Source organism: Klebsiella sp. 10982, assembly GCF_048589245.1.
Taxonomy (GTDB): Bacteria; Pseudomonadota; Gammaproteobacteria; order Enterobacterales; family Enterobacteriaceae; genus Klebsiella; species Klebsiella quasivariicola.
Genome location: NZ_JBMAXV010000004.1, coordinates 114172 through 227378 on the forward strand (window position 1 = coordinate 114172; position 113207 = coordinate 227378).

At 58.9% G+C, this 113207-nt stretch carries 109 protein-coding genes and 1 other annotated feature (1 of these 110 running past the window's edge); of the genes, 56 read left to right on the forward strand and 53 right to left on the reverse strand.

Going from position 1 to position 113207, the window contains the following annotated elements; all coding sequences use genetic code 11:
* Window positions 1-124 precede the first annotated feature (124 nt).
* Window positions 125-1009, forward strand: a complete 885-nt coding sequence (locus ACKLKD_RS04940) for a LysR family transcriptional regulator (protein ID WP_004152138.1) — start codon at window positions 125-127, stop codon at window positions 1007-1009.
* A 124-nt stretch (window positions 1010-1133) separates the two neighbouring features.
* Here the strand turns inward: ACKLKD_RS04940 and ACKLKD_RS04945 are convergent, their stop codons facing one another.
* Window positions 1134-1967, reverse strand: a complete 834-nt coding sequence (locus ACKLKD_RS04945) for a DUF6216 family protein (RefSeq protein WP_004176445.1) — start codon at window positions 1965-1967, stop codon at window positions 1134-1136.
* Between the two features lie 230 nt (window positions 1968-2197).
* On the opposite strand from ACKLKD_RS04945, the gene ACKLKD_RS04950 reads away from it, so the two are divergent.
* On the forward strand, window positions 2198-2584 hold the full coding sequence (locus tag ACKLKD_RS04950) for a VOC family protein (RefSeq protein ID WP_004179496.1): 387 nt from the start codon (window positions 2198-2200) through the stop codon (window positions 2582-2584).
* A 167-nt stretch (window positions 2585-2751) separates the two neighbouring features.
* Here ACKLKD_RS04950 and ACKLKD_RS04955 read toward each other — a convergent pair whose 3' ends face one another.
* Both ACKLKD_RS04955 and ACKLKD_RS04960 read right to left on the reverse strand, forming a co-directional pair.
* Window positions 2752-4368: a peptide ABC transporter substrate-binding protein gene (locus tag ACKLKD_RS04955; RefSeq protein WP_025714179.1), complete on the reverse strand. Its 1617-nt coding sequence runs from the start codon at window positions 4366-4368 to the stop codon at window positions 2752-2754.
* Entirely contained in the window at window positions 4365-4481 is a 117-nt protein-coding gene (locus ACKLKD_RS04960; RefSeq protein WP_012542015.1) for a hypothetical protein, read from the reverse strand. Before ACKLKD_RS04960 ends, ACKLKD_RS04955 begins: the two co-directional genes overlap by 4 nt.
* 72 nt (window positions 4482-4553) lie before the next feature.
* Between ACKLKD_RS04960 and mpaA the strand changes: the two genes are divergently transcribed.
* Window positions 4554-5261, forward strand: coding sequence for a murein tripeptide amidase MpaA (gene mpaA, locus ACKLKD_RS04965; RefSeq protein WP_087805983.1), 708 nt, complete (start codon window positions 4554-4556; stop codon window positions 5259-5261).
* On the opposite strand, the gene ycjG is transcribed toward mpaA, so the two are convergent.
* Window positions 5258-6223, reverse strand: coding sequence for an L-Ala-D/L-Glu epimerase (gene ycjG / locus ACKLKD_RS04970; RefSeq protein WP_087805985.1), 966 nt, complete (start codon window positions 6221-6223; stop codon window positions 5258-5260). The genes mpaA and ycjG overlap by 4 nt on opposite strands.
* Before the next feature lie 102 nt (window positions 6224-6325).
* Between ycjG and tpx the strand changes: the two genes are divergently transcribed.
* Window positions 6326-6832: a thiol peroxidase gene (tpx, locus tag ACKLKD_RS04975; protein WP_025714176.1), complete on the forward strand. Its 507-nt coding sequence runs from the start codon at window positions 6326-6328 to the stop codon at window positions 6830-6832.
* Window positions 6833-6902: 70 nt separating this feature from the next.
* Here tpx and ACKLKD_RS04980 read toward each other — a convergent pair whose 3' ends face one another.
* The 3 genes from ACKLKD_RS04980 to ACKLKD_RS04990 all read right to left on the reverse strand — a co-directional run bounded on the left by ACKLKD_RS04980 (window position 6903) and on the right by ACKLKD_RS04990 (window position 11084).
* Complete coding sequence (locus ACKLKD_RS04980; protein WP_025714175.1) at window positions 6903-7955, reverse strand: AbrB family transcriptional regulator; 1053 nt, start codon at window positions 7953-7955, stop codon at window positions 6903-6905.
* 101 nt (window positions 7956-8056) lie between these two features.
* Window positions 8057-9598: a transcriptional regulator TyrR gene (gene tyrR, locus ACKLKD_RS04985; RefSeq protein WP_087805987.1), complete on the reverse strand. Its 1542-nt coding sequence runs from the start codon at window positions 9596-9598 to the stop codon at window positions 8057-8059.
* A 172-nt stretch (window positions 9599-9770) separates the two neighbouring features.
* On the reverse strand, window positions 9771-11084 hold the full coding sequence (locus ACKLKD_RS04990) for a 6-phospho-beta-glucosidase (protein ID WP_087805989.1): 1314 nt from the start codon (window positions 11082-11084) through the stop codon (window positions 9771-9773).
* Between the two features lie 143 nt (window positions 11085-11227).
* On the opposite strand from ACKLKD_RS04990, the gene ACKLKD_RS04995 reads away from it, so the two are divergent.
* On the forward strand, window positions 11228-12097 hold the full coding sequence (locus ACKLKD_RS04995; protein ID WP_223862119.1) for a LysR substrate-binding domain-containing protein: 870 nt from the start codon (window positions 11228-11230) through the stop codon (window positions 12095-12097).
* A gap of 89 nt (window positions 12098-12186) precedes the next feature.
* On the opposite strand, the gene ACKLKD_RS05000 is transcribed toward ACKLKD_RS04995, so the two are convergent.
* The 6 genes from ACKLKD_RS05000 to pspA all read right to left on the reverse strand — a co-directional run bounded on the left by ACKLKD_RS05000 (window position 12187) and on the right by pspA (window position 16297).
* Window positions 12187-13248: a TIGR01620 family protein gene (locus ACKLKD_RS05000; protein WP_025714171.1), complete on the reverse strand. Its 1062-nt coding sequence runs from the start codon at window positions 13246-13248 to the stop codon at window positions 12187-12189.
* Window positions 13245-14642 (reverse strand): YcjX family protein, encoded by a 1398-nt coding sequence (locus ACKLKD_RS05005; RefSeq protein ID WP_025714170.1) that lies wholly within the window; start codon window positions 14640-14642, stop codon window positions 13245-13247. Before ACKLKD_RS05005 ends, ACKLKD_RS05000 begins: the two co-directional genes overlap by 4 nt.
* Before the next feature lie 101 nt (window positions 14643-14743).
* Window positions 14744-14962, reverse strand: coding sequence for a phage shock protein PspD (gene pspD, locus ACKLKD_RS05010; protein ID WP_002901915.1), 219 nt, complete (start codon window positions 14960-14962; stop codon window positions 14744-14746).
* A gap of 27 nt (window positions 14963-14989) precedes the next feature.
* Window positions 14990-15349 (reverse strand): envelope stress response membrane protein PspC, encoded by a 360-nt coding sequence (gene pspC / locus ACKLKD_RS05015; RefSeq protein WP_080924386.1) that lies wholly within the window; start codon window positions 15347-15349, stop codon window positions 14990-14992.
* Window positions 15349-15573, reverse strand: coding sequence for an envelope stress response membrane protein PspB (pspB, locus tag ACKLKD_RS05020; protein ID WP_002901911.1), 225 nt, complete (start codon window positions 15571-15573; stop codon window positions 15349-15351). Before pspB ends, pspC begins: the two co-directional genes overlap by 1 nt.
* A 55-nt stretch (window positions 15574-15628) precedes the next feature.
* Window positions 15629-16297 (reverse strand): phage shock protein PspA, encoded by a 669-nt coding sequence (gene pspA, locus ACKLKD_RS05025; protein ID WP_025714168.1) that lies wholly within the window; start codon window positions 16295-16297, stop codon window positions 15629-15631.
* Window positions 16298-16449: 152 nt separating this feature from the next.
* Here pspA and pspF point away from each other — a divergent pair, with 152 nt between their 5' ends.
* Window positions 16450-17439 (forward strand): phage shock protein operon transcriptional activator, encoded by a 990-nt coding sequence (pspF, locus tag ACKLKD_RS05030; RefSeq protein ID WP_165931805.1) that lies wholly within the window; start codon window positions 16450-16452, stop codon window positions 17437-17439.
* On the opposite strand, the gene ACKLKD_RS05035 is transcribed toward pspF, so the two are convergent.
* Entirely contained in the window at window positions 17430-18821 is a 1392-nt protein-coding gene (locus ACKLKD_RS05035; RefSeq protein ID WP_087805991.1) for an MFS transporter, read from the reverse strand. The two genes, pspF and ACKLKD_RS05035, sit on opposite strands and share 10 nt — an antisense overlap.
* 25 nt (window positions 18822-18846) lie before the next feature.
* Entirely contained in the window at window positions 18847-20016 is a 1170-nt protein-coding gene (locus ACKLKD_RS05040) for a M20 aminoacylase family protein (RefSeq protein ID WP_080897191.1), read from the reverse strand.
* A 171-nt stretch (window positions 20017-20187) separates the two neighbouring features.
* Here ACKLKD_RS05040 and ACKLKD_RS05045 point away from each other — a divergent pair, with 171 nt between their 5' ends.
* Window positions 20188-22506 (forward strand): helix-turn-helix domain-containing protein, encoded by a 2319-nt coding sequence (locus ACKLKD_RS05045; RefSeq protein WP_025714163.1) that lies wholly within the window; start codon window positions 20188-20190, stop codon window positions 22504-22506.
* On the opposite strand, the gene ACKLKD_RS05050 is transcribed toward ACKLKD_RS05045, so the two are convergent.
* Window positions 22473-23315, reverse strand: coding sequence for a helix-turn-helix transcriptional regulator (locus ACKLKD_RS05050; RefSeq protein WP_025714162.1), 843 nt, complete (start codon window positions 23313-23315; stop codon window positions 22473-22475). The two genes, ACKLKD_RS05045 and ACKLKD_RS05050, sit on opposite strands and share 34 nt — an antisense overlap.
* A gap of 107 nt (window positions 23316-23422) precedes the next feature.
* Between ACKLKD_RS05050 and ACKLKD_RS05055 the strand changes: the two genes are divergently transcribed.
* The 6 genes from ACKLKD_RS05055 to sapF all read left to right on the forward strand — a co-directional run bounded on the left by ACKLKD_RS05055 (window position 23423) and on the right by sapF (window position 29948).
* A complete protein-coding gene (locus tag ACKLKD_RS05055; RefSeq protein ID WP_165931806.1) occupies window positions 23423-24331 on the forward strand; it encodes an SDR family oxidoreductase in 909 nt (302 codons plus the stop codon).
* A 331-nt stretch (window positions 24332-24662) separates the two neighbouring features.
* On the forward strand, window positions 24663-26306 hold the full coding sequence (gene sapA / locus ACKLKD_RS05060) for an ABC transporter substrate-binding protein SapA (RefSeq protein ID WP_080897192.1): 1644 nt from the start codon (window positions 24663-24665) through the stop codon (window positions 26304-26306).
* Window positions 26303-27268 (forward strand): putrescine export ABC transporter permease SapB, encoded by a 966-nt coding sequence (sapB, locus tag ACKLKD_RS05065; RefSeq protein ID WP_025714713.1) that lies wholly within the window; start codon window positions 26303-26305, stop codon window positions 27266-27268. Before sapA ends, sapB begins: the two co-directional genes overlap by 4 nt.
* A complete protein-coding gene (gene sapC, locus ACKLKD_RS05070; protein ID WP_025714317.1) occupies window positions 27255-28145 on the forward strand; it encodes a putrescine export ABC transporter permease SapC in 891 nt (296 codons plus the stop codon). Before sapB ends, sapC begins: the two co-directional genes overlap by 14 nt.
* A complete protein-coding gene (sapD, locus tag ACKLKD_RS05075) occupies window positions 28145-29137 on the forward strand; it encodes a putrescine export ABC transporter ATP-binding protein SapD (protein ID WP_023289349.1) in 993 nt (330 codons plus the stop codon). The genes sapC and sapD overlap by 1 nt, the downstream gene beginning before the upstream one ends.
* 1 nt (window position 29138) lies before the next feature.
* A complete protein-coding gene (gene sapF / locus ACKLKD_RS05080; RefSeq protein ID WP_004140269.1) occupies window positions 29139-29948 on the forward strand; it encodes a putrescine export ABC transporter ATP-binding protein SapF in 810 nt (269 codons plus the stop codon).
* Between the two features lie 44 nt (window positions 29949-29992).
* Here the strand turns inward: sapF and ACKLKD_RS05085 are convergent, their stop codons facing one another.
* A complete protein-coding gene (locus ACKLKD_RS05085) occupies window positions 29993-31372 on the reverse strand; it encodes a purine-cytosine permease family protein (protein WP_025714316.1) in 1380 nt (459 codons plus the stop codon).
* Between the two features lie 247 nt (window positions 31373-31619).
* Here ACKLKD_RS05085 and ACKLKD_RS05090 point away from each other — a divergent pair, with 247 nt between their 5' ends.
* From ACKLKD_RS05090 to osmB, 7 genes are all read left to right on the forward strand, one after another.
* On the forward strand, window positions 31620-32162 hold the full coding sequence (locus ACKLKD_RS05090; RefSeq protein ID WP_025714315.1) for a HutD family protein: 543 nt from the start codon (window positions 31620-31622) through the stop codon (window positions 32160-32162).
* A 198-nt stretch (window positions 32163-32360) separates the two neighbouring features.
* Complete coding sequence (gene fabI, locus ACKLKD_RS05095) at window positions 32361-33149, forward strand: enoyl-ACP reductase FabI (protein WP_080897193.1); 789 nt, start codon at window positions 32361-32363, stop codon at window positions 33147-33149.
* A 190-nt stretch (window positions 33150-33339) separates the two neighbouring features.
* Window positions 33340-34497, forward strand: coding sequence for a carboxymuconolactone decarboxylase family protein (locus ACKLKD_RS05100; protein ID WP_087805997.1), 1158 nt, complete (start codon window positions 33340-33342; stop codon window positions 34495-34497).
* A gap of 81 nt (window positions 34498-34578) precedes the next feature.
* Window positions 34579-36513 carry an exoribonuclease II gene (locus ACKLKD_RS05105; RefSeq protein ID WP_025714312.1) on the forward strand — a complete coding sequence of 645 codons (1935 nt, stop codon included), beginning with the start codon at window positions 34579-34581 and terminating at the stop codon, window positions 36511-36513.
* 158 nt (window positions 36514-36671) lie between these two features.
* Window positions 36672-36851, forward strand: a complete 180-nt coding sequence (locus ACKLKD_RS05110) for a hypothetical protein (protein ID WP_002901786.1) — start codon at window positions 36672-36674, stop codon at window positions 36849-36851.
* A gap of 71 nt (window positions 36852-36922) precedes the next feature.
* Window positions 36923-37672: a DNA-binding transcriptional regulator YciT gene (locus ACKLKD_RS05115; protein ID WP_025714311.1), complete on the forward strand. Its 750-nt coding sequence runs from the start codon at window positions 36923-36925 to the stop codon at window positions 37670-37672.
* 274 nt (window positions 37673-37946) lie between these two features.
* Complete coding sequence (gene osmB / locus ACKLKD_RS05120; RefSeq protein WP_002901783.1) at window positions 37947-38165, forward strand: osmotically-inducible lipoprotein OsmB; 219 nt, start codon at window positions 37947-37949, stop codon at window positions 38163-38165.
* Window positions 38166-38295: 130 nt separating this feature from the next.
* On the opposite strand, the gene yciH is transcribed toward osmB, so the two are convergent.
* The 5 genes from yciH to pgpB all read right to left on the reverse strand — a co-directional run bounded on the left by yciH (window position 38296) and on the right by pgpB (window position 41941).
* Window positions 38296-38622, reverse strand: a complete 327-nt coding sequence (gene yciH, locus ACKLKD_RS05125) for a stress response translation initiation inhibitor YciH (protein WP_025714310.1) — start codon at window positions 38620-38622, stop codon at window positions 38296-38298.
* Window positions 38622-39359 (reverse strand): orotidine-5'-phosphate decarboxylase, encoded by a 738-nt coding sequence (gene pyrF / locus ACKLKD_RS05130; protein ID WP_025714309.1) that lies wholly within the window; start codon window positions 39357-39359, stop codon window positions 38622-38624. The genes yciH and pyrF overlap by 1 nt, the downstream gene beginning before the upstream one ends.
* A gap of 194 nt (window positions 39360-39553) precedes the next feature.
* The gene (lapB, locus tag ACKLKD_RS05135; RefSeq protein ID WP_025714308.1) at window positions 39554-40723 is read right to left on the reverse strand and encodes a lipopolysaccharide assembly protein LapB; all 1170 of its coding nucleotides are present in this window, start codon (window positions 40721-40723) and stop codon (window positions 39554-39556) included.
* A 6-nt stretch (window positions 40724-40729) separates the two neighbouring features.
* On the reverse strand, window positions 40730-41038 hold the full coding sequence (locus ACKLKD_RS05140) for a LapA family protein (protein WP_025714307.1): 309 nt from the start codon (window positions 41036-41038) through the stop codon (window positions 40730-40732).
* 135 nt (window positions 41039-41173) lie between these two features.
* A complete protein-coding gene (gene pgpB / locus ACKLKD_RS05145; protein ID WP_025714306.1) occupies window positions 41174-41941 on the reverse strand; it encodes a phosphatidylglycerophosphatase B in 768 nt (255 codons plus the stop codon).
* Between the two features lie 163 nt (window positions 41942-42104).
* Here pgpB and ribA point away from each other — a divergent pair, with 163 nt between their 5' ends.
* Window positions 42105-42707: a GTP cyclohydrolase II gene (ribA, locus tag ACKLKD_RS05150; protein ID WP_025714305.1), complete on the forward strand. Its 603-nt coding sequence runs from the start codon at window positions 42105-42107 to the stop codon at window positions 42705-42707.
* Window positions 42708-42753: 46 nt separating this feature from the next.
* Here ribA and acnA read toward each other — a convergent pair whose 3' ends face one another.
* From acnA to topA, 4 genes are all read right to left on the reverse strand, one after another.
* Window positions 42754-45426: an aconitate hydratase AcnA gene (gene acnA / locus ACKLKD_RS05155; protein WP_025714304.1), complete on the reverse strand. Its 2673-nt coding sequence runs from the start codon at window positions 45424-45426 to the stop codon at window positions 42754-42756.
* Between the two features lie 390 nt (window positions 45427-45816).
* Window positions 45817-45984: a YmiA family putative membrane protein gene (locus ACKLKD_RS05160; protein WP_002901776.1), complete on the reverse strand. Its 168-nt coding sequence runs from the start codon at window positions 45982-45984 to the stop codon at window positions 45817-45819.
* A 245-nt stretch (window positions 45985-46229) separates the two neighbouring features.
* Window positions 46230-47204: an HTH-type transcriptional regulator CysB gene (cysB, locus tag ACKLKD_RS05165; RefSeq protein WP_008807786.1), complete on the reverse strand. Its 975-nt coding sequence runs from the start codon at window positions 47202-47204 to the stop codon at window positions 46230-46232.
* Window positions 47205-47549: 345 nt separating this feature from the next.
* Entirely contained in the window at window positions 47550-50147 is a 2598-nt protein-coding gene (gene topA / locus ACKLKD_RS05170) for a type I DNA topoisomerase (protein ID WP_025714303.1), read from the reverse strand.
* Window positions 50148-50553: 406 nt separating this feature from the next.
* On the opposite strand from topA, the gene ACKLKD_RS05175 reads away from it, so the two are divergent.
* Entirely contained in the window at window positions 50554-50805 is a 252-nt protein-coding gene (locus tag ACKLKD_RS05175) for a YciN family protein (protein ID WP_002901761.1), read from the forward strand.
* A 46-nt stretch (window positions 50806-50851) separates the two neighbouring features.
* Here the strand turns inward: ACKLKD_RS05175 and sohB are convergent, their stop codons facing one another.
* Entirely contained in the window at window positions 50852-51898 is a 1047-nt protein-coding gene (sohB, locus tag ACKLKD_RS05180) for a protease SohB (RefSeq protein WP_087805999.1), read from the reverse strand.
* A gap of 255 nt (window positions 51899-52153) precedes the next feature.
* On the opposite strand from sohB, the gene ACKLKD_RS05185 reads away from it, so the two are divergent.
* Together ACKLKD_RS05185 and cobO are read left to right on the forward strand one after the other, a co-directional pair.
* Complete coding sequence (locus ACKLKD_RS05185) at window positions 52154-52915, forward strand: YciK family oxidoreductase (RefSeq protein ID WP_025714301.1); 762 nt, start codon at window positions 52154-52156, stop codon at window positions 52913-52915.
* A complete protein-coding gene (gene cobO / locus ACKLKD_RS05190; protein ID WP_025714300.1) occupies window positions 52912-53502 on the forward strand; it encodes a cob(I)yrinic acid a,c-diamide adenosyltransferase in 591 nt (196 codons plus the stop codon). Before ACKLKD_RS05185 ends, cobO begins: the two co-directional genes overlap by 4 nt.
* A 60-nt stretch (window positions 53503-53562) precedes the next feature.
* On the opposite strand, the gene rluB is transcribed toward cobO, so the two are convergent.
* Both rluB and gcvA read right to left on the reverse strand, forming a co-directional pair.
* Entirely contained in the window at window positions 53563-54465 is a 903-nt protein-coding gene (gene rluB / locus ACKLKD_RS05195; RefSeq protein WP_004203870.1) for a 23S rRNA pseudouridine(2605) synthase RluB, read from the reverse strand.
* Between the two features lie 226 nt (window positions 54466-54691).
* Complete coding sequence (gene gcvA / locus ACKLKD_RS05200; RefSeq protein WP_025714299.1) at window positions 54692-55633, reverse strand: transcriptional regulator GcvA; 942 nt, start codon at window positions 55631-55633, stop codon at window positions 54692-54694.
* Window positions 55634-55744: 111 nt separating this feature from the next.
* On the opposite strand from gcvA, the gene ACKLKD_RS05205 reads away from it, so the two are divergent.
* Window positions 55745-56653 (forward strand): DMT family transporter, encoded by a 909-nt coding sequence (locus ACKLKD_RS05205; RefSeq protein WP_025714298.1) that lies wholly within the window; start codon window positions 55745-55747, stop codon window positions 56651-56653.
* 21 nt (window positions 56654-56674) lie between these two features.
* Here ACKLKD_RS05205 and ACKLKD_RS05210 read toward each other — a convergent pair whose 3' ends face one another.
* Window positions 56675-57295 carry an L-threonylcarbamoyladenylate synthase gene (locus ACKLKD_RS05210; RefSeq protein WP_002901738.1) on the reverse strand — a complete coding sequence of 207 codons (621 nt, stop codon included), beginning with the start codon at window positions 57293-57295 and terminating at the stop codon, window positions 56675-56677.
* A gap of 16 nt (window positions 57296-57311) precedes the next feature.
* Entirely contained in the window at window positions 57312-58175 is an 864-nt protein-coding gene (gene rnm / locus ACKLKD_RS05215; protein WP_025714297.1) for an RNase RNM, read from the reverse strand.
* Between the two features lie 159 nt (window positions 58176-58334).
* Window positions 58335-58430 (forward strand) — a sequence feature (Trp leader region).
* Window positions 58431-58463: 33 nt separating this feature from the next.
* Here rnm and ACKLKD_RS05220 point away from each other — a divergent pair.
* From ACKLKD_RS05220 to trpA, 5 genes are read left to right on the forward strand one after another with little or no spacing between them, the layout of a single operon-like run.
* Window positions 58464-60026 (forward strand): anthranilate synthase component 1, encoded by a 1563-nt coding sequence (locus tag ACKLKD_RS05220; RefSeq protein WP_025714296.1) that lies wholly within the window; start codon window positions 58464-58466, stop codon window positions 60024-60026.
* On the forward strand, window positions 60026-61621 hold the full coding sequence (gene trpD / locus ACKLKD_RS05225; RefSeq protein WP_004148109.1) for a bifunctional anthranilate synthase glutamate amidotransferase component TrpG/anthranilate phosphoribosyltransferase TrpD: 1596 nt from the start codon (window positions 60026-60028) through the stop codon (window positions 61619-61621). Before ACKLKD_RS05220 ends, trpD begins: the two co-directional genes overlap by 1 nt.
* 3 nt (window positions 61622-61624) lie before the next feature.
* Window positions 61625-62983 carry a bifunctional indole-3-glycerol-phosphate synthase TrpC/phosphoribosylanthranilate isomerase TrpF gene (gene trpCF, locus ACKLKD_RS05230; RefSeq protein ID WP_087806001.1) on the forward strand — a complete coding sequence of 453 codons (1359 nt, stop codon included), beginning with the start codon at window positions 61625-61627 and terminating at the stop codon, window positions 62981-62983.
* Between the two features lie 9 nt (window positions 62984-62992).
* On the forward strand, window positions 62993-64186 hold the full coding sequence (gene trpB, locus ACKLKD_RS05235; protein ID WP_012542059.1) for a tryptophan synthase subunit beta: 1194 nt from the start codon (window positions 62993-62995) through the stop codon (window positions 64184-64186).
* A complete protein-coding gene (trpA, locus tag ACKLKD_RS05240; RefSeq protein WP_087806003.1) occupies window positions 64186-64995 on the forward strand; it encodes a tryptophan synthase subunit alpha in 810 nt (269 codons plus the stop codon). Before trpB ends, trpA begins: the two co-directional genes overlap by 1 nt.
* A 216-nt stretch (window positions 64996-65211) precedes the next feature.
* On the opposite strand, the gene ACKLKD_RS05245 is transcribed toward trpA, so the two are convergent.
* From ACKLKD_RS05245 to ACKLKD_RS05255, 3 genes are read right to left on the reverse strand one after another with little or no spacing between them, the layout of a single operon-like run.
* Window positions 65212-66471, reverse strand: a complete 1260-nt coding sequence (locus ACKLKD_RS05245; RefSeq protein ID WP_087806005.1) for a glycerate kinase type-2 family protein — start codon at window positions 66469-66471, stop codon at window positions 65212-65214.
* A gap of 2 nt (window positions 66472-66473) precedes the next feature.
* The gene (locus ACKLKD_RS05250) at window positions 66474-67562 is read right to left on the reverse strand and encodes a tartrate dehydrogenase (protein ID WP_087806008.1); all 1089 of its coding nucleotides are present in this window, start codon (window positions 67560-67562) and stop codon (window positions 66474-66476) included.
* A gap of 14 nt (window positions 67563-67576) precedes the next feature.
* The gene (locus tag ACKLKD_RS05255) at window positions 67577-68887 is read right to left on the reverse strand and encodes an MFS transporter (RefSeq protein WP_025714291.1); all 1311 of its coding nucleotides are present in this window, start codon (window positions 68885-68887) and stop codon (window positions 67577-67579) included.
* A gap of 128 nt (window positions 68888-69015) precedes the next feature.
* Here ACKLKD_RS05255 and ACKLKD_RS05260 point away from each other — a divergent pair, with 128 nt between their 5' ends.
* Window positions 69016-69924, forward strand: a complete 909-nt coding sequence (locus ACKLKD_RS05260) for a LysR family transcriptional regulator (protein WP_025714290.1) — start codon at window positions 69016-69018, stop codon at window positions 69922-69924.
* A gap of 42 nt (window positions 69925-69966) precedes the next feature.
* Here the strand turns inward: ACKLKD_RS05260 and ACKLKD_RS05265 are convergent, their stop codons facing one another.
* Window positions 69967-70425, reverse strand: a complete 459-nt coding sequence (locus ACKLKD_RS05265) for a MarR family winged helix-turn-helix transcriptional regulator (protein WP_025714289.1) — start codon at window positions 70423-70425, stop codon at window positions 69967-69969.
* A gap of 74 nt (window positions 70426-70499) precedes the next feature.
* Here ACKLKD_RS05265 and ACKLKD_RS05270 point away from each other — a divergent pair, with 74 nt between their 5' ends.
* The 3 genes from ACKLKD_RS05270 (at window position 70500) to ybiX (ending at window position 75157) form a co-directional block, all read left to right on the forward strand.
* On the forward strand, window positions 70500-71447 hold the full coding sequence (locus ACKLKD_RS05270) for a quinone oxidoreductase family protein (protein ID WP_087806010.1): 948 nt from the start codon (window positions 70500-70502) through the stop codon (window positions 71445-71447).
* A 699-nt stretch (window positions 71448-72146) separates the two neighbouring features.
* Complete coding sequence (locus ACKLKD_RS05275) at window positions 72147-74432, forward strand: catecholate siderophore receptor Fiu (protein WP_025714287.1); 2286 nt, start codon at window positions 72147-72149, stop codon at window positions 74430-74432.
* Between the two features lie 47 nt (window positions 74433-74479).
* Window positions 74480-75157 (forward strand): PKHD-type hydroxylase YbiX, encoded by a 678-nt coding sequence (ybiX, locus tag ACKLKD_RS05280; RefSeq protein WP_080924382.1) that lies wholly within the window; start codon window positions 74480-74482, stop codon window positions 75155-75157.
* 68 nt (window positions 75158-75225) lie between these two features.
* On the opposite strand, the gene ompW is transcribed toward ybiX, so the two are convergent.
* The gene (ompW, locus tag ACKLKD_RS05285) at window positions 75226-75864 is read right to left on the reverse strand and encodes an outer membrane protein OmpW (protein ID WP_025713610.1); all 639 of its coding nucleotides are present in this window, start codon (window positions 75862-75864) and stop codon (window positions 75226-75228) included.
* Window positions 75865-76133: 269 nt separating this feature from the next.
* Here ompW and ACKLKD_RS05290 point away from each other — a divergent pair, with 269 nt between their 5' ends.
* The 5 genes from ACKLKD_RS05290 (at window position 76134) to yciA (ending at window position 80864) form a co-directional block, all read left to right on the forward strand.
* Window positions 76134-76547 (forward strand): YkgJ family cysteine cluster protein, encoded by a 414-nt coding sequence (locus tag ACKLKD_RS05290; RefSeq protein ID WP_025713611.1) that lies wholly within the window; start codon window positions 76134-76136, stop codon window positions 76545-76547.
* 25 nt (window positions 76548-76572) lie between these two features.
* Window positions 76573-77316, forward strand: coding sequence for a YciC family protein (locus tag ACKLKD_RS05295; protein ID WP_025713612.1), 744 nt, complete (start codon window positions 76573-76575; stop codon window positions 77314-77316).
* A gap of 54 nt (window positions 77317-77370) precedes the next feature.
* Window positions 77371-77910 carry a septation protein A gene (locus tag ACKLKD_RS05300; RefSeq protein WP_025713613.1) on the forward strand — a complete coding sequence of 180 codons (540 nt, stop codon included), beginning with the start codon at window positions 77371-77373 and terminating at the stop codon, window positions 77908-77910.
* Between the two features lie 272 nt (window positions 77911-78182).
* Complete coding sequence (locus ACKLKD_RS05305; RefSeq protein ID WP_042929642.1) at window positions 78183-80366, forward strand: TonB-dependent siderophore receptor; 2184 nt, start codon at window positions 78183-78185, stop codon at window positions 80364-80366.
* Window positions 80367-80465: 99 nt separating this feature from the next.
* Entirely contained in the window at window positions 80466-80864 is a 399-nt protein-coding gene (gene yciA, locus ACKLKD_RS05310; RefSeq protein ID WP_087806012.1) for an acyl-CoA thioester hydrolase YciA, read from the forward strand.
* Window positions 80865-80893: 29 nt separating this feature from the next.
* Here yciA and ACKLKD_RS05315 read toward each other — a convergent pair whose 3' ends face one another.
* Window positions 80894-81430, reverse strand: coding sequence for a YniB family protein (locus ACKLKD_RS05315; protein WP_025713614.1), 537 nt, complete (start codon window positions 81428-81430; stop codon window positions 80894-80896).
* Window positions 81431-81618: 188 nt separating this feature from the next.
* On the opposite strand from ACKLKD_RS05315, the gene hxpB reads away from it, so the two are divergent.
* From hxpB to ACKLKD_RS05335, 4 genes are all read left to right on the forward strand, one after another.
* Window positions 81619-82287 (forward strand): hexitol phosphatase HxpB, encoded by a 669-nt coding sequence (gene hxpB / locus ACKLKD_RS05320; protein WP_087806014.1) that lies wholly within the window; start codon window positions 81619-81621, stop codon window positions 82285-82287.
* Window positions 82288-82436: 149 nt separating this feature from the next.
* Entirely contained in the window at window positions 82437-83198 is a 762-nt protein-coding gene (kduD, locus tag ACKLKD_RS05325; protein ID WP_087806015.1) for a 2-dehydro-3-deoxy-D-gluconate 5-dehydrogenase KduD, read from the forward strand.
* 91 nt (window positions 83199-83289) lie between these two features.
* Window positions 83290-83880 carry a metal-dependent hydrolase gene (locus ACKLKD_RS05330; RefSeq protein WP_025713617.1) on the forward strand — a complete coding sequence of 197 codons (591 nt, stop codon included), beginning with the start codon at window positions 83290-83292 and terminating at the stop codon, window positions 83878-83880.
* Between the two features lie 135 nt (window positions 83881-84015).
* Window positions 84016-85407 (forward strand): L-cystine transporter, encoded by a 1392-nt coding sequence (locus ACKLKD_RS05335; RefSeq protein ID WP_080924381.1) that lies wholly within the window; start codon window positions 84016-84018, stop codon window positions 85405-85407.
* A 57-nt stretch (window positions 85408-85464) separates the two neighbouring features.
* On the opposite strand, the gene cedA is transcribed toward ACKLKD_RS05335, so the two are convergent.
* The gene (gene cedA, locus ACKLKD_RS05340) at window positions 85465-85719 is read right to left on the reverse strand and encodes a cell division activator CedA (RefSeq protein WP_008807754.1); all 255 of its coding nucleotides are present in this window, start codon (window positions 85717-85719) and stop codon (window positions 85465-85467) included.
* Window positions 85720-85909: 190 nt separating this feature from the next.
* Between cedA and katE the strand changes: the two genes are divergently transcribed.
* Window positions 85910-88168: a catalase HPII gene (katE, locus tag ACKLKD_RS05345; RefSeq protein WP_080924380.1), complete on the forward strand. Its 2259-nt coding sequence runs from the start codon at window positions 85910-85912 to the stop codon at window positions 88166-88168.
* A 57-nt stretch (window positions 88169-88225) separates the two neighbouring features.
* On the opposite strand, the gene chbG is transcribed toward katE, so the two are convergent.
* From chbG to osmE, 8 genes are all read right to left on the reverse strand, one after another.
* Window positions 88226-88984: a chitin disaccharide deacetylase gene (gene chbG / locus ACKLKD_RS05350; RefSeq protein WP_025713620.1), complete on the reverse strand. Its 759-nt coding sequence runs from the start codon at window positions 88982-88984 to the stop codon at window positions 88226-88228.
* A 13-nt stretch (window positions 88985-88997) separates the two neighbouring features.
* On the reverse strand, window positions 88998-90344 hold the full coding sequence (locus ACKLKD_RS05355) for a 6-phospho-beta-glucosidase (protein ID WP_087806017.1): 1347 nt from the start codon (window positions 90342-90344) through the stop codon (window positions 88998-89000).
* Between the two features lie 110 nt (window positions 90345-90454).
* On the reverse strand, window positions 90455-91279 hold the full coding sequence (gene chbR / locus ACKLKD_RS05360) for a transcriptional regulator ChbR (RefSeq protein WP_061154926.1): 825 nt from the start codon (window positions 91277-91279) through the stop codon (window positions 90455-90457).
* A gap of 27 nt (window positions 91280-91306) precedes the next feature.
* A complete protein-coding gene (chbA, locus tag ACKLKD_RS05365) occupies window positions 91307-91654 on the reverse strand; it encodes a PTS N,N'-diacetylchitobiose transporter subunit IIA (protein WP_004179419.1) in 348 nt (115 codons plus the stop codon).
* Window positions 91655-91707: 53 nt separating this feature from the next.
* Entirely contained in the window at window positions 91708-93066 is a 1359-nt protein-coding gene (chbC, locus tag ACKLKD_RS05370; RefSeq protein ID WP_004148091.1) for a PTS N,N'-diacetylchitobiose transporter subunit IIC, read from the reverse strand.
* An 11-nt stretch (window positions 93067-93077) separates the two neighbouring features.
* Window positions 93078-93194 carry a hypothetical protein gene (locus ACKLKD_RS05375; protein WP_042929645.1) on the reverse strand — a complete coding sequence of 39 codons (117 nt, stop codon included), beginning with the start codon at window positions 93192-93194 and terminating at the stop codon, window positions 93078-93080.
* A 19-nt stretch (window positions 93195-93213) separates the two neighbouring features.
* Window positions 93214-93534 (reverse strand): PTS N,N'-diacetylchitobiose transporter subunit IIB, encoded by a 321-nt coding sequence (chbB, locus tag ACKLKD_RS05380; protein WP_002901547.1) that lies wholly within the window; start codon window positions 93532-93534, stop codon window positions 93214-93216.
* Between the two features lie 278 nt (window positions 93535-93812).
* A complete protein-coding gene (gene osmE, locus ACKLKD_RS05385; protein ID WP_004203822.1) occupies window positions 93813-94151 on the reverse strand; it encodes an osmotically-inducible lipoprotein OsmE in 339 nt (112 codons plus the stop codon).
* A gap of 282 nt (window positions 94152-94433) precedes the next feature.
* On the opposite strand from osmE, the gene nadE reads away from it, so the two are divergent.
* Together nadE and cho are read left to right on the forward strand one after the other, a co-directional pair.
* On the forward strand, window positions 94434-95261 hold the full coding sequence (gene nadE / locus ACKLKD_RS05390; RefSeq protein WP_025713623.1) for an ammonia-dependent NAD(+) synthetase: 828 nt from the start codon (window positions 94434-94436) through the stop codon (window positions 95259-95261).
* A 99-nt stretch (window positions 95262-95360) separates the two neighbouring features.
* The gene (gene cho, locus ACKLKD_RS05395) at window positions 95361-96224 is read left to right on the forward strand and encodes an excinuclease Cho (RefSeq protein ID WP_025713624.1); all 864 of its coding nucleotides are present in this window, start codon (window positions 95361-95363) and stop codon (window positions 96222-96224) included.
* A gap of 90 nt (window positions 96225-96314) precedes the next feature.
* Here the strand turns inward: cho and spy are convergent, their stop codons facing one another.
* The 6 genes from spy to astC all read right to left on the reverse strand — a co-directional run bounded on the left by spy (window position 96315) and on the right by astC (window position 103168).
* Window positions 96315-96800 carry an ATP-independent periplasmic protein-refolding chaperone Spy gene (spy, locus tag ACKLKD_RS05400; protein ID WP_165931808.1) on the reverse strand — a complete coding sequence of 162 codons (486 nt, stop codon included), beginning with the start codon at window positions 96798-96800 and terminating at the stop codon, window positions 96315-96317.
* A 344-nt stretch (window positions 96801-97144) separates the two neighbouring features.
* Window positions 97145-98110, reverse strand: a complete 966-nt coding sequence (astE, locus tag ACKLKD_RS05405) for a succinylglutamate desuccinylase (protein ID WP_025713626.1) — start codon at window positions 98108-98110, stop codon at window positions 97145-97147.
* A 9-nt stretch (window positions 98111-98119) separates the two neighbouring features.
* Complete coding sequence (gene astB, locus ACKLKD_RS05410) at window positions 98120-99445, reverse strand: N-succinylarginine dihydrolase (RefSeq protein ID WP_025713627.1); 1326 nt, start codon at window positions 99443-99445, stop codon at window positions 98120-98122.
* Window positions 99442-100920: a succinylglutamate-semialdehyde dehydrogenase gene (astD, locus tag ACKLKD_RS05415; RefSeq protein WP_072045757.1), complete on the reverse strand. Its 1479-nt coding sequence runs from the start codon at window positions 100918-100920 to the stop codon at window positions 99442-99444. The genes astB and astD overlap by 4 nt, the downstream gene beginning before the upstream one ends.
* The gene (astA, locus tag ACKLKD_RS05420; protein WP_002901491.1) at window positions 100917-101951 is read right to left on the reverse strand and encodes an arginine N-succinyltransferase; all 1035 of its coding nucleotides are present in this window, start codon (window positions 101949-101951) and stop codon (window positions 100917-100919) included. Before astA ends, astD begins: the two co-directional genes overlap by 4 nt.
* Window positions 101948-103168 (reverse strand): aspartate aminotransferase family protein, encoded by a 1221-nt coding sequence (astC, locus tag ACKLKD_RS05425; protein ID WP_087806019.1) that lies wholly within the window; start codon window positions 103166-103168, stop codon window positions 101948-101950. The genes astA and astC overlap by 4 nt, the downstream gene beginning before the upstream one ends.
* 438 nt (window positions 103169-103606) lie before the next feature.
* Here astC and xthA point away from each other — a divergent pair, with 438 nt between their 5' ends.
* From xthA to ACKLKD_RS05465, 8 genes are all read left to right on the forward strand, one after another.
* Window positions 103607-104413 carry an exodeoxyribonuclease III gene (gene xthA / locus ACKLKD_RS05430; RefSeq protein WP_087806021.1) on the forward strand — a complete coding sequence of 269 codons (807 nt, stop codon included), beginning with the start codon at window positions 103607-103609 and terminating at the stop codon, window positions 104411-104413.
* A gap of 211 nt (window positions 104414-104624) precedes the next feature.
* Window positions 104625-105281: a TVP38/TMEM64 family protein gene (locus ACKLKD_RS05435; RefSeq protein WP_087806023.1), complete on the forward strand. Its 657-nt coding sequence runs from the start codon at window positions 104625-104627 to the stop codon at window positions 105279-105281.
* The gene (locus ACKLKD_RS05440) at window positions 105268-105978 is read left to right on the forward strand and encodes a TVP38/TMEM64 family protein (RefSeq protein ID WP_087806025.1); all 711 of its coding nucleotides are present in this window, start codon (window positions 105268-105270) and stop codon (window positions 105976-105978) included. Before ACKLKD_RS05435 ends, ACKLKD_RS05440 begins: the two co-directional genes overlap by 14 nt.
* On the forward strand, window positions 105975-106535 hold the full coding sequence (locus tag ACKLKD_RS05445) for a carboxymuconolactone decarboxylase family protein (RefSeq protein ID WP_087806027.1): 561 nt from the start codon (window positions 105975-105977) through the stop codon (window positions 106533-106535). Before ACKLKD_RS05440 ends, ACKLKD_RS05445 begins: the two co-directional genes overlap by 4 nt.
* 2 nt (window positions 106536-106537) lie before the next feature.
* Window positions 106538-107716 carry an ABC transporter substrate-binding protein gene (locus tag ACKLKD_RS05450; protein WP_087806029.1) on the forward strand — a complete coding sequence of 393 codons (1179 nt, stop codon included), beginning with the start codon at window positions 106538-106540 and terminating at the stop codon, window positions 107714-107716.
* Window positions 107689-109224, forward strand: coding sequence for an ABC transporter permease subunit (locus ACKLKD_RS05455; RefSeq protein ID WP_087806031.1), 1536 nt, complete (start codon window positions 107689-107691; stop codon window positions 109222-109224). Before ACKLKD_RS05450 ends, ACKLKD_RS05455 begins: the two co-directional genes overlap by 28 nt.
* Window positions 109224-109856, forward strand: coding sequence for an ATP-binding cassette domain-containing protein (locus ACKLKD_RS05460; RefSeq protein ID WP_080924378.1), 633 nt, complete (start codon window positions 109224-109226; stop codon window positions 109854-109856). Before ACKLKD_RS05455 ends, ACKLKD_RS05460 begins: the two co-directional genes overlap by 1 nt.
* A 93-nt stretch (window positions 109857-109949) precedes the next feature.
* Window positions 109950-111257 carry a sulfurtransferase gene (locus ACKLKD_RS05465; protein ID WP_087806033.1) on the forward strand — a complete coding sequence of 436 codons (1308 nt, stop codon included), beginning with the start codon at window positions 109950-109952 and terminating at the stop codon, window positions 111255-111257.
* Window positions 111258-111333: 76 nt separating this feature from the next.
* Here the strand turns inward: ACKLKD_RS05465 and ACKLKD_RS05470 are convergent, their stop codons facing one another.
* Window positions 111334-111957 carry a CDP-alcohol phosphatidyltransferase family protein gene (locus tag ACKLKD_RS05470; protein ID WP_080924376.1) on the reverse strand — a complete coding sequence of 208 codons (624 nt, stop codon included), beginning with the start codon at window positions 111955-111957 and terminating at the stop codon, window positions 111334-111336.
* An 86-nt stretch (window positions 111958-112043) separates the two neighbouring features.
* Here ACKLKD_RS05470 and ACKLKD_RS05475 point away from each other — a divergent pair, with 86 nt between their 5' ends.
* Window positions 112044-112454, forward strand: coding sequence for a pyrimidine (deoxy)nucleoside triphosphate diphosphatase (locus ACKLKD_RS05475; RefSeq protein WP_087806055.1), 411 nt, complete (start codon window positions 112044-112046; stop codon window positions 112452-112454).
* Window positions 112455-112636: 182 nt separating this feature from the next.
* Window positions 112637-113207: the start of an NADP-specific glutamate dehydrogenase gene (gdhA, locus tag ACKLKD_RS05480; protein WP_025714544.1), read on the forward strand. The gene runs 773 nt beyond the window's last position; the window shows 571 of its 1344 coding nt (coding positions 1-571); its start codon is at window positions 112637-112639; its stop codon lies off the right edge, out of view.

Consider the following 113207-nt stretch of genomic DNA (forward strand, 5'->3'; position numbering starts at 1 on the left):
CGCTGCTGTGCTTTGTTGTCGTGCGCTTAGTGTAGCCAGCAGTAATGGTTCTGATTAGAGGCTGAAAAGTGCTAAAATTAATACCATATTGTTCTAAATGGCATCTGGGTGACGAGGCAGGAGAATGGCGAAACGGGAAAACTATAATGACCTCTATCTGTTTATGCAGGTGGTGCGGGAAGGCAGTTTTACCGCCGCAGCGCAACGACTTGGCCTGGCGCAGTCCGGTGTAAGCCGTGCGGTTCGTGAACTTGAAGAGCGGCTGGGCGTTCAGCTTCTGGTGCGCACCACCCGCCGATTGTCGCTCACTCAGGCGGGTGAGCAGCTCTATCACAATGTCGAATCCGGTTTCGACGCCTTAGATATGGGACTCGCCACGCTGGCCCACTATCGTCAAACGCCCTCCGGTACGGTACGCATCAATGCCAGCCAGCATGCCATTGATAAAGTCCTGCTGCCGAAGCTGGCAGTATTTAAACAACGCTATCCCGATATCAGACTGGAACTGATCAGCGAAAGCCGGTTTGTCGATATTATTGCGCAGCGATTTGATGCGGGCGTACGTCTGGGCCCGGAAGTCGGAAGCGGCATGATTGCGGTACGCATTTCGCCCGATATGGAGATGGCGGTGGTGGGTACCCCGGAACATTTTCGACGCTACGGCTTTCCACAAACGCCCGCCGATTTAGTCGCCCACCCCTGCATCGCTTATCAGTTCGGCGACGGCAGCCTTTACGCCTGGGAACTTAATGTGGATGGCAAAAAAATTACCCACCCGCCTCAGGGACAGTGGGCTTTCGCCGATAGCTACATGGAAGCCAAAGCGGCGAGGCTCGGTCTGGGGCTGGCCTATGTCCCGGAAGAACTGATTACCGACGATCTCGCCCAGGGCACGCTTATCCGGGTGCTCCAGCGTTATAGCCAGCGTCTGGAAGGTTCATTTCTCTATTACCCGCACCGCAATGTGTCGCCCGCGCTGAGAGCGGTCATTGATACATTGCGAATGTAGCTGAGGTTGCCTGCAGGCAGCAGGCAACCGGTAGCGGCCGGTGACAGCTTCTGTACTCGGACCTGTCATTTAATTCCGATCGATGCAAACAGTAATGCCAGACGGAAATGAATTTATATAAATATTAATTTTGTGAGTTATGTACTTCATTATAAAGTTTAGAAGCAGCACCTCTGCGTAACAAGCTAAAAAAGCAAATAATCGTAAAGATGAAGGGGTAAATAGCCAAAACCCATGCCAGTTTTTGATTTTTAATAATATTATTTATAGTATCACTCAACGAACCACTTGAAAAGTTCTCACAAATCCTGTCAACCGAGCGCACACTTATCCCCGCTTTTTCTGAGAAAACCGTTTTATCGAAATCTTCACTTTCACACTGTTTTTTATCGAGCTTCCACTCAGTCCAGTTCAGGGGAAGGTAATTATTGGTCCAGATCGAACTCTCAGCAATATGATCATTAATCCAAACCCATGACTTGTCATCGCCTAATCGTACTAATGCGGATGGCTTCAATGCCAGCAACATAAAATTTGATAATAGCAGCATAGTTAACACACAAGAGACAAATACACCAACGTTAGCGATAAATAATGGTTTTATTGCCTTAAGCGTTGATATTTCAAACCATCCTTTCGCGGCTGTGACATGACGAATATCTATATTTTTCTTTTTCGTCCAGTTAATCAGTGACTTGATCTCTTCTTTATTTCTTGCGCCGACATTAAATAAAACATTAAAACGTTCAACATCATTTCTCTCATTGAAATATGCATTTATTTTACCGTCGTGAAACGTTTTCCCTCCCAGGCAGAACTCCCATAGCCGGTTCAATAAAGAATATGCGGATCCTGCCCGTTTCCAGATAAACACTCCTAATAAACCAAAAGTAACAAAAATTAACGCGCTATTTATCAGTCCATCAAAATTCCATATCGAAGAAATTAAACTTTCCATCTAGCCCCTCTTAATCATCCCGCTAATCGTATGCTCAGCAATCACACCACAGCATCATTAAAAAATAAATATTTTTTAACTGCAACTTTTCTTATCCAGCGCACAAGGTCATTGCCGATATCTTCTTATACGCAGGCCACAACTATACGTCACGCTCTTCTGCTACTTGAGCCTTACATTCCACCTCAGTGCTGCTACGCTATCTCTGAGAAAATGGCGAAGGAGATATAATGAAAGTCCTCAATATCCTGATCCGTCGATGCGTGCTGATTGCCCGCTTTGAAGATACCGTTTCGTTCTACGAAAATCTCATCGCGCAGAAGGCAAGGTTGCGTTTCGACTATCCCGAATACGATCTCAAACTGGCGCAGGTGGGTTCCGTGCTTTTAATTGGCGGAACCGAGCAAAGCCTGGCGCCGTTTCGCGCCACCGAGGCCACTTTCCTGGTAAACGACATTACCGCCTGGGAGAAACATCTGCCTTCCACCGGGGCAACGATTATCAACCCGGTGAAGGCCGTGCCAACCGGCTGGAACATGCTGGTTCGGCATCCGGATGGCATGGTTGCCGAATACGTTGAGCATCATGATAAAAACCCGGCGGATGAGATCTTCTGATGCTTCGCGACCAGATGGTAGAACCTGGCATCAGTCGGCCATACTGCCAGAAAAGTCATGCTTTCTGCTGTATCGGGAGAAGGAGAGCAGGAGAAACTGGCGCTGCAAGCCGCGCCAGCGCGGAGTTCAGCGATGGTTGCCTGACATCTTCAGGCAACCACGACCGGTTAGTGCTTCACGATATACATGGTACGGCTGTAGGCCACATCTTCCGGGTTGGTGATCGGGTAGCCTTTCAGCCACGGCTTAATCAGCCGGCCGTTAGTGTACTGGTAGATCGGCGCGATCGGCGCTTTGACCATAATGATCTTCTCCGCCGCGTTGTAATCGTCGTTACGCGCTTTGGCCGAATTCTCCACCGCCGCCTGGGCGAGGATTTTATCGTACGCCGGATCGTTAAAGCGCGAGATATTTCCGCTGTGGGTGGAGGTCAGTAGCGACAGGAAGGTGGACGGCTCGTTGTAATCCCCGACCCACGAGGCGCGGATCACGTCGAAATTGCCGGTATTGCGGCTGTCGATATAGGTTTTCCACTCCTGGTTCTGCAGTTTCACTTCCACGCCGAGGTTCTTTTTCCACATCGACGCCACCGCGATGGCTATCTTCTGGTGGTTCTCCGAGGTGTTATACAGCAGCGTCAGCTTCAGCGGACGATTCGGGCCATAGCCGGCGGCAGCCAGCAGGGCTTTCGCCTGGGCATTAAGCTCGGCCTGACTCATGCTCTCAAACTGCGACGGCTGTGGGGTGAAGCCGGCCGTCACGTCCGGGGTGAAGCGCCAGGCCGGTTTTTCTCCGGTCCCCAGCACCTTCTCCGCCATCACCCGGCGATCGATGGTCATACTTAGCGCCAGTCGCACCCGCTCGTCCGCTGTCGGCCCCTTTTGGGTATTAAAGGCGTAGTAGTAGGTACCCAGCTGCGGCGGGGTATACACCTGCCCCGGAATATCCTTCAATAGCTTCTGATACATATTCTTTGGGAAAGATTCGGTGATATCGATATCGCCAGCGAGATAGCGCTTGGTGGCAGCAGACTCCTGGTTGATCGGCACAAAGGTGACCTGCTGGATCACCGTTTTGGCGTTATCCCAGTACTGTGTGTTCGGCACCAGCACCAGTTTTTCATTGACCACGCGGTCTTTCAGAATATAGGCGCCGTTGCCCACCAGGCTGCCGGGCCGCGTCCAGTTCGCGCCGCTGTCGACATTCGCTTTTTGCACCGGGTAAAAGGCAAAGCTGGCGGTCAGATTACTAAACCACGGCAGTGGTTTATCCAGCTGCACCCGCAGGGTGTGGGCATCGACGGCGGTGACCCCCAGGGTCTCCGGCGCGGCTTTACCGTCGATAATGTTCTGTGCGTTAGCGATCCCCGCGAGGGCCGCAAACCAGGCGAACGGCGAGGTGGTTTTCGGATCCACCAGACGCTGCCAGCTATAGACGAAATCTTCGGCGGTAACCGGCGTGCCGTCGGACCAGCGGGCGTTATCACGCAGGGTGAAGGTCCAGACGCGGTTATCGTTGCTCTGCCAGCGGGTCGCCACGCCCGGAACCAGGTTGCCTTTCGCATCCTGATTAACTAAACCTTCAAACAGATCGCGGATCACCTGGATTTCCGGCAGGCCCACCGCTTTGGCGGGATCTAACGAGGCGGGTTCATCTTTGATATGGCGTACTAACAGCTGTTTTTCCGCCAGTACCGTGCCCGGCGGTACATCCGCCGCCCAGGCCAAAGAAGATACGCTGGCTAACCACAGCGCGCCGCATGTCAAAGCGACAGGATACTTCATAAGATCCCCTTTAAAATGAAAAAAATACCGCCAACAGAGCGATAATTATTTGTTTCATCACCTGAAATTGCAAACGACATATGATAGAAAATTGATGTGTCGTCGGATTTCACGCCTCAGGGAATGGGTTTGATCCCGACACACTTTTCGCCAACACTGAATAATAACGACACACAGGAAGCCCTATGTCTATTTCACGCCCTCGCCCGCAGCGCGGCGACTTTCCGCCGGGAACCCGGCAGTACGGCAGCTCGGAACTGGGCGCGCCGCTGCTGTGGTTTCCTGCGCTGCAGGCCGACAGCCGTAGCGGGCTGATTATTGCCGGCACCCACGGTGATGAGAACTCGTCGATTGTGACCCTCTCCTGCGCCCTGCGCACCCTGAAACCTGAGCTGCGCCGTCATCACGTGGTGCTGACGGTCAATCCTGACGGCTGCCAGCTCGGGCTGCGGGCCAACGCCCGTGGCGTTGACCTCAACCGTAACTTTCCAGCCGCTAACTGGAAGCAAGGGGAAACGGTGTACCGCTGGAACAGCGCGGCAGAAGAGCGAGACGTGGTGCTGTTGACCGGCGAGCAGCCGGGTTCGGAGCGGGAGACCCAGGCGCTGTGCCAGTTGATCCATCAGATCCATCCGGCGTGGGTAGTCTCCTTTCACGATCCGCTGGCCTGTATCGAAGACCCGGGCCACAGCCCGCTGGGGCGCTGGCTGGCCGACGCCTTCTCCCTGCCGCTGGTGGGTAGCGTGGGATATGACACGCCGGGCTCCTTTGGCAGCTGGTGCGCCGATATCGGCCTTGCCTGTATCACCGCCGAGTTCCCGCCGGTCTCCGCCGACGAGGCAACAGAGCGTTACCTGCCGGCGATGACCGATTTGCTGCGCTGGCAGGCTTAAAGATGAAGCACGCCGGTGCTGAACCGCAGCGCCGGCTCGACGTCCACCGCCAGCCATGTCGGTCCATCGAGATCGGCAAAGCGCGCCAGCGGCGCCAGGGGGAGCGCGGCGGCGATCCCGCGCGAGGTGCAGAGCATACAGCCCAGCATCCGTTCAAAGCCCTGCCGTTCCGCCTCCCCGGCCAGGGCCAGCGCTTCGGTCAGGCCGCCCGTTTTATCCAGTTTGATGTTGACCATCTCATAGCGTCCGCGCAGCCGCGGCAGACTCTCCCGGGTATGGCAGCTCTCATCGGCGCAAATCGGCAGCGGATGAACGAAGTTTTCCAGCGCCGCGTCGGCGTCGGCAGGGAGCGGCTGCTCGAGCATCGCCACGCCGAGGTCGGCCAGCAGCTGACAGCGCGCCGCCAGCCCCTCGCTGTGCCAGGACTCATTGGCGTCGACAATCAGCGTGGCCTGCGGTGCCGCCTGGCGGATAGCGATTAGCCGCTCGCTGATCAGCCGGTCGTCAAGCTTCACCTTCAACAGCTGAGCCCCCTTCTGCCACAGCGCCGCGGCGCTGGCCGCCATCTGGTCCGCCGTGCCAATCACCACCGTCTGGGCGGTGATCACCCGGTTAGGTAACGCCACGCCCAACAGCTGGGGCAAGGTTTTGCCTTCGCGTCGCGCCTGCAGATCCCACAGCGCGCAGTCAATGGCATTGCGCGCGGCGCCTGCCGGCAGCAACCGCTGCAGCTGTTCGCGGGTGAGGCCCGCCTCCAGCTGCTCGCCGATCGCCATCACCTGGGCCATCACCGAGGCGATACTCTCGCCATAGCGGGGATACGGTGTGCATTCGCCCACCCCTTTCACGCCGTCCTCTTCCAGTTCCACCACCACCACTTTTGCTTCGCTGCGGCTGCCGCGGGCGATCACAAAGGGGGTATGTAGCGGCCAGGCTTCCTCGTACACTCGCACGTTGCGCATTCCCTTGTCCTCACAGGTAAATGTTAAATAGGGTTTGCCGTGTAGCTGGCGGATGTCATACACTACTCGCGACGTTAACTATATGTAAACAGGAAGATAACCATGTCACAAACCGTGCATTTCCAGGGCAACCCCGTTTCTGTTCAGGGCACCATTCCGCAGGCAGGCGCTAAAGCGCAGCCGTTTACGCTGGTCGCCAAAGATCTCTCTGACGTCGCGCTGAGCCAGTACGCCGGCAAACGTAAAGTACTAAATATTTTCCCGAGCATTGATACCGGCGTGTGTGCCGCATCAGTGCGTAAATTCAACCAGCTGGCCGCTGAACTGGACAACACCGTGGTGCTGTGCATTTCCGCTGACCTGCCGTTCGCCCAGTCCCGCTTCTGCGGCGCGGAAGGCCTGAGCAACGTGGTGACCCTTTCCACGCTGCGCGGCGCGTCCTTCCTGGCTGACTACGGCGTCACTATCGCCACAGGTCCGCTGGCAGGCCTGGCCGCTCGCGCCGTGGTCGTTATCGATGAGAACGATCAGGTCGTCTACAGCCAGCTGGTGAACGAAATCACCGAAGAGCCGGACTACGACGCCGCGCTGGCCGCCCTGAAAGCCTGATAACAGACGGCCCGGGCGCATCGCGCCTGCGGACATCCGCTCTGCCCGGCCCTCGCTCTGCGAGGGCTTTTTATTGCCGCGGCGCATAGCGGGAGATGGCCCGCGCCATCGCCGGGCCGGTCAGCAAAATGGTAAACAGCCGCAGCGTCTGGAGCGCCATAATAAACGACATATCCGCCCGGGTGCCGGCGGCGATAATCGCCACCGTGTCCAGCCCGCCAGGGCTGGTCGCCAGATAGGCGGTCATAAAGTCCATCTGCAGAATGTGGGTCAGGCCGAGGGCCATCAGGGCACACATCAGGATCAGCCCAAGGATGGAGGCGATAATCTGCGGCAGCGTCTTCAGCGCCAGCAGAAAAATGGCTTTGTTAAACTGAAGACCGACCGTCCAGCCGAGCACCGCATAGGCCATCGCCAGCAGCCACTCCGGCAGCTCCAGCATCACCCAGCCGTTCCCCTGCGCCAGCGCGCCAAGCAGCATCGGCAACAGCATGGCCCCGGAGGGGATGCGCAGCCGCATGCCCAACCAACAGGCTAGCGCCGTCAGCAGCAGCGTGAAAGGGAAATTCAGGGTCAACGATGGAAACCAGACAATATCCTGAGCCATTGCCTGCGCTTCATTGCCCAACGCATAACGCACCACCAGCGCCGCCGCGCCGACGACAAACAGCACCCGCAGATACTGCATCAGCGCCACCAGCCGCACATCGGCCCCGTACTCCTGGGCCATCACCACCATTGCCGACGCGCCGCCGGGAGAACTTCCCCAGGCGCCGGTGGCGCCGGGCAGCGCGCTGTAGCGGACCAGCAGCCAGCCGGTAAGGCCGCTGATCGCCAGGGTGGTCAACAGGATCGCCAGCACCAGCGCCCAGTTGCTGAACAGCACGCTAAAAACTGAGGGGTTGATCGCCCGGGCGATCATGCAGCCGACAATAGCCTGCGCCGCCAGGTAACAAGCGCGGGGGATCTGCAGCTTCACCCCGCGCAGGCTCAATATAATGCCGGCGATGAGCGGCCCCAGCAGCAGCGCCGCCGGCAGATGAAGTCGTAACAGCAGCGCGGAGAAGAGAACAGAGAGCAGCAGCAATGTTAGCCATTGCCCGATCGCGAGACGCGACGCCAAGATGCACCACCCCGGAAAAAGAATTAAAAAACCAGTATATACAGGTTTTGCCCGCTTTGCAGGCCGGGATGCCGGCGACGAGGGTCGCCGGCCGGGCGGGATTATTCGTCGCCCTTTTTCTGACTCAGACCATATTCGCGCAATTTGTTAGCGATGGCGGTATGCGACACCCCCAGACGTTTCGCCAGCTTACGGGTGCTGGGGTAGCTGCGATACAGTTGGGTCAGCACCGAACGCTCAAAGCGGCGGGTGATGTCGTCCAGCGATCCCTCCATGGCCTCCTCGCCCACCGGCAGCGACGCGACGTCATGGTCCGGCAGCAGAATATCCTGCGGACGCAGCTCGAATCCCTCCAGCTGAGTCAGCGCGCGATAGACGGCATTCTTCAGCTGGCGAACGTTACCGGGCCAGCTGTAGCGGGTGAGTACCGTACTGAGATCGGCAGAAAGCTTCGGCCGCGGGATCCCCTGTTCGTCGGCAAAGCGGGCCACAAACAGCTCTGTCAGCGGCATAATGTCCTGCGGACAGTCGCGCAGCGGCGGCAGATACAGCGTCAGGACGTTGAGGCGATAGTAGAGATCTTCGCGGAACAGCCCTTTCTGCACCAGCTCGACCAGATTTTTCTGCGTCGCGCAGATCACCCGCACATCGACGTGCACTTCATGATCCTCGCCGACGCGGCGGAAAGTGCCATCGTTGAGAAAGCGTAGCAGCTTAGTCTGCATTCGCGGCGACATCTCGCCAATTTCATCCAGCAGCACCGAGCCGCCGTTGGCCTGCTCGAAGAAGCCTTTTTTACCCTGCAGGGCGTCGCCAAACAGCTCACTCTCGACGGCATCTTCAGGAATAGAGCCGCAGTTGAGCGCCAGATAGGGTTTGCCCGCCCGCGGGCTGGCCAGATGACAGGCATGCGCCAGCAGATCTTTACCGGTACCGGTGTCGCCGACAATCAGCAGCGGCGCGCTGAGCATCGCCAGCTTGCGCGCCTGCTCCACCACGTGGCGCATTTTCGGTCCCACCGCAAGGATCTGGCTGAAGGCGCTGGTGTCCTGGCTGGTCATGGTCTGCAGCTGGCGTCCCATGCGTACGGTTGAGCGCAGCATCGCCACGGCGCCAGTGAGCACCCGTTCGTTATGTTCCCCTTCCAGATAGACCGGGGTCACTTCCAGCAGGAAATTCTGACCATTCACCACCACATGTTCCGCATGCGTCTCCAGCGGGCTGCTCTCCAGCCAGCGCTGAACGTTAAAATCGGCGATCAGCTGGGCCACAGGATGGTTACGCAGCTTCGCCTGGCTTTGACCAAACAGCAGACAACTGGCGGGGTTGGCCAGTTCCACCTTGCCTTTGGTATCCAGCGACAGCACCGGCTCCGGCATCGCCACCAGCAGGGCGCTGAGCGCCAGGTGTTCGCGTTCAGACGGCATCCACGGCACAGTGCGCACGTCGGTTACGCCAGCGATTCGGCGGATCTCCGCCATCAGGCTGCTGAAAGTGGCGAACTCCAGTTCGGCGAAATTGAGGTAAATTCGGCCAATAGGGTCAATATCGATACCGCGCAGGTCAATGCCGCGCAGCACCAGCAAATCGAGCAATTCACGAGTCAGACCGAGACGGTCTTCACAAAAGACTTCAAGACGCATGGGAGTGTTCACCCTAAAAGTGCCAATGACGGGAGAATAATAGGCCAGGAATGGGTTTTCGGGAAGCTAACTGTCAACAATTATTGACAGTATGGCGGAAAAATGGGCGTTGCGCCGTAAAGTCAGGCGGTCAGGGGTTAAATCACCGGCCAGGGGGCCGGTGAGTCTCGGGTCAGGCGTGAAAAGCAGGCAGCCACTGACGGTTCTCGGCGATCACCTCATCCAATGCCAGTTCGAGCTTCTCGCCGCTGACGATCAGTGGATTCAGCACCAGCGCGCGCCATGCCGTGTGGCGGTTACCGGTAAGGGCGGCCTCGATGGTCAGCTGTTCAAAAGACTTCATTAACTGCAGCAAACGCAGGGTATCTTCCGGGAACGGCGCCACATTGAGAGGCAGCGGACCGGATGCGGTGATCAGCGAACTGACCTCTACCGCGCAGTCATCTGGCAGGCCGTTAATGGCACCGTTATTACGCGTATTAACGTGCATGATAATCCGCTTGTCGTTGTAGATGGCATTCATCAGCTCGCAAGCCGCCTCGGAATAGTACTGGCCACCGCGGCCTTCCAGCGCCTTCGGCTTAACCGCAAGGTGCGGGTCGCGGTACTGGTCAAACAAGGTTTTTTCCAGCTGTTTAACCACTTCGCCACGGGTCCCTTCGCCACCCGCCTCCGCCAGCTCCTGGCGCAGCAGATCGTCTTTCATGTAGTAATAACGCAGATAGGCGCAGGGGATCATGCCTAAGCCCTGCAGCAGATGCGACGGCCAACGGAACGGCGGAATATTGCGTGGCACCAGCGGATCCCGTCCGACGTTGATCTCAGCTATCACCTCCGGCAGCCATTCTTTACCTTTGTGCAGGATCTGGCGCACAAAGATAAAGTGGTTCAGGCCGGCGACCTGCATCACTACCTCTTTTTCGTCAGCGCATTGCAGCAGAGCGGTGACTCCTTTTTGCATAATCACCGGCACATTACACAGGCCGACGGCTTTGATGCGGCTGTGGCGCAGGATCGCTTCGGTCACCATCCCCGACGGGTTGGTAAAGTTCAGCAGCCAGGCGTCGGGACACAGTCGCTCCATATCGGCAGCGATCTCCAGGGCGATAGGAATAGTGCGACAGGCGTTGGCGAAGCCCCCAAGTCCGTTGGTCTCCTGGCCGATCAGGCCATACTTGAGGGAGATACGTTCATCGCTGATGCGGGCGTCAAGGCAGCCGGCGCGAAACTGCGAGCAGACGAAATCGGCATCGCGCAGCGCGCTTTCCCGGTCAAGGGTGGCCACCACCTCGATGGTCAGCCCGGCTTTGGCGATCATTCGCCGCGCCAGTCCGGCGATAATCTCGACTTTCTCTTTGCCCTCTTCAATGTCCACCAGCCATAGCGAAGCGACCGGCATCTCGTGATAGCGGTTAAGCAACCCCTCAATCAGTTCCGGGGTGTAGCTGGAACCACCGCCAATCACCACAATTTTGCGTCCTGACATGGTATACCTCGGTTTAGTTACGATATAACTATTTAAAACCGGCCAAACTGGCGTAACAAACGAATTAAATCCGCCTATGCATGAACCCAGTTAATGCATAAGGGAGACAACTTGTGCTTGAACAACAAAGCATCCTTGCACTGCTGCAGACCTTTGAGGTGACCGCCCGCCATCTGAGCTTTACTCTCGCCGCGCATGAAATGAACCTGACTCAAGGGGCCGTCAGCCACCGGATCCGCAGGCTGGAGATGCATATCGGGTTTCGCCTGTTTATTCGGCTGACGCGTAAACTGGCGCTGACGGAAGAAGGCAAGCGGCTGCTGGCGACGCTAAGCCATTCGCTGCGAGCGATTAACGATGAAATTGAGGATATTCGCGATCAGGATCTGCGCGGCACACTGCATATTGGTATTGCGCCGACGCTGGCCCATCTGTGGCTAATGCCGCGCCTGCCGCGCTTTCAGGCGCAATGGCCGGGACTGAATCTGCAGTTTCGCGTGCGCGCCGGGGTGATGGATTTTAACGAGGAACGGGTGGATCTGGCAATTTACTACGGCGCTACGCGCTATCCCGATCTTTATCAACAGCGGCTGATGGCGGAAAGTTTGCTCCCGGTCTGCTCCCCGCGTTATCGCCAGCAGTATCGTCCGCTGAGCGACGGCGACCCGGCGGCGATCGTCTGGATCCATGCGTGCGAATCCACCGACGTACAGGATCAGTTTGCGGAATGGCGCCTGTGGTGCCAGCACAGCGGACAAGCGTTACCTTTTGACGGCCGGTATTACGCGGTGAATAACCACTCGCTGGCCATCGAGATGGCGCTCAATGGACTCGGCGTGGTGATGGGGCGCAAAACGCTGATCCAGCCGCTGCTCGACGCCGGCAGGCTGGTGGCCTTGTCTGAAAATGAAGCGCCCTCGCCCTTTGGCTATGACCTGATTTGTCCCCAGGAGAACCGCTCACGCCCGCGCTTTCGCGCCTTCAGCGAGTGGCTGGCGGCGGAATGCGCCTAATCGAATATTGCCAGGATGCGCGAGCCATGGCTCGACGTCGTAGGCCGGGCAAAGCGAAGCCGCCGCCCGGCAATGTCTCTGAGCGGAAGTTACTTCTCCGGACGGGTTTTGCTTTTCTGCAGGGTCTCTTTCAACTGCCCAATCAGCTCGCGACGAAAATCGCCCAACCGCGGTTTATCATCGGCGATCCACGGCAGCGGGCGGCACAGCTCCATCGCCTTGATCCCCAGACGGGCGGTCAGCAGACCGGCGCCAATGCCCTGCGCGGCGCGCGCCGACAGCCGGGCCGCCAGATCCTGCGACATCCAGTCCATTCCCACCTCACGCACCAGTTCGCTGGCGCCGGCGAAAGCGATATTGAGCAACACCAGGCGAAACAGTCGCAGACGGCTGTAATACCCGAGCTCAATGCCGTACAGCGTGGCAATCCGGTTGATCAGCCGCAGATTACGCCAGGCGATAAACGCCATATCCACCAGCGCCAGCGGACTGACGGCAATCATCAGCGTCGACTCCGCCGCCGAACGGCTGATTTCCCGCCGCGCCTGGGCATCGAGCACCGGTTGCACCAGCTGGGCATAAAGACTCACCACTTCGCGATCGCTTTGTGTTTCGTGGATCGCGGCATACCAGCGCTGCAGCGCCGGATGTGACTGATCCAGACCTGCCTGCTGCGCCAGCTTCTCACAAAAGGCTTTGGCTTTACCGACCGCGTGGCTGTGCAGCATATCGCGCGCTTCATCGCGTTCGTGAGCGCGCTGGCGCAGGCGCCACAGGCGGCGCCACTCGGTGGCCACTGAGCCGACGCCGGCCCCGACGATCAGCGCCCCGGCCGCACAGCCGCCCAGCGCAATCCAGTCCTGGGTCTGCCAGGCGTTGGCCGTCCACTGCACCCCTTGCGCCACGACGCTGACGCCGAAGATCGCCAGTCCGGCGCTGACCATCCGCCGCCACAGGCTGCGTTTGGGTCGCAGGACCGACTCCACCACCGCTTCCGCCGCCCCCTCTTCCTCTTCTCCTGCCACCAGACGGGCCGGCGCGAAGTTGTCCGCCTCAAGAGTGTCAAAGGCGCGGGCGCTTTTCAGCGGCGGAATTTTTTCCGCTTGCAGCGGGCCATCAAAATCAATCCGCGGTTTTAACGGTTCGCTCATCGCAGTTTATCTCCAATCAAAAATTCCAGCGCCGCGTCGAGGCGAATGTGCGGCAAAGGCCGATCGACATCCATGACCTGCGGACGAAAGTTTTCAAACTGAAATCCCTGCTGCTGCCAGAAGGCCTGGCCCGGCAGGCGCGCTGGCACCTCGCCAGGATAGATGGTCAACGGCTGGCCATCACTCAGGCGATTGCCGCGCAGGGCGGGGATTTTCTCACCGTTCACCTCAATAAGCCCGCTCTGGGTCGCCTGAATGGACGCCAGCCCCAGGCAATCCATACTGATCCCCTCGAAAGCGGCGTTTTGCCACGCGTCCTGAATCAGCTGTTGCAGAAGCGACACCATATTGCTGTGCTGATCCACCGTGACGTGGTCGGCTTTGGTGGCGGCAAACAACAGCTTGTCGATGACCGGCGAAAACAACCGGCGGAACAGAGTGCGCTGTCCGTAATGGAAACTTTGCATTAGCTGGGTCAGCGCCAGGCGCATATCGTTAAACGCCTGCGGCCCGCTGTTGAGCGGCTGCAGGCAATCCACCAGCACGATTTGCCGGTCGAAGCGCAGGAAGTGCTCTTTGTAGAACCCCTTCACCACCCTATCGCAGTAGTACTTATAGCGTTCGCGCAGCATACCGGCATTGCTGTGTTTATCGGCCTGGGCCAGCCTGGCTTCGCCGACGGCGTCGACGTCAGGCCATGGGAAAAACTGCAGCGCCGGCGCACCCGCCATTTCTCCGGGCAGGACAAAGCGCCCGGGCTGAATAAAGTGCAGTCCTTCGCGCTTACAGGCGTGCAGATAGTCCGTCCATGCGGCAGCGATATCTGCCAGCCGGGCCTCGTCGGCGGGCGCCAGCGGATCCAGCCCCGCACACAGCTGCCGCCAGCGGGCCGACCACTCCGCGCGCTGTCCCTGCAGGAGACCGGTCATCTGTCGCGACCAGCTCAGATAGTCCTGCGCCAGCATCGGCAGATCGAGCAGCCACTCGCCCGGATAGTCGACGATCTCCAGATACAGCGTGGAGGTATCTTTAAAATGGCGCAGCAGGGAGTCATTGGAACGGTAGCGCAGCGCGAGACGGATCTCGCTCACCCCGCGCGTTGGGGTCGGCCAGGTCGGCGGCTGGCCGTACAACTGGGCCAGCCCTTCATCGTAAGTGAATCGTGGGATACCGAAATCACGCTGCGGCACGCGCTTGACGCCGAGCAGCCGCTCTTCGCGCGCAGCGCTCAGCAGCGGCAGGCGGGCGCCCGTGTGGATATTCAACAGCTGGTTGACCAGCGCGGTGATAAACGCCGTTTTACCGCTCCGGCTCAGGCCGGTCACCGCCAGACGTAAATGCCGGTCAACCCCGCGGTTGACCAGCGCATTCAATTCAGTTTTCAGTCGCTTCATCGCCAGTCCGTTATGCCCTGAAGGTGGTTCTCGTTATCATAAGCTATCTGCCGGGGATAAGCAGGGCTACGTTCATCCCTGGGGATGTCCCCACGACGGCATTATTTCATCCCGCGCGTGACCCGGTTGGCCAGCCGGCTGAGCAGCGGCTCCAGCGCCACCGCCAGCAGCATTTTCAGCGGCCGCCGCGCGACCGATTTGACCGCCCAGCCGGCAACGCCCGCCGGGCCATAACGCAGTGCGGTCAGCAGCGCCAGCTTACCGACGATTTTCAGACCGGGTTTCACCTGCTGCCCGGCGCGTTGCCATTTGCTATTCATGGGTTGCCTCACTCGTTAAAACAGGATTTACAGCTGGCGAAAGCGGCTGCGCAGCGTAAAGGTGTCGGAGGTCACATACCGCTCCATTTCACGCAGACGCTGTTCGCCGGAGGCCAGTTCGGCATCCACGGCGGCCAGCAGGTCGCCATTACTCGGCGCTTTGTGGCCGTACAGCTCGCTGTCCGGCATCGGATCCAGGGCAAAGGTCAAAATGACATAGGCCACGAGGACAAAGAAAAACAGGCCAAAAACCATCGCCAGCACGGTAATCAGGCGCACCAGCTTCACCGGGACATCAAGATGCTGAGCAATGCCCGCGCAGACGCCCTTCACCATCCCGCGCTGCGGGATACGCCACAGTTTTTTATTCAGATCCAGTCCGGCCATTATTTGTCTCTCCAGTTCGGATGTTCGGCATCCAGGATCGCTTCCAGCGCCTGAATGCGCTCGCGCATCCGCTTCGCATCATCGGTCAGCTGCAGCAGCCGCTGCTGCTCATTTTGCGTCAGGCTGCCGTTGGCGCCGCGATTGTTGTAGTGCAGCCACAGCCAGACCGGCAGAACAAACAGCACAAACAGCGTCAGCGGAATGGCGAGAAAAAGCATGCTCATGTGTACTCCTTACAGGGGGTGAGCCGCGGCGCAACGCCGCGCCGCGCAATCGTACTTACTGGTTGGACTGATTCATTTTGGCTTTCAACGCCGCCAGCTGCTCGCTGATTTCGTCGTCTGCTTTCAGTTCGGCAAACTGCTGATCCAGCGTCTGCTGCTTGCCAAAGCGGTGGCTCTCCGCTTCCGCTTCCATCTGATCGATGCGACGCTCAAAGGATTCAAAGCGAGCCATCGCCTCATCCAGTTTACCGCTGTCCAGCTGGCGACGCACATCGCGGGACGAGCTCGCCGCCTGATGGCGCAGCGCCAGCGCCTGCTGACGGGCGCGGGTTTCGCTGAGTTTGTTCTCCAGCTCGCCAATCTCTTTTTTCATGCGCGCCAGCGTTTCATCCACCAGCTGCACTTCGTGGTCCAGCTGAGCGATCAGGTCGGTCAGTTTCTGTTTTTCGATCAGCGCCGCCCGGGCCAGATCCTCTTTCTCTTTACGCAGCGCCAGCTCGGCTTTTTCCTGCCATTCCGCCTGCTGGGCAATTGCCTGCTCAATACGACGGGACAGCTGTTTCTTTTCCGCCAGCGCGCGGGCCGACGTCGAACGCACCTCAACCAGCGTGTCTTCCATCTCCTGGATCATCAGACGCACCAGCTTTTGCGGGTCCTCGGCTTTCTCCAGCAGGGAGTTGATGTTGGCGTTCACGATGTCGGCAAAACGAGAAAAAATACCCATAATTTCAATCCTCATAGTTCTGGTTTCAGGTATTCACCTGTGGCTTAGCTAATACAAATGGCGTGCCAACTTTTTATCTTATTGATTTTAAACAACGTGGTTGCGAACTGCGCAGCGCATTGCTACAGTCACCTGGTTAATCACACTACTTAATGGCGAAATTCATCATGGCGCAGTACAAGGATAATCTGCTGGGCGAGGCCAATAGCTTTCTCGAGGTGCTGGAACAGGTTTCCCGGCTGGCCCCGCTGGATAAACCGGTGCTGGTCATCGGCGAGCGCGGTACCGGGAAAGAGCTTATCGCTAACCGTCTGCACTACCTCTCCAGCCGCTGGCAGGGGCCGTTTATCTCGCTGAACTGCGCGGCGCTGAACGACAATTTGCTCGATTCGGAGCTGTTCGGCCACGAAGCCGGGGCCTTCACCGGGGCCAGCAAGCGCCATCCCGGGCGCTTCGAGCGCGCCGACGGCGGGACGTTGTTTCTTGATGAGCTGGCGACGGCGCCGATGCTGGTGCAGGAGAAGCTGTTAAGAGTGATTGAATATGGCGAGCTGGAGCGCGTGGGCGGCAGCCAGCCGCTGCAGGTCAACGTCCGGCTGGTGTGCGCCACCAACGCTGACCTGCCGCGGATGGTGGAGGAAGGCCATTTTCGCGCCGACCTGCTCGATCGCCTCGCCTTCGACGTGGTGCAGCTCCCCCCGCTGCGCGAACGGCAGAGCGACATCATGCTGCTCGCCAACCAGTTCGCCATCCAGATGTGCCGCGAACTTGGTCTGCCGCTGTTTCCCGGCTTCAGCGAACGGGCGACCGCAACGCTGCTTGGCTACCGCTGGCCGGGGAATATTCGCGAACTGAAGAACGTCGTTGAACGCTCAGTGTATCGCCACGGCGACAGCGAGCATGAGCTGGACGCCATTATTATTAACCCTTTTCGCCAGACCACCGTCTCCCCGCCGGAAGCCGCGTCCGGCGATGAGCTGCCCGCCCTGCCGCTGGATCTGCGTGATTTTCAGCTCCAGCAGGAAAAACGCATGCTGCAGCGGAGTCTGGAGCAGGCGAAGTATCATCAGAAGCAGGCGGCGACGCTGCTGGGGTTAACCTATCACCAGCTCCGCGCCCTGCTGAAAAAGCATCAGCTGTGAGAGGCGCGCGGCAGCAGCAGCGCGCTCACCGCCATCGCCCCCAGACATAAGGCGGCGTTAAACCACAGGGCATACTGGGCGGCATGGGCCATGCCCAGTGGTAAAAACAGCGCAAAAAGTGACGCCGTCACGGCAATCCCCATCGCCCCGCCCAGCGAGCTGCCCATCTTGTAGATCCCTGAAGCGACGCCGATTTTGTTCTCCGGCGCGTTGGCCACCGCCGTATCCGTTGACGGCGTGGCGTAGCAGCCCAGCCCGAGGCCAAACAGCACATTGCTGCCGAACACCACCCCGATATACAGCGCCTTATCAAGAAAAGTACAGGATATCAGTGTGATGGCGATGGCGGTCAGCACCGGCCCGGTCATCATCGGCAGCCTGGCGCCATAGCGCTGCAGCAGCTTCTCGCCGACCCGGATCATCGCCAGGACGGTCACCAGATAGCCGAGGGTCATCATCCCGCTCTCCAGCGGCGTCAGGTGGTGCCCCTGCTGCAGCCAGATGCTGGCGATCATCATCGTGCCAATCGCCCCGTTGAGCAGAAAGTTCGACAGCACTGCCGCGCCGTAGGCCTGGTTACGAAACAGCGCAAAATCAATCAGCGCCGCCTCGCCTTTGCGCAAACCGCTACGGATAAATACCGCACCGGCCGCCAGCGCCCCGACCAGCATGGTCAACGACAGCGGGCTGCTCCAGCCCCAACCGTGGCCCTTGCTGATAAACAAATTCACCAGCACCAGCGCGGCAATCAGGCTCAGGAGGCCGCCAACGTCCAGCTTATGCTGACTGGCGCTGGCGCTACGGCTCTCGGGCGTACCGCGCAGCAAAAACAGCGCCAGCAGGGCAACGGCGATGGAGAAGACGAAGATCCAGCGCCAGTCGAGCCCGGTGGCGATGGCCCCGCCAACGAAGGAACAGAGACCGCTGCCGCCCCACGAGCCGATGACCCAGAAGCTGACCGCCCGCTGCCGCGCACGCCCTTCGTACCAGGTCTTAATCAGCGCCAGCGTCGCTGGCATAATGCAGGCCGCCGACAGCCCCTGCAGCACCCGGCCGGCCAGAAACAGCCCCGGGCCCTGGGCCAGTACCAGCATGGCGCTGCCGACAATACTCAGCCCCAGCCCGAGGGTGGTCATCCGCATGCGGCCAAATTTGTCCGCCAGGCCGCCGCTGGCGACCACGAAACAGCCGCTGAACAGCGCGCTGAGGCTGACGGCCAGGGTTAAGGTTTCAAGGGAAATATCAAGACTGCTTTTCATCGCCGGCACCACGTTAATCACCGACTGGGCAAACAGCCAGAAGGTTAAAACGCTTAACACAATCCCCACCAGCAGGCGATCGTTGCCGACAAACGGGGTGTCGCTTATTGTGACAGTGCTCATCGCATGGCCCTCCCGTTTCCGGTGATTAACGCAGATAGTGTTCCGTCAGGCCGCACCACAGCGCCGCCCCGGTCAGCAACAGCGCGTCGTTGAAGTCATAGCCCGGGTTATGCACCATACAGCGCTCCGGCTCATCGCCCGCGCCGATAGTGAAATAGCTGCCGTGCGGGTGCTGTTCAAGCATAAAGGCGAAATCTTCACTGCCCATAAACGGCTTCACTTCACCCACCTGCTCTGCACCGAACAGCGACGTCGCCACCTCCCGCACCATGGCGTTCGTCGCCGGATCGTTACGCAATACCGGGCTGCCATTGACGTGCGTCAGCGTGGCGGTGGCATTGAAGCTCTCCGCCTGGGCCACGGCAATATCGAGGATCCGCTGCAAAACGGTTTCACGTACCTGCTCATTGAGGGTGCGCACCGTGAGCTTCATCAGCACATGGTCGTTAATGATATTCGGCGCGTGGCCAGCCTGGATGCTGCCAACGGTGACCACCGCCGGTTCGAACGGGGTAATATTCCGTGAGACGATCGACTGCAGCGCGAGGGTGATATGGCAGGCCACCAGCGTGGCGTCAACGGTATGCTCCGGTACCGCGCCGTGGCCGCCAACGCCTTTCACCTCAATATGCAGCGTATCGGAGGAGGCCATCATCGCCCCGTCGCGCAGGCCGATTTTGCCCAGCGGCTGGCCCGGCATATTGTGCAGGCCGAAGATAGCGTCGCAGGGAAACTGATCAAACAGACCGTCCTCGACCATCACCCGCCCGCCGTACAACAGCTCTTCCGCGGGCTGGAAAATCAGCTGCAGCGTCCCGGTAAACTGGCGGGTGCGCGCCAGATATTCTGCCGCATAGAGCAGCGTGGTGGTGTGCCCGTCATGGCCGCAGCCGTGAAAACGCCCTTCAATCTGGCTGGCCCACGGCTTCCCGCTGCGCTCCTGCATCGGCAGGGCATCCATATCCGCCCGCAGGCCAAGGCGTTTTTTCCCCTCGCCGACGCGCAGCGTGCCCACCACTCCGGTGCCTGCCAGGCCGCGGTGAACGTCGTATCCCCATTCGCTCAACAGCCGGGCAACCTCCTGACTGGTCTGATGTTCTTCAAAGCCGATCTCTGGCTGCTGGTGGAACTGGCGACGCAGGGCAATAAATTGCGCCTCGTTGACCTGCAGGGCTTCAAGCAACGGATGTGTCATTTTTGTTATTCCTGTGTTGTGTTTGCACGACACTGTCGAGTTTATGCGGCTCACCCCGCTTTCAGGTGCGCTTTTTTGTTTTATATTGACGATAAACTCATGACTGTTTTTCATACATATCAGTTATGACAAAAAATAACCGGTTGTTTTTTGTCTCACGAGGAGAGCCATGTGGAACTGCATTCCGGCGACTTTAGCGTCACCGTGCGCGATGTGCGCCAGTTGAATCAGCCGGAAGGCGACCTGCTGACCCTGCTGTGGGTACTGGAAGGAGCCGTGACGCTGACCGAGGCGGATGTCGCGCTGCCGCTGGGCGTTGACGCGCTGGCCATCGTCAACCGCAACCGTCGCTGGAGCCTGAGCAGCGCCGCGTCCAACGCGGTGATGATCCTGACCCTCTCTGCCAGCTGGCTGGCCCGCCTCGACAGCGCTTTTTTTGCCGTCGACTATCAGATAACGTCGCGCACCCGTGATGCGCAGGATGGTCTGCGCCATCTGATGCGCCAGCTGCTGGTGAGCGGCCTGGTCAATCATCCCGGCCATTCCCGGCTGGAGGCCAACCGCTGGCTGAGTGAGATAGCGCTCCTGCTGGCCACCCGCTTCAGCCAGCCCATCGCCTCCATGCCACGGCGCGATGCCGAGCCGTGGAGTCGGCGGATAGCCAGCGTGGTGGCGCGGATCGACGCCAACTATCAGCGCCGCCTTTCATTACAGGAGGTGGCGGCGGCGGAATTTGTCTCCGAGGCCTGGCTGTCCCGGTTATTTCGCAAAGAGGTGGGCGTCAGCTTTGTCCAGTATCTCACCGCGCTGCGTCTGCGCCACGCGGCAGACCAGCTGTCGGCCACCCGCAAACCGGTCCAGCAAATTGCCCGCGAACAGGGGTTTGCCAGTACGCGAATGATGAGTGACCTGTTTAAGCGCCAGCACGGCGTGACGCCGCGCCAGTATCGTGAACAGCATCCCCGCGAGCTTGCCCGACCGCGTCCGCCGCTGGCCGATCGCTGGCAGCCGGTAGCGCTTGACCGGCTGTATGCCCGACTCAATGAACCGGAGAAGCGCGATCGTGAGAGCCCTCCGCTGCTGATCAATCCGCCGCAGACCCGGGAAATCAACCTGCAGGAGCGCCCGGCGCGCGCCGCCGTTCTGCGCCATACCCGGATGGTAGTGACCGTGCGCGAGCTGGACGACCTGCTGCGGGAGGATGTGCGCCGGGAGCTGGAACACCTGCATCGTACCCTGCCGGTGTATGCCATCGATATCAACGATCCCTTTCTCAGCAGCCGGCTGTTCGGCACCGGCTGGGACGATCCGCAGATGGCCGGCTACGCCTGCTGGTACAATCTGCAGCAGATCTTCAGCTGGTTGGCGGCGATGGGCTGGCATGTGATCCTGCATACCGGCGTCACCACCCGCAGCGACCTGCTGCAGCGCTTTCTGCAACTCGCCGCCAACCATTTCCCCCCGGCGACGCTCAACAGCTGGCGCGTTGTCTGGCACTGGTCGCCGCAGGCCAGCGAAGCTACCCGCCAGGCCGCCTGGCGGCAGCAACGCGAGGTTCTTGACCGCCTGCTGCCGCAGCCGCAGCTGGGGATCTGGCACCGCTTTGCCGCCAGTGACCTCGGGGACGATCCGCTGTTTCACTCACCGCTGCTGGCGGAAGCCGATTTTCTTGCCTGCCAGGCAGATGCCAACGAACAGCTGGACCTGGCGCAGGCGGACAGCAGCCGCCTGGCCTCCAGCGAGCATTATCCGCTGCACAAGCTGCGGCAGATCCACAGCGCGCTGCGCCAGCGACAGCTCAACCTGCCGCTATGGCTGCTCTCCTGGAATACCCTGACCGGCGATACACGTGATACTAATGGCCGTTTTTTTCGCGGTGCGCTGTTGATGGACAATTTGCTGGGGGTGGCGGACCAGGTCTGGCTGGCGGGGTTCTGGTTGAACTCAGGGCTGCAGGGAGAAGCCCGCGCCAACGGGAAGCTGGATACCTCAAGCCTCGCGCTGCACTATCTGCATGGCCTGCCGCGACCGGTTTACTGGGTGCTGTGGCTCTGGCGGCGGCTGCGCGGCGAGATCCTGTTTCACGACAGAAACCTGCTGCTGCTCCACCACCAGGGGCATTACCAGCTGCTGTTACGCAATACAGTGGTCTACAATCCCTGGCTCTCCAGCGAAGCGGCCTTTATTCAGCGCTTCAGCCAGCCGTACAGCGTCAAGCTGCTGGGTCTGGCGGGCCGCTGGCGCATTAAACAGCACCTGTTCGATCAGCATCACGGCGCCTTATTCCCGCTGGTCGACGCCTTTCGCAGCCGCAGTGGCCCCGACGCCGAGGATTACCAGTGGCTGATGCATCAGGCACGTCCGGCGCTCAGCGTGGAGGAGGCCCGGCTCGACGGCCACTGGCTGCGGGTCGACTCGCTGGAAAGCAACGCCCTGGCGCTGTATGAATTTACCCCTCAGCTCTCCTCCGGCGAGGATCCCGCCCCCTGAAGCAACCCGTCAATTTTCCGCTGGCTTTCCGTTGTTGCCGGATTAAAGACCAGCAGGGACAGATCGGGGCGACCTTCCACGGCAAACGAGGTGAACTCCAGGTCGAGGGGACCCATCTGCGGGTGGTGGATGCGCTTATAGCCTTCTCCATGGCCTGCGACGTCATGGCTTTGCCAGAAACGGGCAAACTCGACGCTCTGCTGGGTGAGTTCCGCGATCAACTGGTCCGTCTCCGCCGTGGCCCCCAACCGGGTGACATCGGCGCGAAAGGCGTTGACGATAAGCTGCCCCACGGTTTGCCAGTTCTCCAGGGTGCAGCGGGCCTCTGGCCGGGTAAACAGGCGGCGCAGCACATTGCGTTCGGCCAGCGGCAGCTGGCCATAGTCGGTCAGTACCCTGGCCGCCGCGCTATTCCAGGCGATGACGTCCCAGCTGGCGGTGCGGATAATCGCCGGAATGGTGAAAGCATCAAGCACCCGCTGCAGGCGCGGCGTCATATCATCCGTGACCGTCAGACGCGTCTGCGGCGGATGGCCAAACGCAAGAATAAACAGATGTTCGCGCTCCGGGGTGGTCAGCCGCAGACCGCGGGCGATCCGCTCCAGCACCTCGCGGGACGGCGCGCCGCCGCGCCCCTGTTCAAGCCAGGTATACCAGGTCGGGCTGATGCTGGCGAGCTGCGCGACCTCTTCGCGGCGCAGACCGGGCGTGCGTCGGCGCCCCGCCGGAAAGCCAAAGGTTACCGGGTCGAGGCGCTGGCGCCGGGCGCGAAGAAAATCACCTAATGCATGGTGGTCAGAAGTATTCATCATCTGTGTGAGATCTGCCTGTTAGAATTTATACCCCGATAATGTCTCTACTTTTAGAGTATGGCAGCGCGGGTAGGATACGCCTGAAAACTCGTTCAGGAGGTTCAATGATGCGTATATTTCTTACCGGCGCGAGCGGCTTTATCGGCTCACGTATTCTTCCGGCGCTGCAGGCGTCGGGACATCAGGTTATCGGCCTCGCGCGCAGCGACGCCGCGGCGCAGGCCCTGGAGGCGGCCGGCGCCGAGGTGCATCGCGGCACGCTGGACGCCCCGGACTCGCTGCTGGCGGGTGTCGGGGACGCCGACGCGGTGATCCATACCGCCTTCGAACACGATTTCAGCCGCTTTGCCGCTAACTGCGAGAAGGATCGACAGGCGATCCTGGCCCTGGGCCAGGCGCTGCGGGGGAGCGCGCGGCCGCTGGTGATCACCTCCGGCACGCTGATGGGTGACGACGGAAGCGGCGCCCCGACCCGGGAGTCGTTCTTCAACGCAGCGCACCCCAGTCCGCGCACCGCCTCAGAGCTCGCCGGCCAGCAGCTGCTGGAAGCGGGAGTGGATGTTCGGGTCGTCCGCCTGCCTCAGGTGCATGACACCGTGCGCCAGGGGTTGCTGACCTGCTATATCGAACGTGCGGTCGCCAACGGGGCGGTAGCCCTGCGTGGCGAGGGGAGCAACCGCTGGTCCGCCGCCCATGTGGATGACGTCGTACGTCTGTATGTCAGTGCGCTGCTGCAAGGTGCGGCCGGTGAGCGGTATCATGCAGTGGCCGAAGAGGGGATCGCGTTACGGGATATTGCTGCGGTAATTGCCCAGGGATTAAACCTGCCGCTGACCCACCTGGATGAGTCGCAGGTCGACGCCTGGTTCGGCTGGTTTGCGCCGTTTACCGCTCTTGACCTGCACGCCAGCTCGGCATGGACCCGCGAGCGATTGCAGTGGCAACCCGTTGGCCCCGGCCTGCTCGACGACCTGCAAAATATGGACTATGAAAAAGTGACGTTGTCACTATAAGCAAAGACGTTCCCCCTGCATAACACCCGACGGGTTCATTGTGTGCCCGTCGGGTCACGCTCGTTCTTCCCCGCTATACTCAATGCAATATGCCCTCAGCGCCTGCTAAACAGGCGAGCAAACCGCAGCCAAACAGACCTGACTGGCGATATCGGCGATAAAAAGTTACCATGTTTCACTATACAGACTCGGTTCCGCGACTATTTTAATCAATTGACTGAATACTATACGCACCCGGTAACCGCATTATCCCTCAGGCTTGTTGAAGGCGGTGGTGAATGTCTATTAATCTTAATAAGATAGAGTTCAACTCTATAATCAAACAGAAAATATGCGCCTGAAATTGTCATCTCTCCTGGCAGCCGTTTCCCTGCTGTGTGGGCAGGCTTTTGCCGCCCCTGCGCTTCCCGACCGCGCCGATATCCGCGATAGCGGTTTCGTCTATTGCGTCAGCGGCCAGGTGAATACCTTTAATCCGCAAAAAGTCAGCAGCGGACTGATCGTCGATACGCTGGCGGCGCAGATCTATGATCGCCTGCTTGACGTCGACCCCTATACCTACCGGCTGGTACCCGAGCTGGCGGAGAGCTGGGAAGTCCTTGATAACGGCGCCACCTACCGCTTCCACCTGCGTCGTCATGTCCCGTTTCAGCGCACAGCGTGGTTTACCCCGACCCGGGATTTCAATGCTGATGATGTGATTTTTACCTTTGGCCGTATTTTTAACCGCGACCACCCGTGGCACAACGTCAATGGCAGCAGTTTCCCCTACTTCGACAGCCTGCAGTTTGCTGACAGCGTAGAGAGCGTGCGTAAACTGGATAATCAGACCGTCGAGTTTCGCCTTAAGCGACCGGACGCCTCGTTCCTCTGGCATCTGGCCACCCACTATGCATCGGTGACTTCCGCCGAGTATGCCGCCCGGTTAACGCAAAATGACCGTCAGGAACAGCTGGATCGCCAGCCGGTCGGCACCGGTCCGTTCCAGCTGGCAGAGTATCGTACCGGGCAGTACATCCGCCTGCAGCGCCATCCCGGCTACTGGCGCGGTAAGCCGTTGATGCCGCAGGTGGTGGTCGACCTCGGCTCCGGTGGTACCGGTCGTCTGTCGAAACTCCTCACCGGGGAATGCGACGTGCTGGCCTGGCCTGCCGCCAGTCAGTTGACGATCCTGCGTGACGACCCGCGCCTGCGCCTGACGCTGCGCCCGGGCATGAACATTGCCTGGCTGGCTTTCAACACCGCCAAGCCGCCGCTGGATAACCCGCAGGTGCGCCATGCCCTCGCGCTGGCCATTAACAACCAGCGCCTGATGCAGTCCATCTACTACGGCACCGCGGAAACCGCGGCCTCGATGCTGCCACGCGCCTCGTGGGCCTACGATAACGACGCTAAAATTACCGAATACAATCCGCAGGAGGCCCGCGCCCGCCTGAAGGCTCTGGGGCTGGAAAATCTGACCCTCAAGCTGTGGGTACCCACCAGCTCGCAGGCGTGGAACCCGAGCCCGCTGAAAACGGCGGAGCTTATCCAGGCGGATATGGCGCAGATTGGCGTCAAGGTGATCATCGTGCCGGTAGAGGGGCGATTCCAGGAAGCGCGCCTGATGGATATGAGCCATGACCTGACGCTCTCCGGCTGGGCGACGGACAGTAACGATCCGGACAGTTTCTTCCGTCCGCTGCTGAGCTGCGCGGCGATCGCCTCGCAAACCAACTTTGCCCACTGGTGTAATCGGGAATTTGACGACGTGCTGCAAAAAGCGCTGATCTCGCAGCAGCTCGCCTCGCGAATGGACGCGTACAAAGAGGCGCAGCAGATCCTCGCCCGCGAACTGCCGGTCCTGCCGCTGGCCTCATCGCTGCGGCTACAGGCTTATCGCTATGATATGAAAGGCCTGGTGCTCAGCCCCTTCGGTAACGCTTCGTTCGCTGGGGTGTCGCGGGAGAAAACCGAAGAGGTGAAAAAACCATGATTATATTTACCCTGCGCCGCCTGCTGCTGCTGCTGGTCACCCTCTTTTTTCTGACCTTTGTCGGCTTCAGCCTGAGCTATTTCACCCCTCATGCCCCGCTGCAGGGCGCCTCGCTGTGGAATGCGTGGCTGTTCTGGTTTGAAGGGGTGCTGCACTGGGATTTTGGCGTCTCCAGCATTAACGGCCAGCTGATTTCTGAGCAGCTGCGCGAGGTGTTCCCGGCGACCATGGAGCTGTGCATCCTCGCCTTCGGCTTTGCCCTGCTGATTGGCATTCCGGTGGGCATGATCGCCGGCGTAATGCGCAACAAATGGCCCGATACGCTGATCAGCGCCGTTGCGCTGGTCGGTTTCTCGATCCCGGTCTTCTGGCTGGCACTCCTGCTGACCCTCTTCTTCTCCCTGACCCTCGGCTGGTTTCCGGTCTCAGGCCGCTTCGATCTGCTGTATGAGGTGAAAAATGTCACCGGTTTCGCGCTGATCGACGCCTGGCTCTCGGACTCGCCGTGGCGTCATGAGATGATCGTCAGCGCCGCCCGGCATATGGTGCTGCCGGTGCTGACCCTGGCGGTCGCCCCCACCACTGAAGTGATCCGCCTGATGCGCATCAGCACCAGCGAGGTGTATGACACCAACTACGTAAAAGCGGCCGCCACCCGCGGCGTGTCGCGACGCAAAATTTTACTGCGTCATGTACTGCATAACGCCCTGCCGCCGGTGATCCCGCGTCTCGGCCTGCAGTTTTCCACCATGCTCACCCTGGCGATGATCACCGAGATGGTGTTCAGCTGGCCCGGGCTGGGCCGCTGGCTGATCAACGCCATCCGCCAGCAGGACTACGCGGCGATTTCCGCTGGCGTCATGGTGATTGGCGCGCTGGTGATTATTGTCAACGTAATTTCCGATATCCTCGGTGCCATGGCTAACCCGCTGAAACATAAGGAATGGTATGCCCTACGATAGCGTTTATCTGGAAAAGCGTCCGCCCGGCGCGCTGCGCACCGTATGGCGTAAATTCTATGGCGACACCACGGCGATGATCGGCCTGTACGGCTGCGCGGGCCTGCTGCTGCTCTGTATCTTCGGCGGCTGGTTCGCTCCCTACGGTATCGATCAGCAGTTTCTGGGCTACCAGCTGCTGCCTCCATCATGGTCGCGCTACGGTGAAGTCTCCTTCTTCCTGGGAACCGATGACCTCGGCCGCGATGTGCTGAGCCGGCTGCTGAGCGGCGCGGCGCCGACCGTTGGCGGGGCCTTCGTCGTCACCCTCGGCGCCACGCTGTTTGGCCTGGTGCTGGGCGTGATTGCCGGTTCAACCCACGGCCTGCGCTCGGCGGTGATGAACCATATCCTCGATACCCTGCTCTCCATCCCGTCGCTGCTGCTGGCGATTATCGTCGTCGCCTTTGCCGGACCGCATCTCAGCCATGCCATGTTCGCCGTCTGGCTGGCGCTGCTGCCGCGGATGGTGCGCTCGGTTTACAGCATGGTCCACGACGAGCTGGAGAAAGAGTACATTATCGCCGCCCGCCTCGATGGCGCGTCGACGCTGAATATTCTGCTGTTTGCCATCCTGCCCAATATTGCCTCCGGCCTGGTAACCGAGATCACCCGCGCCCTGTCGATGGCTATTCTTGATATTGCTGCGCTGGGCTTTCTTGACCTCGGCGCCCAGCTGCCTTCGCCAGAATGGGGAGCCATGCTGGGCGATGCGCTGGAGCTTATCTATGTGGCGCCGTGGACCGTCATGCTGCCCGGGGCGGCGATCATGCTCAGCGTACTGCTGGTCAACCTGCTGGGCGACGGTATTCGCCGGGCGATCATTGCCGGGGTTCAATAATGCCGTTACTCGATATTCGTCACTTAACCATCGAATTTAAAACCAACGAAGGTTGGGTAAAGGCCGTCGATCGCGTCAGCCTGACCCTGACCGAAGGCGAAATCCGCGGCCTGGTGGGTGAATCCGGTTCCGGAAAAAGCCTGATCGCCAAAGCTATCTGCGGCGTCACCAAAGACAACTGGCGGGTCACCGCCGACCGCATGCGGTTCGATGACATCGACCTGCTGCGGCTGTCGAACCGCGAGCGGCGGAAACTGATCGGCCATAATGTGTCGATGATTTTCCAGGAGCCGCAGTCCTGTCTCGATCCGTCTGAGCGCATCGGCCAGCAGCTGATTCAGAGTATCCCAGGCTGGACCTACAAGGGGCGCTGGTGGCAGCGGCTGGGCTGGCGCAAGCGCCGGGCCATCGAGCTGTTGCACCGTGTGGGCATTAAAGATCACAAAGACGCGATGCGCAGCTTCCCCTATCAGCTGACCGAGGGCGAGTGCCAGAAGGTGATGATCGCCATTGCCCTGGCCAACCAGCCGCGCCTGCTGATCGCCGACGAGCCGACCAACGCCATGGAGCCGACCACCCAGGCGCAGATTATTCGCCTGCTGACGCGGCTCAACCAGAACAACAACACCACCATCTTGCTGATCAGCCACGACCTGCAAATGCTCAGCAAATGGGCGGATAAAATCAACGTCATGTACTGCGGGCAAACGGTAGAGAGCGGGCCCAGCGAAGAGCTGATCACCCTCCCACATCACCCCTACACCCAGGCGTTAATCCGCGCGATCCCGGATTTTGGCAGCGCCATGCCGCATAAAAGCCGCCTCAACACCCTACCGGGAGCGATCCCGCTGCTGGAGCAGTTGCCCATCGGCTGTCGGCTGGGGCCGCGCTGCCCGTACGCCCAGCGCGAGTGTATCGAAACGCCGCGTCTTACCGGGGCGCGCAACCATCTGTACGCCTGTCATTTCCCGCTGAACATGGAGAAAGAGTGAAATGGTCGAAACATTGCTGGAAGTTCGCCAACTCAGTAAGACCTTTCGCTACCGCACCGGCTGGTTTCACCGCCAGACGGTGGAGGCGGTTAAGCCGCTGAGCTTCACGCTGCGCGAACGGCAGACGCTGGCGATTATTGGCGAGAACGGCTCCGGAAAATCGACGCTCGCGAAGATGCTGGCGGGCATGGTGGAGCCCACCAGCGGCGAGCTGCTCATCGACGACCATCCGCTAACTTTCGGGGATTACTCCTACCGCAGCCAGAAGATTCGCATGATCTTTCAGGATCCGTCGACCTCGCTGAACCCGCGCCAGCGTATCTCGCAGATCCTCGATTTCCCGCTGCGGCTGAATACCGATCTCGACGCTGAAGCGCGGCAGAAACAGATTATCGACACCCTTCGCATGGTCGGTCTGCTGCCGGACCACGTCAGCTATTACCCTCATATGCTGGCGCCCGGTCAGAAGCAGCGTCTCGGCCTCGCCAGGGCGCTGATCCTGCGGCCGAAGGTCATCGTCTGCGATGAGGCGCTGGCCTCGCTGGATATGTCGATGCGCTCCCAGCTCATCAACCTGATGCTGGAACTGCAGGAGAAACAGGGCATCTCCTATATCTATGTCACTCAGCACCTGGGAATGATGAAGCACATCAGCGATCAGGTGCTGGTGATGCATAACGGGGAAGTGGTCGAGCGCGGCAGCACCGCCGATGTGCTGGCTTCGCCGCTGCACGACCTGACCCGACGCCTGATCGCCGGCCACTTTGGTGAAGCCCTCACCGCCGACGCCTGGCGTAAAGACGGGAAATAGCTCGCAAGGACCAGCAGGGGCGCCTCTTACGCCGCCCCTGTCATTCAGGTGGTAGGGAAGAGACTCTGCGCCGGCAGCGACCGGCGGTCAAAGCGGCGCAGCGCGTAGTAAAGCCCCCCGGTACCAAACCAGCCAATCATCCATGACACATCGTTACCGGCGAAGATCCACGTGAGCGAACCATGGAACAACGGGTTCTCAATGAACGGCAACTGGATCAGCACACCGACGATATACAGGCTAATCGCGTACAGGTTCCAGAAACCGTAGCGTTGATGCGGGTCGCTTAGCGCCGGAATATCGAGGGCCCCTTTCGAGATAAGGTAGTAATCCGTTAGACAGATGGCGCTCCACGGCACGAAGAACGCCAGCAGGAACAGAAGAAAATGCGTGAAATGCTTTAAGAAAGCGGGCTCGCTAAGCAGCGCGATAATACAGGAAGCCGCCACCATCAGCACCACGAATGCAATGCGGCACGCTTGCGACAGCACGGTCTGTCGGCGGAAGGCGGAAACAATGGTGGTCAGCGACATAAAGCTGCCGTAGGCATTCAGGGTAGTAAAGGTAATTTTACCAAAGCAGATGGCGAAATAGATAATCATGGCCATAGCCTGGCTCTTACCTAATCCCACCAGATAGCTCACCTCGTGACCAGGGAACGCGCTGCCGGCAATGGCCGCCGTCAGTACGCCCAGCGTCATCGACGTTTGGGTGCCCAACACGGTGCCGAAAAACACCGAGCAGCACGTTTTTATGGCGGAGACATTGCGTGGCAGGTAGCGCGAATAGTCGGAAACATAGGGGCAAAAGGCGATCTGCCACGATGAAGAGAGCGATACGGCTAACAAAAACGTCGGCAGCGAAAAATGGTTATTGCGCGCAAGCGCACTGAGATCGGCCGAGAGTAGCAGCGTGATGAACATATAAACGAAGGCCAGAATACCGACGATACTCGCCAGTTTGCCCAGTTTGTGGATCACTTTATAACCGAGGACGGCGATAACAATAATAATCGCACTGAATATCAGCATCCCGGCCACATGGCTGATCTTCAGCAGTTTGGCCATTGCCTGCCCGGCCAGTACGGTACCGCTGGCAGAAAAACCGATATACATGACGCAAACCAGCACCAGCGGCACCACCGCGCCAAAAACGCCAAACTGGGCGCGGCTAAGGATCATTTGCGGCAGTCCGAGTCGCGGTCCCTGCAGCGCATGTAGCGACATCACCGCCGCCCCCAGCATCTGACCGACCAGAAGCCCGATCAACGACCACACGACGTCGCCGCCCAGCACAACGGCTAAAGCGCCGGTGACAATTGCCGTAATTTGCAGATTGCCGCCAAACCACAGGGTGAACTGGCTAAAAGGGTGTCCATGCCGTTCGCTTTCCGGAATGTAATCAATCGACCGCGTTTCACTCATTCCAGCATAATTGCTCTTTGACTGCCCGTCTGTAGATGAAAACGAAGACATAGGTTCCTCACTGAAATTGTTAATGTCACCTCACTCAACCGATCATGTATATACAAGCATTGACAATACTCCGCCTTGCATGCACTCTCATTTTGTGACGAATATGTAAAATATTTGTATTGCAAAAGGTTACCAAATAACGTCAAGGCGGCGTTTATCCTTGGCGTCAGAAGCAATTAACGAAGGTGTGCTACCCATGATGGTCCCTTTTCAACTTGCGTCGCTCCCCGTCACGCCGTGGAAAAACGGCGGCGGAGAAACGCGCGAAATCATCTGCGTACCCGCGCCAGATGCCCCCTTTCTCTGGCGAGCCAGCATCGCCACTCTGCAGGCGGATGGTCCTTTCTCCCCTTTCCCAGGCGTTGACCGGGTGATCACCCTGCTGGCGGGACAGCCGTTACGGCTGTGTGGCGAGAATATCAACCAGCCGCTGGCGCTCTGGCAGCCGTGGGCGTTCCCCGGGGAATGGGCGCTGTCCAGCGTCGGGATCGTTGAGCCGGGGCTGGACTTCAATATCATGACCCAGCGCGGGCGAGCATCGGCAACGGTGCAAATGGTGAGCTCGCCGCAACACCCGGCCACCGACGGGGTCGCTTATGTGCTGCAGGGCGAGTGGGATCTGGCCGGGCGGCGCTGCGCCGCCGGTAGCGGCCTCTGCTGGCGCGGTGAATCGCCGGGAGATCTGCGTCCCCTGGGCAGCCATGGACGCCTGCTGCTGGCGGAGATCGCGCTCAAATAATCGTCAGGAGAGAGGGTATACTGGAGCTATCGCGATACGCTTTTGCCCTGTACGCCGCGGGCCGGCTGAAAAATATCGTGACACAAGGGGTCGTCAGTGGGATATAATTCCCGGCTAAATTTGAGTTATTTTGAAATAACAATGTTAACGTTATGATTGTTAAAGTAAAAATAAGCAATAACGATAAGGATTAAAGCTATGGGTTTTCTTTCCGGTAAGCGCATTTTGATCACTGGCGTCGCCAGCAAACTGTCCATCGCCTACGGTATTGCGCAGGCAATGCACCGTGAAGGCGCGGAACTGGCATTCACCTATCAGAACGAAAAACTGAAAGGTCGCGTAGAGGAATTTGCTGCCGCGCTGGGTTCTGACATTGTGTTGCCGTGCGACGTTGCTGAAGATGAGAGCATCACCGCGCTGTTCACCGAGCTGGAAAAAGTCTGGCCAAAATTCGATGGTTTCGTCCACTCTATCGGTTTTGCCCCGGCTGACCAGTTAGACGGCGACTACGTTGACGTTGTCACTCGCGACGGCTTTAAAATCGCGCACGACATCAGCGCCTACAGCTTTGTGGCGATGGCTAAAGCCTGCCGTACTATGCTGAACCCGGGCTCGGCTCTGCTGACGCTCTCCTACCTGGGCGCAGAGCGCGCGATCCCGAACTACAACGTGATGGGTCTGGCCAAAGCTTCTCTGGAAGCTAACGTCCGCTATATGGCTAACGCCATGGGTCCGGAAGGCGTTCGCGTCAACGCCATCTCTGCCGGTCCGATCCGTACGCTGGCCGCGTCCGGTATCAAAGATTTCCGTAAAATGCTGGCCCACTGCGAAGCGGTCACCCCGATCCGTCGCACTGTCACCATTGAAGATGTGGGCAACAGCGCAGCCTTCCTGTGCTCTAACCTGTCCGCGGGTATCTCCGGTGAAGTCGTTCACGTTGACGGCGGGTTCAATATCGCCGCCATGAACGAGCTGGAACTGAAATAAGTTCCTTGCCCTCCTCGCCCCGGTGAGGAGGGTTCCCCCTTCCCCTTCGCATCGCGCTCCCTCTGTTATTCCAATCGGCTATTTGTTAGCACGTATCAATATTTTCTCCGGCTTCCGGGTTACGCCAGGATAGTTCTGCATAAACGATCCGCGGAACGGCGGTTCGCCACATACCGAACAAGGAAAGCCCATGGAGCCACGCCGCGTGAATGGCAAAAACCACTGGTATCACGAAACCCAGTCAACAATCTGCCCGGTGGATGTCCTGCCGCTTGTCCCCGAAGCCGCCCATGTTGAAGACCGCTTTTTGCTGGACCTGACGCTGCCGGACACCTGGTTATCTACTCATGCTGGCTGGTTACACCCCGCTCGCCAGCTGGCCGGACTGCTGTTTCCCGATCAGGTGACTGTCAGCCGCCTGCAAACCTTTACCGCCTACGATCGCCTGAGCACCGCGCTGACTGTTGCTCAGGTTTACGGCGTCCAGCGCTTGTGTAACCACTACGCTGCCCGCCTGGCGCCCCTGCCGGGTCCTGACTCTTCGCGCGAGAGCAACCGCCGCCTGGCGCAGATCACGCAATACGCTCGTCAGCTTGCCGGTTCTCCCTCTGTGATTAACGCCCTCTCCCGCAGCCAGCTGGATGAAGTCGGTTTAACCAGCCGGGATATTATTTTGATCAACCAGATTATTGGTTTCGTCGGCTTCCAGGCCCGGGCAATTGCCGTCCTGCAGGCGGCGCTGGGCTTCCCGGTGCGCTGGATCCCCGGTATGCCTCAGCAAGAGGAGGCGCCCGCCGACCTGTTCACTTCCCCGACGGGTGAGTGGCAAAGCGACCTTGACGATCCTGACCTGCAGTACGCCGATGATGAGCGCCAGCGGCGCATCGCCAGCTGGCAGTCGCTACCTGGCCTCGGCGAATTAGCCGCCCTGCTGGCCTGCGACCCGCTGTTGATCGCGCCTCTGGAGACATTGATCCGCCAGCTCAGTACTGACGATGCCTTTGGCCCGCAGATCGCCCTACTCACGGCGCGTACCAACGGCAGCGCCACCTGTTTTGACGCCTGGCTTAATCGCTGGCAAGACGAAGAGGATTTTGCCAGCCATCTGCGGCAAGGCGAGCTTGCGCTCCAGCGCTGGCTTAACCGGCACCCTCAGTCGCGTGCGCTCGTCACCGCGGTCCAGTTGTTGACCCGCTCGCCAGACCGGTTTAGCGCCGCTCAGCTAACCCCCCTCGCGGAATATGGACTTTCTGCGGAACAGACAATCGATTTGTTAACCTGGAGCGGGTTGTGCGGCTGGATGAATCGTCTGAAAATCGCCCTCGGCAATGTGCGTCAGCAGACGTAAATTGCTGAAACAGCGCTTGCTGCGGCAGGCATATTCGCGTAAAAATGTCAGCCGCTCTTTTAGCCACGAAAATACCTAATTATGTTTCAGGATAACCCGCTGCTAGCGCAGCTTAAACAGCAACTGCATTCCCAGACGCCGCGCGCGGAAGGGGTCGTTAAGGGCACGGAAAAGGGCTTTGGCTTCCTCGAAGTGGACGCTCAGAAGAGCTACTTCATTCCGCCGCCGCAGATGAAAAAAGTGATGCATGGCGACCGTATCGTCGCGGTGATCCATTCTGAAAAAGATCGCGAAAGCGCCGAACCAGAAACCCTGGTTGAGCCCTTCCTGACCCGTTTCGTCGGTAAAGTCCAGAAGAAAGACGACCGCCTCGCTATCGTTCCTGACCATCCGCTGCTGAAAGACGCCATTCCCTGCCGCGCCGCCCGTGGCGTTGAGCACGATTTCAAACAGGGTGACTGGGCCGTCGCCGAGATGCGCCGTCATCCCTTAAAAGGCGATCGCGGGTTTTACGCGGAGCTGACCCAGTTTATCACCTTTAGCGACGACCACTTCGTCCCCTGGTGGGTAACGCTGGCGCGCCATAATCTGGAAAAAGAGGCGCCGGACGGCGTCGCCACTGAGATGCTTGACGAAGGGCTGACCCGCCGCGATTTAACCGCCCTCGACTTCGTCACCATCGACAGCGCCAGCACCGAAGATATGGACGATGCGCTGTATGCTGAGTCCGCCGCCGACGGCAAACTGCTGCTGACGGTCGCCATTGCCGACCCGACCGCCTGGATTGCCGAAGGTAGTAAGCTGGATAACGCCGCAAAAGTACGCGCCTTTACCAACTACCTGCCGGGCTTCAATATTCCGATGCTGCCGCGCGAGCTGTCAGACGATCTGTGCTCGCTGCGTGCCAACGAAGTGCGCCCGGTACTGGCTTGTCAGATGACCCTGGCAGCCGATGGCACCATTGAAGACAACATCGCGTTCTTTGCCGCCACCATCGAATCAAAAGCCAAGCTGGCCTATGACGATGTTTCTGACTGGCTGGAAGGCCGCGGCAGCTGGCAGCCGGGCAGTGAGGCGATCGCCCAGCAAATTACGCTGCTGAAGGACGTGTGCCAACGTCGTAGCGAATGGCGTCAGACCCATGCACTGGTATTTAAAGACCGTCCGGACTACCGTTTCGTCCTCGGCGAAAAAGGCGAAGTGCTGGACATCGTCGCGGAACCGCGCCGTATTGCCAACCGCATTGTTGAAGAGTCGATGATCGCCGCCAACATCTGTGCCGCACGCGTTCTGCGCGACAAGCTCGGCTTCGGCGTTTATAACGTCCATACCGGCTTCGACCCGGCGAATACCGAACAGTTGGCCGCCCTGCTGAAAACCCACGACGTGCACGTCGACCCGGCGGAAGTCCTGACTCTCGAAGGGTTCTGTAAACTGCGCCGTGAACTGGACGCTCAGCCGACCGGTTTCCTCGACAGCCGCATTCGCCGCTTCCAGTCGTTTGCGGAAATCAGCACCGAGCCGGGTCCGCACTTTGGTCTTGGGCTTGAAGCTTACGCCACCTGGACTTCGCCGATCCGTAAGTATGGCGACATGATTAACCATCGTCTGCTGAAGGCCATCATCAAAGGTGAGACCATTGCGCGTCCGCAGGATGAAGCCACCGTGCAGATGGCGGAGCGCCGTCGTCTTAACCGCATGGCGGAACGCGATGTCGCTGACTGGCTGTATGCCCGTTTCCTCAACGACAAAGCCGGGACCGATACCCGCTTTGCCGCGGAGATTATCGACGTCAGCCGCGGCGGGATGCGTGTACGTCTGGTGGACAATGGCGCGGTTGCCTTTATTCCGGCCCCGTTCCTTCACGCCGTACGCGATGAACTGGTGTGCAGCCAGGAGAACGGCACCGTGCAGATCAAGGGCGAAGTGGTTTACAAAGTCACCGACGTTATCGATGTCACCATCGCCGAAGTCCGCATGGAAACCCGCAGCATTATTGCGCGTCCGGCAGTCTGACGTGTCATCTCAGCGGTTCCTGCGGGAACCGCTGCTTCTTTCCTCTCCATCCAGCTATTTCCGTCGCGCCGATTAAGGTTGTGCGTTTTTTTCGCTTCTCTTTTTCACTCTTTTTTAGCATCATTGATTTCATTCGTTTTTGTTACCAGGATAATGCCATGTCAGATGTGAATGCCCACCTGCTCGCTCAACGTATCGATACCGTGCTGGATATTCTGGTTGCCGGTGATTATCACTCTGCAATCCATAATCTGGAGATCCTCAAAGCAGAGCTGCTGGCGCTGGCGGCGGACGACGCGGAGCAACAAAACCAGCCCAAAGCGCCCTGGGAAATCTGATTATCACCTATTCTGCAACCGGCTTTTCATTCCGGTTGCTCGCCAAATAGCCCCCTAACAGTGATGTTGCTATGAACGCCCGACAACAAAGTATTTTGCAAGTGGTCATCGATAAAGGCCGCATGAGCGTCGCCGATCTGGCGAAGATGACCGGTGTCTCAGAGGTCACTATTCGCCAGGACCTGAATCTGCTGGAGAAGCAGAGCTATCTGCGCCGCACCCATGGTTATGCCGTCCCGCTGGACAGCGAAGATGTCGAAACCCGCATGATGACTCATTTTGCCATTAAGCGTGAGCTGGCCAGCCGGGCAGCGGCGCTGGTAAACGCCGGCGAAACCGTGTTTATCGAAAACGGGAGCAGCAACGCCCTGCTGGCGCGCACCCTGGCTGAACGGGGAGATATCACCATTATCACCGTCAGCAGCTATATTGCCCACCTGTTGAAAGAGACGCCGGGAGAGGTGATCCTGCTGGGCGGGATATACCAGAAACGCAGTGAGAGCATGGTAGGCCCCTTGACCCGCCAGTTCATTCAGCAGGTGCATTTCAGTAAAGCCTTCATTGGGATCGATGGCTGGCAAGCAGACACCGGCTTTACCGGCCGCGATATGATGCGTGCGGATGTGGTAAACGCCGTGCTGGAAAAACATTGCGAGGCAATCATCCTCAGCGACAGCTCTAAATTCAGCGCGGTTCACCCCTATCCACTGGGGCCCGCCGGCCGCTTTAATCGCGTGATCACCGACGATCGGCTGCCGACCGCGTGCCGCGATCAGCTGATCCGCAGCGGTCTTCTCGTCGATATCGTCCCTCACACCTGACAATCTCTCACCCCGCTCCACACGATAGCAGCGGACGGGGTGTTCTGGCGCTCTGAGAGTATTCCGAGCCGTTAATTAAGATTTTTTACCTGACGATAAATTTTAAAAAAAGTAAAATTATTATTAGCGATATAACAGGAAGTGACTATCACCTGCGTGATTTTCGTGAAACCTGCGCACCCTAACTTCATGGTATTGCCCTAAAGCTGCTATATCAGGCTATGCTTAAAGGAGCGTTGTATCCATGAATAGATTATTCAGGAGAAAAAAAATGATGACTTCAACGAGCAAAAAAATGGCTGCTGTCGTTCTGGCTGTCACTGTAGCAATGTCTCTGAGCGCTTGCTCTAACATGTCCAAACGCGATCGCAACACCGCAATCGGTGCTGGCGCGGGCGCCATCGGTGGGGCAGTGTTAACTGACGGTAGCGCGCTCGGTACCCTGGGCGGGGCAGCAGTCGGTGGTATTATTGGTCACCAGGTCGGCAAATAATATAATTACCTGACCAAATAAAAGAATAATTCACACGAATTGACTTACGCACGTAAAATGATTCAAGGCCGCGGCTTTCACCGCGGCCTTGTTATTTGAGCAGAAGATTTAAATATTGCAGAAATAGTGCTCAACCGCCGGCTAACTTAACCTTCATCCCTTTCGCCTCGAGCAGCGATTTGAGTAAATCGCGTTTGTCGCCCTGAATCTCGATCACGCCATCTTTCACCGCGCCGCCGCAACCACATTTCTTTTTCAGCTCTGCCGCCAGGGCCGTTAGCGCAGCATCATCGGCATCAATGCCGCTAATCAGGCAGACGCCTTTGCCCTTGCGACCGCTGGTCTGACGCTGGATACGTACAATGCCATCGCCTTTAGGGCGCACTGGCGCCGGTTTTGCCTCGTCGATACGCCCGGATTCCGTGGAGTAAACCAGGCGGCTATTGGAATCGCTCATTATGCCTCCTTTGACAACGAGACGTTGATCGCCCGCAGCGTTGCGGCAGGATCGGCCGACTGCGTTACCGGCCGACCAATCACCATATAATCCACCCCGGCTTGCTGGGCCTGCTCAGGGGTCATGATCCGCCGCTGATCGCCAGCGTCGCTGCCCTGCGGACGGATCCCCGGGGTCACCAGTTTAAACGCCTGCCCCAGCTCCTGTTTGAAGCGCACTGCCTCCTGAGCTGAACACACCACCCCGTCCAGGCCGCAGCGCTGAGTGAGCGCCGCCAGCTTCGCCGCATAGTCCGCCGGGGATAAGGTAATGCCCAGATCCTGCAGGTCGCTGGCTTCCATGCTGGTGAGCACCGTGACAGCGATGAGCAGCGGCGCATCTTTTCCAAACGGCAGCAGCGCTTCCCGCGCGGCGGTCATCATTCGCGCCCCGCCGGAGGCATGGACATTCACCATCCATACGCCCAGCTCCGCCGCTGCCGCCACCGCACGGGCGGTAGTGTTGGGAATATCATGAAACTTAAGGTCAAGGAATACCTCAAACCCGCGCTGATGCAGCTCGCGTACAAACTGCGGCCCCAGCAGGGTGAACATCTCTTTACCCACCTTCAGACGGCAGTCGAGCGGGTCGATGCGGTCGACAAATGCCAGCGCTTTATCGCGATTATCATAGTCAAGCGCAACCACAACGGGAGAGGAAGTGACAGCGCGGGAAGATGTGATAGCTGTAGACGTCATGACCAGACCTTAGTGTTGATGGGCGCCTGAGCGGCGCAAAAAAGGTAAACGGGCAGCATTCTACCTGTGATGCTAACAAAATGACAGGCCGCTGTATTTGCGCTGGTCGAACGATGGCGCTGCCGGGGTCACAGACGATAAAGCCGAAAAAACCGATAAGGATGTTGTAACTAATTAGCGGCTTTTTTTTGACCCTATTGGCCATCGAGGCCGCGAATCGGTTTGATGGTTGCCCAGGAGCGGCAGGATGGGCAATGCCAGTAAAGAGTATGCGCCGTAAAGCCGCATTTCTGGCAGCGGTAACGCGGTTTGCTGCGCACCTGCTCGCCAACCATGTTTCGCAGCACCCCCAGGCTTTCTTTCGCCCGCCCTTCTTCCGCCTCGTTGAGATGGTAGTCCATCAACTTATGGAAGACACGCATGGTCGGGTGACGTTCCAGCTGACGGGTCACATAATTTTGCGCCGCTTCAACCCCTTCCCGTTGCTCGAGAATTTGCGCCAGCATCAGTTCGGCAGTCGCCCCGGTGTTCTCTTCGACGCAGCGCCGCAGGAAAGCCTCCCACTCCTCGGCTTTGCCAAGCTGCTGGTAGCAGGTCTGCAGCATCTCCAGCGTCTCTCCCACCAGCTCTTTATCCTGATCGATAACCCGTTCAAGGCTTTCCACCGCTTTGGCGTAGTCCCCCTTTTCCATCCACACCCGACCCATCATGATCGACACCCGGGCGCTGTTGCGGTCCGCGGCGGCACCTTTTTTCAGCAGGGCCATCGCCTTATCCAGATCGTTGGCCGCCACCTGCTGCAGGGCCAGCTCGCACCAGAAGTTGGCGATCTCGCCACGATGTTTCTCTTTACCCAGCTTCACCAGTCGTTCAGCCACTTCAATCGCCGACTGCCAGTCGCTGGTCGCCTGATAGATCTGCAGCAGCTGCTGCAACGCGCCGAGACGGAAATCGGTCTCATCCACCAGCTGCTTAAACATGTCTTCCGCGCGATCGTACAACCCGGCGGCCATATAGTCGCGCCCCAGTTGTTGCACCGCCAGCAGGCGCTGATCGTAGGTTAAGGATGCGCTTTCCATCAGGCTCTGATGAATACGGATCGCGCGGTCAACTTCGCCGCGGGAACGGAACAGGTTACCGAGCGTCAGGTGCGCCTCGACGGTGCCGGTATCCTCTTTCAGCATATCAAGGAACAGGTCGACGGCCTTATCCTGCTGGTTACTGAGCAGGAAGTTTACCCCCGCCACGTAATCACGTGACAGGCGGCTCGCATCGTCCTGTTTGGACTGTTGTGCACTTCTGCGGCCCATATACCAGCCGTAAGCGGCGGCAACGGGTAAAAGCAGAAACAACAACTCCAGCATAAGAGGTTATTCCTTCACGGCAGGCACGCCTGCGACGGCAGTGGCCGGACTGACGGGGGCAATCTGATGCTCAAGGCGCTTAATTTTACGCTCCGCGCGCGCCAGCGAGACACGCACCCGCAGCCAGAACAGGCCGCAGATCAGCCAGCCGATGGCAAAGCCCGCGGCAAACAGCACCGCCAGCAGCGTCGATATGCGGAATTCACCCTGAGCGAGTAAATAGTTGAAAGTGACCTGTTGGTCATTCTGCGCCCCCAGCGTCACTGAAATGACGAAGATTGCTAACACCAGTAAGAAAATGAGTAAATATTTCACATGACTTCCCGTTATGTGGGTTGCGCGAAAAAAGCCCGCTTTCAGCCCTATAAAGTATCATTTTCGCCGCAGCGGTGGAATGAAAAAGCATGGCAACTCGTCAGGATATGCGGTCGGATGCCGCTAAAATCAACATTACTCTGCTTCGGTTGTCCGTTTTTTAATATCCTGCGCCTCTTCCCCCGGAGGGGAAAGCGGCCCGCAGAGGCGCTGTGTCAACCAGCAGGCCACGGTGACCAACAGCCAGGAGATCAGCGTAGCGACGATGAGATCCAATGGCCAGTGCATGCCCAGCGCCAGGCGACTGCCCATCACCGCCGTCGCCCACACCAGCAACACCGCGATCGTGCCCCAGCGCCGACGCGGCCACAGCAGCCCGGCAGCTAACAGCGCCCAGCTGGCGGCGAACATCGTGTGACCAGACGGGAAGGCAAACCCGGTCTCCTTCTGCCAGTGCTTGCGTAAAAAGGGCGGGATATCCTGCGCCTGTGCCAGCTGTTCATGCACCAGTTTAGCGCGTTCTTTGCGCTTCAACGCATAGAATTGCGTCACCGGCACCTGGCGTGTGTTTTCCAGCCAGATGACAAAGGGTCTCGGCTCCTGGACTCGCGCCTTGACCCAGGATTTCGCCCCCTGTCCCACCAGGATGGCGGCGGCGAGGATAAGGAACAGGATCAGCGCCGCGCGCAGGCGAAAGCGCAGACACCAGAGAAACCAGGCGCACAGCACAACATGCGTGATGATCCCCCATGGCTGAGTCACCGTTTCTGTCACCCACCACAGTGTTTTCAGCCAGGCGACCGGCAGCCCTGGCTGCCACAGCCAGCCAGACAGCCAGACGGCAAGGGGCATGATCAGCAGCAGCGCCGCCGCGAGAGCGGTTCGTCGGGCAATTAACAGCATTTTCTCTCCTTCTCCTTGTAGATGAACATCATAGCGGAAACTGGTTCGTTTGTGCGCTTTCCACGCGGCTAACCGTTCGCGATTAGGAGAACGTCCAGGCCTTGTGGCAAAATAGCGGTAAACAGAAAGCACATTCAGGTGCTGACAGAATCTGGAGAATCACATGCAGCTTAAACGTGTGGCAGAAGCCAAACTGCCAACCCCCTGGGGCGATTTCCTGATGGTGGGTTTTGAAGAACTGGCAACCGGACAGGATCATGTCGCGCTGGTTTATGGCGATATTTCAGGGCAGACGCCCGTTCTGGCCCGAGTACATTCAGAATGCCTGACCGGCGATGCCCTGTTTAGCCTGCGCTGTGATTGCGGCTTTCAACTGGAGGCGGCTCTGTCGCATATCGCTGAAGAGGGCCGGGGGATCCTGCTCTATCATCGCCAGGAAGGACGCAACATTGGGTTATTGAATAAAATTCGCGCCTACGCGCTGCAGGACCAGGGCTATGACACCGTTGAGGCGAACCATCAGCTTGGCTTCGCCGCCGATGAGCGCGACTTCACCCTGTGCGCCGATATGTTCAAACTGCTCAACGTTGAGCAGGTGCGGTTATTAACCAATAACCCGAAAAAAGTGGAAATTCTTACCGAAGCCGGGATCAACATCGTGGAGCGCGTTCCGCTGATCGTCGGACGCAACCCGAAAAACGCTCACTATCTGGACACCAAAGCCGCCAAGATGGGTCATCTGCTGAACAGCAAGCCGGCGGAATAAACCGGTGTAACCAAAGAGAAAGGGCCAGCGATGCTGGCCCTTTGCTTTACAGCATATTACGGATGACGTAGTGCAGGATACCGTCGTTGCGGTAGTAGGTCAGCTCGGTCGCAGTGTCGATACGGCACCGACACGGGATCACGTCCTGCGTGCCGTCAGCCCGCGTAACCGTGACCGGCACCGTCGCGCCAGGCTGAAGCGACTGCAGGTTGCTGATATCAATCCGCTCCTCCCCGGTCAACTGCAGCGTTTTACGGGTCACACCTTGCGGGAACTCCAGCGGCAAAATGCCCATTCCGATCAGGTTGGAGCGGTGGATACGTTCGAAGGATTCGGCGATCACCACCCGGATCCCCAGCAGGCGCGGCCCCTTGGCCGCCCAGTCACGGCTGGAACCTGACCCATACTCCTTACCAGCGATCACCGCCAGCGGTATGCCTTCGGCTTTATACCGCATCGCCGCATCGTAGATCGCCACCGGTTCGCGGTCTGGCAAATGGCGGGTCATGCCGCCTTCCACGCCTGGCACCATCTCGTTGCGAATGCGGATATTGGCGAAAGTGCCGCGCATCATCACCTCATGGTTACCGCGACGGGAACCGTAGGAGTTAAAGTCGCGCCGGGCAACCCCATGCTCCTGCAAATAGCGACCAGCCGGACTATCGGCTTTGATGCTCCCCGCCGGCGAAATGTGGTCAGTGGTCACTGAATCGCCCAGCATAGCGAGGATCCGCGCACCATGAATATCCTCCACCGGCAGCGGCTCGACGCCCATCTCGTCAAAGAACGGCGACAGGCGAATATAAGTCGAGTCCTCCTGCCAGTCATAGGTATCTGACGCCTCCACCTTGATTGCTTTCCACTCCTCAGTACCGGAAAACACTTCCGCGTACTCTTTGCGGAACATTTCGGTGGAGACCTGTTCCACCGCGAGGGCAATCTCCTCCCCGCTCGGCCAGATATCTTTCAGATAAACCGGCTCGCCATTCTTACCCTGCCCCAACGGCTCGCGGGTGAGGTCGATATTCATGTTCCCCGCCAGGGCGTAAGCGACCACCAGTGGAGGAGAGGCCAGCCAGTTGGTTTTCACCAGCGGATGGATGCGTCCTTCGAAGTTACGGTTGCCGGAGAGCACCGCCCCGACGGTCAGGTCGCCCTTTTTGATCGCCTCTTCAATCGGTTCCGGCAACGGACCGGAGTTACCGATACAGGTGGTACAGCCATATCCCACCAGATTAAAGCCGAGCTGGTCGAGGTAAGGCGTCAGGCCGGCATGAGCCAGATAATCTGACACGACTTTCGAGCCTGGAGCCAGAGACGCTTTTACCCAGGGCTGCGGCTGCAGGCCACGTTCGACGGCTTTTTTCGCCAGCAGACCGGCGGCCATCAGCACGCTGGGGTTGGAGGTATTGGTGCAGGAGGTGATTGCCGCAATGGCTACGGCGCCATCCGGCAGCGAGTAGTGATGCCCGTTCAGCGTATAATCCACCGGCTGGCGCTGACGCTGCAGATGGTTGACCTCCAGTTCACCGCTGGCGGCAAAAGCTTTCGGCACATCGCCTAAGGCCACGCGATCCTGCGGCCGCTTCGGCCCGGCGAGGCTCGCCTCAACGCTGCTCATATCCAGTGCCAGGGTGCTGGTAAACACCGGCTCATCGCCAGGCTGGCGCCACATTCCCTGCGCTTTGGCATACGCTTCCACCAGCGCGACCTGCTCTTCGCTACGACCGCTGAGACGCATATAGCTGAGCGTCACGTCATCGATTGGGAAGAAGCCGCAGGTGGCGCCATACTCCGGCGCCATATTGGCGATGGTCGCGCGGTCGGCCAGGGGTAAGGTATCCAGCCCGTCGCCGTAGAATTCAACAAATTTGCCGACGACACCATGCTGGCGCAGCATCTGGGTAACGGTCAATACCAGGTCGGTGGCGGTGATACCTTCGCGCAGTTTACCGCTGAGTTTAAAGCCCACCACATCCGGGATCAGCATCGACACCGGCTGACCCAGCATGGCGGCTTCCGCCTCAATCCCGCCGACGCCCCAGCCAAGCACGCCGAGACCATTAATCATGGTGGTATGGGAGTCCGTACCCACCAGGGTATCCGGCCACGCCATCCACTGGCCATTGACTTCCTCGCTCCACACCGCGCGACCCAGGTATTCAAGGTTGACCTGGTGGCATATCCCGGTTCCCGGCGGCACCACGCTGAAGCGGCTAAAGGCCTGCTGCCCCCAGCGCAGAAACGCGTAGCGCTCGTGGTTGCGTTCCATTTCCAGACGGACGTTGTCTTCGAAGGCTTCATCATCGCCGAAACGGTCGACGGTCACTGAGTGGTCGATCACCAGGTCAACAGGTGACAGGGGATTGACCTTCGCCGTATCGCCGCCCAGGCGTTTCACCGCCTCGCGCATCGCGGCCAGATCCACCACCGCCGGCACGCCGGTAAAGTCCTGCATCAGGACGCGAGCCGGACGATAGGCAATCTCCCGGTCGGCATGGGCCTGTTGCAGCCAGCCGGCCAGGGCACGAATATCTTCTTCAGTTACCGAGTCACCGTCCTGCCAGCGCAGCAGGTTTTCCATCAGCACCTTCAGCGATTTGGGCAGCCGACTGATATCACCCAGCTGTTTTTCCGCTAACGGCAGACTGTAGTAGTGCCAGGTTTTCTCGTTAACCTGTAGCGTGTCCTTACTGGCTTCTCGTAGGGTTGACGACATAGCTCCTCCTTTATCTCAGGGATGGCATACCCTGATTCTCCTCAGGGTCTCCATTAAAGATAACACATGCTGAGCATAACACTTTGATAACAACCCAAATTGCTAAATGCCGGGAGGGCGCAGGTCCTGAAACGGGAATTATCTTAATACCGGCGAAAAGGCACCAAAATAGTGCAAAGAGGTGGTTAAAGGCGATATTGTATTAGTACATGAGGACAAAAAAAGAGCTAATCTGTCAACGAAGGATGATTAGCTCTTATGAGAGGTTTCTGGTTGGATAAATCCCGCGGCAAAATATATTCTCCCTGTATTGCCGGTCACTAATTTTATATTACGGTTTCCTTTCACTGTCATAAAAATGACATGTATCTACAACGATGACCTACAGCTTTAGCTGACAATCCAGATGTTGCAGATGGTGAGCGCAATGATGCTCCAGAACATCGCCAGCCCCACCAACACTACGCCCCATACGCGACTACGCAGAACGGGATCGATTTCGGTTTTGTCATTCTCGTATGACATCGCCAGTTTCATGTAATCGATATTACTTATCATATTGTCACCACCAATTGCTCAAATCATCAGGTACAGATAAATCTTAATTATGGATAAAAGATTAATCCAGTGAATTTAGGCTTGATGGTATATATTTAACCGGTTATTTGATCGCGGCGGGCATAATGGCAAACGTGTTACCAGAATTTATTAATTTTGTGATTGGTTCGAGGTTTACATCGTTAAATAAGGGCCATGATAGTAAATGGCACTCCCCACCGGGAATGCCATTATTTTTATCAGGGTTATTTTTCCGGAAGTTTTATATCTTTGAACATCGCTTCAATATCTTCATTCGAGCGCAACGCCACGGCGGTATCTACCACATCGCGGGTCAGATGAGGGGCAAAGCGTTGAATAAAATCATACATATAGCTGCGTAAAAAGGTGCTACGGCGGAAACCAATTTTAGTGGTGCTGTGGCTGAAAATACCGTTCGCATCCAGCTTCACCAGATCCGGGTCCGAAACCGGGTCCACCGCCATGCTGGCGATCACCCCGACCCCAAGCCCCAGACGAACATAGGTCTTGATAACATCGGCGTCAGTGGCGGTAAAGACAATGCGTGGCGTCAGACCCGCACGATTAAACGCGGTGTCCAGTTCGGAACGGCCGGTAAAGCCAAAGGTGTAAGTCACCAGTGGATACTGCGCCAGTTCCTCTATGGATACCGAACCCTTCGCCGCCAGAGGATGCTCAGGCGTGACCACAATCGAGCGGTTCCAGTGATAGCACGGCAACATCACCAGATCGTCATACAGATGCAGCGCCTCGGTGGCGATAGCGAAGTCGGCGTTACCTTTTGAGACCGCCTCCGCAATCTGGGTCGGCGAGCCCTGATGCATATGCAGCGAGACGCGCGGATAACGCTCAATGAAGCCTTTGATCACCCCAGGCAATGCGTAGCGCGCCTGGGTATGGGTGGTCGCCACATACAGCGAGCCTTTATCAGGCCAGGTATGCTCCCCGGCGACAGATTTGATAGCATCGACTTTCGACAACACCTCGCGGGCGATGCGGATGATCTCCTGCCCGGCCGGTGTCACCTGGGTTAAATGTTTGCCGCTGCGGGCAAAAATCTGGATGCCCAGCTCATCTTCCAGCATGCGGACCTGCTTACTGATGCCCGGCTGGGAGGTATAAAGCCCTTCGGCGGTGGATGAAACATTCAGGTTATGGTTAACCACCTCAACGATGTAGCGAAGCTGTTGTAGTTTCATGGCTGATATCCGTTTGCGCGTAAAATGAAGCCGCTTAATACACTTTACGTTCAGGCAACTTGTCGGCTGTGAAGACCCGGGTCTACCGGCAGTTGGCCATAGTGGCGCCGCAACGCATCCTGAAAGCGATGATGTATAAGACGTTTTAATAATAAAAAAGGGATTAACTATAACCACTATATCATTTATATCTACAGTGTATAGACACTAACGAAAAATAATATAGGTGGTTATAAGGGGCAAAAAACCCATGCGGAAGGGGGAAACGACACGGCAGAGATATCCGCTATCTCTGCCGGTCGGAGGAGCAGGAAAAGCGTGCTTTTCCTGCCCGAACGAACGCCATTACTTTTTAGCTTCCGTCCATTTACCGTCGATAAAGAAGGCTGACCAGCCAGTCGCTTTACCCTCTTTTTCGGAGGCGACATACTGCTGCTTCGTTTTACGGCTAAAGCGTACCAGCGTTTTATTGCCTTCCGGATCCTGCTGCGGCGCATCGGCAAGATAGCGCAGTTTTTCCGGCAGACGATCGCGGAAGCGGTACAGCTCTTCCACCAGCGGCGCACGCGTTTCCCGTGATTTCGGGAACGTGTTGGCCGCCAGGAAGACCCCCGCCGCCCCGTCACGCAGGACGAAATAAGCGTCAGACTTCTCGCACGGCAGCTCCGGCAGCGGGACCGGATCTTCCTTCGGCGGAGCCACTTCGCCATTGCGCAGGATCTTACGCGTGTTCTTACACTCGTCGTTGGTACAGGCCATGTACTTACCGAAACGCCCCATTTTCAGGTGCATTTCAGAACCGCACTTCTCGCACTCCACCACCGGGCCGTCATAGCCCTTGATGCGGAACTCGCCCTCTTCAATTTCGTAGCCGTCGCAGGTCGGGTTATTACCACAGACGTGCAGTTTACGCTTGGGATCGATAAGGTAGCTGTCCATCGCCGTCCCGCACTTCTGGCAGCGACGTTTAGCACGCAGGGCGTTAGTTTCCGCGTCATCGCCTTCCAGTACGTTGAGGACTTCGTTTTCCGGCACCAGGTTGATGGTGGTTTTGCACCGCTCTTTCGGCGGCAGGGCATAACCCGAACAGCCGAGGAAAACGCCGGTGCTGGCGGTACGAATACCCATTTTACGTCCACAGGTTGGGCAGTCGATGCTGGTAAGCACCATCGGGTTCGGCTGCATGCCGCCCTCTTCCGGATCTTTCTCCGCCGTCTCCAGCTGGGTGGTAAAATCGCCGAAGAAGTGGTTCAGCACCTCTTTCCACTCGGCCTGGTGGTTGGCCACCTGGTCGAGACGATCTTCCATCTGCGCAGTGAAGTCATAGTTCATCAGATCGCGGAAGTTTTCTTCCAGCCGGTCGGTGACGATCTCGCCCATTTTCTCTGCGTAGAAACGACGGTTTTCCACCCGCACGTAGCCGCGATCCTGAATGGTCGAGATGATCGACGCGTAGGTCGACGGACGGCCGATGCCGCGTTTTTCCAGCTCTTTCACCAGCGAGGCTTCGCTGAAGCGTGCTGGCGGCTTGGTAAAGTGCTGCGCAGGCGTCAGCTCCACCAGGCTCAGGCTGTCGCCCTGTTTGACCACCGGCAGCGTCCGGTCTTCATCGCCCTTGCGCAGGGCCGGCATGACTTTTGTCCAGCCGTCAAAACGTAAGGTACGACCGCGCGCTTTCAGTTTGAAATCACCCGCCGCTACGGTCAGCGTCGTGGAGTCATACTGCGCCGGCGTCATCTGACAGGCGACAAACTGGCGCCAGATCAGCTGATACAGTTTCTGCGCATCCGCTTCCATATCTTTCAGCGTTTCCGCCAGGACATTCACGTCAGAAGGACGAATCGCTTCGTGCGCTTCCTGCGAGTTTTCTTTGCTGGCGTACTGGTTAGCGCTCTCCGGCAGGTACTTTTTGCCGAATTTATCGCTGATATAGCCGCGGACCATGTTCAGCGCGTCCTGACTCAGGTTGGTGGAGTCGGTACGCATATAGGTGATGTGACCGGCCTCATAAAGACGCTGAGCCATCATCATGGTTTTTTTCACGCCGAAGCCAAGACGGGTGCTGGCCGCCTGCTGCAGCGTGGAGGTAATGAACGGGGCGCCCGGCTTGCTGCTGGTCGGCTTGTCTTCCCGCTCCAGCACGCTGTAGCTGGCTTTTTCCAGCAACGATACCGCCGCCATGGTCTCATCACGGCTGACCGGACGGAACGGCTTATCGCCTTTATGCGTCACCTGCAGCGGCAGCGCGTCGCCGCCCGGCGTGGTGGTGCTGGCATCGACTTCCCAGTACTCTTCCGGGACGAACGCCTTGATTTCACGCTCACGCTCCACCACCAGGCGGACCGCAACGGACTGCACGCGCCCGGCAGAAAGACCGCGGGCAATTTTTTTCCACAGCAGCGGCGAGACCATATAGCCCACCACGCGGTCCATAAAGCGGCGCGCCTGCTGGGCGTTAACCCGATCGATATTCAGTTCGCCCGGCTTTTCGAAGGCCTGACGAATCGCGTTTTTGGTGATCTCATTGAACACCACGCGGCTGTAACGCTGTTCATCGCCGCCGATCACTTCCCGCAGGTGCCACGCAATGGCTTCCCCTTCGCGGTCAAGGTCGGTTGCGAGATAGATGTGGTCAGCTTTTTCCGCCAACTGTTTGAGTTCTGAAACTACCTTTTCTTTACCCGGAAGTACTTCATAGTGCGCATTCCAGTCATGCCATGGGTCCACGCCCATGCGGTTAACCAGAGCACCACGTTCATCCTTTTTAGGCTTTTTAGCCCCTTTGGTGGCGGTAGAGTCGGCGCTCTTTTTGGAAGCTGATCCACTGGTCGGCAAATCGCGGATATGACCGACGCTGGATTTCACCACGTAGTCATTACCCAGATACTTATTGATCGTTTTGGCTTTTGCCGGGGACTCAACGATAACGAGAGCTTTACCCATATTCACCTTTACCTAATTTGATTCATCCAGGAATACATCGCACATTCATACACCCTCCACTGGCGACTGCCTCATATGTTGCGGCACCGTCGGTGAATATCAACCCTGAACACCCGTTTCATCTCCGTAAAACCAGGCGCTTGAGTTTGCTGACTTTTTTTCGTCAGGTGACATAGCACGAAGAATTTTTGGCCGAATGTCAAGCAAATCTGTTGCCAGATCGCCGAAAGCGTCACACTGTACCTGATAAAATTCGTTACGCAACTTTATTAGCATGCAAAAGCAAATCCCGCCAGTAAACGGCTGTTTCTCCACTGGTTACGATTACCCCTGTTTTGTCCATGGAAAATTTGCCCCACGCCGCCGCGCGGCGTACACTACGCGCGGAGAAAAAGAGGAGTCCGTTATGCAAGGTACAACCCAACCAATCGATCGCCAGACGCTGCTCGAAAAAGCCAATAAACTTATTCGTGAACATGAGGATACGTTAGCCGGTATCGAAGCCACCGACGTCGTTCAGCGCAACAATGTCCTGGTGTTTAGCGGTGAGTTTTATCTTGATGAGCAGGGACTACCGACGCCGAAGAGTACAGCGGTATTTAACATGTTTAAGTATCTCGCTCACGAGCTGTCGGACAAATACCACCTGGTCGATTAAGACCGGTGAAAACAATAACGCGAGGTCAGGCCTCGCGTTATGTCATTTACATCAGCGGTTTCTGACCGCGCTGCCACCAGCGTAGCAGTAATCTGTCAGCGCTCTCCGCCGCGCTACCGGTAAAACGATCGAGCATTTTCTTGCGCTGTTGATAGCGCACCCCGATCACCTCGTGGCTCTCCATCAGCCCCAGCAGCAGCTCGTCGCTGGTTTCAACCGCATCGACCAACCCTTTCTCCAGCGCCTGTACCCCATACCAGTGCTCGCCGGTGGCCACCTGTTCAATATCAAGCCCCGGACGCATCCGATGGACAAAATCCTTGAACAAATGGTGCGTCTCATTGAGATCCTCACGGAACTTGCGCCGCCCTTCTTCGGTGTTTTCACCCAGCAGAGTGAGCGTCCGTTTGTACTGTCCGGCGGTGTGCAGTTCGATATCAATATCTTTGTTCTTCAGGAAGCGGTGCAGGTTCGGGATCTGCGCCACCACACCAATTGACCCAAGAATCGCAAACGGCGCCGAGACAATCTTGTTCGCCACGCAGGCCATCATATAGCCGCCGCTGGCCGCCACTTTGTCGACCGCCACCGTCAGCGGGATCTGTTTGTCGCGCAAGCGCTGCAGCTGAAAAGCCGCCAGCCCGTAGCCATGTACCACCCCGCCAGGGCTTTCCAGACGAATAACTACCTGGTCGCGCGCTTTCGCCGCCGCCAGCACCGCGGTGATCTCTTCCCGCAGGCTATTGACCTCATGAGCATCCATACTGCCTTTGAAATCCAGCACCCAGGCGCGCGGCTTGCCTTCTGGCTCGGCATTACCCAACTTCGCCCGCGCTTTGGCCGCCTTCGCCTCTTGTTTTTGCTTTTTCTTCTGCGCCTTATGCCACTGCTTCTGCTGCGGGCCGTCCAGCAGCGCCACCGCCAGCGATTCCTTCATCTCTTTATAATGCTCGCTAAGATTAGTCACCCGCAGCTCGCCGCGCTGCTTCTTGCGCTGAGCGAGGTTGACGATAATAGCGGCAATCACCGCGATAGCGACAACGACGGTCGCGATCTTGGCCAAAAATAAGCCGTACTGAGCAAGTAATTCCACGTTTTCACCTTGTGTAAAGCACTGACGTTGCTGCACAGTGTACCTCAGCCGCTGGCGAGAAGTCTTTGTGCTTTGTGTCCTCTGCGCAGCGGATTCCCGTTTTTTTCAGCGAGGCTGAAATCGTTGCAAGATATTAATTTTGTGAATACTTTCCGCTTCGCCGATTGCAATGATGGACGCTTTCAGGCATAACAGCGCAAAAGTGAGATACCAAAGATGAAGCGCGATCGGGAACCGATCGCCCAAGGAGTCGCCGTGCATTATCAACCGCAACGCCACTTGCTGAAAGATCGCATCATCCTGGTCACCGGCGCCAGCGACGGGATTGGTCGTGAAGCGGCCCTGACCTACGCCCGCTACAGCGCCAGCGTGATTCTGCTGGGCCGCAACGACGAAAAACTGCGCGCCGTCGCCCAGGAAATCGAGCGCGAGGGCGGCATTCCCCCTCGCTGGTTTACCCTCGACCTGCTGACCTGCACGCCGCAGGCGTGCCAGCAGCTGGCGCAGCAGATCGGCATGCATTATCCCCGCCTTGACGGCGTGCTGCACAACGCCGGCCTGCTCGGCGACATCTGTCCCATGGACGAGCAGAAGCCGGAGGTCTGGCAGCAGGTGATGCAGGTGAACGTCAATGGCACTTTTATGCTGACCCAGGCGCTTCTTCCTTTATTACTCCGTTCGGATGCGGGTTCGCTGGTCTTTACCTCGTCCAGCGTCGGTCGTCAGGGCCGCGCTAACTGGGGAGCCTATGCGGTTTCAAAATTCGCCACCGAAGGGATGATGCAGGTGCTGGCCGACGAGTATCAAAGCCGCCACCTGCGGGTGAACTGCATCAACCCCGGCGGCACTCGCACCGGGATGCGCGCCAGCGCGTTCCCGACGGAAGATCCGCTGAAACTGAAAACCCCCGCTGACATCATGCCCGTCTATCTGTGGCTGATGGGCGACGACAGTCGCCGCAAGACGGGAATGACCTTCGACGCCCAACCGGGACGCAAACCAGGAATTGCCCAATGAGTGAAGAACGCTACCGCGAACGCCAGCAGCGGCTGAAAGATAAAGTTGACGCCCGGGTGGCGGCAGCCCAGGACGAACGCGGCATTGTGATGGTCTTTACCGGCAACGGTAAAGGTAAAACCACCGCCGCCTTTGGCACCGCGACCCGTGCCGTCGGTCATGGCAAAAAAGTCGGCGTGATCCAGTTTATCAAAGGGACCTGGCCTAACGGCGAGCGTAACCTGCTGGAACCTCACGGCGTCGAATTTCAGGTGATGGCCACCGGTTTCACCTGGAACACCCAGGACCGCGACAGCGATACTGCCGCCTGCCTGGCGGTCTGGGAGCATGCCCGCCGTATGCTCGCTGACGACCAGCTCGATCTGGTGCTGTTGGATGAGCTGACTTACATGGTGGCGTACGATTACCTGCCACTGGAGTCGGTGCTGAGCGCCCTGCGTGAGCGTCCTGCCCATCAGTCGGTGATCATCACCGGCCGCGGCTGTCATCGCGATATTATTGAACTGGCGGATACCGTCAGCGAACTGCGCCCGGTCAAGCATGCGTTTGATGCCGGGATTAAAGCGCAGATGGGGATTGACTACTGAGGGCCTGATACGGCGAAAAGAAGTACGCGTTCCGGCGGCAAGCCACCGGAACGCATAATATTAACCGTTAGTCTTATTGCGGGTACTGGAACGACGGTTGCTGTTGTTACCCTGGCGCGGATTAGCGCTGGTCTGGCTGTGACGCTTCACCGCCCGACGGATCTGATTGGCTTTCAACCGCCGACGGTCTTTCTCAACGGCAACCTTAGAGCTGGTTTCCGGCGTCAGCTCCACCAGCTCGCGCAGGTAGTTGGTCTGCGCCAGGTCCAGCTCGGTATAACCGCCGCGCGGCAGGCCTTTCGGCAGCAGAATGTCGCCGTAGCGCACGCGGATCAGACGGCTGACCTGCACGCCGACCGCTTCCCACAGGCGACGCACTTCGCGGTTACGCCCTTCGGTCAGGGTGACGTTGTACCACTGGTTAATCCCTTCACCGCCGGTGAATTTGATGGTTTTAAATGCTGCCGGACCATCTTCTAACTGTACGCCGCGCGACAGCTGGCGCAGCTTATCCTCATCCACCTGGCCGAAAACGCGAACGGCGTACTCACGCTCGACTTCACGGCTCGGGTGCATCAGGCGGTTGGCCAGTTCACCATCGGTGGTGAACAGCAGCAGGCCGCAGGTATTCACGTCCAGACGACCAACGGCAATCCAGCGCGCGCCGCGCAGTTTAGGCAGACGGTCGAACACCGTCGGGCGCCCTTCCGGATCGTTACGGGTACAGAGCTCGCCTTCCGGCTTATAGTAAGCCAGCACGCGGCAGATCTGCTCGGCAGACTCTTTCACCGAGATCAGATGACCATCGATACGAATTTTTAACCCAGGGACAATTTCTACACGATCGCCGAGGGTGGCGATTTTGCCATCGACGCTGACGCGGCCAGCTTCGATTTTCGCTTCAATTTCACGGCGGGAGCCGTGGCCGGCGCGGGCCAGCACTTTTTGCAGTTTCTCGCTCATTGAGCTTCCTTAAGGTGTCGCCTTCCCAGGCGTCTGGTATGCTTTATGAAACAATGAGGCCAGAACAGACAACTCATTGTTACGTATATACTTTTAACGTAAAGTCTCGTCGGCGCGTTCAGCACATTCACCGCGAGCCCGTATTCGTGGCCGAACATACTACACTAACTTCATCGGGAAAGCTTCTGTTCGCCGCACCGCGCCTTGAGTATGGAACAGATTTTCCTTATTCTCCTGGGCATTCTCGCACTTGTCCGTCTTTGCCAGAAAGAGGGGTCCCCTCGTTACGCCCCTTCTCTGCCATAGCCAACAGCCAGTCGCGAAAACAGCGATTGGCAGGCGCCAGCAGCGCGGTCTCGTGGTAAACCAGATAATAGGCAAGCGGGCAGGCGATGGGCTGCGCCAGGGGATTAACCAGACGTCCCTGCGCCAGCGCTGGCGCTATGAACGAGCGCCGCAGTAATGCCATTCCCATCCCGGCAAGCGCCGCCTCCATCACGCCGTTGGAATCAATGAACACCGGCCCGCGCCGCGCGTGATCCGCCTCCAGCCCCACGGCCTCGCACCACAGCGCCCAGTCTTCACGATGTTCATCATGCAACAGCGGATAATGCAGTAGATCGCTCGCGTCGCTAAGGGTCCGGCGCGGAGCAATCAGCTGCGGGCTGCATACCGGCATCAGGTCGTCATCCAGCAGGCGGTAAGCCTGTAGTTCCGGCCAGCCGCCGGGCCCATGACGCACGGCAAAATCGATCCCTTCGCTCAGCAAATCCACTCGCCGGTTGGTGGTGCCGATCTGGATCTCTATCTGCGGGTAGCGCCGTTCAAAATCAGCCAGCCGCGGTAGCAACCATTGAATGGCAAATCCGCTGGTACAGCTGAGCATCACCTTTTCCGGGGCGGTAGGCACCTGCAGGCGCTGGGTGGCGGCGGCTATCTGGATAAACGCGGGCTGAATAGCCCGCAGGTAGATCGCCCCCACCGCCGTTAACTGTAACTGTCGGGGAGTACGAATAAAAAGCGGGGTATTTAGCGCTTCCTCCAGGCGGGCAATCTGTTGACTAACGGCGCTGGGCGTTACGCAAAGCTCACTGGCGGCCAGCTTCAGGCTGAGCAGTCGCGCCGCCGCCTCAAAGCAGCGCAGCGCATTCAGCGGCGGAAGTTTCATGTAGAGAGAACCTCAGTTAAGAAAAACTTAATCATGTAAGCATAACGCGTTTGTCGGCCCCTGCACGTGAACCCTACAGTAGATTTCCTTCGTGACTACAAGGAGTCAATCATGCGTGTTATCGACTATGGCCGCCTGCTGCTGCTCGCCGCCCTCTGGGGCGCCAGCTTTCTGTTTATGCGCATCACCACCCCGGCCTTCGGGGCGGTGAACAGCGCCTTTCTCCGCGTGTTGTTCGCCGCTATCGCGCTTGGGCTGTTACTCGGTGCGCAGGGGAAATGGAGCGGGTATCAGGGAAAATTCATCTCCACTCTGAAGCTGGGGGTCATTAACTCCGGTCTTCCTTTTCTGATGTACTGCCTGGCCGCGCAGTGGCTGCCGGCGGGGTACTCCGCCACGCTCAACGCCACGGCGCCGATGATGGGAATGCTTATCGGCGCGTTATGCTTTGCAGAACCGTTAACCGTGCGTAAAGGCGGCGGCGCGATACTGGGCGCCATTGGCGTGGCGGTGATCGCGCGCCCAACGTCCAGCCTTAGCGCCGCTCTCCTGCTGCCGGGGATCGGCGCCTGCCTGATCGCGACCGCCTGTTACGGCCTGGCCGGCTTTCTGACCCGCCGCTGGATCCAGCAGCGGGGCGGCCTTGAGGCTGAGCGCGTCGCGCTGGGTAGCCAGGTCGGCGCTACGCTGTTTCTGTTCCCTTTCTTTCTCTGGTCCTGCTGGCATGGGCCAGCGGTAGACTGGCGGCAGAGTTTTCCGTGGATAGCGATAGTCATGCTGGGCGTGGTCTGCACGGCGGCAGGGTATATTCTCTATTTCCGCCTGATTGCCGATATAGGACCGCTGCGTTCGCTGTCCGTGACCTTTTTGATCCCACCTTTTGCGGTGCTGTGGGGCTATCTGTGCCTCAAAGAGACCCTCGAGGAAGAATTGATTCTCGGCGCGCTGCTGGTCTGTCTGGCACTGTGGATGACGGTCGTACCGTCAGGGAGAAAACGTGGAGCGCCGGGCGGTGTATGATTCACAGCCCGGCGAACACGATTAGAGAAACGGCCTCACGTCGCCGACGCCTTCGCGCAGCACCACCGGGGTATCTTCCGTCAGGTCGATAACCGTGGTCGGCTGCTGCCCAAGGAAACCGCCGTGAATGATGAGGTCCACCACCTTCTCCAGACGATCTTTGATCTCTTCCGGGTCGGATTCGGTAAAGTCGCTGCCGGGCAGCATCAGCGAGGTGGAGAGCATCGGCTCGCCTAAAGTCTCGAGCAACGCCTGAGCAATAGGGTTAGACGGGACGCGCATGCCGATGGTTTTACGCTTCTCCTGCAGCAGCCGGCGCGGCACTTCTTTGGTCCCCTTAAGGATAAAGGTGTAGTTGCCCGGGGTGTTGTTTTTCATCAGGCGAAACGCCACGTTGTCGACAAAGGCATAGGTCGACAGCTCGGACAGGTCGCGGCACATCAGGGTGAAGTTGTGGCCGTCCGGCAGCTGACGAATGCGGCAAATCCGCTCCATCGCGCCCTTATCTTCAATTTTGCAGCCCAGCGCGTAGCCGGAGTCGGTTGGATAAACGATCACCCCGCCCTTACGCACAATCTCCACCGCCTGGTTAATCAACCGCGCCTGCGGATTATCCGGATGGATATAAAAAAACTGGCTCATACTTCCCTCTCAATTTTTATTCGGCGGCCGTTTCCCAGCTGTGCCAGACGCCTTCCACGCCGGCAGGAAGCCAGAGCTTACGGCCAAGCTCGATCCACGCGCAGGGCTGATGAAAATCGGACCCCTGCGACGCCAGAAGACCAAACTGCACGGCCAGGGCGGCCAGCTGGGCACGCTCATGGGGCGCCTGCTGACACTGGGCCACTTCCATGGCGTCACCGCCCTGCTCGCTAAAGTGGGCCAACAACCGCTTCAGCCACTTGGCGGAAAGATCGTAGCGCCCGGGATGGGCTATCACCGCCTTGCCGCCAGAATGATGAATGACATCAATCGCTTGTTTTATTGTACACCACTGCGGCGGCACGTAACCGGTTTTCCCACGGGCAAGGTATTTTTTGAAGACCTCCGCCATGTTTTTCGCGTGGCCGGCCTCTACCAGAAAACGGGCAAAATGGCCGCGGGTGACGGCGCCACCGTCCGCCAGGCGCAGCGCCCCTTCCCAGGCGCCGGGGATGCGCGCCTTCTCCAGGCGCTCGGCAATCATCTGGCCGCGCAGCTGGCGCCGCGCTTTCTGCTCCTCCAGCAGGGCGGTCATCGCCGGGTGCGCAATATCAATATTGAGACCCACAATATGAATCTCATGGTTCTCCCAGAGGGTGGAAATCTCGACGCCATTCACCAGCGTTAAGGGTAATCCGGCGCGGGCGATCTCTTCCCGCGCCGCCGGGATCGCCGCCACGCTGTCATGGTCAGTGATCGCCAGGGTGCCAACGCGCATCTCATGGGCGCGGTGGACCAGTTCCTGCGGAGTCAGCCGCCCGTCAGAGGCGGTGGTGTGGCTGTGCAGATCGTAAATCACTGCGTATTGGCTGTCGCTCAAAAGGACTCCTGCTGGACTTCAAGGTAAATAAGCGCATTATCATACCGACAGGCAGAGAAAATCTGCAAACAAGGGTTGACTTTATTCCATCGAACTAGTTAACTAGTACGCAAGTTCACATGAAGGGGTATCACGATGAAAAAGCACGTTATCACTCTGCACAGCTGGTGGCGCACCTCCTGACAACGGGCGGCGTGATCGCGTTTTGCATTCAGCATACAGATACCCGGCCCGCCAATGAGCGGGCTTTTTATTGGACAAAAATAATACGAACAGGCGAGAACAATAATGCAAACATCCAAACCGGCACTCGAGCTTCTCACCAGCGACGCCATCTACCGGGAGAACCCGACGGCGTTATTCCACCAACTGTGCGGCGCCCGTCCGGCCACGCTGCTGCTGGAATCGGCTGACATCGACAGTAAAAATGACTTAAAAAGCCTGCTGCTGGTCGACAGCGCGCTGCGCATCACCGCTCTTGGTGACACTGTCACTATTCAGGCCCTCTCCGCCAACGGCGCCGCGCTGCTGGAACTGCTGGACGGCGCGCTGCCTTCCGGGATCGCCAATCAGCGCCAGCCCAACGGTCGCATTCTGACCTTCCCGGCGGTCAGCGCCCTGCTCGATGAAGACGCCCGCCTCTGTTCGCTGTCAGTGTTTGACGCCTTCCGTCTCCTGCAGGAGCTGGTGACCGTTCCGGCTCACGAGCGCGAAGCGATGTTCTTCGGCGGCCTGTTCGCCTATGACCTGGTGGCCGGTTTTGAAGATCTCCCGCAGTTGCAAAGCGACACCGCCTGCCCGGACTACTGCTTCTACCTGGCGGAAACCCTGCTGGTCATCGACCATCAGACCAAGCATACCCGCATTCAGGCCAGTCTCTTCACCCCACTGGAGAGTGAAAAGCAGCGCCTGGAGCAACGCCTCAGCCAACTGCGTCAGCAGCTGAACGAGCCACCGGCGCCGCTGCCGGTCACCACCGTGGCCGAAATGCGCTGCGACGTTGACCAGAGCGATGAAGAGTACGGCGCGGTGGTGCGTAAAATGCAGCGTGCGATCCGCGCCGGGGAAATCTTTCAGGTGGTTCCTTCCCGTCGCTTCTCGCTGCCCTGCCCGTCGCCGCTGGCCGCTTATGATGTGCTGAAAAAGAGCAACCCCAGCCCGTACATGTTCTTTATGCAGGACAACGATTTCACCCTGTTCGGCGCCTCGCCGGAAAGTTCGCTGAAGTATGATGCCGTTAGCCGTCAGATTGAGATCTACCCCATCGCCGGCACGCGGCCACGCGGCCGTCGCGCCGACGGCTCGCTGGATCGCGATCTTGACAGCCGCATCGAACTGGAAATGCGCACCGACCATAAAGAGCTTTCCGAACACCTGATGCTGGTGGACCTGGCGCGTAATGACCTGGCGCGCATCTGCACCCCGGGCAGCCGCTATGTCGCCGATTTAACCAAGGTTGACCGCTACTCCTTCGTGATGCATCTGGTCTCCCGCGTGGTCGGCGAACTGCGTCAGGATCTCGACGTCCTCCACGCCTATCGCGCCTGCATGAACATGGGCACCCTCAGCGGCGCGCCGAAGGTTCGCGCTATGCAGCTGATTGCCGCCGCCGAAGGTAAACGCCGCGGCAGCTACGGCGGCGCGGTGGGCTATTTCACCGCCCACGGCGACCTCGATACCTGCATCGTCATCCGTTCCGCCTATGTTCAGGAGGGTATCGCTACCGTCCAGGCCGGCGCCGGCATTGTGCTCGACTCGGTTCCTCAGTCGGAAGCGGATGAGACCCGAAATAAAGCCCGCGCGGTGCTGCGCGCCATTGCCCAGGCCCATCACGCGAAGGAGATTTTCTGATGGCTGACATTCTGCTGCTCGATAATATCGATTCTTTCACCTATAACCTGGCAGACCAGCTGCGGGCCAACGGCCATAACGTGGTGATTTATCGCAACTCCGTCCCGGCGCAGGCGCTGATTGAGCGTCTGGGCACCATGGACAACCCGGTGCTGATGCTCTCCCCGGGCCCGGGTACGCCGAGCGAAGCTGGCTGCATGCCGGAGCTGCTGACCCGTATGCGCGGCAAGCTGCCGATCATCGGCATCTGTCTTGGCCATCAGGCCATTGTCGAAGCCTACGGCGGCTATGTCGGCCAGGCGGGCGAGATCCTGCATGGCAAAGCCTCCAGCATTGAGCACGACGGCCAGGCGATGTTTGCCGGTCTGGCTAACCCGCTGCCGGTGGCGCGCTACCACTCGCTGGTCGGCAGCAACATTCCCGCCGGGCTGACGATTAACGCCAATTTCAACGGTATGGTGATGGCCGTGCGTCATGACGCGGACCGGGTGTGCGGCTTCCAGTTCCATCCGGAATCGATCCTCACTACCCAGGGCGCACGCCTGCTGGAGCAGACCCTGGCCTGGGCGCTGCAGAAGCTGGAGCATACCAACACCCTCCAGCCGATCCTCGAGAAGCTGTACCAGGCGGAAACCCTGAGCCAGCAGGAGAGCCACCAGCTGTTCTCCGCCGTCGTGCGCGGCGAAGTGAAGCCTGAGCAACTGGCCGCCGCGCTGGTCAGTATGAAAGTGCGCGGCGAGCAGCCGCAGGAAATTGCCGGCGCCGCCACCGCGCTGCTGGAAAACGCCGCGCCGTTCCCGCGCCCGGACTACCTGTTTGCCGATATCGTCGGCACCGGTGGCGACGGCAGCAACAGCATCAATATCTCCACCGCCAGCGCCTTTGTCGCCGCCGCCTGCGGGTTAAAAGTGGCAAAACACGGCAACCGCAGCGTCTCCAGTAAATCAGGCTCTTCTGACTTGCTGGCAGCCTTCGGCATTAATCTCGATATGAACGCCGATAAATCCCGCGCCGCGCTCGATGAGCTGGGCGTCTGCTTCCTGTTCGCGCCGAAATACCACACCGGTTTCCGCCATGCGATGCCGGTCCGCCAGCAGCTGAAGACCCGCACCCTGTTCAACGTGCTGGGGCCGCTGATCAACCCGGCACATCCGCCGCTAGCGCTGATTGGCGTCTACAGCCCGGAACTGGTGCTGCCGATCGCCGAGACCCTGCGCGTGCTGGGATATCAGCGCGCGGCGGTGGTGCACAGCGGTGGGATGGATGAAGTCTCGCTGCATGCGCCTACGGTGGTGGCCGAACTGCATAACGGGGAAATTAAAAGCTATCAGCTAACCGCCGACGACTTCGGCCTGACGCCTTACCATCAGGCGCAGCTGGCGGGCGGCACCCCGGAAGAAAACCGTGACATTCTGACGCGCTTGCTACAAGGTAAAGGTGAAGCCGCTCACGAAGCCGCCGTCGCCGCCAACGTCGCCATGTTGATGCGTTTACACGGGCATGAAGATCTGAAAGCTAACGCTCAGCAGGTACTGGATGTGCTGCACAGCGGCGCGGCCTATGACAGAGTGACCGCCTTAGCGGCAAGAGGGTAAAGAATGCAAACCGTTTTAGCAAAAATCGTTGCCGACAAAGCGATTTGGGTGGAAGCCCGCAAACAACAACAACCGTTAGCCAGTTTTCAGAATGAAGTGGTCCCGACGCAGCGCAATTTCTATGATGCGCTGGCCGGCACCCGCACCGCGTTTATTCTCGAGTGCAAAAAGGCCTCGCCGTCGAAGGGGTTGATTCGCGAAGATTTCGACCCGGCGGCGATCGCCAGTATCTACAAGCACTACGCCTCGGCGATCTCGGTGCTGTGTGATGAGAAATATTTCCAGGGCAGTTTCGATTTTCTGCCGATCGTCAGTAAGGTCGCGCCGCAGCCGATCCTGTGTAAGGACTTCACCATCGACCCTTACCAGATCTACCTGGCGCGCTACTATCAGGCCGACGCCTGCCTGCTGATGCTCTCGGTACTCGACGATGAGCAGTACCGCCAGCTCTCCGCGGTCGCGCACAGCCTGAATATGGGCGTGCTGACCGAAGTCAGCAATGAAGAGGAGCTGGAACGCGCTATCGCCCTGAAGGCCAAGGTGGTGGGTATTAACAACCGCGACCTGCGCGATATGTCGATTGACCTTAACCGCACCCGTCAGCTGGCGGCGCGTCTCGGCCCGGATGTCACGGTGATCAGCGAATCCGGCATCCATACCTATGCTGAAGTGCGCGAGCTGAGCCACTTCGCCAACGGCTTCCTGATCGGCTCCGCCCTGATGGAGCAGGCGGATCTGGACGCGGCGGTCAAACGCGTGCTGCTCGGCGAGAACAAAGTGTGCGGCCTCACGCGCCCGCAGGATGCCCAGGTGGCCTGGGAGTCTGGCGCCATCTACGGTGGCCTGATTTTTGTCCCGACCTCGCCGCGGGCGGTGAATGATGCCCAGGCCAAAGCGGTGATCGCCGCTGCGCCGCTGCAGTACGTCGGCGTCTTTCGCAATGCGCCGCTGGACGAGGTGGTCGCCCGCGCACAGGCTCTGGGGCTGGCCGCCGTGCAGCTGCACGGTGATGAAGACCAGGCCTTTATCGACGCGCTGCGCGAGGCTCTCACGGACAATGTCCGCATCTGGAAAGCGCTGAGCGTTGGCGAAACTTTCCCGGCCCGTACGCTCCGCCATGTCGACAAATACCTGCTGGACAACGGCCAGGGCGGCAGCGGCCAGCGCTTTGACTGGAGCCTGCTGCAGGGTCAGGATCTGCGCAACGTCATGCTGGCGGGCGGCCTGGGGGCGGATAACTGTGTGGAAGCGGCCAAAAGCGGCTGTGCCGGACTCGATTTCAATTCAGGCGTAGAGTCGCAACCCGGGATGAAAGACGCCAGCAAGCTGGCCTCCGTATTCCAGACGCTGCGCGCATATTAAGGAGCAATAATGAGCACTTTACTGAACCCCTATTTCGGCGAATTCGGCGGCATGTATGTGCCGCAGATCCTAATGCCCGCCCTGCGCCAGCTGGAAGAGGCTTTTGTCAGCGCGCAGAAGGACCCGGCCTTTCAGGCGGAATTCACCGACCTGCTGAAAAACTACGCCGGTCGTCCAACGGCCCTGACCAAATGCCGGAATCTGACCGAAGGCACCCGCACCACCCTGTATCTGAAACGCGAAGATCTGCTGCACGGCGGCGCGCACAAAACCAACCAGGTGCTGGGCCAGGCCCTGCTGGCCAAACGGATGGGCAAAACTGAAATTATCGCCGAGACCGGCGCCGGCCAGCACGGGGTCGCCTCAGCGCTGGCCAGCGCCCTGCTCGGCCTGAAATGCCGTATCTACATGGGCGCCAAGGACGTCGAGCGCCAGTCGCCGAACGTCTTCCGTATGCGCCTGATGGGCGCCGAGGTGATCCCGGTGCACAGCGGCTCCGCCACGCTGAAAGATGCCTGTAATGAGGCGCTGCGCGACTGGTCTGGTAGCTACGAGAAGGCGCACTATATGCTGGGCACCGCCGCCGGTCCGCATCCGTTCCCGACCATTGTACGTGAATTCCAGCGCATGATTGGCGAAGAGACTAAAGCGCAGATCCTCGAAAAAGAGGGACGTCTGCCGGACGCGGTGATCGCCTGCGTTGGCGGTGGGTCCAACGCCATCGGCATGTTTGCCGACTTTATTGATGAAACCAACGTCGGCCTGATCGGCGTGGAGCCGGCCGGGCACGGTATCGAGAGCGGCGAGCACGGCGCGCCGCTGAAGCATGGCCGCGTGGGGATCTACTTCGGTATGAAGTCGCCGATGATGCAAACCGCCGACGGCCAGATCGAAGAGTCTTACTCCATTTCCGCCGGGCTGGACTTCCCGTCCGTTGGGCCGCAGCACGCGTTTCTGAACAGCACCGGTCGCGCTGACTATGTGTCGATCACCGACGACGAAGCGCTGGATGCGTTTAAAGCGCTCTCCCGCCACGAAGGGATTATCCCGGCGCTGGAGTCCTCTCACGCTCTGGCCCACGCGCTGAAGATGATGCGCGAGAACCCGGAAAAAGAGCAGCTGCTGGTGGTTAACCTCTCCGGCCGCGGCGACAAAGACATTTTCACCGTACACGACATCCTGAAAGCGCGAGGGGAAATCTGATGGAACGCTATGAGACGCTGTTTGCCCAACTGAAAAATCGCCAGGAAGGCGCCTTCGTTCCCTTTGTCACCCTTGGCGATCCGGGACCGGAGCAGTCGCTGAAAATTATCGATGCGCTGATCGAAGGCGGCGCCGATGCCCTGGAGCTGGGGATCCCCTTCTCCGACCCGCTGGCAGACGGCCCGACCATCCAGGGCGCGGCCCTGCGCGCCTTCGCCGCGGGGGTCACCCCGGCGCAGTGCTTCGAGATGCTGGCGGCGATCCGCCAGAAGCATCCGACCATCCCAATCGGCCTGCTGATGTATGCCAACCTCGTCTTCAGCCCGGGCATCGATGCGTTCTATGCCCAGTGCGAACGCGTCGGCGTCGACTCGGTGCTGGTGGCCGACGTGCCGGTGGAAGAGTCCGCCCCGTTCCGCCAGGCGGCGATGCGTCATAATATCGCGCCGATTTTCATCTGCCCGCCCAATGCGGATGACGATTTACTGCGCCAGATTGCCTCTTATGGCCGCGGCTACACCTATCTGCTGTCGCGTGCCGGGGTGACGGGTGCGGAAAATCGCGCCGCGCTACCGCTGCACCACCTGGTGGAGAAGCTGGCGGAATATCACGCCGCACCGCCGCTGCAGGGCTTTGGTATCTCCGCGCCGGAGCAGGTGAGCGCCGCCATTGACGCCGGGGCCGCCGGGGCTATCTCCGGTTCCGCCATCGTCAAAATCATCGAACGCCACCTCGATGAGCCGCAGATCATGCTCGACGAACTGAAAGCCTTCGTCCAGAGTCTGAAGGCGGCGACCAAAACCGCCTGACCATCAGCCGCCTGGCATCGCGCCAGGCGGCGATTTCCTCGTGTTACCTCCCCTCCACGTTTTCTTGCCCGCCAGCGCATCAGACGGACCGATGATCGACACCTCGACGCCGGGCGATGCGCTTTAGCGTGGAAAGGGATGGCGGGCGGATACCGAAGATTTGAACAATATTGGAAGGGAAAATATCGCTCTCCCTGACAAAGGAGAGCGATACGGTCAGGCAATCAATATTGCCCGAATATCATTGACGTTGGTTAACGTCGGGCCGGTGATCAGCAAATCATTAAGCGCGTGAAAATAGCAGTAACTATCATGGCCATCCAGATATTGCACTGCGTTAAGACCGCTCAGCTTGCCGCGCGCAAGGGTGTCCGGGAAGACTATCGCGCCTGCGGCATCTTCTGTGCCATCAATTCCATCGCTGTCTCCCGCCATGGCCCAGATACCGTGTTCCCCCTGTAGCGCACAGGCCAGACTGAGTAAAAACTCGGTATTGCGCCCTCCTTTTCCAGGCTGAGTGTGGTTTACTGTCACCGTGGTTTCGCCACCTGACAACAGTACAGCAGGCCCAGAAACCGGGTGACCATACTGCTTCGCCGATTTCGCCATACCGGCCATGACCACCGCCACTTCCCTGCTTTCACCTTCTATCGCATCCCCCAAAATAAGAGGGGTGAGTCCATGTTGTCGTGCGGCCAGAGCCGCCGCCGCTAACGCCATCGCCGGCGTGGCGATAAGCCTGACCTCGCCTGTCGCGGCGTTTTCCACCGGGCCGGCCGGCTGGTTTAGCCGTTCGCTAACGGACTTCGGGATCGCAATGCCATACCGCTGCAATACCCGGAGCGCATCACGTGGTGCGCTGTTATCGGCAACGGTAGGGCCAGACGCTACGTCCGTCGGATCATCGCCAGGCACATCGCTGATAATCAGTGATACGATGCGCGCCGGTTGCGCCATGGTCGCCAGCTTTCCGCCTTTCACCGCTGAGAGATGACGACGTACCAGATTCATCTCTTTGATGCTGGCCCCGCTATGGAGCAGGGCCCGGGTGATGGTCTGCTTATCTGCCAGCGTTAACCCCGGGGCGGGCAGCGCCATCAGCGCCGACCCTCCCCCTGAAATCAATGCCAGCACCAGATCATCGGCAGTTAAACCGCGCAGCGTCTCCACAATCAGCATTGCGGCAACCTCGCTCATGGCATCTGATACGGGATGTGCCGCCTCAATAATGCGGATGCGGCCCGCAGGAACCGCGTAACCGTAACGCGTCACCACCACGCCCGACACCGCCACATCCGGCCAGGCCGCATCCACGGCAGCCGCCATTGCCGCGGATGCTTTACCCGCACCGATCACCACACAACGGCCGCGAGGTTTTTCCGGCAGGTTAGCCAGGGTCACCGGCCCGGCGCGGGCGCTGTTGACAGCATGTTGAAAGATATCCTGCAGGATCTCTGCAGCCTGTTCGTTATTCATGGTTATGCGGTCTCGGCAATGTCGGCTTTAGCGTCAATGTAGTGCACCACGGCGCGTGTCACCTCCGCAGTATTGGCTGTTCCACCGACATCTGGCGTCAGAATGCCTTTTTCACAGACATACTCAATGCTTTCCATAATCAGCGCAGCGGCATGGCGTTCACCCAGATGTTCAAGCATCTGTACCGCGGTCCAGAAAGTGGCAATGGGGTTTGCAATCCCTTTGCCGGTGATATCGAATGCGGAACCATGGATCGGTTCGAACATGGAAGGGAAGCGGCGTTCAGGATTAATATTGGCGGTCGGCGCTACGCCCAGGCTACCCGCCAGCGCGCCAGCCAGATCGGAAAGGATATCGGCGTGCAGATTGGTGGCAACGATGGTATCCAGGGTCTGGGGATGCAACGTCATACGGTGCGTCATGGCATCGACCAACATTTTGTCCCACTGCACATCCGGGAATTCCTGCGCCACTTCGGCGGCAATCTCATCCCACATCACCATACCATGGCGCTGGGCGTTGGATTTGGTTACCACGGTCAGCAGCTTACGTGGACGGGACTGCGCCAGTCTGAAGGCATAGCGCATAATGCGCGTCACCCCAACACGGGTAAAGATTGCCACTTCGGTACCGACTTCTTCAGGTAAACCACGGTGCGCACGGCCGCCGTTACCAGAATATTCACCTTCGGAGTTTTCACGCACGATGACCCAGTCAAGATCGCCCGGCCCGCGGTTGCGCAGCGGTGAAGTGACGCCCGGCAGAATTTTGGTGGGTCGCACATTGGCGTATTGGTCAAAGCCCTGGCAAATCGGCAGGCGCAGGCCCCAGAGCGTGATGTGGTCAGGGACATCCGGCGCGCCCACCGCGCCGAAGTAAATGGCATCGAATGCTTTCAGCATGTTCAGCCCTTCCTCCGGCATCATCACGCCATGTTTTTTGTAATAGTCTGACCCCCAGTCAAAGGTCTCTACATCAAATTTCAGTTGCGGATCGTGGCGCGTCAGCGCGTGCAAGACTTCAATACCTGCCGAAATGACTTCCGGTCCGATACCGTCCGCAGGGATAGCAGCAATTTTGTAGTGACGCATCGTTATTTCTCCAGTTAATGAGTATGAGGATGTGGAAGCTCTGCTGTCGGCGATTTGTTCGCTCTGGCAGAGAGAATCACGACCACGAGGGCCGAGAGCGCCAGCAATCCGGCGACAAAGTACAGGCCCCAGCTGTAGCTACCGGTTTGCTCGCGGATCACGCCAATCATCATCGGCCCGACGAAACCGCCGAGGTTGCCGATGGAGTTGATAGCGGCAATGCCAGCGGCCGCAGCCGGGCCGCTGAGGAACAGGGTTGGCATGCTCCACAGCGGGGGTTTTGATGCGCTAATCCCCACGGTGACCAGCGTTAAGGCAACCATTACGGTAAACAATGTGTTGACGTTACCGGCGTATATCAGCCCGCCAGCCGCCAGCAGGCAGGCGCCAATGACGTGCCAGCTCCGCTCTTTGGTTCGATCGGAATGACGCGCCCAGAGGATCATGGCGATGACGCCGATCACCGCCGGAAAAGCGTTCAGGAAACCAATCTCCAGCGAGGAAGCACCGAAACTGCGAATGATTTGCGGGGACCAGATGCCAAGCGTATACAGCCCGGCGGAGGTACCGAAATAGACCAGCGCCAGCGCCAGGACGCGTATATCCGCCAGTCCCCGCCATGCGCTGGAATGGCTCTGTTTTGCCGCCCGCGCCAGCTCCTCGGCGTGCAGGGTGTTTTCCAGCCAGGCACGCTCTTGTTCAGTCAGCCATTTGGCCTTGGCCGGACGATCCGTCAGGAAGAACAGAACCACAACACCGAGCACCAGCGCCGGCAAAGCTTCCAGGACAAACATCCACTGCCAGCCGGCATAGCCAAGGAAGCCATGCATCTCCAGCAGTGCGGCCGAAACCGGCGATCCCAGTGCTGTCGACAGGGGAGCTGCGGCCATAAAGATGGCAGTGACCTGCGCACGCCTGGCGGCAGGAAACCAGTAGCTGAGATAGAGAATGATCCCCGGGAAGAAACCGGCTTCCGCCACGCCGAGCAGAAAACGCAGAATGTAGAAGCTCGTCGTGCCCTGCACAAAAGCCATGCAGCCCGAGACCAATCCCCAGGTGATCATGACGCGGGCGATCCAGATACGGGCGCCCACTTTATGGAGAATTAAGTTTGACGGTACCTCAAACAGAAAGTAACCCAGGAAAAAAATGCCGGCGCCCAGCCCAAAAACGGTGGGTGAAAATCCCAGATCCTGATTCATGGTCAGGGCGGCAAAGCCAATATTGACGCGGTCAAGGAAGGCAATGAAGTACAGCAGCATGATGAAAGGAATAATGCGCAGGGTAACCTTACGCATCACCTTCTTTTCGAGGTCGTTTTTCATGACGGGATGCTCCATAGTGATGTAGGGTTGTTATCGTTTTGTAATAAACCCAGTATGAAGTTTTGAACCGCTTTATCATCGGCACGGCTTTATATAAATAATTTGTATAATCAGCTTTTGGTGAAAAAATGGATATAAATCAGCTACGTTGCTTTGTGGTATTAGGTGATGAGCTTCACTTTGGCCGGGCTGCCCGTAAACTCGAAATGATGCCTGCGTCACTGAGTCGCTTTATCAAACTACTGGAAGATGATTTGGGGATAAGGCTACTGAATCGATCGACCCGCAATGTGTCGCTAACGCCTGAAGGCGCCGCCTTTTTGAATGAGGCCAAAACGGTCATTGCTGATTTCGATGCGCTACGGCAGCGATTCCGGAAAAATAGCCTGTTGCAGAAAAGAACGTTGCGGATCGGGGCTATCGACAGCGCAGCCAAAGGGTTACTGCCTGAACTGCTTAATCTTTTCGTCAGACGTTTTCCTGAGGCAGATATTCATCTTACGGAAGATAAATCTCACAAGCTGATTCCCCGACTCATTTCAGGATGGCTGGATGTGGTCTTTGTGCGCCCGCCGGAACATATTGACGCCACGCTGACAACGCGTTTTATCGCCAATGAAACCTGCGTGCTCGCCGTGCCCGCTAACCACCGGCTGGTCAGTTATGACGACGTCAGTATCGATGACTTCCGGCACGAGCCGGTTATCTTGCCGGAAAGACGCACCCGGCGTCACAGCCATGACCTGACAATGAATATTTTCAAAGAAGGTGGCAGCATGCCTGTCATCGCGCAGTACGCCGAAGAGAAGCAGACTATCCTGAGTTTTGTCGCCGCTGGACTCGGTATTGCTCTGGTGCCAGCGTCCTATAAAGACATGAATGCGGACGGCGTGAAATACCTTGCGCTCACGCCCAAAAAACATCTCGAAGGCCTCCCCCTCAGCGCGATGTGGCATCAGGGAAATAACAATATCTATGTGCGATCCCTGCTGGAGATACTTTCCGACAACATCGACGAACTGACCCGTGATTTGTGACGAACAAGATGATTGTTGCGCCAGGCGGCAACACACGAGAATTTAGCCTGGTTGCTGCAAACTGTCGGCGTATTTGCGTGTTAAGCGAAACAGCGCCTGCACCTCCTCTTCCGGCCACTGCGCCAGCACCTGATTCATTAACCGCCGCCGCGCTACCGCAATACTGTCGATCATCTGTTGTCCGCTGGCGCTAAGCGTTACTTCGCTGATCCGTCGATCATGACGGTTAGGTTGCTTACAGGCGAGTCCCTGGGCTTCCAGTTTCTTCACCTGGCGGCTGACGGTGGTGTAATCGCGCCCTAAATGATCCGCCAGCTCCACAACCCCCACCGGGCCATGGCGTCCTACCGCCACCAGCAGCGGAAACAGCATCTGCTCCAGCTGGACGCCGGCCGCCTGGAGGATCTGCTCGTCGCGCAGGGGCTGGTTCATCACGCTGATGATATCCAGCAGCGCACCGTGAAAGTCGGTAATATCGTAGTCATTATGTGCATATTGCATATATTAATTTTCCGCGTATAGTGCTGCAAAATAATATGTGTATTTTACACATAATTCCCGACAGGAGATAATTTATGAAAGCAGCCGTCGTGTTTGACCTCGCAGAAGGTCCGGTATGGGCCGATTTTATCGACCCGCAGCCCGCTGCCGGCCACACGCTCATTGACGTCCGCGCCGCCGCGATAAGCCATGTGGTTAAGGCCCGGGCATCCGGACGCCATTACAGCTTCGATGGCAATCTGCCCTTTGTGCCCGGTATCGATGGCGTTGGCACATTACCCAACGGCCAGCGCGTCTACTTCGCCTTCCCCACCGCCCCCTTCGGCAGTATGGCGCAGCGGGCGCCGGTTGCCCTGCAGAATTGCCTGCCGTTGCCGGATGCGCTCGATGATGTTAGCGCGGCGGCGATGGCCAATCCCGGCATGTCCGCGTGGGCGTCTCTGGTAACACGCGCCCAGCTTCAGGCCGGTGAAACGGTGCTGATTAACGGCGCCACCGGCAGTGCCGGCCAGCTGGCGGTGCAGATTGCCCGCTATCTGGGGGCCAAAAAGATCATTGCGACCGGGCGTAATGCGCAGGCGCTGGCGACGCTGGACGCCGATGAGTGTATTCAGTTAACCGCTGATGATAAAACCTTGAGCGGGCAGTTTTCAGCGGCCAGCGCCGCGCAGATTGACGTGGTCATCGATTACCTGTGGGGACACAGCGCGGAAGTGTTATTGCCGGCGCTGGCGAAATATACTTCTGCCGGCAGACCGGTGCGCTATGTGCAGGTGGGGTCCCTGGCTGGCGCCGATATCGCGTTAAATGGCGCAGTGCTGCGTTCCGCCCCACTCCTGCTGATGGGCAGCGGGATCGGTAGCCTGTCGATGCCGCAGCTGCTGGCGGCCACCGGTGAAATGCTGCAGGCGGCGGTGCCGGGGCAATTGACCATCGCCACCACCCCACGGCCGCTGCAGGATATCGCGGCGGCCTGGCCGCAGGACGACAGTCAGAAGCGTACGGTTTTCACCCTCGGATAAAAAATCGCTTCCGCACAAAAGATGGGGTTGATATCTTAAATGAGAAATATTATCTTTCTCATCACTGAATAGTTGAGTAAATAACTCAGGTATTCAGTACGACATTGCTCACATTGCTTCCAGTATTTTTGCCCGCACTTGTGCGGGCTTTTTTTTACTCGCGACACACCTCACACACCAGCTGACGCTGCCAGCGGTGGCCCGGCGCCTGCTCCAGACGACCTACGGCGCGGCATCGTTCTCCGTCACGCGGCGGGAGAACGCTCGCTGGTCATCACCCAACAACGCGGTCGCGGAACAGTGCCTGCAGAGGGATCGGTGGTCCCCTGTTTTTCATTACACCAATTTCCAGAACGGCGTTCTCCTCGCGCAGAAGGAGGGCATCTTTTAGGCCAAAAGCCACGAAGCGCCGGGTTAGCCCTGGCGCCTGTCACCTCACGGCGCGGCCTGTCACCGGCCTCTTCCAGCCGCCCTTTCGCTTCAATCCCACCCTTTCGTTCAAAATTTGTGAATTATGTAAATTGCGATGAAGAAATAAGTTTAAACGTCAACTTTTCTATGTAAATATTAAGACGAATGATAACTATTCTTTTTATCATTTATGGAATCACACCGGGTCAGCGCATGCCAGACGACGAATAACGTCGCTTTTGCGCGGTGTGAGATGTGCTAATAACTAAAAATAAGCCTGCATTTATCATGGAAAAAAACGCTTCTCTGCCTTTCGGCAGTTTCAACTCATTGGCATTGTTTACGGGTCTGTGTCTGGGTGCCTCACCGGCAACGGGCATCGCAGCGGAAAAATCGGTCAAAAATAGTGAAGAGACGCTGGTGGTGGAAGCCAGCCCACCTTCACTTTATTCTCCCGGCGCCTCTGCCGATCCGAAATTCAATAAACCGCTGGTCGATACCACCCGCACCATCACCGTGATCCCCGAACAGGTGATGAAAGATCAGGGCGTCACCAACCTGACTGACGCCCTCAAAAACGTCCCCGGCGTCGGGGCGTTTTATGCCGGGGAAAACGGCAGCTCAACCACCGGGGATGCCATCTACATGCGCGGCGTGGATACCTCTAACAGCATCTATGTGGACGGCATTCGCGACATCGGCAGCGTGACGCGCGATACCTTCAATACCCAGCAGGTGGAAGTCATCAAAGGACCCGCCGGCACGGACTATGGTCGTAGCGCCCCCTCCGGCTCGATCAATATGATCAGTAAGCAGCCACGTCTTGACTCCGGGATCGACGGCTCGGCCAGCATCGGCAGCGCCTGGTCGCGCCGGGGCACTCTCGACCTGAACCAGGCGTTCAGCGACAACGCTGCGTTCCGTCTGAACCTGATGGGCGAAAAAACCCACGACGCCGGCCGGGATAAGATTGAGAACGAGCGCTACGGCATCGCGCCATCGCTGGCCTTTGGCCTTGATACGCCCACCCGCTTGTATCTGAACTATCTGCACGTTCGGCAGAACAACACCCCGGATGGCGGGATCCCCACCGTCGGCCTGCCGGGCTATTCGGCGCCTTCGCCGAAATATGCCGCGCTCAATTCCGCCGGGAAGGTGGATACCAGCAATTTCTATGGCACCGACTCCGACTACGATAAATCTACTACCGACAGCGGTACCCTGCGCTTCGAACACGATCTGACGGAGAATACCACCGTGCGCAATACCACCCGCTGGTCGCGGGTGAAGCAGGAGTATCTCCTGACCGCGGTGATGGGCGGCGCAAGTAATATCACCGCCCCTGATATCAATGACGTTAACACCTGGAGCTGGTCGCGTCTGGTTAATACCAAAGATGTCAGCAACCGCATTCTGACCAACCAGACCAATATCACCTCGACGTTCTATACCGGCTCGATAGGCCATGACGTCAGCGCCGGCGTGGAGTTTACCCGGGAAAACCAGACCAACTATGGCGTTAACGCCATGACCGCGCCGGCGGTGAATCTCTACCATCCGGTGAGTAACCTGTCGATTGGCGGGCTGGACAGAAACGGGGCGAACGCCAACGGCCAGACCGATACCTTCGGGATTTATGCCTTCGATACGCTGGCGCTGACCGAGCAGATTGAGGTCAATGGCGGGCTGCGTCTCGACAATTATCATACTAAATATGACAGCGCCACCGCCTGCGGCGGCAGTGGACGCGGGGCTATCGCCTGCCCGCCCGGCCAGTCGACGGGCAGCCCGGTCACCACCGTGGATACCGCCAAATCCGGCAACCTGGTTAACTGGAAAGCCGGGGCGCTATACCGCTTAAGCGAGCAGGGTAATGTCTACGTCAACTACGCCATTTCACAGCAACCGCCGGGGGGCAGCAGCTTCGCCCTGGCCGCCAGCGGTAGCGGCAACAGCGCTAACCGGACCGACTTTAAGCCGCAGAAGGCGAAATCCAGCGAGCTGGGCACCAAGTGGCAAATCTTCGACAAACGTCTGCTGCTCAGCGCGGCGTTATTCCGCACCGATATCGAAAACGAAGTGGCCGCCAACGATGACGGAACCTGGTCGCAGTATGGCAAAAAGCGCGTGGAGGGGTATGAGCTCTCCGCGACCGGAAACCTGACGCCGGACTGGACGATCATCGCTGGCTACACTCAGCAGCATGCGACAGTGACGGAGGGGCAGAATGTGGCGCAGGATGGCTCATCCGCGCTGGCCTACACCCCGAAACATGCTTTTACGCTATGGACGCAGTATCAGGCCACCAGCGATCTGTCCGTCGGCGGCGGCGCGCGCTATGTCGGAAGCCTGCGCCGGGGCAGCGATGGCGCGGTGGGTACCCCGGATCACACCGAGGGCTACTGGGTCGCCGACGCCAAACTGGGCTATCGGGTCAACAGCAACCTCGATCTGCAGCTCAATATGTACAACCTGTTTGATACCGATTACGTGGCTTCCATTAACAAGAGCGGCTATCGCTATCATCCAGGCGAACCCCGTACCTTTATGCTGACGGCGAACGTCCACTTCTGAGTTTGCACGTGGGGCCGTTGCGCCCCACCTTTTAGGAGAACACCGCCATGATGTATCACATTTCTGACGTGCTAACGGCAGACCAGGTGGCTGATTTTACCCGCCTGCTCACCCAGGCCGACTGGGTTGACGGGCGGATAACCGTCGGCAGCCAGGGAGCGACCGTCAAACAGAATCAGCAGATCGATACCCGAACGCCGCTGTATGCCCGCCTGCAAGCCGCCGTGCTCGACGCGCTACGCGGCCATCCGCAGTTTTTTTCCGCCGCGCTGCCGCGGACGATTTCCGCGCCGTTATTTAATCGCTACGGACCGGGGGAGACTTATGGTTTTCATGTCGATGGCGCCGTTCGTCAGAACGGCGAGGCGGGGTGGATGCGCACTGACCTGTCAGCGACGCTGTTCCTTTGCGATCCGGAGAGCTATGAGGGTGGCGAACTGGTGATTGAAGACACCTATGGCCAGCACCGGGTGAAGCTCCCTGCCGGGCATCTGGTGCTCTATCCCGCCAGCAGCCTGCACTGCGTCACCCCGGTCACCCGCGGCGTACGTCAGGCCTCTTTCCTGTGGATCCAGTCGATGGTCCGCGACGATAAGCAGCGCGCGATGCTCTACGACCTGGACCGCACCATCCAGTCTCTTAAGGCCCGCTTTGGCGACGGAGAAGAGGTCCTCTCCCTGCTCAATATGTATCACAACCTGCTGCGCCAGTGGACGGAAGTATGATCCGCTGACCGCAAGCAGGGAGGACGAGGCAATAGACTGGCCATCCGCTGGCCAGTTTTCAACAGAGATTAAAACCGGTAGCCCGCGGAGAACATAAACACCCACGGATCCAGGCGGGTGCTGACTTTCTGGTCCACGCCGCCGGCTTTGAATTTCACATCGGTATCGATATCCATGTACCACACCGACATATTCAGCAGCCAGTCGCGGTTAATCAGGTAATCGAGGCCGACCTGCCCCGCCGCGCCCCAGGAGTCCTTCAGGCTCAGATCGGAAAGCCCGGCCGCTTTGCCGGTGTCGTTAAAGTCTTCATTAAAGAAGGTGGTGTAGTTAATACCGGCGCCTACGTACGGGCGCACCTTGCTTTGCGCATCGCCAAAGTACCACTGCGCCATCAGGGTGGGCGGCAACTGATGGACGGTGGCGATGGTCCCGGTTGGCCCGGTGCCAACCTTATGGCGGAACGGCGTTGCCGCCAGCAGTTCCACGCCGATGTTATCGGTCGCCATATAGGTAAAGGTTAAACCCAGCTGGGTGTTGTTACTGACGTTGAAACTGCCCAGGCTACCCAGCACATTGTCAGAGCCCTCCGTCGGACGGACGGTGGCGGTCCCGGCACGAATGAAAAACTCACCCGCCTCATGCGCCCAGACGCTGCCGGTGGAAAGCGTGCCCAGAATAACTGCCGCCGCTGCTAACTTCTTCATATCCACTTCCTCATTATGGTTTTTCAGCGCGGCCAAATATACCTATAACGAGTTACGTTTGATCTGTTTTAGATCACACTAAATCCTTAGATTTAACATTTATTGATCCAGATTAATTTTTGCAACCAATCGCAATATGCTGATTCCCTCTCACATCAATTTTCACTTATCAGCCAAAAATTTATTTCTGCCCCTCTTGCCGCCGCTGAGGCGGCTGGATAAGTTAACTGCCGACAATCTGTGTTGATGCGTTTTTTTCAGGTGTAATTATGAGTGAAATCAACCCGTGCATGACGTGCGGTGCCTGTTGTGCGTATTTTCGAGTCTCTTTCTACTGGGCGGAAGCCGACGACGCGGGCGGCGTGGTGCCCTCCGCGCTGACCGAGCCGCTGACCCCCTTCCTGCGCTGCATGAGCGGCACTAACCAACGCCAGTGCCGCTGCGCCGCGCTGTCGGGCACCGTTGGCGACACCGTCCACTGCACTATCTATGAAAATCGTCCCTCGCCGTGCCGGGAATTTGCCATGTCCGGGGAAAACGGCGTGGAAAACGATGCCTGCAACCGGGCGCGGGCGCGCTATGGCCTGCCGCCATTGCGCTCTCTTTACAAAGATATACCTGCCCGGACCGGCGCAGAGAGTGCTACGACGGAACGATTTGCGGTACAATCGCCGGCTAGTTAACACCTGCAACACTCAAGGAGAATGCATGTCTATCACGGCGAAGTCCGTCTACCGTGACACCGGGAATTTTTTTCGTAATCAGTTCATTACCATTTTGCTGATTGCGCTGTTGTGCGCGTTCATTACGGTAGTGCTTGGCCATGCCTTTTCACCCAGCGATGAGCAGCTGTCGATACTCAGCGAAGGCGACAACCTCACCGGTAGCGTAGGCCTGTTCGAGCTGGTGCAGAACATGACGCCGGAGCAGCAGCAGGTCCTGCTGCACGCCTCGGCGGCATCGACCTTCTCGGGCCTGGTGGGCAATGCGATCCTCGCCGGTGGCGTCCTGCTGCTGATCCAGCTGGTCTCTGCAGGTCATCGCGTCAGCGCCCTGCGCGCCATCGGCGCTGCGGCGCCGGTGCTGCCGAAGCTGCTGCTGCTGATCCTGTTCACCACTTTCCTGGTGCAGATGGGGATGATGCTGGTGCTGGTGCCCGGTGTGCTGCTGGCCATCGTGCTGGCCTTTGCGCCAATCATGCTGGTACAGGACAAAATGGGCATCCTCAGCGCCATGCGTAGCAGCATGCGCCTGGCGTGGGCCAATCTGCGGCTGGTGGCGCCGGCCATTATTGGCTGGCTGGTGGCGAAAACCCTGCTGTTACTGCTCGCTTCCAGCTTTGCCGTCCTGACGCCGAATGTGGGTGCAGTGGTCATCAACACGATCAGCAACCTGATTTCCGCCCTGTTGCTGATCTATTTATTCCGCGTGTATATGCTTATCCGCCGCTAATTTTAACCAGGATCGGGGCGTTCCCCGGTCCGTCCTGAAAGACGGGATCGATGTATGAAGCAGTTTCTGGATTTTTTACCCCTGGTGGTCTTCTTTGCCTTCTATAAGCTTTACGATATCTACGCCGCGACTACCGCACTGATCGTGGCGACCGCCATCGTGCTGATCTACAGCTGGGTGCGTTATCGTAAAGTCGAAAAAATGGCGCTGATCACCTTTGTACTGGTGGCCGTCTTTGGCGGGTTGACCATCTTCTTCCACAATGATGAGTTTATTAAATGGAAGGTGACGGTGATCTATGCCCTGTTCGCCGGCGCGCTGCTGTTTAGCCAGTGGGTGATGAAAAAGCCCCTGATCCAGCGCATGCTCGGCAAAGAGCTGACCCTGCCGCAGCAGGTCTGGTCACGGCTTAACCTGGCCTGGGCGGTGTTCTTTATCCTCTGCGGGCTGGCCAATATCTATATCGCGTTCTGGCTGCCGCAGAATATCTGGGTCAACTTCAAAGTCTTTGGCTTAACCGCCCTCACGCTGGTCTTCACCCTGCTGAGCGGGATCTACATCTACCGTCATATGCCGCAGGACGACCACCACTAACGCCTCCGCCGGCGCGCCGCCGCGCGCCGTGCTCGATCCGTATAATCTCACTGCGCTGGCAAACATTCCCTTCAACCACACAACCTCAGCGCATACGCTGACAGCTTCCCGGCCACACTGTGCAGGCTCCCTTCACGATTTCTCCCGACTGCATAAAAAGTTGCGATAATTGTGAGGATTTTATGGAGATTTATTTCCCCACATTGTAATGATAATGATTATCATTAATATTCTCGATCTCGTTTTTTCTTTGCTTTGAAAAGGATATTTATATGAGATCGCTGCAATATTATGCCCCCACGACCCTGGCACTGGTCATATCCAGCCTGCTTGCCCCGACCGCCTTTGCTGAAGAGTCAGAACAAGATACCGAAACCATGATTGTGCGCAGTACGGCGGAAGAGGCGCTCAAGCAACAGCCCGGGGTGTCGATTATCACGGCAGATGATATTGCTAAGCAGCCGCCGGTCAACGATCTCTCAGACATCATCCGTAAAATGCCCGGGGTGAATTTAACCGGCAACAGCGCCAGCGGCAGTCGGGGTAACAACCGCCAGATTGATATCCGCGGCATGGGGCCGGAGAACACCCTGATCCTGATAGATGGAGTACCGGTCACGTCACGTAACGCGGTTCGCTATAGCTGGCGCGGCGAACGCGATACCCGAGGCGACAGCAACTGGGTACCTGCCGAAATGGTCGAGCGAATTGAAGTTCTCCGCGGTCCGGCAGCCGCGCGCTATGGTTCCGGCGCGGCGGGCGGAGTGGTCAATATCATTACTAAACGCCCAACCAACAACTGGCACGGTTCGCTCTCTTTCTTTACCAATCAGCCGGAAAACAACAAGGAAGGCACGACTAATCGCGCTAACTTCAATCTCAGCGGCCCACTCGCCGGCGAGGCGCTGACGATGCGCCTGTATGGCAATATCAATAAAACGGAACCCGACGCCTGGGACATTAACCATGCGCAAAACGGTTCCTATGCTGCGGGACGCGAAGGGGTACGCAATAAAGATATTAACGCCCTGCTGTCATGGAAAATGACCCCGCAACAGATCCTCGATTTCAACTACGCCTACAGCCGTCAGGGGAATATCTATGCCGGTGATACCCAGTACAGCAACGGCAATCTTAGCCCGAACGGGCTGGTGGACTCCCTGTACGGCCACGAAACGAATCGTCTCTATCGTCAGTCCTGGGGGCTGACTTACAACGGCCTATGGGATTGGGGCCAGTCCAAAGCCGGGGTTTACTACGAGAAAACTAACAATACCCGCCTGCAGGAAGGTTCCACTGGCCGCGTCGAGGGCATGATCAACAGTGAGGATTATGCCACCAGCCGTCTGGAATCCTGGCGTACGACCTCGGAATTCAATGTGCCTTTCTTCTGGCTGGCGGACCAGACGCTGACGCTGGGAATGGAATGGAACCATGATCAGCTCGACGATCCGGCATCGATGCAGGCCACTGACAGCAACGGCGAGACTATCCCCGGAACCTCGGGCGATCCTGCTCAACGTAGTACCAAAAACAGCGCCACCCTCACCGGGATCTATCTGGAGGATAATATCGAAGCCGTACCCGGCACCAATCTGATCCCCGGCATTCGCTTTGATTATCATAATCAGTTTGGTAGCAACTGGAGTCCAAGCCTCAACGTGTCTCAGGCGCTGGGCGATATGTTCACGCTGAAGGCCGGTATCGCGCGCGTGTTTAAAGCGCCTAACCTCTATCAATCCAGTGAGGGCTATTTGCTCTCCACCCGCGGCAACGGTTGTCCGAACACTATCGCTGAAGGCAGCTGCTATCTGCTGGGCAACCCTGACCTCGATCCGGAAATCAGTATTAACAAAGAGATCGGTATCGAATTTAACCTTAATGGTTACGCAGCCGGGGTCACCTGGTTCCGCAACGATTACAAAAACAAAATCGTCTCCGGAACCGAGGTGCTGGGCTATACCTCCAGCGGCAATAATATTCTGCAGTGGCAGAACGGCGGCAAAGCCGTGGTCGAAGGGCTGGAAGGAAATCTGCTGATCCCGGTGCTGGCTGATATCCTGAGCTGGCGGACCAATGCCACCTGGATGCTCAAATCGGAAAGTAAAGAGACAGGCAATCCACTGTCGGTTATCCCAAAATATACCGTTAACACGATGCTCGACTGGCAGGTAAACGACGCCCTGTCTGCAAATGTGAACTGGACGCTTTATGGCCGTCAGAAGCCGCGTCAGTATGCGGAGATCCGCAACGAAACCGGGACCCTTGCCACTACCGAGGTTGGTGCCTATTCCATCGTGGGGATCGGTACTCAGTACCAGCTAAACCGGGATATTCGCCTGAACGCCGGAATAAGTAACCTGTTTGATAAGCAACTGTATCGCGAAAACGCTGGCGCCTCGACCTACAACGAGCCTGGCCGCGCGTATTACGCCGGGGTGACTCTCTCCTTCTGAACCGCAGCGCCCGCGTCAGCGGGCGTATTCCCCTATTCTCACTGCGCCGTTTTCATAGTAGCATCCCGCTGATCGTCTTTGACCACAACAGAGTAGAGCATGACAACAACAGATCTCGCCCCGAAGGGTGAAATGGTTTTACGTACTCTTGCCATGCCGGCGGATACGAATGCCAATGGGGATATTTTTGGCGGCTGGCTGATGTCGCAGATGGATATTGGCGGCGCCATTATGGCCAAAGAGCTCGCCCAGGGCCGCGTGGTGACCGTTCGCGTAGATGGAATGACCTTTTTACGCCCGGTCGCCGTCGGTGACGTCGTGTGCTGCTACGCTCGCTGCGTCAAGCGCGGCAACACCTCGGTGACGATCAATATCGAAGTATGGGTGAAAAAAGTCTCTTCCGAACCAATTGGCCAGCGCTACAAGGCGACGGAAGCGCTGTTTATCTACGTTGCTGTCGATAATCAGGGTAAACCACGCCCCCTGCCAGCAGAATAAGAAGGAGCCCGGCTCACCGGGCACCTGACTTACAGAAAGCCCAGCAGCGAAAAGAAGAAGTAGCCGATGACAATCACGATCACCGGCAGCACGTACAGTGGGAAATACTGCACCAGGATAGTATGGCGCGGAACCACAATGCGTTCGGCGAGCTGCTCGCGGGTTAACCCATCTACGCCTTTGGCCTGCTCAAGGATCAGCTGGTCCTCAATCCCCTCGCGGAGAAATTTCGCCTGCCGCGCCATCCGCGCGCCGGAAGCCTGCAGGGCCATGCCGACGAACACCAGAATGAAGATGATCCAGAAGCCGATGTTCAGGCTATGGTGAAAATCCGGCAGCGGTGAGTTGTACCAGAAAAAGTTCAGGAACGGCGTGTTAAAGCGCATCATCTCAATCATCACGTGCGCAAAATCCATCATTACCGCATCAATGCCGGGTTTCTTTTCACTGTGCTCATACATAAATTTGAGCACAGAAATCAGCGTCGACAGCACGGCGGGAATAAAGATAACCCATCCTAAAATGCGTTTAATAACCGCTATGCGTCCAGCTTGTTGGTACGTCATGAGTTCCCCTTGTTAAAGACGCGTTGGTGGTTCGCCTGCTGCCTGTTGCGTGGCGCTGGCGTCCCTCGCTCCCCCGAGTAGGTCGGGTATAAGTCTATCTGCCACGGCGAATTTCGCCCAATAATGCGCGGTATGATATACCATGATTGCCGATTCGTTTATCTGATTACGCAACAGGAGAAGGACTTATGTCAGCGAAGCGCCGCATTGAGGCCGCGATATTTGATATGGACGGGTTGCTGATTGACTCGGAGCCGCTTTGGGATCAGGCGGAGGTCGAGGTCATGGAAAGTCTGGGGGTGGATACCCGTCGCCGCGATGAACTGCCCGACCTGCTCGGTCTGCGAATCGACCTGGTGGTGGATCTGTGGTACGCCCAGCAGCCATGGCACGGCGTAGACCGGGCGGAAGCCACCGCGCGCATTATCCGTCGCGCCATCGAACTGGTGGAAGCTTCCCGTCCGCTGCTGCCGGGCGTGCGCGAAGCGGTGGCGCTGTGTAAAGCGCAGGGCTTGAAGGTGGGTCTGGCCTCGGCCTCGCCGCTGATGATGCTGGAAAAAGTGCTCGATATGTTTGAACTGCGCGACCAGTTTGCTGCTCTCGCCTCTACGGAGCATCTGCCCTGGAGCAAACCGCACCCGCAGGTGTACCTCAACTGCGCTGCCGCCCTGGGAGTTGACCCGCAGCGCTGCGTCGCGCTGGAGGACTCGGTCAACGGCATGATCGCCAGCAAAGCCGCGCGCATGCGGTCTATCGTGGTGCCGGAAGCGGAGAACAGCCGCGACCCGCGCTTTGTGCTGGCGGACGTCAAGCTCCCGTCACTGCAGGCACTCACTGCTGAGCACTTGCTCGGCTAACACCGCTGGCGGGTGCAACGATCGCTGTCACGCCGCCAGAACTTAAATCAAAACACAGTTTCATTTTAATTGTAATTTTGTTTCTCTGCCTCTATGCTGGGGACAGGTGGCGTCATGGTACGCCTGAAGATCAGCTGACAGAGGTGCATATGATACTGAACGCCTTCGACCTGACGGGTAAGGTCGCCATCGTGACCGGTTGCGATACCGGCCTGGGACAGGGAATGACGCTGGGCCTGGCGCTGGCCGGGTGCGATATCGTCGGCATTAACCGCAAGATCCCCCATGATACAGCCGAACAGGTTCAGGCGCTGGGACGTCGGTTTCATGCCATACAGGCGGATCTCAGCCATCAGAGTGATATGACTGCCCTGGTTGACCAGGCCGTGGCGGCGATGGGCCGGGTCGATATTCTGGTCAACAACGCGGGTACTATTCGTCGCCATGATGCCCTGAATTTCCCGGAAAGCGACTGGGATGCGGTGATTGACCTGAATCTTAAAGCCGTGTTTTTCCTTAGCCAGGCGGTTGCCAGACAGTTTATTCATCAGGGCGACGGCGGGAAAATCATCAACATTGCCTCGGTGCTCTCGTTTCAGGGCGGTATTCGCGTGCCCTCCTACACCGCCTCGAAAAGCGGCCTGCTCGGCCTCACCCGTCTGTTGGCCAACGAATGGGCCAGCCAGGGTATCAACGTCAACGCCATTGCCCCCGGCTATATGGCGACCAATAACACTCAGCCGCTGCGCGAAGACGAAGAGCGTAACCAGGCGATCCTCGAGCGCATTCCCGCCGGGCGCTGGGGTGTGCCGGGCGATCTGCAGGGACCGGTGGTGTTTCTCGCCTCGTCTGCCGCTAACTATGTTAACGGCTACACGCTGGCCGTCGATGGCGGATGGCTGGCGCGCTAAGAGTTTGTGACAAAGAGTTACACCGTCACCTCTTCCGTACACTGTATAAAAACCCTATACTGTATGAATCGACAGTTTAGGGTGTATGATCATGACGGCGGAAGGCCATCTCTTCTTTTCAATCGCCTGCGCAGTATTTGCCAAAAATGCAGAATTAACGCCGGTGCTGGCGCAGGGCGACTGGTGGCATATTGTGCCCTCTGCGGTCCTGACCTGCCTGCTGCCGGACATCGATCACCCGAAGTCGTTTCTTGGCCAGCGGTTGAGCTGGATCTCCAGACCCGTGGCGCGGGCCTTTGGCCACCGCGGCTTTACCCACAGCCTGCTGGCGGTATTTGGCGCGCTAACGCTGTTCTATCTGAAAGTGCCTGACAGCTGGATTATCCCGGCGGATGCCCTCCAGGGTCTGGTGCTGGGCTACCTCAGCCACATTCTCGCCGATATGCTCACGCCTGCCGGCGTACCGCTACTGTGGCCCTGCCGCTGGCGCTTCCGGTTGCCGATCCTCGCACCGCGCAAAGGTAACCAGCTCGAACGCGCCTTGTGTATGGCGTTGTTCGTCTATGCCGTCTGGATGCCGCAGACGCTGGCGGATAACAGCGCGATACGCTGGTCATCCGGGGTGATCAATTCCCTGCAAATCACCTTCAATCGCTTTATTAGTCACCAGAGTGGGCGATAAACCGGCAGAAAACACCGTTTGGTTATAACCCATTCCATTTGAATATAAGTCCTTAATAACGCCTTCTGCTAACCTTGCCGTCATAAGAGCTGGTTATCCACCAGCCCAGGTTATAAAAATATCAGGAGAACGGGGATGAACTTTCCATTAATAGCGAACGTAGTCGTGTTCGCCGTATTACTGTTTGCGCTGGGGCAAACACGCCATAAACAGTGGAGTCTGGCCAGGAAAGTGCTGGTCGGTCTGGCGATTGGCGTGGTCTTTGGTCTGGCGCTGCAGCTGATCTACGGGTCTGACAGCCAGGTGCTGAAGGATTCCATCCAGTGGTTCAATATCGTCGGTAACGGCTATGTCCAGCTGCTGCAGATGATCGTTATGCCACTGGTTTTCGCCTCCATCCTCAGCGCGGTGGCCCGCCTGCACAATGCCTCCCAGCTGGGAAAAATTAGCTTCCTGAGCATTGGCACCCTGCTGTTCACCACCCTTATCGCCGCCCTGGTTGGCGTGCTGGTGACCAATATGTTCGGCCTCAGCGCCGAAGGACTGGTCCAGGGCAGCGCAGAAACCGCCCGTCTGAACGCCATCCAGAGCAACTATGTAGGGAAAGTGGCCGATCTTAGCGTCCCACAGCTGATCCTTTCTTTTGTGCCGAAGAACCCGTTTGCTGACCTGACCGGGGCTAACCCGACCTCCATCATCAGCATCGTCATTTTCTCGGCATTCCTCGGCGTCGCAGCGCTTAAGCTGCTGAAAGAGGATGTGGAAAAAGGCCAGCGCGTGCTGACGGCCATCGATACCCTGCAGGGCTGGGTGATGAAGCTGGTGCGTCTGGTGATGCAGCTGACGCCTTACGGTGTGCTGGCGCTGATGACCAAAGTGGTTGCCGGGTCGAATCTGCAGGATATCATCAAGCTCGGCGGCTTCGTGGTGGCCTCCTACATCGCGCTGGGCATCATGTTTGTCGTCCACGGCCTGCTGCTGGCGATTAACGGCGTTAGCCCACTGAAGTACTTCCGTAAAGTCTGGCCGGTGATCACCTTCGCCTTTACCAGCCGCTCCAGCGCCGCGTCGATTCCGCTGAACGTGGAAGCCCAGACTCGTCGTCTCGGCGTTCCGGAGTCGATTGCCAGCTTCTCTGCCTCCTTTGGCGCCACCATTGGCCAGAACGGCTGCGCCGGTATCTACCCGGCAATGCTGGCGGTGATGGTCGCGCCGACCGTGGGCATCAACCCGCTGGATCCGATGTGGATTGCCACCCTTGTGGGCATCGTCACCGTCAGCTCGGCGGGCGTCGCCGGGGTGGGCGGCGGCGCGACCTTCGCTGCGCTAATCGTTCTGCCGGCGATGGGCCTGCCGGTGACGCTGGTAGCGCTGCTGATCTCCGTCGAACCGCTGATCGATATGGGGCGTACTGCGCTGAACGTTAACGGTTCAATGACCGCCGGCACCCTGACCAGCCAGTGGCTGCGCCAGACCGACAAGTCGATTTTCGATAGCGAAGAAGAGGCCGAACTGGCGCATCGCTAAACGGTAAGCACAAAAAAACCGCTGATAATCAGCGGTTTTTTTATTTCTGCAGCAGACTCAGGCTTCAATCTCACCTTCCTGACGCACCTGGTTAGCCCAGCGCTGGGCCGATTCCGGCACGCTGAACGCCGGTGAACGACGGAAATGCTCCCCCATCAGCAGAAAAGCGACATACTTCCCGCGCAAAATCCAGACATCGCGAAAATGGTCCATTTTCACGGCATGTTCCGGGGGCGCAGGCTCCACGCGCGGCACGTAGCTAATGACAGGGCGATTTTGTTGGCGCAATGGTTTCATAACAAATGGATTCACTAAACAAAGCGGGAAACAGAAACCTCTATCATAGCCGATTGTGGACCCGTTCGTCGCCCCCCTGCCGCCGATGCGCATTTTAGGATAACTCCCTGCCCCCTCGCCGGTCGCGGACAGCGTAATGTTCTATAGTTAGAAGGGTTTTGGTTTATCAACGACCACTTTTAGCAATGAAAGCAGGAGACGAGCAATGTCTGATAAGCACCCGAACCCTCACCACCAACAGGCACCGGTCCATGACAGCGAGGAAGCGCAGCCGGGTCTCGACTCGCTGGCGCCGGACGATCGGGAGTGGCGCCCGACGCCGAAACCCACCGCCCCAGGCGCCGAACCGACAGCCCCCGGCAGCCTGAAAGCGCCGGAAACCCACAGCAGCAAACTTGACGCCCTCGAACCGCAGCGCAAAGGGGGAGAAGACTTTCCGCTGACCACCAACCAGGGCGTACGTATTGCCGACGATCAGAATTCACTACGCGCTGGCACCCGCGGCCCAACGCTGCTGGAAGATTTCATTCTGCGCGAGAAGATTACTCACTTTGACCATGAGCGTATTCCCGAGCGCATCGTTCACGCCCGCGGCTCTGCCGCCCACGGTTACTTCCAGCCCTACAAGAGCCTGGCGGCGTTGACCAAAGCCGATTTTCTTTCTGCAGCGGATAAAGTCACGCCGGTATTTGTCCGTTTCTCCACGGTGCAGGGCGGCGCAGGGTCGGCGGACACGGTCCGCGATATTCGCGGTTTCGCTACCAAGTTTTACACTGACGAAGGGATTTTTGACCTGGTCGGCAACAACACACCGGTCTTCTTTATCCAGGACGCGATAAAGTTCCCCGACTTTGTCCACGCCGTGAAGCCTGAGCCTCACTGGGCTATCCCGCAGGGGCAAAGCGCCCACGACACCTTCTGGGATTATGTCTCTCTGCAACCGGAAACGCTGCACAACGTGATGTGGGCGATGTCGGATCGCGGCATCCCGCGCAGCTACCGCACCATGGAAGGCTTTGGTATTCACACCTTCCGCCTGATCAACGCCGAAGGTAAAGCCACTTTCGTCCGCTTCCACTGGAAACCGGTGGCCGGCAAGGCGTCGCTGGTGTGGGATGAAGCGCAGAAGCTGACCGGTCGCGATCCCGATTTTCACCGTCGCGAACTATGGGAAGCCATTGAGGCCGGAGATTACCCGGAATTTGAGCTCGGCCTGCAACTGATCCCTGAAGAGAACGAATTTGATTTTGACTTCGACCTGTTAGATCCTACCAAGCTGATCCCTGAAGCGCTGGTGCCGGTGCAGCGGGTCGGCAAAATGGTTCTCAACCGCAACCCGGACAACTTCTTTGCCGAAAATGAACAGGCGGCCTTCCATCCCGGGCATATCGTACCGGGGATTGATTTCAGCAACGATCCGCTGCTGCAGGGGCGCCTCTTCTCTTACACCGATACGCAAATTAGCCGCCTGGGTGGGCCGAACTTCCATGAAATCCCCATCAACCGTCCGACATGCCCGTACCACAACTTCCAGCGCGACGGGATGCACCGGATGGACATTGACACCAATCCGGCCAACTACGAGCCCAACTCAATAAACGACAACTGGCCGCGTGAAACGCCGCCGGCGGCCAAACGCGGCGGCTTTGAGTCCCTCGCCGAGCGCGTCGACGGCGAAAAAATTCGCCAGCGCAGCCCCTCGTTCGGCGAATATTACGCCCAGCCGCGTCTGTTCTGGCTGAGCCAGACGCCAATTGAGCAGCAGCATATTATCGATGGTTTCAGCTTCGAACTCAGCAAAGTGGTCCGCACCTGGATCCGCGAGCGAGTGGTCGATCACCTGGCCCATATCGATACGCGGCTGGCGGAAGCGGTCGGGGCGAATTTAGGTCTCGAACTGAGCGATGAACAGCGCGCCATTACCCTGCCCTCCCCGGTCAACGGCGTGGAGAAAGACCCCAGCCTCAGCCTCTACGCCGATGCCGAAGGGGATGTGAAAGGCCGCGTGGTGGCCGTCCTGCTCAACGAGCACACCTCGGCGCAGGATCTGGTCCATCTCCTGCAGGCGCTGCAGGCCCATGGCGTACACAGCAAACTGCTCTTCTCGCGGATGGGCGAGGTCATCGCCGACGACGGTTCTCCCGTGCCGATCGCCGGCACCTTCGCGGGTTCGCCGTCGCTGACGGTGGATGCTGTGGTGGTGCCTGGCGGCGACCTCAGCGCCCTGAGCCAGAGCGGCGACGCGCGCTACTACCTTCTGGAAGCCTATAAACATCTGAAGCCGATTCTGTTGGCAGGCGATGCGCGACAGCTGACGTCCGTTCTGCAGGTCCCGTCCCAGGGTGAAGAGGGAGTCATCGTCACCGATGCTCTCGACACGCCAGCGGCAGACGCACTGCTCGCCCTGATGACCGCGCACCGCGTGTGGTCGAGAAGCCCGAAAATCGCCGCTATTCCGGCGTAGTAAAAAGCCCGGCACACTGTGTCGGGCTTGATTCACTTTCTCTTTCCACCGTCGGGCTTACACGTCGCGGTAGGTTCCCAGACGATAACCCCGGTCGGCTATCGCTGCTTTCAGCGAGGCAGAGGTCAACACATCAAGCTCACCCAGCCGCGGGTAGCAGTAGGCGCTGCCCATAATGGTCTGATCGACAAAAGCCGGATGACACATCACCTCCAGGGAGCGCTCCCCACGGGCGAGTGAGGCATCCAGCGTCTGCACAAACAGTTCCTCAGAGACCGCTTCGCCGTAAAACTCGCTGCTGAAGCCTGCGCTGCTGCGCGCCGCCTGTTGATCGAGCCCACTCTGCGCCGCCACCTGGCGGTCAATACGTAACGCAATCCCCTTCTCGCGGGCAAAGGCCGCCACGATGGGATAGATCGGGGCGATCATATGCACATGGTGGTGGCTGTCGATATGCGTCGGCTCATGGCCGAAGCGTTCGACAAAACGACGGTACTGACACGCCAGCTCATGGGCGATCTCCTCCAGCGGCAGGCGACCTTCTTCCGCCTGCTGCCAGATCCATTTCCCGAGCTTACCCTCGCGAGTTAATCCCGGCATCGCCGACAGCGGCTCGCCCAGCGTCAGCACAAAGTGCATCCCGACCGCCAGCTCCGGGATACTGCGGCTCAGCTGGGCGGCGTGGTCAATGGCCGCGCCGTTGACCAGCGCCGTGGTCGATGTCACCACGCCGTTACGGCAGGCCTCAATAATGCCGTAGTTCTGCCCTTTACTGAGGCCGAAATCGTCGGCATTGACGATCAACACGCGTTCCATTTTGCCGCTCCCGTTACGATTTCAGTTTTTCGATAGTCGCCGCGAAGTTCGGCAGCCATTTTTCATGCGCCAGGATCATCTCCCGCGCCAGCTGCTCGGCGTCACGATCGGAATGGATCAGCGGGCTTAAGTTCAGCGCCAGCATTACGTCGTTCAACTCGCCGCTGATCGCCGCCTGGCTGGCCGCCACTTCGAACCCCTTGATGGTGTAGATAAGCCCTAACACCTTCTCATCGAAATGGGTGATGCGCGGCGTCGGCTTCGCGCCGTCGCGACCTAAGGTGCAGCTCATCTCTACCGCCCAGTCCGCCGGGATATTATCGACATGGCCATGATGCGGGATATTCACATAGTGCTCAGTCTGCTTGTCGTTATAGATAGCGTTGATCACTTCGCAGGCGGCATCAGAGTAATAGGCGCCGCCACGCTGCTCCAGCTCCTTCGGCTTGACGTTAAGATCCGGGTTTTTATACAGCTCGAACAGCTGCTTCTCCACCTTCTGCACCACCTGAGCGCGCGCGCCGCCCTTATAGTACTCGCCCATCTCAATCGCCAGCATCTCTTTTGGCTTAAAGTAGTAGAGCAGATAGGAGCACGGGATCAGGCGCAGGGAGCGGATCAGCCCCTCGCTAAACGGCAGATCGAAGATATTTTTCACCGAGTTCGCGGTCAGACGGCCAGAGGCCACGCCGTCCAGCAGTTCATCGAAGCGCGATACCCCGTTAACCAGTACGTCGCGGACGAACACCAGGTGGTTCAGACCAAACAGGTCGATATTCAGCTCATCGCTCGGGCTCAGCTGCAGTACGTCGGTGATGAACATCTTCATGCCGATAGGAATGTTGCACACGCCGATAAAGCGTTTGAAACTGGTGTGGCGATAGACCGCTTCAGTGACCATACCCGCCGGGTTGGTGAAGTTGATGATCCACGCGTCCGGGCAAATCTCCTGAACATCTTTCACGATATCGAAAATCACCGGGATGGTGCGCAGACCTTTAAACAGCCCGCCCGCCCCGTTGGTCTCCTGGCCCAGGTAGCCGTGGCTCAGCGGAATACGCTCATCTTTTTCACGCGCCTTCAGCTGGCCAACGCGCAGCTGGGTGGTGACGAAATCCGCGCCCTGCAGCGCCGCGCGACGATCCAGCGTTTTATAGACCTTCATCGGCACGCCGGCTTTTTCCACCATCCGCTGGCACAGCGCATGGATAATATCGAGCTTCTCCTGGCCCTCTTCCACGTCCACCAGCCACAGCTCGGTCACCGGCAGTTCATGATAACGCTTCAGAAATCCTTCCAGTAATTCCGGGGTATAGCTGCTGCCGCCGCCAATAGTGACTACTTTTAATTTCTGGCTCATCTTTTTCTCCCTTAGGCGCTACGCCTGGACGCAGGCCGCTCTCCGCAACAATGCGGACAGTTAACTTGAATGATTTTCGGTATAAACCGGGCGGCTAAAACCGCGCGGGTTTAATTAATACTGGTCAAATGTTTGCGATAACTGCTCGGCGTAAACGACGTCAGTTTTTTAAACGTTTTAATAAACAGGCTCGGGCTACTGTAGCCGGATTCATACGCAATATCCGTCACCGAATAGTTGGTAATTTCCAGCTGCTTTTTGGCAAAATTGATACGGATATCATTAATTATCTGCATCGGCGTTTTACCATAATAGCGCTGGGTCGCCCGGGTTAAATATTCCTGGGTTTTGCCCGATAGCTGAACCATATTTTCGAGCGCGCCCTCACCAAATTTCAGTTTATCGTGCATGGCCTCAACGGTATTTTTTAACCATTGCGGAATGACGTCGGCAACTGGCTCTTCGCGATAGTGACGTAAACGGTTAATGACATAAAAGGAGACCAGCTCGATAAATTCGTCAAATTCCGTTTCGCGAAAATTGAGTGAGGCGATAACCGACTCTACGTAACCAAGAAAAGCGCTCTGCACCGCGTAGACCTGGGAGGCCACCAGGCCAAACGGCAGCAGCGGCAGATAATGTTTCTCAAAGAAGCGTCTGCTGATGCCGACGTTAAGGATCCGCGTCGCACCAAACTCGTAAAAGCTCTGATGGTGCGAGCCCATCGGGATAAAGACAAAATCCCCACGCTCCAGCAGCACCCGTTTGCCATTGATCTCCTGGTAATAGCGCCCGGTTAACACCACGGTAAATTCGTAGTAATCATGCTGGTGAAGCCCGCTCACGCTTTCCGTTTTGTTATAGATGACCACATGAAAGTTCTTCCCGTTGAACAGCTGTTGTTCTCTGGCGGTACTGATCTCGGTGGTCATCATCCTGGGCTGCCTCATCGTCGCGATGGCCTATTGTACCTTCTCGTGCAGCTCAATCAATTCGGCGACCAGCTCACGGGCCAGCATGGAGGTCATCAGATGGTCCTGAGCATGCACCAGCACCAGGCTGACCTTCATTTTGCCTTCGCCTTCGTCGCTTTCGATAAGCTGGGTCTGTACGCGATGCGCCTCGCTCAGCGCCTGGCGCGACTGCTCCATCATCGCTTTCGCGGCAGCAAAATCCCCCTGCTTCGCCTGCTTCAGCGCGGCATAGGCCAGGCTGCGGGCTTGTCCGGAGTTGATAATCAGCCCCATCACCACCTCTTCGAGGTCATTTTCCGGGGTCTCTACCGCGTCGATGTTGTCCAGATCAAACATAATATTTCCCTCATTTATCAGGCGGTACGGGATGCTGCCCGTACCGCGCGGTATCAGAATTTCAGTGCGTTAGCGATATCTTCTTCGCTCTCTTCCTGCTCGATGACGGTCTGCGCTTTATTCGACAGCACCACAAACGGCAGGTAGACCAGAGTCGCGACGCCAAGGTTGAACAGGGCGACCAGCAGGGCAGCCACGCTGCCGTTACTGTTAAAGAACGCTCCCAGACCGGTCGGCATGGTCCACGGCGCCAGGTTGGTCACCGGTGGGATAATCCCCAGGCTGTAGGCCGCCAGCGTAATGGCCGCCAGAATCGGCTGGACCAGCACGAACGGGATGAACATCACCGGGTTCATGATGATCGGCAGGCCAAACAGAATCGGTTCGTTAATCTGGAAGATACCTGACGGCAGCGCCAGCTTCGCAACCTGACGATGGTCAGCGCGGCGGGAAGCGATAAAGATGGCGATAATCAGGCCCAGCGTCGCTCCGGAGCCACCCAGCAGGATGTAGGAGTCGAGCATCGGCTTGGCCCAGAAGTGGAACTGTTTGCCCGCTTCGATGGCCGCATCGACAGAGCCGTACTGGTTGTACAGCGCGATGTTTTCCAGCGCCCACGGGGTCATGATGCCGTTATCCAGTGCGGTCAGCGCCAGGGAGCCGTGCACGCCGAAGAACCACAGCAGGGAGTTAAAGATAACGTATGCCCAGCCAACCACGCTGCCCATCGCCGCCAGCGGCGTGGAGATGGAGTCCATGATGATCTGGTGGAAGTTGCTGCCGTAGCTCGCCAGAGCCCACGAGATAATGCCGAAGATGGAGAGGATCAAGAAGCCCGGGATCAGCGCGGAAAAAGAGCGCGATACCGACCCTGGGACGCTGTCCGGCAGTCTGATCACCCAGTTACGACGGATAACGAAGGTGAACAGTTCCGCGACAACCAGACCGATAATCATCCCGGAGATGATGTTCTGCCCGCCCAGCCAGTTGGCCCCCACCGCATAGGCTTCGCCCACGCTATACGGGGTCACGGTCATGAAAGCCGCCACCGCCAGCAGACCCGCGGCCATCGGGTCAACTTTGCGCTCTTCCGCCAGCGCGGAGCCGATAAAGAACGGCGCCATCAGCGACATAATGCCGAGGGTACCGTTATAGACGTTTCCGCCGATAGCCTTAAAGCCGTTTAAGGTTTCAATGGTGGAGGCATCCAGGCGAATGCCCATGGAATAAAAGAAAGAGCCCTCGCCGAAGCTCAGAAAAACGTTGTTAATTAATACAAACATGGCCCCGGCGAGGGTCAGCGGCATTAATTTAATAAATCCGTTTTTAATCGCATTAATATGCGGCTGCTTTCCTATTTTCACTGCAAAAGGAAGGAGTACCTTTTCAAGCGAGTCGATCACTTTACTCATAGTCAATACCCTTAAAAGCCGCAATAAGCTATTACGGCGATGATGTATGAAATTACTCTTTGACGGGAAAATAAACTCTTTATTTTTTGACGTCCGGCAACAGGGTGCCGCCAGGCGTCAAAATACATCGAGTTTTAAAATTTAAAATTATTGTGCTGCAGCTTTCTTAATGGCCGCGACGGCGGCTTTCAATACACCTAAACCATCCACCTTGCCATAGAGAAGAGAATCGATGACTTCTACCGGTTTATTTGGCAGCAGACGCTGAATTTCCGGTAACATATACGCAATTTGTGGGCCTAATAATACCACGTCGGCTTCCGGTCCCTTTTCACCCGCGAGAGTTTCGGGATAGGCTTCAATAATGACCGGGACTTCGTATTTTTCTGCCTGCGCGCGCATTTTGGAGACCAGCAGTGACGTGGACATGCCTGCCGAGCAGAACAGATAGATGTGTTTCTTTTCCATGAACGCTTCCTCAATGTGTGAGACCAGGGCCTTCAGTAACCGCTGAGAGCCGGTAAGACTGGTAACATCCGGTTAATTCTGTTTATGGGTTGAGTATACGGCAACCTGAGCCACGAGGATAATTCGCTGTTGAACAGAATTGTCTCTCATTGACCTCCGGTTTTGACTACCTTCACATTTTCACCCAAATAATTCGCGCAATTAAATAAGCATCAGTACTCGCAAAAAAGCCCGACCAATGGTCGGGCTTACGTATGACTCAGTAAACAGTAGGAAGCTTACTTGGCGTTGCGCGGGTCGGTATCATACTCAGCGCAGGTCTGGTAGCCGGAGTTCATGACATGGCCTGTTTCGTCGAGGGCCACAAAATAGGTTTCCACTTTACCATCTCGTTGACCGAGGATGTAGGTCTGACAGGTGCCGCGAGCATGGACCATGGTAACTTCCGTTGAAGGTTTGCCGGCAATCTGCATCACCTGCTGACGCGACATCCCTTTCTTAACATCTTTCACCACCGGCTGAGTAAACTGGTCTTTGGTACGGTCGTAAGCGGTACAGCCCGCGAGTAAGGTTAACGCGACGGTGACGCCCAGTATTCCTGCTAAGCTTTTGTTCATTTTGGTTCCTCTCTTCTACTGTGTAACGATAAGCCTGGAATAAATAGTGTTATTTTTCAAGCCGAACTGCGAAATCATGTCTGATTGTGTTATTGCGTAAACAGGATTGATCTGCCGCCGTCGGACGGCGGCGCAACGCGCGGTACAGCATCTATAATGAAAACCTATGTCATTGATTGCCTTCTTTTCCGGCAGTCAAAACCCCGGTCCTTGTCGTTTCAGCGGCAAAGAGGTAGCTTTAAGCCAACAGCTTGCCAAACAGATTCACTTTCGGAGGGCGCGATGACGCTACAACAAGAGATTATTCAGGCGCTGGGCGCAAAGCCGCAGATTGATGTCGCCGGCGAGATCCGCCGCAGCGTGGATTTTCTGAAATCCTACCTGCAGACCTACCCGTTTATTAAATCGCTGGTGCTGGGTATTAGCGGCGGTCAGGACTCCACCCTGACGGGAAAACTATGCCAGATGGCGATTAACGAACTGCGTGCCGAAACCGGCGACAGCAGCCTGCAGTTTATCGCCGTCCGTTTACCCTACGGCGTGCAGGCGGATGAGCAGGACTGCCAGGACGCCATCGCCTTTATCCAGCCTGACCGGGTGTTGACGGTCAATATTAAAGCTGCGGTGCTGGCCAGCGAACAGGCGCTGCGCGAAGCAGGGATCGAACTGAGCGACTTTGTTCGCGGTAACGAAAAAGCCCGTGAGCGAATGAAGGCCCAGTACAGCATCGCCGGAATGACCAAAGGGGTGGTGGTCGGCACCGATCATGCGGCGGAAGCAATTACCGGCTTCTTCACCAAATATGGCGACGGCGGCACCGACATCAACCCAATTTTCCGCCTGAACAAACGTCAGGGCAAACAGCTGCTGGCCCATCTCGGCTGCCCGGAACATCTGTATAAGAAGCTGCCGACCGCCGACCTGGAAGACGATCGCCCCTCCCTGCCGGATGAAGTGGCCCTGGGTGTCACCTACGATAACATCGACGATTATCTGGAAGGCAAAACGCTGGACCCCAGTATCGCCAAAACCATCGAAGGCTGGTATCTGAAAACCGAACACAAGCGTCGGCCGCCGATCACCGTCTTTGACGATTTCTGGAAAAAATAGTCCCTCTTCCGCCCCGGCCCGCGCCGGGGTTATTTTTTGCGCTTTTCGCCGCAAAAACCGCCTGCTATACTGGATAGATAGACAGTATCAGGAGTTATTGTGGCCAGAAAGCAATCTGCCCCGCGTCTGGAGTTTGAGGCGGCGGCGATCTATGAATATCCCGAACACCTTCGCCCGTGGCTGGAGACATTGCCAAAGCTACCGGGCGTCTATCAGTTTCACGGCGACAGCGACACGATGCCGCTCTATATCGGTAAGAGCGTCAACCTCCGCAGCCGCGTGTTGTCCCATTTGCGCACCCCCGAAGAGGCCGCGATGCTGCGTCAGTCGCGGCGTATCACCTGGCAGCGCACCGCAGGTGAACTGGGAGCGCTGCTGCTGGAGGCGCAGCTGATTAAAGAGCAGCAGCCGCTGTTTAACAAGCGGCTACGGCGTAACAAGCAGCTCTGCGCCTGGCTGCTTGCGGACGACCGGCCGCAGATTGTCTATGCCCGCGAGGTTGATTTCTCGCACCAGCAGCATCTCTATGGTCTGTTCGCCAACCGGCGGGCGGCGCTGCAGATGCTGCAGACCCTTGCTGACGAACAGCGCCTCTGTTATGGCCTGCTCGGCCTGGAGCCGCTCAGCCGCGGCCGCGCCTGCTTTCGCTCCGCGCTGGGCCGCTGCGCCGGCGCCTGCTGTGGAAAGGAGAGCGTGGAGGCGCACCGCCAGCGCCTGCTGGCGCAGATGAGCAGACTGCAGCTGGTGTGCTGGCCGTGGGCGGGGCCGGTGGCGCTTGAGGAGCGCGGGGCAGATATGACGCAGTATCACGTCATTCATAACTGGCTGTGGCTGGGCGCCGTCGACTCGCTCGACCAGGCCGCTGAGCTGACCCGTCTGCCCGCCGGGTTTGACCAGGATGGTTACAAGATCCTCTGTAAGCCTCTGCTCAGCGGCAACTACCCGCTGCACCCGCTGGGCTGAGAAGCCACCAATAAAAAACCGCCGGTCCTGCCCAACGCCTGATGGCATTATTGGGCAAGACCGGCGGTCTTGATTCAGTACGCTACATTATTATTCAGCTGGTGCAGGCATTTTACCTGCCGGCGCGTTGCGTTCTGTCAGATGCTTCTCAAAATTAGCATTGAACTGTTTTTTCTGCTCTGGAGTCAGAATGTTGTAGATCTTGTTCTGCGTTTCCAGACGGGACAGCGCCATCGCTTTATGCTGCGCTTCCATCTTATCGATCTGCGCTTCCGCTTTCGTCTTATCGAAGGTGTCGCTGGCGATCAGATCGTGCATCGCGCGGCGTTCTTCAAGGGACGGACGTTTCATATTTTCGCGCTGGCTCTTCATGATGTCGCGGATCTGTTGCTTCTGCGTATCGGTCAGGTTCAGGCCTTTAAACATCATGTCATGCTGACCCGGGCCGCCTTTATGATGCATCATCATCGGCTTGCTGTCGCTCGGCGCAGCGGTGGTATCGGCGGCGTGTGCCAGGTTAGCCGCGCCCAGAGCCAGAGTAGAGGCAACAAACAGTGCAGTGAGTTTCTTCATCATTCAATCCTTACTTTACGTTATTCTTACGGCGCGTTGCCGTGTTGACGAGATTAACTTTACGACGTTAATCGTCAATTAGTCAGAGCAAGAGTAAAACAATGAAAGTGTAAAAAACAGTTTCTCGCCAATTATGGAGAAAATAAGGAATTTAGACGAAGAATTGCAATAAAAAATAAATAACTTGCTGTTTTGCAGAGAAATTATGGAGAGTATAAAAGAGGAGAGATTAAAAACAAAGCATTTTACCAGGAATAATCTGCAAATTTACACTGGGGCACGAAAAAAATAAGATGACGAAAAACGACGTGCAAAATAAAGCAGGCCGCCCGGCGGACGGCTTGCCCTCAGGATAATTTCTCCAGCATCAGGCCAGCGCGCAATCCTTTCGCCACCGTCGGGTTGGGAAACAGGACATACTCCGGCTCAGGCCCCACCACATATCGCGTCTCACCCTCCTCCGCCAGCAGCGTGCCGGGTTCGAAGGGGGTGAAGTTCTGCGTCTGATCCGCCATATGCAAGCGGAAATCATCGCTATGGCGGGTTAGCTGCTGTACCACCCGGTAGCGCAGCGGCTCTGGGGCGTCGGCAATGGCCAAATCCCCCACCAGCAGCCGGGAAAGCGCTCCTTCGGCGGCGGCAAACTGCGTCAGATCGTTTTCACCCAACGGCAGCGCTTTGCCCAGCTCAAGGGTGCAGGCCAGCGCCGCGAACCGTTCGCAGCTGAAGTGGGTGAAGGTCCCGCCTGGCTGGCGATGAAACACCAGCGCCTCCAGCCCGGCGCCGCCCAGCCAGTGAAGAAAATCCTCCTCCCACGGCGTATCGCGGGCCGGGAGCACGCCGAAGCGCGGATGCAGCGACCCGCGGATGGCGGTATGCAGATCGAGATGCCAGCGCGGACCGCCGTGGTCGCGATAGAAGCGGGCCACCGCCTGCTCCAGCCGCTGCGCCCGCTGCGTCTCCTCACTGGCCGGGAACTGCCGCCAGCGCTCGCCAAACATGCGGTTCATATCGCTGTGCAGATAGCGCTTATTCGCCCGCAGCGCCGGTGGGTTGCCGACGATCACCAGCAGCCGCCAGCGCAGCGGGAGTTGCTCGCGAACCAGTTGCTGCACCAGCCGGTCGACGATCTCCACCGGTGCCGTTTCGTTGCCATGAATGGCGCAGGAGAGTACCAGCCCGCGCTCGCAGCGCGCATGCGGCGTCAGCTCAAGGATCCCCTCCCCGAGCCAGTGCCAGCGAAAGTGCGCCGTCTCGCCGTGAAAATGGTGGGGCAGACGCCCCGCCAGGGTTAATGCCAGAAAGTGTTCCACCGCGCCCCCTTATTGCTGAAATGGATAAACCGAACCGAGCTGCAGGATCTGGGTCAACCGATCCAGCGCGTCGCGCCCTTCCCTTAACAGTTGCGGGTCGGCGAGGTCGGCCTGGGTGAGGCGATCGCGATAGTAGCGATCCACCCAGTCATTGAGGGTGGCAAACAGCGTATCGTTCATCAGGACGTGCGGATTGACCGCCTGATACTCCCCGGCCGTCAACACCACCCGCAGACGCAGGCATGCCGGACCACCGCCGTTGGCCATACTCTCGCGCAGATCGAACACCTGTAGCGCGGCGATGGGGTTATCCCCGGCCAGCAGCTCATTGAGGTATTCCCAGACGCCGGCATGCTCCTGCGCTTCCTGGGGCAGGATCAGCGCCATGCTGCCGTCCGCCCGGCTCAACAGCTGGCTGTTGAACAGATAGGTGGCAACCGCCTCTTGCACCGTGACCCGGCTGGCGGGAACCACCAGCGGGGTGAAGCCCGGCACCCGCTGCGCCAGCTGCTGGAGAAGCGCGGTCTGGTCGGCAAAGGCCTGCTCATGGCACAACAGGACCTGACGGTTGCTCACCGCGATGACGTCGTTATGAAAAACCCCCGTGTCGATCGCCGTCGGATGCTGGCGGGCGAAGATCAGCTGACGGGGATTGACCTGATTGAGGCGCGCTACCGCCTGGCTGGCCTCAAGGGTTTGCCGCGCCGGATAGCGACGCGGGGCCTCCTCGCTCCCCCGGCGGCGGCCATAGACAAAGAGCTGGACGCCGGGGGCGCCATACTCGCCGCCGAGACGGTTATGGTTCGCCGCCCCTTCGTCGCCAAACCAGGCCGAGGCGGGCAGCGCCGGGTGGATGGCAAATCGCGTGCGGTCGGGGAATATCGCCTGCAGCAGCGCCTCTGTGGTCGGTGCTTCGCTGGCGCGGTGGAATTTATCCTGCAGATTTGCCACCGTCAGGTGCACCAGGCCATCCAGCGAATCGGCGGAGGGACAGACCGTCGCCGCGTTCGCCACCCACATCGCCGAGGCCGAACTTACCGCCGACAGCTGATCCGGATCCTGCTGCGCCGCCCGGGCCACCACCTGCTCATCGCTGCCGCGAAAGCCCAGCTGCCGCAGGAGCGGCACGTTCGGTCGCTCGTGCGGCGGGATCACTGCCTGCGGGTAGCCGGCGTCGGCGAGGGCTTTCATTTTTTTCAGCCCTTGCTTTGCCGCCAGCTGCGGGTTCGACACCCGGTGGCGGTGCCGGGTGGAAGCCTCGTTGCCAAAGGAGAGCCCGGCGTAGTGATGGGTCAGCCCGGGCAGACCGTCAAAGTTGACTTCGCGGGCGGTCATGACGCCTCCCCGGCCAGAAAGTCGAGCCCCGGGTTCAGGCTGGCGGGCAGCGTCAGGGTCGGCGATTCAAGGCTGGCCATCGGCCAGGCGCAATAATCGGCGGCATACCAGGCCCCCGGACGATGGTTACCGGACGCCCCGGTGCCGCCGAACGGCGCGGTACTCGCCGCCCCGGTCAGCGGTTTGTTCCAGTTGACTATCCCTGCCCGCGCCTCGAGCAGCAGTCGATCAAACTTCTCCCGTTCCGGAGAGATTAACCCACAGGAGAGGCCGAAGCGGGTGGCGTTGGCTAAGGCAATCGCCTCCTCGAACGTGTCGTAGCGCCAGACGCCAAGCAGCGGGCCAAACACCTCTTCATCTTCAACATTGGCCACGTCGCTCATGTCGACAATCCCCGGCGTTAGCAGCGACGTTCCGGCCTGCAATAAACGTGGCTCCAGCAGCGTGACCGCGCCAGTGGCGACCCGCTGCAGCCAGGCCTGATGCACTTTCTGCGCGGCCGGTTCAGAGATAAGCCCGCCGAGAAACGGCTGCGGCTCGGCATCCCACGCCGCCGGGATCAGCCGCTGGCTCACCGTCACCAGCCGGGAGAGGAAGGCATCGCCCGCCTCGCCGCGCCGGACCAGCAGACGGCGGGCGCAGGTGCAGCGCTGGCCGGCGGTAATAAAGGCGGACTGGATGGTCAGATGCACCGCGGCATCCACGTCCCGCGGGTCGTCGACGATCAGCGGGTTATTGCCGCCCATCTCCAGCGCGAGGATCTTCTGCGGCTGCCCGGCCAGCTGGCGATGCAGATGAAAACCGGTGGTTGAGCTGCCGGTAAACAGCAGCCCGTCGATATCCGCCTGACCGCTGAGCGCCTCGCCGGTTTCCCGACCGCCCTGCACCAGGTTGAGCACCCCGGCGGGCAGGCCGGCCTGCTGCCATAGTTTCACCACCGCTTCGCCGCTGCACGGGGTGAGTTCGCTGGGTTTAAAGACCACGGTATTGCCCGCCAGCAGCGCCGGCACGATATGCCCGTTCGGCAGATGGCCGGGAAAGTTATAGGGGCCAAACACCGCCAGCACGCCATGCGGCCGGTGACGCAGCGTGGCGGCGCCGTCGGGCAGATCGCTGTGCTGTTCGCCGGTGCGGACGTGGTAGGCCTTCACCGAGATCGCCACCTTGTTGATCATCGCCGTCACTTCCCCGGCCGCCTCCCAGCGCGGCTTTCCGGTCTCGGCGCCGATCATCGCCGTCAGCTCAGCCTTACTGGCCTCCAGCAGGGCGGCAAACTTTTCAACGATCGCCTGACGGTCGGCAAACGGCAGCCGCGCCCAGGCCGGGAACGCCTGGCGGGCAGCCGCCACCGCCTCAGCAACCTGCCCGGCATCCGCCGCTTCGCCCTGCCACACAACCTTCAGGTTAACCGGATCCTGTTTACTGAAACCTGGCCCACGACCGGGCCGCCACTCGCCATTAATCCACAGACTCATGCGGTTTTCTCCTCAGGGATCAGGCGCACCATGCGCACCTGGTCGCCGGCATGACACTTCAGCATATCCAGTTCGCGGGCGCTGAGGGTCAGGGTGTCGCCATCCGGGTCGGCATGCACCAGCAGAGCGCGGAACTGGTGATACTGTTCATTCGCCACCAGGCACAGCGGCCAGTCACCGGGTGGGGTTTCACCGGCCTCGGTGGTCACCAGACGGCTTTTGCGGATCGCCCGCACCCTGTCGATGTCGCACTCCAGAGTCGGGCCGCCGTCGAAAATATCGATGTAGTTCAGGTAGCGGAACCCCTCTTTCTCCAGCACCGTCCGGGCCGGGGCGGTCTGCGGATGAACCTTGCCGATCACCGCCTGCGCCTCAGGGGAAAGGAAATCGATATACAGCGGATGCTTGGGCATCAGGGCGGCAATGAAAGCCTTCTGTCCGGTGCCGCACAGGTAGTCGGCGCGGGAAAACTCCATGGCGAAAAAGCGTTTGCCCAGGCTCTCCCAGAACGGCGAGTAGCCCTGCTCGTCAATCACCCCGCGCATCTCGGCGACCACCTTCTCATTGAAGCGCTCGCGAAAGGCGGCCATAAATAAGAAGCGCGATTTCGACAGCAGATAGCCATTGCCCTCTTTGCGCCACTGCGGGTCGAGGAACAGGGTACACAGCTCACTGCTGCCGGTATGGTCGTTGCTGAGAAACAGCGTCGGCAACGCCTGATAGACGTTGAGCTCCTTCGAGGCATGGACCTGGGTGCCGACCCGGTAGTTATACCAGGGATCGTTGAGCCCCACCGCCACCTCGATCGCGCAGATGCCCACCACCGCGCCGCTTTCGCTCTCCTCCAGCACAAAGACATAGCCCTGCTCGCTTTTCGGTAGCTCGCCGCGCCAGGTCTGCTGCGAGCGGGCGATCCGCGCCGCGAGGGTCGCTTCATCCACCGGCAGCGAGGTCAGCCCGCCGCCGGTCTCCGCTGCCAGCTTCAGCAGCCCGGGCAAATCGCCCGGCTCCACCGGTCGAATAACCATCATGATGAGACTCCTGCCACGAAACGCGCGCAGGCCCGCTCGACGCGATCCAGCCCGCTATTCACCTCTTCTTCACTGACGTTCAGCGCCGGCGCAAAACGCACCACATTAGCGCCGGCGATCAGGATCATCACCCCCTCTTCCGCCGCCAGGTTGCTGAGCGTTTTCGCCTTCCCGGCCCAGGCGTCGTTCAGTACGCAGCCGAGCAGCAGTCCCAGGCCGCGGATCTCCTTGAACAGACCATAGCGGGCGTTGATCGCCTGCAGACGCTCGCAAAACCACTGGTGGCGCTGTCTGACGCCGGAGAGGACTTCCGGGGTGTTGACGATCGACAGCAGCTCGCCGGCCACGGCCCCGGCCAGCGGGTTGCCGCCGTAGGTGGTGCCGTGGGTACCGACGGTCATCACGCTGGCGCAGGCCTCTGTCGCCAGCAGCGCGCCGATAGGGAAACCGCCGCCCAGCGCTTTGGCGGTGGTCAGCACATCGGGCGTCACGCCGTAGTGCATATAGGCATACAGCTCGCCGGTGCGCCCGACCCCGGTCTGCACTTCATCGAAAATCAGCAGAGCGTTGTGCTGGTCGCAAAGCTGGCGCAGGCCGCGTAAAAACTCGACGTTGGCCGGCACCACGCCGCCTTCGCCCTGCACCGGCTCGACGATCACCGCGCAGGTTTGATCGTTGATTAAGGCTTTTGCCGACTCGAGATCGTTAAAGACGGCATGCTGGATCTGCGGCGGCAGCGGGGCAAAATCCCGGGAATAGGCCGGCTGACCGCCCGTCGAGACGGTAAACAGGGTCCGCCCGTGGAAAGCGTTCTGAAAGGCGACGATGCCGCTTTTTTCACTGCCAAAGCGATCGTGGGCATATTTTCGCGCCAGCTTGAGCGCCGCCTCATTGGCCTCGGCGCCGGAGTTACAGAAGAAGACCCGGTCGGCGAAGGTGGCATCGATAAGCATTTTGGCCAGACGCAGGATCGGCTCATTGGTGTAGCCGTTGCCGGTATGCCAGAATTTGCCGGCCTGGTCGGTCAGGGCCTGCACCAGACGCGGATGGGCGTGCCCCAGCGCGTTCACGGCGATGCCGCCGGCAAAATCGATATACTCTTTACCCTGCTGATCCCACAGCCGCGACCCGGCGCCCCGCACCGGAATAAACGCCGCTGGCGCGTAGACCGGCATCATCCATTCATCAAAGTGGTTACGCGTAATTGACTGAGACATATCGACCTCTTCCGGTAAATTAAAAGTAGCAATAATGTTAATAAATATGAGTTATTACGCTGTAAATGTAGATTGCACGGTTCGTGCCAGCCAGCGATAAAAATGCATAAACCGGATGAGATAACGCAAAATCAAAGAGTTACAACCACTCGCCATTCACATAAAATGCATATTTAGTGAATAACTATCCGATAAAGGGGGATAAACAGTGATTAACAAAGATAAGTTATGCAACGGTAAGATATAATTCTGTAATTGTGATCCTCTGCGAAATTTATCGTAGCTATTTGCCCTTTTTTGGCGCGACATGCCCACTATGAGGGCATCAGCGGCACAAGCATGTGCAGCGATTGGCAGAATGACGCATCCGGTGGCAGCCAGCCTGGCGAATTTCTGCTACCATCCCTGCACTATTCACCTTGCACAGTGGCAGCGACTATGAAATTCGTCTCTTTTAATATCAACGGCCTGCGTGCCCGCCCACACCAACTGGCCGCCATCGTCGAAAAACACCAGCCGGACGTGATTGGCCTGCAGGAAACCAAAGTTCACGACGATATGTTCCCTCTGGAAGAAGTTGCCAGGCTCGGCTACAACGTCTTTTATCACGGGCAGAAAGGCCATTATGGCGTCGCGCTGCTGACCAAAGAGACGCCGATTGCCGTCCGCCGCGGCTTTCCCGGCGATGGCGAAGAGGCTCAGCGCCGCATCATCATGGCGGAGATCCCATCGCCTTTCGGCAACGTCACCGTGATTAACGGTTATTTCCCGCAGGGTGAGAGTCGCGATCATGAAATCAAATTCCCGGCCAAAGCGGCGTTCTATCAAAATCTGCAGAACTATCTGGAGACCGAACTCAACAAAGAGCAGCCGGTGCTGATCATGGGCGACATGAACATCAGTCCTACCGATCTCGACATCGGTATCGGCGAAGAGAACCGCAAACGCTGGCTGCGCACCGGCAAATGTTCCTTCCTGCCGGAAGAGCGGGAATGGATGGACCGCCTGCTGGGCTGGGGGCTGGTGGACACCTGGCGTCAGGCTAACCCGGACAATCAGGAGCACTTCTCGTGGTTTGATTACCGCTCCAAAGGCTTCGACGATAACCGCGGGCTGCGCATCGACCTGCTGCTGGCCAGCCAGCCTCTGGCGCAGCGCTGCGTGGAGACCGGGATCGATTATGAGATCCGTGGGATGGAAAAACCGTCCGACCACGCGCCGGTGTGGGCCACCTTCCGACCATAATTCGCCCCTTCTCTCGCCTCCCGCTCTGCGGGGGGCAGAATTTCCTGAGCAAAATCAACAAAGCGACGGTAAAGCATTGTGACCGTTGTCGGAACAGGATACTGTCGCGCGCACTTTTTGATGTCCACCGCGCCCAGGCTGTACAGGAGAACCCCCATGCAAAAGAAGCCGTCATCCGGCCATTGGTAAAGGGCTGGGACTTCTCGCGCTGGTGGACACGCTGGCCGTGATCAGCCATCGCGTCGGTCTCCACGATCTGCTGACTCATCTGCATCTGCTTCAGGACACCCTGCGCCATCATGGCGCCTGGGGATATCTGGTCTATGTTGCGCTATTTATCATTGCCACCCTGTGTCTCATCCCCGGCAGCCTGCTGGTGATCGCCGGTGGGATGCTCTTCGGCCCGCTGCCAGGCTCCCTGCTCTCGTTTGCCGCCGCCACCGTCGCCTCTTCGCTGTCGTTTTTGCTTGCCCGCTGGCTTGGGCGCGATCTGCTGCAGCGCTATGTGGGCCATACCGCCGTCTTTCAGGCGATTGAGCGCGGTATCGCCCGCAGCGGTAGCGATTTCCTGATCCTCACCCGCCTGGTGCCGCTCTTTCCCTACAACATTCAGAACTACGCCTACGGTCTGACGGCGATCCGCTTCTGGCCCTTTACCCTGATCTCCGCCGTCACCACCCTGCCGGGTCTGGTCATCTATTCGGTGATGGCCAGCGAACTGGCCCGCGAGGGGGTGACCCTCGCCTTCGCGCTCAAACTGAGCCTCGCCGGCGGACTGCTGTTTGCCCTGGTGCAGATGGGCAAACGGTTTGCCCGCGCCCGTCGCGTGGCGGCGTGCAGTGAGGAGGTGCGCCATGACCCGACCTGATCGCCATCACCTGCGCCGCGCCCGGCTGGCCCTTGCCGTCGTGGCCGTCGCCGCGCTGGCCGCCTGGCTGTGGTTCCCCGGCGGGCGTGCCTTTCTGCAGCAGAGCCTGGCGGCGTTAGCGTCGCTGGATCCGCAGCATGTCGAAGGGTTTATCGCCGCCTGGGGGCCGCAGGCCGCGCTGGTCTCTTTTGCGCTGATGATCCTCCAGGCGATCGTCGCCCCGTTGCCGGCTTTCCTGATTACCCTGGCGAACGCCGCGCTGTTCGGCGCCTTCTGGGGCGGGGCGCTGTCGTGGTTCAGCGCCATGGTCGGGGCCGGGCTCTGCTTCTGCATCGCCAGAGCGCTCGGGCGCGAAGTGGTGGAAAAACTCACCGGCCGCACGGTGCTGCGCAGCGTTGACGGTTATTTCACCCGCTTTGGCCCGCAGACGATCCTCATTTGTCGCCTGCTGCCGTTTGTGCCGTTTGATCCGGTCAGCTATGCCGCGGGGCTGACCACGCTGCGCTTCTGGCCCTTTATGCTGGCCACCGGCGTGGGCCAGCTGCCAGCGACCATCGTCTATTCCTGGGCCGGGAGTCTGCTCACCGGGGGCACCTTCTGGCTGGCCACCGGGCTTTCGCTGCTTTTTGCCCTGGCGGTAGTCATCTCTATCGCCAAAAATATTTACCGTGAACGTCATAAGAGATCGTCGCCATGAGCTTACCCCCGCTGGATTCTGTCCCCCTGATCCTTCGTCCGCAGGCCTGGCTGCACCGCCGGCATTACGGCCAGGTGCTGAGCCCCATTCGCTGGTGGGGACGGATCCCGTGGCTGTTTTATCTGGTTTCGCTGTTCGTGGGCTATATTGAACGCCGCCGCTCGCCGCTGGAGCCGGTGCTGCGCTCGCTGGTCAGCGCCCGCATCGCCCAGCTGTGCCACTGCGAATTCTGTATCGATATCACCAGCATGACCCTCGCGGCGCGGAGCGGGAGCCAGGACAAGCTGCTGGCGGTCGCCGACTGGCGCAGCAGTACGCTGTTCAGCGAAAAAGAGCGTCTGGCGCTGACCTATGCCGAAGCCGCCACCCAGACGCCGCCAGCGGTAGATGATGCCCTGCGCAGCGCGCTGTCCGCGAATTTTGACGCCCGGGCGCTCACCGAGCTGACCGCCCTGATTGGCCTGCAAAATTTATCGGCGCGGTTTAATGCCGCGATGGCAATCCCGGCCCAGGGCCTGTGCCAGCTGCCCACCTCTTCCTCACACAATAAGGAGTAACGATGCGCCGTTTGCGTGATTACAGCCTCTGTCTGTGCCTGCTGCTCCTCTTGCCGCTGGCGGTTCATGCCGACGACCGCTGGCAGCAGATCCAGACCGAAGCCCGCGGGCAGACCGTCTGGTTTAACGCCTGGGGCGGCGACCCGGCCGTCAACCGGTATCTGGCGTGGGTCAGCGAGGAGGTGAAACGCCACTACGCCATCGACCTGCGTATCGTGCCTGTCGCCGACGCCGCCGACGCAGTGAAACGCATCCAGAGCGAGGCGCAGGCCGGTCGTCGCCGGGGCGGGTCGGTGGATCTGCTGTGGATCAACGGCGAGAACTTTCGCACCCTAAAACAGGCCAACCTGTTGCTCACCGGCTGGGCCGAATCGCTGCCCAACTGGCGCTTTGTCGATCTGCAAAAGCCGGTTCGGGAAGACTTTTCTGTCGCCACCGAGGGCGCGGAGTCGCCGTGGGGTAGCGCCCAGCTGACGTTTATCGCCCGCCGCGGGCAAACGCCGCAGCCGCCCACCAGCCCGCAGGCGCTGCTGGCCTTCGCCAGAGCCCATCCGGGCAGCGTAACCTATCCGCGGCCGCCGGACTTCACTGGCACCGCCCTGCTGGAGCAACTGTTGATTGCCCTCACCGACCAGCCAGCCGCCCTGCGCCAGCCGCCGCAGGCGGCGACCTTCGCGGCGGTCACGGCCCCGCTGTGGCGCTATCTCGATGCGCTGCACCCGGCCCTGTGGCGAGCGGGGAAAGATTTCCCGGCGTCCCCGGCACGGATGGATACCATGCTCAACCAGGGCACCCTCCGCTTATCGCTCACCTTTAACCCGCTGCACGCCCGACAGAAAGCCGCCAGCGGCGAATTACCGACGGACAGCTACAGCTTCGGCTTTACGGCGGGGACCCTCGGCAACGTCCATTTCGTTACCATCCCGGCTAACGCCCGCGCCGTCGCGGGCGCCAAAGTGGTGGCCAATTTCCTGATCTCGCCCGAAGCGCAGCTGCGCAAGGCCGATGCCGCCGTCTGGGGCGATCCGAGCGTACTGGACCCGCAGCGTCTGCCTGACGGCCAGCGGCAGGCGCTGGCGGCCACCGTGCCGCAGGATCTGCCGCCGGTGCTTGCCGAGCCGCACGCGGCATGGGTTGACGCGCTGGAGCAGGAATGGCTGCGTCGCTACGGTACCCACTGATCCTGCTGGCCTGGGGGACAATGGCGGCGATCTATCTGCCGCTGCTCCCCGCCGCCGGGGAACTGGTGGGCGCTGCGCGCTCCCCGGTCCACTGGCGGGCGCTGTTCGCCGACCCGCAGCTGGGCCAGGCGCTGGCCGCCACCCTTGTCTCGACGCTGCTGTCCGTCGGCGGTGCGCTGCTGATCGCCCTGACCGTTGCCGCAGCCCTCTGGCCCTCGCCGCGCTGGCGACAGCTGGCTTCCCGTCTGCCGCTGCTGCTGGCGGTGCCGCATCTTGCCCTGGCGACGGCGGCGCTGCTGCTGTTCGCCGAAGGGGGCTGGCTCTGGCAGCAGCTGCCGTTCTTGTCGCCGCCGGTTGACCGGTACGGCATCGGGCTTGGCCTGACGATGGCCCTGAAAGAGAGCGCCTTTATGCTGTGGGTGCTGTATGGCCTGTTGGGGGAGAAACGCCTCGCCGACCAGGCGACTGCGCTGAAGAGCCTTGGCTATGGCCGCTGGCAGTGCCTGCGCTGGCTGGTGCTGCCCGCCACCCTCCCCGCCCTCGGCATGGTGCTGCTGGCCACCACCGCCTGGAGTCTGTCGGCGGTCGATGTCGCCCTGGTGCTGGGGCCTGGCAATCCGCCCACGCTCGCCGTACTGGCGTGGCAGTGGTTAAGCCAGGGCGACGACCTGCAGCAGGCCAAAGGGACGCTGGCCAGCCTGCTGCTGCTGGCGATCCTTGGCGGGATGGCGCTGATCGCCTGGGGCGGATGGCGGCTACAGCGTCGGCGTCTGCCCGATCTGCGCGGTGTTCGTCACCCTCATCCTCATGCCCTGCCCGGGCGCCTGCTGGCGACGCTGCTGCCGCTGAGCGGCCTGCTGGGCGCCCTGTTGCTGGCGGGGCTGGCCCGCTCGACGCCGCCGCAGATGGATGCTCTTGGCAACAGCCTTGGCCTGGCGCTGGCGGCCTGCGCCCTCGGCGCGGCCGTCTGCCTGCTGTGGCTGGCCTGCGGTCCGGCTCGAGGGGATGGCTGGGTCTGGCTACCGCTGGTGCTGCCGGCCCTGCCGCTGGCCGATGGCCAGTATCGGCTGGCGCTGTACGCCTGGCTTGACGGCGACTGGTTGACCGTCCTGTGGGGCCATCTGCTGTGGGTAGTGCCCTGGATGCTGTTTATTTTGCGCCCGGCCTGGCGCCAGCGCGACCCGCGGCTGACGGTTATCGCCCGCACGATTGGCTGGGGAGCTACGCGTATTTTCTGGCTGGTGACCCTGCCCTCGCTGACCCGCCCGCTGCTGACCGCGCTGGCGGTGGGCTTTTCCGTGAGTATCGCGCAGTATCTGCCGACGCTATGGCTGGGGGCCGGCCGAATTCCGACGCTCACCAGCCAGGCGGTGGCGCTCAGCAGCGGCGGCGAGGTGCAGACGCTCGCCGCCCAGGCGCTGTGGCAATTACTGCTGCCGGCAGTATGCTTTACCCTGACGGCTCTGCTGGCCTGGCTGGCGGGCCGCTACCGACGAGGACTTCGCTAGTGCTAACCGTAAACCATCTGACCCTGAGCGTGAAACGCCAGCCGCTGCTGCGGGAGGTTACCTTTTCGGTGGCGCCTGGCGAGGTGCTGACGCTGATGGGCCCCTCCGGTAGCGGGAAATCGACGCTGTTTGCCTGGATGATTGGCGCCCTGTCAGGCGATTTTCGCGCCGAAGGCGAGCTGTGGCTCAACGAACGGCGCTGCGATACGCTGCCGACGGAGCGTCGGCGCATCGGCATCCTGTTTCAGGACCCTCTGCTGTTCGACCATTTCAGCGTCGGGCAAAATTTACAGCTGGCGCTGCCGGAGTGCGTGCGCGGCGAGGCGCGAAAAGTCGCAGTCGAGCAGGCGCTCAACCGCGCCGGACTGGCTGGCTTCGCCCCACGCGATCCGGCCACGCTCTCCGGCGGGCAGCGGGCGCGGGTGAGCCTGCTACGTGCGCTGCTGGCGCGCCCCGAGGCGCTGCTGCTCGATGAGCCCTTCAGCCGCCTGGATGCCACCCTGCGCGCCGGGTTCCGCCGCTGGGTTTTTGAGGAACTGGCCCGCCAGGCCATTCCGGCGATCCTTGTGACCCACGATCGCGAGGACGGTCCGCCGGCGGGGCGCTGCCTGGCGATGGAGCGCTGGCAATGAAGAGTAATAGCGTGCAAACCTGCGTTACCGCAAAGAAATCGATGCCTGGCGAGCGGAGAATACGCCCTCCACTTTTTACCGTCGGGCATTTCGATGAAACGTGTTTCTCAATTGACCGCACTCGCCCTGCTTATGGGGCTTGCTGCTTCCACCACCTGCGCCGCTGAAACCATGCCTGCGCTCACCTTATCTCATCTGCAACAGCAGCACGGCGTGGCCATTGACACCCGCCTGAGCGCTTATTACAACGGCTGGCCGCAGCGCGCCAACGGCCCGGAAGGCCATGAGCCGCAGGCCCTGAATCTTTCCGCCCGCTGGCTCGGCGCCATGAGCGACGATCAGCTCCGCGCCTGGGCTAAGCAGCACCAGATCCAGCCTGATACCCCCGTCGCGCTGTACGGCAGTCCGGAGGATAACGTCAGCGTCGCGGCGCGGTTGAAACAAGCGGGTTTCACCCGGCTCAGCACGCTGAGCGATGCGCTGAGCCAGACCGACCGCCTGCAAAAACTGCCGCACTTTGAACAGCTGGTCTACCCGCAGTGGCTGCACGACCTGCAGCAAGGGAAAAGCGTAACCGCCGCCCCAACCGGCGACTGGAAAGTGTTTGAAGCCGCCTGGGGAGCGCCGAAACTCTATCTGCTGAGCCATATCCCTGGCGCGGGCTACATCGATACCAATGAGGTGGAGAGCGAACCGCTGTGGAATAAAGTGTCCGATGCGCAGCTGAAGGCGATGCTGGCGAAGCACGGCATCCGGCATGACACCACAGTGATCCTCTACGGTCGCGACGTCTACGCCGCAGCGCGGGTGGCGCAGATCATGCTCTACGCCGGGGTCAAAGACGTGCGCCTGCTTGACGGCGGCTGGCAGACCTGGTCCGACGCCGGGCTGCCGGTGGAGCGCGGTATGCCGCCGGCCCAGCAGCCGGCGCCAGACTTCGGCGCGCCGATCCCCGGCCAGCCGCAGCTGATGCTGGATACCGAACAGGCCCGCGGCCTGCTGCATCGTCAGGATGCCTCGCTGGTCAGCGTCCGCTCGTGGCCGGAGTTTATCGGCACCACCAGCGGCTATAGCTATATCAAACCGAAGGGCGACATCGCCGGCGCCCGCTGGGGCCACGCCGGGAGCGACTCCACCCACATGGAGGATTTCCATAACCCGGACGGCACCATGCGCAGCGCCGACGATATTGCTGCCCTGTGGCGCCAGTGGAACATTCTGCCGAGCCAGCAGGTGGCGTTCTATTGCGGGACCGGCTGGCGGGCCTCGGAAACCTTTATGTATGCCCGGGCTATGGGCTGGCCGCACGTCGCGGTGTACGACGGCGGCTGGTACGAATGGAGCAGCAACCCGCACAATCCGGTCGCCCGCGGCGAGCGCGGCCCTGAAAGCAGTCAGTAACGCACCCCGCCTCAGCGCGTCGCCCCTTGTCGGCGACGCGCGCCGTTATAACGGTCCTTGTCGGCGACGCGCGCCGTTATAACGGTGTAGCCACCCGCTTTAGCGTCTGGTAGCCGCTCCAGATGCGCGTCGCCGTCGTCAGCCAGCACAGCGCGCCAAACAGCCACGCCAGCCAGGCGAAATGCGCCGGAAACAGGCAGCCGAGGACAAACAACATTATGGTCTCCGTCCCCTCCGTCAGTCCCCCGAGATAGTACAGCGATTTATGGGCGTAGCCGGGATTGGCAATTTGATGTCTGGCCGCCAGCGCGGCAAAAGCGAGAAAGCTGCTGCCGGTGCCGATAAAGGCAAACAGCAGCCAGCCGCCCGCCAGCGCATTGTTAAGCGGATCCGCCAGAATAAAGCCGAACGGCACCAGGGCGTAGAAGAGAAAATCCAGCGCAATATCGAGAAAGCCGCCCGCGTCCGTGAGCCCGCGCCGCCGCGCCAGAGCACCGTCCAGGCCATCCAGCAGGCGGTTGAGGAGGATGGCCGCCAGCGCCGCGCCATACCACCCCAGCGCCAGAAAAGGCAGAGCCAGCACGCCGATGGCAAAACCGAGCAGCGTCAGCCCGTCTGGTGAGATGCCCGGACGGTCAAGGGCGCCGGCGACAGCGTTAAGCAGGGGTTTAAGGCGCGGATGCAGGTGGCTATCAAGCACGGAGGTCTCCAGCAGGGTTGGCGGTTGTCAGTCAAGGTCTATGGCGGTGATAATAGGCCAGATTCGTCTTATTAACGTTGATGCTTATGCTAAAAATGATTGATGTTGTCGCGGCCATTATTGAACAGGATGGCAAGATTCTGCTGGCGCAGCGCCCGCCCCACGCCGACCAGCCGGGAATGTGGGAGTTCGCTGGCGGCAAAGTGGAGCCAGGTGAAAGCCAGCCGCAGGCGCTGACCCGCGAGCTACAGGAGGAAATGGGTATCATCGCCCGTCCGACATGCTATATCGCCAGCCATCAGCGGGAGGTCTCCGGTCGCCAGATCCATCTGCACGCCTGGTGGGTACCGCATTTTCAGGGCACGCCGCTGGCCCATTATCACAGTCAGCTGCGCTGGTGCCTGCCCGCTGACGCCTTGACCCTCGATCTTGCCCCGGCCGATATTCCGCTGCTGCACGCCTTTATCGCCCAGCGCCCCACCTTTTCCGTCTGCTGATCCGCCCGCCGCTGCGTCATCGCTTTTAGTTATGACCGGCGGGCGATTATAAATTTTGTTGTCGGCTCAATTTTTCCTTGCTTGCCTAAGGATTAGCGGTGTTATAGTCGGAAAATCGGTTTTTTCAAGGACCGAACCATAATAAATACATGCAACCACAACCATAAGGGGAACTGATATCTATGGATCAGACGTGCACTCTGGAAGGCTTTCTCACCCGCGTTCAACAGCGCGATCCGCATCAAACCGAATTTGCTCAAGCCGTCCGGGAGGTAATGACCACCCTGTGGCCTTTCCTTGAGGAAAATCCGCGCTATCGTCAGCTTGCTTTGCTGGAACGTCTGGTGGAACCGGAGCGTGTGATCCAGTTCCGCGTGGTATGGGTTGACGACCGCAATCAGGTCCAGGTCAACCGCGCGTGGCGCGTGCAGTTCAACTCGGCCATCGGCCCGTATAAAGGCGGGATGCGTTTCCACCCGTCGGTCAACCTGTCGATTCTCAAATTCCTTGGCTTCGAGCAGACCTTCAAAAACGCCCTGACCACCCTGCCGATGGGCGGCGGGAAAGGCGGCAGCGATTTCGATCCTAAAGGCAAGAGCGATGGCGAAGTGATGCGCTTCTGCCAGGCGCTGATGACCGAGCTCTATCGCCACCTTGGCCCGGATACCGACGTACCGGCGGGCGATATCGGCGTCGGCGGCCGCGAAGTCGGCTTTATGGCCGGGATGATGCGCAAGCTCTCCAACAACAGCG

What these genes read in the sequence shown, in the direction of transcription:
- chbC (WP_004148091.1), bottom strand. Translation starts at nt 93,066, where the DNA reads ATGAGTAAAGTGATCGACTCGCTTGAAAAGGTACTCCTTCCTTTTGCA.
- sapB (WP_025714713.1), top strand. Translation starts at nt 26,303, where the DNA reads ATGATTATATTTACCCTGCGCCGCCTGCTGCTGCTGCTGGTCACCCTC.
- ACKLKD_RS05265 (WP_025714289.1), bottom strand. Translation starts at nt 70,425, where the DNA reads ATGCAATATGCACATAATGACTACGATATTACCGACTTTCACGGTGCG.
- ybiX (WP_080924382.1), top strand. Translation starts at nt 74,480, where the DNA reads ATGATGTATCACATTTCTGACGTGCTAACGGCAGACCAGGTGGCTGAT.
- nadE (WP_025713623.1), top strand. Translation starts at nt 94,434, where the DNA reads ATGACGCTACAACAAGAGATTATTCAGGCGCTGGGCGCAAAGCCGCAG.
- hxpB (WP_087806014.1), top strand. Translation starts at nt 81,619, where the DNA reads ATGTCAGCGAAGCGCCGCATTGAGGCCGCGATATTTGATATGGACGGG.
- chbB (WP_002901547.1), bottom strand. Translation starts at nt 93,534, where the DNA reads ATGGAAAAGAAACACATCTATCTGTTCTGCTCGGCAGGCATGTCCACG.
- pgpB (WP_025714306.1), bottom strand. Translation starts at nt 41,941, where the DNA reads ATGCTGTTAATTGCCCGACGAACCGCTCTCGCGGCGGCGCTGCTGCTG.
- chbR (WP_061154926.1), bottom strand. Translation starts at nt 91,279, where the DNA reads ATGATGACCACCGAGATCAGTACCGCCAGAGAACAACAGCTGTTCAAC.
- ACKLKD_RS05210 (WP_002901738.1), bottom strand. Translation starts at nt 57,295, where the DNA reads ATGAGCCAGTTTTTTTATATCCATCCGGATAATCCGCAGGCGCGGTTG.
- ACKLKD_RS05090 (WP_025714315.1), top strand. Translation starts at nt 31,620, where the DNA reads ATGATGGTCCCTTTTCAACTTGCGTCGCTCCCCGTCACGCCGTGGAAA.
- pspB (WP_002901911.1), bottom strand. Translation starts at nt 15,573, where the DNA reads ATGAGCATGCTTTTTCTCGCCATTCCGCTGACGCTGTTTGTGCTGTTT.
- ACKLKD_RS05105 (WP_025714312.1), top strand. Translation starts at nt 34,579, where the DNA reads ATGTTTCAGGATAACCCGCTGCTAGCGCAGCTTAAACAGCAACTGCAT.
- tpx (WP_025714176.1), top strand. Translation starts at nt 6,326, where the DNA reads ATGTCACAAACCGTGCATTTCCAGGGCAACCCCGTTTCTGTTCAGGGC.
- astA (WP_002901491.1), bottom strand. Translation starts at nt 101,951, where the DNA reads ATGATGGTTATTCGACCGGTGGAGCCGGGCGATTTGCCCGGGCTGCTG.
- ACKLKD_RS05160 (WP_002901776.1), bottom strand. Translation starts at nt 45,984, where the DNA reads ATGATAAGTAATATCGATTACATGAAACTGGCGATGTCATACGAGAAT.
- ACKLKD_RS05300 (WP_025713613.1), top strand. Translation starts at nt 77,371, where the DNA reads ATGAAGCAGTTTCTGGATTTTTTACCCCTGGTGGTCTTCTTTGCCTTC.
- katE (WP_080924380.1), top strand. Translation starts at nt 85,910, where the DNA reads ATGTCTGATAAGCACCCGAACCCTCACCACCAACAGGCACCGGTCCAT.
- ACKLKD_RS05055 (WP_165931806.1), top strand. Translation starts at nt 23,423, where the DNA reads ATGATGCGTATATTTCTTACCGGCGCGAGCGGCTTTATCGGCTCACGT.
- tyrR (WP_087805987.1), bottom strand. Translation starts at nt 9,598, where the DNA reads ATGCGTCTTGAAGTCTTTTGTGAAGACCGTCTCGGTCTGACTCGTGAA.
- ACKLKD_RS05465 (WP_087806033.1), top strand. Translation starts at nt 109,950, where the DNA reads ATGAAACGTGTTTCTCAATTGACCGCACTCGCCCTGCTTATGGGGCTT.
- topA (WP_025714303.1), bottom strand. Translation starts at nt 50,147, where the DNA reads ATGGGTAAAGCTCTCGTTATCGTTGAGTCCCCGGCAAAAGCCAAAACG.
- trpB (WP_012542059.1), top strand. Translation starts at nt 62,993, where the DNA reads ATGAGCACTTTACTGAACCCCTATTTCGGCGAATTCGGCGGCATGTAT.
- sapA (WP_080897192.1), top strand. Translation starts at nt 24,663, where the DNA reads ATGCGCCTGAAATTGTCATCTCTCCTGGCAGCCGTTTCCCTGCTGTGT.
- ACKLKD_RS05005 (WP_025714170.1), bottom strand. Translation starts at nt 14,642, where the DNA reads ATGAAGCGACTGAAAACTGAATTGAATGCGCTGGTCAACCGCGGGGTT.
- sapD (WP_023289349.1), top strand. Translation starts at nt 28,145, where the DNA reads ATGCCGTTACTCGATATTCGTCACTTAACCATCGAATTTAAAACCAAC.
- ACKLKD_RS05260 (WP_025714290.1), top strand. Translation starts at nt 69,016, where the DNA reads ATGGATATAAATCAGCTACGTTGCTTTGTGGTATTAGGTGATGAGCTT.
- pspF (WP_165931805.1), top strand. Translation starts at nt 16,450, where the DNA reads ATGGCGAAATTCATCATGGCGCAGTACAAGGATAATCTGCTGGGCGAG.
- ACKLKD_RS05445 (WP_087806027.1), top strand. Translation starts at nt 105,975, where the DNA reads ATGAGCTTACCCCCGCTGGATTCTGTCCCCCTGATCCTTCGTCCGCAG.
- acnA (WP_025714304.1), bottom strand. Translation starts at nt 45,426, where the DNA reads ATGTCGTCAACCCTACGAGAAGCCAGTAAGGACACGCTACAGGTTAAC.
- ACKLKD_RS05305 (WP_042929642.1), top strand. Translation starts at nt 78,183, where the DNA reads ATGAGATCGCTGCAATATTATGCCCCCACGACCCTGGCACTGGTCATA.
- ACKLKD_RS04945 (WP_004176445.1), bottom strand. Translation starts at nt 1,967, where the DNA reads ATGGAAAGTTTAATTTCTTCGATATGGAATTTTGATGGACTGATAAAT.
- xthA (WP_087806021.1), top strand. Translation starts at nt 103,607, where the DNA reads ATGAAATTCGTCTCTTTTAATATCAACGGCCTGCGTGCCCGCCCACAC.
- ACKLKD_RS05050 (WP_025714162.1), bottom strand. Translation starts at nt 23,315, where the DNA reads ATGAATACTTCTGACCACCATGCATTAGGTGATTTTCTTCGCGCCCGG.
- ACKLKD_RS05175 (WP_002901761.1), top strand. Translation starts at nt 50,554, where the DNA reads ATGCAAGGTACAACCCAACCAATCGATCGCCAGACGCTGCTCGAAAAA.
- trpD (WP_004148109.1), top strand. Translation starts at nt 60,026, where the DNA reads ATGGCTGACATTCTGCTGCTCGATAATATCGATTCTTTCACCTATAAC.
- ACKLKD_RS05295 (WP_025713612.1), top strand. Translation starts at nt 76,573, where the DNA reads ATGTCTATCACGGCGAAGTCCGTCTACCGTGACACCGGGAATTTTTTT.
- ACKLKD_RS05040 (WP_080897191.1), bottom strand. Translation starts at nt 20,016, where the DNA reads ATGACACATCCGTTGCTTGAAGCCCTGCAGGTCAACGAGGCGCAATTT.
- ACKLKD_RS05440 (WP_087806025.1), top strand. Translation starts at nt 105,268, where the DNA reads ATGACCCGACCTGATCGCCATCACCTGCGCCGCGCCCGGCTGGCCCTT.
- ribA (WP_025714305.1), top strand. Translation starts at nt 42,105, where the DNA reads ATGCAGCTTAAACGTGTGGCAGAAGCCAAACTGCCAACCCCCTGGGGC.
- ACKLKD_RS05290 (WP_025713611.1), top strand. Translation starts at nt 76,134, where the DNA reads ATGAGTGAAATCAACCCGTGCATGACGTGCGGTGCCTGTTGTGCGTAT.
- ACKLKD_RS04950 (WP_004179496.1), top strand. Translation starts at nt 2,198, where the DNA reads ATGAAAGTCCTCAATATCCTGATCCGTCGATGCGTGCTGATTGCCCGC.
- ACKLKD_RS04990 (WP_087805989.1), bottom strand. Translation starts at nt 11,084, where the DNA reads ATGTCAGGACGCAAAATTGTGGTGATTGGCGGTGGTTCCAGCTACACC.
- yciA (WP_087806012.1), top strand. Translation starts at nt 80,466, where the DNA reads ATGACAACAACAGATCTCGCCCCGAAGGGTGAAATGGTTTTACGTACT.
- ACKLKD_RS04940 (WP_004152138.1), top strand. Translation starts at nt 125, where the DNA reads ATGGCGAAACGGGAAAACTATAATGACCTCTATCTGTTTATGCAGGTG.
- astB (WP_025713627.1), bottom strand. Translation starts at nt 99,445, where the DNA reads ATGACCGCCCGCGAAGTCAACTTTGACGGTCTGCCCGGGCTGACCCAT.
- gcvA (WP_025714299.1), bottom strand. Translation starts at nt 55,633, where the DNA reads ATGAAACTTCCGCCGCTGAATGCGCTGCGCTGCTTTGAGGCGGCGGCG.
- pspC (WP_080924386.1), bottom strand. Translation starts at nt 15,349, where the DNA reads ATGGCCGGACTGGATCTGAATAAAAAACTGTGGCGTATCCCGCAGCGC.
- ACKLKD_RS05475 (WP_087806055.1), top strand. Translation starts at nt 112,044, where the DNA reads ATGCTAAAAATGATTGATGTTGTCGCGGCCATTATTGAACAGGATGGC.
- ACKLKD_RS05000 (WP_025714171.1), bottom strand. Translation starts at nt 13,248, where the DNA reads ATGAGCGAACCGTTAAAACCGCGGATTGATTTTGATGGCCCGCTGCAA.
- pspD (WP_002901915.1), bottom strand. Translation starts at nt 14,962, where the DNA reads ATGAATAGCAAATGGCAACGCGCCGGGCAGCAGGTGAAACCCGGTCTG.
- trpA (WP_087806003.1), top strand. Translation starts at nt 64,186, where the DNA reads ATGGAACGCTATGAGACGCTGTTTGCCCAACTGAAAAATCGCCAGGAA.
- fabI (WP_080897193.1), top strand. Translation starts at nt 32,361, where the DNA reads ATGGGTTTTCTTTCCGGTAAGCGCATTTTGATCACTGGCGTCGCCAGC.
- astD (WP_072045757.1), bottom strand. Translation starts at nt 100,920, where the DNA reads ATGAGTCTGTGGATTAATGGCGAGTGGCGGCCCGGTCGTGGGCCAGGT.
- ACKLKD_RS05110 (WP_002901786.1), top strand. Translation starts at nt 36,672, where the DNA reads ATGTCAGATGTGAATGCCCACCTGCTCGCTCAACGTATCGATACCGTG.
- cobO (WP_025714300.1), top strand. Translation starts at nt 52,912, where the DNA reads ATGAGTGAAGAACGCTACCGCGAACGCCAGCAGCGGCTGAAAGATAAA.
- ACKLKD_RS05250 (WP_087806008.1), bottom strand. Translation starts at nt 67,562, where the DNA reads ATGCGTCACTACAAAATTGCTGCTATCCCTGCGGACGGTATCGGACCG.
- ACKLKD_RS05375 (WP_042929645.1), bottom strand. Translation starts at nt 93,194, where the DNA reads ATGTATTTTGACGCCTGGCGGCACCCTGTTGCCGGACGTCAAAAAATA.
- ycjG (WP_087805985.1), bottom strand. Translation starts at nt 6,223, where the DNA reads ATGCGCAACGTGCGAGTGTACGAGGAAGCCTGGCCGCTACATACCCCC.
- ACKLKD_RS05100 (WP_087805997.1), top strand. Translation starts at nt 33,340, where the DNA reads ATGGAGCCACGCCGCGTGAATGGCAAAAACCACTGGTATCACGAAACC.
- pyrF (WP_025714309.1), bottom strand. Translation starts at nt 39,359, where the DNA reads ATGACGTCTACAGCTATCACATCTTCCCGCGCTGTCACTTCCTCTCCC.
- ACKLKD_RS05035 (WP_087805991.1), bottom strand. Translation starts at nt 18,821, where the DNA reads ATGAGCACTGTCACAATAAGCGACACCCCGTTTGTCGGCAACGATCGC.
- pspA (WP_025714168.1), bottom strand. Translation starts at nt 16,297, where the DNA reads ATGGGTATTTTTTCTCGTTTTGCCGACATCGTGAACGCCAACATCAAC.
- ACKLKD_RS05270 (WP_087806010.1), top strand. Translation starts at nt 70,500, where the DNA reads ATGAAAGCAGCCGTCGTGTTTGACCTCGCAGAAGGTCCGGTATGGGCC.
- ACKLKD_RS05335 (WP_080924381.1), top strand. Translation starts at nt 84,016, where the DNA reads ATGAACTTTCCATTAATAGCGAACGTAGTCGTGTTCGCCGTATTACTG.
- ACKLKD_RS05275 (WP_025714287.1), top strand. Translation starts at nt 72,147, where the DNA reads ATGGAAAAAAACGCTTCTCTGCCTTTCGGCAGTTTCAACTCATTGGCA.
- sapC (WP_025714317.1), top strand. Translation starts at nt 27,255, where the DNA reads ATGCCCTACGATAGCGTTTATCTGGAAAAGCGTCCGCCCGGCGCGCTG.
- cysB (WP_008807786.1), bottom strand. Translation starts at nt 47,204, where the DNA reads ATGAAACTACAACAGCTTCGCTACATCGTTGAGGTGGTTAACCATAAC.
- sapF (WP_004140269.1), top strand. Translation starts at nt 29,139, where the DNA reads ATGGTCGAAACATTGCTGGAAGTTCGCCAACTCAGTAAGACCTTTCGC.
- rluB (WP_004203870.1), bottom strand. Translation starts at nt 54,465, where the DNA reads ATGAGCGAGAAACTGCAAAAAGTGCTGGCCCGCGCCGGCCACGGCTCC.
- osmB (WP_002901783.1), top strand. Translation starts at nt 37,947, where the DNA reads ATGACTTCAACGAGCAAAAAAATGGCTGCTGTCGTTCTGGCTGTCACT.
- ACKLKD_RS05115 (WP_025714311.1), top strand. Translation starts at nt 36,923, where the DNA reads ATGAACGCCCGACAACAAAGTATTTTGCAAGTGGTCATCGATAAAGGC.
- ACKLKD_RS05450 (WP_087806029.1), top strand. Translation starts at nt 106,538, where the DNA reads ATGCGCCGTTTGCGTGATTACAGCCTCTGTCTGTGCCTGCTGCTCCTC.
- spy (WP_165931808.1), bottom strand. Translation starts at nt 96,800, where the DNA reads ATGATGAAGAAACTCACTGCACTGTTTGTTGCCTCTACTCTGGCTCTG.
- chbA (WP_004179419.1), bottom strand. Translation starts at nt 91,654, where the DNA reads ATGTTTGATCTGGACAACATCGACGCGGTAGAGACCCCGGAAAATGAC.
- lapB (WP_025714308.1), bottom strand. Translation starts at nt 40,723, where the DNA reads ATGCTGGAGTTGTTGTTTCTGCTTTTACCCGTTGCCGCCGCTTACGGC.
- ACKLKD_RS05330 (WP_025713617.1), top strand. Translation starts at nt 83,290, where the DNA reads ATGACGGCGGAAGGCCATCTCTTCTTTTCAATCGCCTGCGCAGTATTT.
- ACKLKD_RS05085 (WP_025714316.1), bottom strand. Translation starts at nt 31,372, where the DNA reads ATGAGTGAAACGCGGTCGATTGATTACATTCCGGAAAGCGAACGGCAT.
- ACKLKD_RS05245 (WP_087806005.1), bottom strand. Translation starts at nt 66,471, where the DNA reads ATGAATAACGAACAGGCTGCAGAGATCCTGCAGGATATCTTTCAACAT.
- osmE (WP_004203822.1), bottom strand. Translation starts at nt 94,151, where the DNA reads ATGAACAAAAGCTTAGCAGGAATACTGGGCGTCACCGTCGCGTTAACC.
- ompW (WP_025713610.1), bottom strand. Translation starts at nt 75,864, where the DNA reads ATGAAGAAGTTAGCAGCGGCGGCAGTTATTCTGGGCACGCTTTCCACC.
- ACKLKD_RS05315 (WP_025713614.1), bottom strand. Translation starts at nt 81,430, where the DNA reads ATGACGTACCAACAAGCTGGACGCATAGCGGTTATTAAACGCATTTTA.
- kduD (WP_087806015.1), top strand. Translation starts at nt 82,437, where the DNA reads ATGATACTGAACGCCTTCGACCTGACGGGTAAGGTCGCCATCGTGACC.
- mpaA (WP_087805983.1), top strand. Translation starts at nt 4,554, where the DNA reads ATGTCTATTTCACGCCCTCGCCCGCAGCGCGGCGACTTTCCGCCGGGA.
- ACKLKD_RS05455 (WP_087806031.1), top strand. Translation starts at nt 107,689, where the DNA reads ATGGCTGCGTCGCTACGGTACCCACTGATCCTGCTGGCCTGGGGGACA.
- ACKLKD_RS05220 (WP_025714296.1), top strand. Translation starts at nt 58,464, where the DNA reads ATGCAAACATCCAAACCGGCACTCGAGCTTCTCACCAGCGACGCCATC.
- chbG (WP_025713620.1), bottom strand. Translation starts at nt 88,984, where the DNA reads ATGGAACGCGTGTTGATCGTCAATGCCGACGATTTCGGCCTCAGTAAA.
- ACKLKD_RS05205 (WP_025714298.1), top strand. Translation starts at nt 55,745, where the DNA reads ATGCGTGTTATCGACTATGGCCGCCTGCTGCTGCTCGCCGCCCTCTGG.
- trpCF (WP_087806001.1), top strand. Translation starts at nt 61,625, where the DNA reads ATGCAAACCGTTTTAGCAAAAATCGTTGCCGACAAAGCGATTTGGGTG.
- astC (WP_087806019.1), bottom strand. Translation starts at nt 103,168, where the DNA reads ATGTCTCAGTCAATTACGCGTAACCACTTTGATGAATGGATGATGCCG.
- ACKLKD_RS04955 (WP_025714179.1), bottom strand. Translation starts at nt 4,368, where the DNA reads ATGAAGTATCCTGTCGCTTTGACATGCGGCGCGCTGTGGTTAGCCAGC.
- ACKLKD_RS05355 (WP_087806017.1), bottom strand. Translation starts at nt 90,344, where the DNA reads ATGAGCCAGAAATTAAAAGTAGTCACTATTGGCGGCGGCAGCAGCTAT.
- yciH (WP_025714310.1), bottom strand. Translation starts at nt 38,622, where the DNA reads ATGAGCGATTCCAATAGCCGCCTGGTTTACTCCACGGAATCCGGGCGT.
- ACKLKD_RS05255 (WP_025714291.1), bottom strand. Translation starts at nt 68,887, where the DNA reads ATGAAAAACGACCTCGAAAAGAAGGTGATGCGTAAGGTTACCCTGCGC.